Genomic DNA, 115,343 nt, shown 5'->3' with positions numbered 1-115,343 from the left:
ACCCGTCCGGACTGCCAATCAGCTTGTATAACGTTTCTTTAACAACTCTCAATAGGTTCGGCTCCCTTAAATCTCGCTTTTGCGGGGCAAATATATCAACAAAAAGGAAAGAAGTGCCGATCCGTCCCTTTTCAACGCTTGTGTGTTGCACGCGCAGCCTAATGCCCCCTGCGTTTGGTGGCTGGCCGGTTTACAAACCAGCCAGCCACCACCAACGGAATCCCCAACGAAACCCAGGAAAGAAAATCCATAAAACCGTCGCCAACCAAGGCAACAATCAAACCAAAAAGGCTCACCAACGCCAGCAAGAGCGGAATGGTCCAGATGTGCCAGAAATTACGATTCATACCCCTCTCCTTTCCCGTCACTCAGCGCCAGTATTTCAGAATCTTCCAGTTTTTGCACCGCTTTTTTCGAATCAGACTTTCCCAATCGGGCAATTTTCGCCTGCGTGGCTTTGTTGCGCGCAAACCACAAATACAGACCGCTCCCCAGTACCACAATCGTGATGAGATCGAAAATCGCCCAGATAATTTTCAGGGGCAAGCCGCCGTAATCGCCAAAGTGAAGTGGCTGCGATATAAACAGGGCGTTGACATACCACGGCATCGTTCGCATGTCGGTCAGTTTGCCGGTTTTGGCATCGACCAGCGCGGGTTTGATCAGCCGTTCGGTCAGGGGCGTTTTGCCTTTGACAAAAATGGCGTAATGGTGTTTGCTGCTGAAGCCCGTGCCGGGATAGGCCGCCAGGTACGGTTCCATGCCGGGGTCGGCTTTGCGGGCAATCTCAAAGGCCTGATCGAGCGAACTGAGTTTTCCGGTCAACGGGGCCGCGTCTTTGTACGGAGCCGTCATTTCGGAAAGCTGTCCTACTTGCCACAAGCCCAGCACCACTTCCGACAGCGTGTTGATGACGCCCGTGATCCCGACCACCGTCGCCCAGGCAATGGTGACCACGCCGAGCAGGTTGTGCAGATCGAGCCATTTCAGCCGCGTCGATTTTTCGGTGCGCACCAGCCCAAACTCAAACCGTTTCATGATCGGCCCATAGAGCATCATGCCGGAGATGATGGCCACCACAAACAGAATGCCCATCAACCCCAGAAACAATTTGCCGCCGATGCCCATGAACATATCGATGTGCAGTTGCAACATCACATACATGAACCCTTCCTGGTAATTCGGCTCTTCCAGCACCTGCGCCGTCCGATCGTCAAGAATCACGATTTTGTAGTTATCGGGCGGTGCATCGACCGAGTCCGACAGGCTCAACGAAACCGTATTCGGCTGGTGTTCATCCCAGAACAGAAACCGGATCACTTTGGTGGGATTCAGCTTCAGACCGGTTTCCACCAATCGGTCCAGACTCGCTTTGGGGGTGCTGGCGGGCATTGCCTTCGCCAGTTGCTTGCCTTCCAGTTCTTCAATTTCCTCGTGGAAAATCAGCGGCAGGCCCGTCAGACACAGCATCAGCAGAAAAGCCGTGCAGATCAGACTGGTCCATTTGTGAATCTGAAACCAGGTTTGGATGGATTTTACGTTGCTCATGGTCGGTCGGATTGACTGTTTTACTGTAACTTGGCAAAACCCCAGGTAAAACCTTCGTGGGTGTTGTTGAACACCTGCGTGGCTTTGGTGCCGTCCAGCACATAATAGCCGTCGATTTTCTGGTCTTTGTTCTTCACCCAGAAATAGATTTTTCCGTCGATTTCGGTGATGGCCTGCTCGTTGGCATACGAATAGTGGTGCTGCGGCATGCCCTCGATTTTCGTTTTCTGCATAGTCGCCATGTCGATCACATAGTAATCCCAGATGATCGCAGTCAGGTTGCTGTAATCCGGTTTCAGCGGTTCGGATGGAATTTCCGTGTAAAACTTCCCGCCTTTGACCAGGCCCGTCGAGATCGCCATGGCCGTCTGAAAATCCGTCCCTTTCAGTTTCCAGGTCCGGTCAAAATCCGTTTCACCCTTTTTGATGCGGAGCACGGCCGGGTTCGTAAAACCGTCGGTCAAACCGGAGCTATACAGATACAGCGCGCCGTCGTCGCCAGTCGTCCACATTTTGTTGCCGGACGAACCCCAGCCAATCCCCTTCTGGCCGTCGTATTTGATCGTTTTTTCCAGCTTGTCAGTCGCCATATCGATCACGGCCAACTCCACGTAATTATACAGATCATCGCCGTAGCCCTGCTGCGCTTTCGTGCCATATGTTATCCCGGCATACAGTTTTCCTTCCTTGGCGGCAATCGTGTGTTTGCCAATCACCTGGTATTCGACACCCGTTTTTTGCAGCGACGACAGGTCGATTTCGCCCGTGCGCTGCATCGTTGTGGGATTGAATTTTTGCAGCTTGAGGGTGCCCCGGGTTTCGTCGAGGTAATAGCCACTGGTTTCGGAAACCACCAGAAACTGGGTTGCGCCGGCAATAAACCCTTCGTCTTTCAAACTGCCGTCGTCGGTCACCGTAAACTTCTGCAGTCCCACTTCGCCAGCCGCATTGGCGCGGTTGAACAGCCATTTCCCAAACGTACGAAACCCAAAAGCCTGGGTTAGCTGCAATGACTTGGGTTGAATATCAACGATGGTTCCGGAAGGCATCCCGTTAAAAGCCGTCAGATAGCCCGGTGCCTGAAACTGCACCACATCCGTCATCAGCACGTATTTGGCGTTGTCGGTTGGCGTCGGATTATCATCGGCGCTGTCTTTCGAACACCCTGCGAACAGGGCCAGGGTCAGACAGGAAAGTGCAAAATGGGTCAGTACTTTTTTCATGGGTAGGGGTAATAAAATGAAGCGATTTATTTCAGGATGTAATTCACTTTAAAATGCACACTTCGGCCCGCGTTCTGAATCCGGAAGTTGTCGAAAACCGGGCTGTCGAAGATATTTTTAACCTGCAAACCGACCGATAACCGGTCGTTGACCGGGTTGTACGTTAATCCCATCGAATGCAGTTGCTGGTTCGGAATGATGTTCGGTGCGTTGAACTGAGCTTTTCCCCACAGGCCCAGAAAACCGGGCGGTTCCAGTGATTTCGGAATGTAGTCCAGGTAATATTCCCGGACGAACATGAAATAATAGTATAGATTCAGCCGATCGTGACCCGCAAACAGACGCGGAAGGGTAGCGTTCAGCCCCAGATTGGCAAAAAAGTAGGGCGTGTTGCGCAAACGCGCTCCTTCGGTCGTCCGGTTTCCCGTGTCGAACAGCCGAAAATCCTGCCAGGTGAAATTGCCGTTGGCCCGCAGCCAATGCGTCAGGGACACTGTGGCGTCGGCTTCTACTCCCAAGCCTTTGACGTTGTTCACGTTCTGATTCTGGGTGAAGAAAATATTCACCGGCACCCGCAGAATCAGATCCCGCGTAATCCGGTAAAATGAATTGAGTTCGAAGCTGTAGCGCCCCGGTTTTTCAGTCCGAAAACCCAGGTTGAAATTGGTGCTCCGTTCGGGTTTGAGTTCAAAATTGGCAATATGAAAATTCCCATCGCCAAAGAGTTCGTCCTGTTCCGGCAGCCGGGTGGCCACCTCCGCCGACGCCCGAACAAAAGCGTTGGCTCCGAGTGAAAGTTTGGCGGCTCCGGCCATTCCCCACCGGTTTGAGGTTTCCGAACGCGGTATTACGGTTCCGTAATAATCGGTATCAGTCGCATCGACGTTGGAATGATAATACTTAACGATCAGATTCGTAGCCAGTTTCTCTTCCAGCCACTTTGATTCCAGGCCCAGAGCGGTAATCAGCTTGGTATAGTGAGCGGCTGGCTCCAGGATGTCCGTACCGTTTTTGAAGGTCAATCCCAGCGGATCCCTTCCCCGCCGAACCAGCTTCGCCGACACGACATTCAACTCCAGCTTATTTCGGTCATCGAGCTGGTAGGCCAGGTTGGATCGGGACGTGAAATACGAAAAATCAATGTCCGACAACGAACCCCGTGTCGAGGTTTCGCCCGTTCGCGAGGGGCTGGGTCTAAAGTTTCCGTACCAGTCGTAAACGCCCCGCGCCGTGTCGATCTGCTGAACGTGGATGGTGCTGGTGGTCAGAAACTGGTCGAGGCTCAATTTTCGGAACGCCTTGCGATACCGCAGCGTGGGAATGACCGAATACTGCTGACTGACCGACGCGCCAAAGGGCTGCGACATGGTCGATCCGTACTGGTTCTGGCGATCGATCCGAAACCAGGTGACGCCCAGCCGCAGTTCGTCGGCCCAGCGGGTGTTGGCAAAACCGCCGTAGGCTTCGGCGTAATAATTGGTAAACCGGTTGTGAAATAACCGCACCGTCGCCGGGCTGCGGGCCGCCGTTTCCAGGTCGGTGACGGTCACATCGACCCTGTAATTATTGTCGGATCGGTTGACAAACGCATCGGCACCCAGGAAGAATTTCCGGGTCGTGTCGGTATAAAGGACATTCAACGAGGCCCGGTGCGTGTTAAACGATGCCATTTCGTAGGATGCCTCGGCGTAGCGGTACAGCGATTTTTTGGTCACCATGTTGACGGCTCCACCCAGCGCATCAGCGCCCAAACCGGCGGGCAAAACGCCTTTGTAAATCTCCACCCGTTCGAGCATATTGACCGGAACCAGCGCAATGTTGTAGCCCGCGCCCAGATAATCCAGCGGAATACCGTCTTTGAAGTTTTTGATGGCCCGGTCTTGAAAACCGTTCATCATCAGTCCCGCATTCGACCCCAACCCACCCGTTTGCCGGATGCGGATTCCCGCCGACCGATTCATCAGCTCGACCAGCGTAGACGGCTGTTCCTGAACGGCTTTGGTATTGATCACCTCCGCTTTAATGGGTGTTTCCTTCGCCTGCTGGGTTTCCGATTTCCCCCGCACCTGCACCTCCGTCAATTCGCGGGCTTCTTCCTGCAGCACCAGATTCAGCCGAACCCGCTTCTGTCCCGTCGATTGCACGTCTTTCAGGGCGGTGGTATAACCCACGTGGGTGACCTGAATGTGATACGTGCCTTCCGGTATGCCGGTAAACTCAAAACTTCCGGCTGAATTCGTGGTGGTAAACTTTTTCAATTCCACAATCGATACCGTCGCCCCCGCCAATGCATTCCCTTTTGCCCCCTTCACCGACCCATTCCAGACGGATAAGGGACTCTGAGCCAGACAGAACTGCGATATGAGAAAAAGAAATAAAATCAAAAATCTTTTACTCATTGTATGTCAGAAGAATAGAGATCATTACCTTTGATTATTAAGACTAATTCTTAATAGCCGACAAAGGTATTCTTTTCAGGGCTGGAGGAATAACGTCAGGTGCAGTATTGATGACGCGAGAAGCAGAATTTCCATGAAGATTGTATTTAAATCAGAGGATCTTGAAGAAATCCAGCACATACGGGAATACTCGGATGGCTATTCAGTTCCGAACGAAATTGGCATGACCGAATACCAGGGAGAGTTCAACTATGCCGGTATTTATTCCCGCTCCCACCGGGTTCATCTGAACGGGCTCTTTATCAGTCAGTTTCAGGTTCAACACGAAAATGCTTTTACACAGCACATTGAAAGTGATTTTCCGTATTTGCAAATGCATTTTGAAATCACGACCGGCGGCTGTGTCTACAGGCCCAACGCCCGGTTCGAACCCGATACCAACATTATGACCGGGCGGCATTCGCTGCTCTTTTACCCGGCCCTGAAAGGTCATCTTACCTATTTAAAAACACCCTTTGCGTCCAGTGTTGAAATTGAATTATCGCTGGATTTCCTGCGCCGTCTTTTCAACCACGACCTTGAGCAGCTTGGCATTTTCGGAACTCATATCGAAAAGAACGTCCCCGCGCTCCTGGGCAATGGCAGTTATCCAATCACCCCGCGGATGAAGGAAATCCTGGCCGAATTGAGGGAGTGCCCGTTTACCGGCATTTTAAAAAGGATTTTTCTGGAAGCCAAAGTATGCGAGTTACTGACGCTGCAAATCGACCAGATCACGACGGCCAAAACCGCTCCGTCAACCTTGAAAAAAACCGATGTCGATAAACTTTACGAGGTCCGGGAACTCCTCAGCCAGAACCTCACGACCCCCTACTCCATCGAGCAGTTGTCGCGGCTGGTGGGGCTAAACCGCACCAAACTTCAGGAGGGTTTCAAGGAATTGTATCAGACCACTGTTTTCGGCTACCTGACCGACTGCCGGATGGAACAGGCCAAGGAATTGATTCGGAAGGGCCAGTTTGAAACCATTGCCGAGGTCTCCAACCTGATCGGTTATAAAAACCACCAGCATTTCACCGTTGCCTTCAAAAAGAAATTCGGGTATTTGCCCCGCGAGTTGAAAGGCTCGGTTCGCTTTCCGTGAACGTGTTGCCACCACTTATGAAACCGGAATTGCCACCTGCAAAAGCATAGTTTTCCGGTGGCTTTCAGCATGATACCTTTCAGACCAACGAACCATCTGAAAGAATCATGAAAATCGTAAAACTCCTGCTCATTCTGTCGGTCCTCCTCGTCGGCTGTTCGAAAGACAGCGAAGAAGTCGAGCCAGACCCGGATCTGGCGTCTCAGGTTGTGGGGAAGTATCAATTGCTTTCCATCACAGTCGGTAGTGCCGTCACCAATTTCCCAAATGCTGATGGCCGTCGGGGCGAATACGACATTGTCCGGACGGATGACACGAACGTTAAAATAATAACGTCCTATTACCTGGCCGGGGACAAGCTGTTTGCCAGCAACCTACGGGAAGGCACCGTTTCAAAATCCGGAGATACTTACACGGTCAACGCCACAGACAAATCCGTATTTACCATCAAAGGCGGAAACCTGACCGATAGCAGCATCAATTCGGAAAATCAGAAAATAGTGTCGGTAGCCAAGAAATAATACGCGTCAAATCAGATCCATCAGGCGCAGAAAATCCTCTTTTTTCCGGCGGGAAACGTCGATGTGATGCCCCTCGGAAAGGATCACGTAACCGCCCTCGCCCTTGACGTATTTCTGAACATGCCGGACGTTGATGAGGGCGGAATGGTGAACCCGGCAGAAATCGGATTCGGCCAGCAGGGTTTCAAAATCCTTGAGCTTTTTGGCCACCACCACCTGCTGTTTGTTGCGCATGTAGAGCGTGGTGTAGCTGCCGTCGGCCCGGCAAAAAATGATGCTGTCGGTATCGAAAAAGGAAATGCCGTCGAGGGCAGGCACCGCCAGCCGCTTGATTTTCCCATCCCGAAATTGCAGGTTGTGCAAGACGGACTGATAGCCGAAGGGATTATTTTTCAGCCGAAGCCGCTCTTCCACTTTCCGAACGGCCTGTATCAGTTCGTCGACATCCAGCGGTTTGAGCAGGTAATCCAGCGCGCTGAACTTGATGGCCTGAATGGCGTAGCGGTCGTAGGCCGAGACAAAAACCACCTCAAACGTGATGGGCGACAGTTTCTGCAACACATCGAAGCCCGACATCCGGGGCATCTGAATGTCTAAAAAAACCAGATCCGGCTTGTGGGCGTGAATGGCCCGCACACCGGCTTCGGGTGTCTCGCAACTTTCGGCGATGAAAACCTCCGGACAATACCGGGCCAGGGCCATCGCAATGGCCGCCCGCCCGTCGGCTTCGTCATCCACAACAATGGCTTTGATCATGAAACGGGGATACGGATTTCGACCCGGGTTCCGGCCGGCTGGTTGAAAGCGTTCATCAAATCGGTAAAGTAAATCAGTTGGCTGGCGGCTCCGTGGTTCAGAAACCGCAGCCGTTCTTCTGTGATTTTCAGCCCCATCGACTTGTTTTTGATCACCGATTGTTCGTTGAGGGACGTGGATTTTCCGCGCCCAACGCCATTGTCTTCGATCAGGCAGGTGAGGTGTTCGTGCTGGTTGGCCACCGAAATTGCAATGGTTCCCGGTTCGTTCGAAACCCGGTGCATGAGACCGTGCCAGATGGCGTTTTCGACAAACGGTTGCAAAATCATGGACGGAATGTAAGTATCTTCCGGATCGATGCTTTCGTCGACATCGATCCGGTAATTGATTTTTCCTTTAAACCGCAGTTCTTCCAGTTCAATATACGACCGGATGGTGGCAAGTTCGCTGGTGAGCGAGATTTCCTTCGAGTCGGAGTTTTCCAGAATCAGGCGGACGAGCTTCGAGAATTTTCCCAGATAGAGCGACGCTTTTTCGGACTCTCCGCCCAAAATCATCTGGTTGATGGAGTTCATGCAGTTGAAGAGAAAATGTGGATTGATCTGGGCGCGCAGGGCTTTCAGTTCCAGTTCGCTCAGTTCGCGCTGAAACCGGGCGGTTTTCAACTCGTCATTTTTTTCCGCCATTGCTCTCTGGCTTTTGATGCGTTGCCGGACCATGACAAAGGCCAATGCGCTTAAAATACAGAGGAATACCAGCCCAATCCCATACATTCTCCGGATTGTGGCCTGCCGCAGGGCTTCCTGTTCCTGAATGGCTTTTTCCTTGGCCAGAATCATTTTTTCCTTCGCCAGAATCTCCTTCTCTTTCGCCAGCAGAACAATCCGCTTGTCTTTTTCGCCGGTTTCGTACTTGACCTGCAACTCGTTCAGGCGACCCGAAATCTGGAGGTTCATCACACTATCCTTCGTGGCCGTGTGTTTTTTGTATTGCTCGAGCGCCTTCTGGTAATCGTCCTGAGCGGTGTAGACTTCCGACAAAGCCGCATTGGCATCGCCGATCACCGGCTTGGCCCCAATCTCTTCCGCCATCTCCAGTGCTTTCAGCAGGTTCTCTTTGGCCGCAGCGTATTGCTTCAACTTGAGTTGGGTAAATCCCACGTAATACAGATTTCCGGCGATGTCGGCTTTGTTGGGTAATTTTTGGCGGATAGCCAGTGTTTGCTGGTAAATCGGAAGGGCTTCGGCATACTTTTCCTGCTTGTTCAACAGGGCCGCAATGTTGACATGATCTTTCACCACCGCCCACTCCATCCGTTGCTCTTTGTGGATCGCGAGTGCTTTTTGGAAATGCAATTCGGCCTGTTTGTAGTCTTTTTTATTGGAAAACGCATTCGCCATATTTCCGTAGGCGTTGGCCTGTGCGCCCCGGTCTTTCTCTTTCTCAAAATAAACCAGGCCCCGTCGATAGGTTGCGATGGCGTTGTCCCACTGCTGCATCCGTCCGTAAATGGAACCGATGGAATTGAGGGTGTTGCCCGTGGCGTAGACATCCCCTTTGGCTTCGTTGATTCGCAATGCCTCCTGGAAAGCCCGCAAACTGGCTTCGTAATTGCCCCGCTCCCGTTCCAGAACACCGGTTTCAAACTGGCCAATGCCTACTTTTACCGAATCGCCTGCGGCTCGGAAATAGCGGATATACCGACCAAAATGGTCAAGCGCATTCTCAAAATCGCCCCCGTGTTTGTTGATCACCCCGTAATACAGATTGGCAACCGCAACGCCATCGGCATCGTTGATCGCTTTTGCCACCAGAACGATGCTGTCGGCGTATTGCCGCGCCAGGGCCAGTTGGGTCCGGGTTTTGGCCAGTTCCCAGGCGACTCTTCGCAGCGCGTTGATTTTTTTCTGCCCAAACGGAAGTCCGGCCGACGACGCCATCAGGCTGTCGATCTTCGTTTGACCGACGACCGGCACCGCTCCCGAAACCGTGAGCATAAGCAGGAGCAGCAGAAAATTCTTCATGCTCCAAATTTACTATAATCTTCTACTAATCAAAGACTAACCGAAATCTTGCGATTGACGCTAAACGAAGTAACTGGTGGCAAAGGTCTTCAACTCCGAAAGATATTGCCGGAAATGGTCTGCCGAAACCGTGCCAACTTCGGAGCCTTTGACTTCGACGATCAGCTTATTATCGGCAAGAATCAGTTGCAGCCGTCCTTTAAATAACCGACCGGTATCTGCCTTTAAAAACCGGTTCAGTTTTTGATAACTTTCTTTGCGGCAGACCCACTCCGCTCCGTTTTTCATCACTACCAACCGCACCTGTTTGCCAAGGGGTTCCATACAAAACTGAGTGGCCTCATTCAGATCAATAGCCTTCATCTCCTGTGTTGAAACTGGTTTGCAAAGCAATGTAAAACAAAAGCTGCCTTATTCAAACCGTCGGTTCATGCCTTTTAACTCCCCGTGCGAATGAATCGCCACCAGCGCGATCACCGCGATAAAAGCCAGCACCAGCGCAAAGCCCATCGCCCACTTGCCGGCATACATTCCCCGGTTAGAAAACCCCGGTTTTGTTTTCCCGATCAGTAACGTGACCACGAGCAGATTCACGACATACAGGTACTGTTCAATCCGGTAGGTACTCATAAAAGCACCGGTTATCAGAAAGCTGTAAGCGATGTATAACCCAAAATGCCCAAGGAAAAACGTCCGGACATCGTTGTAATCATAACTAACCCACTCGCTTTTCCGCGTCTGGTAATACTTCACAAACCAGATCGCGCTGGTCAGTAACACGGCAAGTAGCGCCACCCACCGCACCGTTTGCGCCAGCGCCGGAATATCTCCCGTTGTAATTTTAATAAAGTTTTCTTCCAGCTTTTTTATCTCGAAGGTCTGATCCCAGACCACAAACGGAATGAACAACACCAGCATCAACAGGGGAAACCAGATGTTGGCTCGCTTCTCCCGGTTTTCGGCCGGTTCCCAGGACGACGTAAACGTACCATACGCCATGCCGATGCCGCCGAAAAAGCCCAGGGTGTATTCCATGACATTCCAGAAATTGAATTTGATGCCTGACAATCCGCCCATCACTTGCAGGAAGTTCCCGAAGGCAAAGCCAAAACCGCCCCCCAGTCCGGCAAAAACCGCCACGCGCAAAGCCGAATACTGCTTGTTCCGATACAGATACCAGGTCAGGGCCACCGCCATTCCCAGACAGGCCGCCCACATTTCGGAACGCGGGGGCGTCATGAGCCAGCCCCATTCTTCGATCAGGAAAAAGTAAACGACAATCGCGCCCACCACCATTTCAACGATCAGATGCGGCCACGAAACGCGTTTCTTTGGCGAATCGGCCAGGGCCAACCCGAACAAACCGCCCCCAATAAAACCGTATAAACCGCCGATGATGAACAACATCATCAGCCCGTAATAAACGTTCACGAAGTCGATGCCCCGCCCGTAGCCCACCACAATGCCGTAGCTCATGATGCCACCGATTCCCCAGCCAATGGCAGCCGCCAGCGTCGCTTTGAACATCCGCGCATACCAGTCGGACCGCTTGGCCACCAGCAGCACACTCAGCGCGCCGATGGCACCGGCCCAGGCCGCGCCCTGTTCGTGACCAAACTGACCCCGGATGGCCCAGGCCGTACCCATCGACATCCCCGCAACAAGCAGGCTGGTAAAAAGCGATTTCAAATTCATGGTGGTTTCGGAAAAGGTTTCTGAGCTAATACGTTACAGGCTGCCAAACAGGCTATTCGCTCGAAAATTTCTCCGTAACAATAGCCCGAAACCCAACCGCAGCCGTATTCTAGAAGGTTTACGGTTTACTGTAAACCGAATGTCAGAACATCATAAAAATGCAGGAACTTCGTTTTTTGCCCCGTTCCCCTAAAGGGGACTTTTAGCATCCGGATTAAGCTGCGTCCAAGTCCCCTTTAGGACAGGGCTGTTACGTTCTGCCCTTTAGGGGAACGGGGGTAAAAAACGAAAGTGCAAAGAATTATCAGACGTAAGTCTTAAAATGAAAAATACACTGGAAACCCTGGCCATCGATGGCGGTGAGAAAACCGTGCAAACGACCTTCCCCTGGCCCATCTACGACGAACAAGAAGTGCAGGCCGTGACCGAGGTGATTCGGAGCGGACACTGGGGAAATCCCGACTGCGGGGAGGTCGTAGCTGCTTTCGAGCAGGCGTTTGCGGCTTATTGCGGCACGAAATACGCCGTCAGTTGTGTCAACGGTTCCGTGTCGCTCCGGCTGGCACTGATGGCCTGCGGAGTCAAACCCGGCGACGAGGTCATCGTGCCGCCCTATACCTTTATTGCGACAGCGTCTACGGTTCTGGAAGTCAATTGCGTACCGGTTTTCGTGGACATCGACCCGGAAACCTACAACCTCGATCCCAACGCCATCGAGGCCGCCATTACGGAACGGACCAAAGTGATTATTCCCGTTCACTTCGCCGGTTTGGGCTGCGACATGGACGCCATTCTGGACATTGCCCGCCGACACAACCTGCGCGTGATCGAAGACGCGGCCCACGCCCACGGGGCCGAATACAAAGGGCGAAAACTGGGCTCCATCGGCGATGCGGGCAGTTTCAGTTTTCAGTCGTCCAAAAACCTGACGAGTGGTGAAGGCGGTATTGTGGTTACAAACGACGAAACGCTGTACAAGATGATGGCGTCGCTGCGCAACGTCGGGCGGATGGAAGGCGGTCAGTGGTACGATCATTTCAACCCCGGCTGCAATTACCGCATTACCCAGATGCAGGCGGTTTTGCTCTCCCAACAACTCAACCGGCTGGAAGAACAGACGGTTTTAAGAAATGACAACGGACTGTATCTGAATGAATTACTGGCCAATATTCCCGGCATTACGCCCCTGAGCCGTGGCACGGAAGAGATTCGGCATTGCTATCACCTGTACATTTTCAAATACGATGCCACGGCGTTCGGCCCGCTTTCCCGGCACGAATTTGTAGCCCGGCTGGCGGCCGAAGGCGTTCCCTGCTCGACCGGCTATCCGCATCCGCTGTACAAACAGCCGGTTTTTCAGAACAAAAACTTCATGTGTTACGCCATTCCGGAATCCGTCGATTACACGGCAGTGCATTGCCCGGCGGCCGAACGGGCTTGCAGCGAAGAAGCCGTCTGGATTTTTCAGCACGCGATGCTGGGGAGCCGGGAAGACATGCGGTTATTTGCGGAAGCGATTCGTAAAATTCAACGGGTTGTATCGCAGAGTTGAGCGGAGTAAAAAGAGTTAAGCAGAGTTTTTATTATTTATCTCCGCTTAGCTCTTTTTTGCTCCGCTCAACCGCCGGGCGGCCCCGTCCGCGAAATAACCTCTACTTCCTATCTCCCAATGACCTCTCGCTTAACCCTCTTCCTTTTCTTCCTTGCATTCCAGCTTGCTGCTCAGCCGGTTAGCCTCAAAAATGCAACGCTTCTCGTTTCGCCTTCCATTCCGTCACCCATGCGGACCACCGCTCCGCAGATGCTGGTGGAGGAAATCGCCAAACGAACCACGAGCACGCTGAAACAGTCGAAAACCTGGCCCGGTGGTACGACACCGACGATCGTTCTGGCTCTTGCATCCGATCGGGAAGTAGCAGGAAAACCGGTTCCGGCCCGAACGGGAATGGGTTTACCAGAACAGAAACCGGAGGGATTTCGAGTCGTCACGACCGGCACAACGCTCTGGATTATCGGGGCCGATGCGCGGGGCATTCTGTTCGGCTCCGGCTGGTTGCTGCGGAATGTAAAAATGGATGCGAAACGGCTTGAACTCGCCGGACCGGTCGAGTTCGCCAGTGCGCCCGCTTACCCAATTCGCGGACACCAGTTGGGCTACCGAAACACCGCCAATTCGTATGATGCCTGGACGGTGGCCCAGTTTGACCAGTATTACCGCGAACTGGCCATTTTCGGAACCAACGCCGTCGAGGGCATTCCGTTTCACGAAGAAGGAAAAGGCAGTCCCCATTTTCCCATACCGGCTGCCCAGATGCGGGTGCGGATGAGTGAATTGTGTCAGAAATACGACATGGATTACTGGGTCTGGACCCCGGCGGAATTTGAATTAACCGACGAAACGAAACGAAAAGCTGAACTGGAAAACCATGAGGCTTTTTACAAGTCCTGCCCCCGGCTCGATCACATTTTCGTCCCCGGCGGTGACCCCGGCGACAACCACCCGCGCGAGGTGATGGCGTTCCTGAAAGACCTCCACGGCAGGCTGGTTCAGTACCATCCGAAGGCCAAAATCTGGATTTCATTACAGGGATTCAACACGGAGCAGATCGATTATTTTTACAAGTACCTCGAACAGCATAAGCCCACCTGGTTGCAGGGCGTGGTGTCGGGGCCGAGCAGCCCGCCGATGTCTGAAACCCGTTTCCGATTGCCCAAAACCTACCAACACCGCGAATATCCGGACATCACCCACAACGTTCGCTGCGAGTTTCCGGTGGAACGCTGGGATCAGGCTTACACGCTGACGCTGGGCCGCGAAGCCATCAACCCCCGGCCATTTTTCTTTGCGGATATTCACGGGAAATACGCGCCGTTCACCGACGGTTTTGTGTCGTATTCCGATGGTTGTCACGATGATATCAACAAAGTGGTGTGGAGTCAGCGGGGGTGGGACCCGACCAAAGACGTCAACGAGATTCTGAACGACTACAGCCGGTTTTTCTTCGGCTGGCCCCTGACGAACGATGCTGCCGATGGCATTGCCGCACTCGAAGCCAACTGGAAAGGCCCGTTGGCCCAAAATGGCGGGGTCGAAGCGACGTTCTCCTTCTGGAAAAATCTGGAAACCGCTCATCCTGAACTGAAAACCAACTGGCGCTGGCAAATGCTGGTCCTACGGGCAACCTACGATGCCTACACGCGTCGCCGGTTGCTCTACGAGCAAGGACTGGAAAAAACCGCTAATGCCTTGCTGACGCAGGCCACCGAAACCAGTATTGAAAAAACGCTGGCCTTGGCCCTGGCTACGGAAGAGAAGGCGGATAAAGAACCGGTTTCGGTCGAACTGCGTAAGAAAATCGAAACGCTGTGCGCCGATTTATACGCATCGATCGGTTTACAAACCAGCGTGCCGAAATACAAAGCCAAGAACTACGAACGCGGCTGTTTGCTCGATTTTGTCGATTATCCGCTCAACAACCGCTGGTGGCTGGCCGACGAATTCAAGAAAATCCGGGCCATGAAAACGCCGAAAGAGCAACTGGAACGGATGCACGTCATCGGCAACTGGGAAACGCCCGGTGTCGGCAGTTATTACGACGACGTGTCGAGTGGTGGCAACATCCCCCGCGTGAAAACCATTTCCGAAGACGCCACGGACATTGCCTGGTGGGACAACGGCTCCAGCCGCGCCCGGCTATCGACGCAAACGTTCCAGAACGAACCGGCCCTCGACTACGACAACCTCGACCCCGGCGCGCGTTACATCATCCGGGTGACGGGTTCCGGCGACGCCCTGCTGCGGGTCGACGGCCAACGTCTGAAACCCCTGATTTACAACAAGGCAACCGAAACCTTTAAGGAATGGATTGTGCCGCTTTCGCTCACGCAGGATGGCCGCATTTCCGTGACCTTCGACGGGCCGGAAGAGTCGCACCTGAACTGGCGCCAACACTCGAAGATTTCGGATGTGTGGTTGTTGAAGCAGTAAAACCACCCCTAACCCCCTGAAGGGCAGGGCTGTTGAGTTCTTCCGTTTTTCACCCCCAACCCCCTAAAGGCCGGGCGGCCGGTGCCGGGCTAAAACATCCGGATTTCGAAGCCCCCTTTAGGGGGTTGGGGGTAGTTCCCGAATCCGAATCTGCCGGAAAGCGGACTCATCGCCGTGGTCCTGCAACAGGAGGTAACCTTCTTCCATAACGCCAAAATCCTCGACGGTTTTGAATTTACTTTGGGCTTTGGCGGCTTTAAACCGCTCGTCACCACGCTCGTAGTCAACTACTTTGACGCCATTGAGCCAGTGTTCGACGTGCTTGCCGTTCACGACCACGCGACCTTCGTTCCATTGGCCGATGGGTTTCAGCTTCCGTTCCGACGGGGCAAACAACTCGTATAAGCCCGCCGTGCGTCGCTTGTCGTCTTTGTCACCGGCGATGTCTTTGTTGCCCGCATCGTCGATGATCTGGTATTCGCAGCCCAACCAGCCGCCGTCGGGGTATTTTTTAACGAAGTATTTCAACCCGCTGTTGGCCCCCGGCGTCAGTTTAAACTCAAACCGCAAGTCGAAATTCCTGAATTTCCGGCGCGAAACGAGATCGCCACCCCGCTTCGATTTGTCTCCCCCTTTATTGGCCACCAGCATTTTGTTGTCAATCGACCAGCCTTCTTTGGGAAATTGATCGGATTTCGCACTGATCCATTGATTGGTATTTGTCCCATCAAAAAGCCAGATCCAATCCGACTGGGCGGTTTTCGGTTGGCTTTCGGAATAAAACAACGTGTTGGTGCAAAGAAAAACCGTGATTAGAAAATGATACATGGGTTTTGGGTTTGAGGATTAGAAAAAGCGTTATTTCGCAGAGTTGAGCAGAGAAAATCAGAGTTAAGCGGAGAGAAAATATTAAAAACTCCGCTTAACTCTTTTCCCCTCCGCTCAACTCTGCGAAATAACCTCTTTTTCTCTATTTCCCCGCTACATATTGATTCCGAAATTCACTGGGTGAACAGCCCTTCACCTGCCGGAACTGGCGGGCAATGTTCTTGCTGTCGGTCAGTCCCATATCGAGCGCAATTTCAAACACCGTCATGTCGGTTTCCAGCAGTTTCTGGGTGAATTTTTCGATGCGCAGGTTAAAGATATACTTGTAAATTGGATAACCCGTAATGGTCAAAAACCGCTTTTCCAGCGCCCGGCGCGACAGCGGGACCTGTCTGACAACCTCATCCACCTGGAGGTTTTTATCGATGTTCTGGTGAATGTATTTCAGCGAAGAGGCAATGTAGTGGTCGTTGGTCGCGTAGATGTCGGTCGAGTGGCGCGTCACCACCTGTGTCGGTTTCACCACAATATCGTAAAAACCGGTTACGCCCGTCCGGATCATGTGGTCGAGCAGTTTGGCCGAATCGTAGCCGCCCTTCTCCGCGTCCAGCGCAATGCTCGACAGGGGCGGGTCAGACAGTTCACAGATCATTTCATCGTTGTCGACGCCCAGCACGGCCACTTCTTCGGGAATCCGAATCCCGGTTTGCCGACACGTCTCCGTAATGTGCTGACCCTGACGATCATCGCAGGCCATAATCGCAATCGGCTTGGGTAAGGATTGCAGCCAATGGCTCAACGCACTGGGTTTGTAATACCACAATTCGCTGGATTGCGCCTTCGTATGCTCGAATGAATGGACGCCATACCCGGCACTTTTGATCCGGTTTTCAAACCCTTCCGCCCGCTCCCGCGACCAGACAATGTCTTTAAAACCGTAAAACGCAAACTGGGTAAAACCTTTTTTCAGGAAATAATCGGCCGCCATCGCTCCGGCTTCGTGGTAGGCTCCGGTGATGTTTGGAATGTCGTCAAACCGCTCCTTGAAGTCCTGGGCAATGACGGCAATACCGGCTTTGATGATTTCGGAAATCTCTTTGTCATTATAAAACTGTCCGATAATCCCGTCGGCTCCCCACTCCTGCGCCCATTGCAAAATGCCCTTGACCCCGATGGTTTCGCGGTAAAAAAGCGGCATCCGGCAAAACACCCAGGGGCCGTGCTCGCGTGAATATTTGGTAACGCCCTTCAACAGACTTTTGCTATAGTCCTCGGCAAAATCGATCAGGAGGATGATTTTATACATGAAATTTGTTTCGCAGAGTTTAGCGGAGAAAAATAACTAAAACTCCGCTAAACTCTTTTTTACTCCGCTAAACTCCGCGAAATAACTCTTTTACTCAAATAATTCCCGAAAACTCTTCACCGTCGCGTTGTTCACCAACGGCCTGGCCCAGATGCCGATGCTGAAGATATAACCCAGCGTAAGCAACAAAAACAACATCGCCAGCCGCAGGCCGACCAACTCGCCCAGACCGCCGACAATCAGCGGCACGACGGCTCCACCCGCAATGCCCGTACACAAAATCCCGGAAAACGTTCCGTGGTGGTGTGGCACTGAATTGAGCGCCAGCGACACCGTGATCGACCACATGACGGACGCGAAAAACCCGGTGAGTGGAAAGGCGTAAATCGCCAGTTCCCTGGTGCCGAACAAACCCGCCAGCAGGGAAAGAATGGCCCCGGCAGCAAACAACATCAACACCCGGCGACTGTCGAAAATCTTCAGCAACAACAAGCCGAGCAGGCATCCGACCGTCAGCAAACCCCAGAAATACGCGATCACGGAAGCGCCTGTGGTGGCCGGATCGACACCGTGGTAGGTTTGGAGAAACTGGGAGGTCCAGTTGGCAATGCCCTGTTCCGTACCGACATACGCGAAAATACCGCAGAAAAACAGCCAGACGGTTTTGTTGCCGAGCAGGTCTTTAAACGCTTTGCCGGTATCGATTTTTTCGTCTTCCTTCAACTCCACTTCGGGGAAACGGACGAAGTAAATGACGACTACCATCAACAAGGCCGTCAGGGCAAAAACCCAGTACAACGACACCCACTTCAGATTGGCCGGAACCAGTTGGTTGAGCAGGGCAATCACTGACGAAGATTCTGTACCGGAATGCACATGACTCACTAAATAACTGTATAACAATGGACTCAAGAACGATGCCGCGCCAAAGAAAAGCTGCGCCAGCACGGAGTTGAACGCAAACTGTGCTTCGCCACCCGCCACCCGCAACAACGGATTGATCACCACCTGCAGCATCGCCATCCCGAGGCCAATCAGAAAAAGGGAGAACAGGGCAATGGAAAAACCGGGTATCAGCGCGAAGAGCAGGGCACCCGCAAAAGCCAGAAAAAAAGCCCCCAGCAACACCGGTTTTTCCCGGTATTTTTCGACCAGCAGGCCCGACGGAATCGACATCACCCCGTAGGCCACGAAGAAGGCAAACGGCAGAAAACCGGCCAAACCGATGCTTAACTCAAAACTTTTAATAATATCCGGGATCAGCGGACCAAGGATATTGGTCAGAAAGGAAATAACGAAAAAGATCAGCAGAATCAGAATGACAATCAGGGAATTGTGTTTCATATAGGGGTGCTAATCAAAGCCAATAGCCAATAATGAGTTTAAAGCCAAAATGTCCATCCCACCTGGTGGCATCATCATCATAAGCGAAATACGTTCGGCCAAACTGGAGTCCAAAAGTCAGGCTCATTTTGGGACTGACCGATAAGTGGTAGCCCGGCTCCAGAAATAAACTACTGTTGCTGTGCCGACCGAGTCGGTTTCGGGTAAAAGCATAGCCGGGAGCCAGGTAAAGGCCTTTCGACGGTTCAGCAAGGCTTTCTTTGGCCTTCAGGTAAACTGGTAGCGTGGCTTCCAGGCCCACGTGGCTAATCTGATTGCCGGTTTTCCGAATACCCAGGTTCAATACCGAAATAAGACGCAGATCGACTCGCCGGGTGAGCGTTTTTTGAATTACCACAGGCAAAATATTGAGGTCCAACTCACCTTTTTCGTAAAAGGGTTCAACCGTGACCGCCGGGTTAAGCCCAAGCATCATGGCCGATTTTTTCTGAGCCATCAAAGGCAACGTGACGAGCAATAGCAACAGGACCAGCCCGCAGCTTTCAGTCCGAAAGTCGATCATACAGTATAGAGCAAATCATCGGCAAAATGCATCAAATTCATTCCACCGATGATTCACTTTTTAAGGTTAATCAATCACCACTGTCCGGCTCGACCGGCCAGCCGCATCGAAACTCTTCAGTTTTATAGATCCCGAAACTGCCACCGGAGCCGTATACAAAGTCGATTGCGCCGTTGGTTCGGAACCGTCGGTCGTATAGCGAATCGCCAGACCCGGATATTCACTGTTCGCTTTCAACGTTCCGTTTTCAAGAATGGCCCCCGGCATCGGAATGCGGTAATTGTACCCGCCATTCAGAACCGCCAGACGCGGCAAGTCCTTTTGTCCCAAGGTATTGGCAAATACATTCCAGCCCGACTGGATGGCCTTTTCACGCACATCCCGGTTTTCGATGGTTTCCCACGGACGCTCGGCGGCCCAGGCACTTTCCACAAATCCGAGCAGTTTGGGTAGCGTGTAATACTCAAGCATGTCGCGTCCTTTCACGGTTTCGCTCCAGAGCTGCGCTTCCAGGCCGATGACATTTTTACGGGCTTCGGGTTTCATCTTCTCCAAACCACTGAATACCAACGGTTTCCCCATAGAGGTCTTGTACGTGGTTTTGAACATGTCGAAGGGCGCAAAGGCCCAGTTGGCACGGGTGTCGACAAAACCGCCCCAATACAGGCCCGGTTCCAGCGGATCGTTGTTGTAGGCCAGGTCAAAATAGAAGTTGGTCACGTTGCATAACACCACCGGATAGCCCGCATTCGCCAGCCGGTTGCCCAGATCCAGATCATAAATATTGTTCCAGATATACGGCACCACCTTGCGACCCACGAACTCTGGATTCGGAATGTATTTTCCATCCGCCGACTTGTTGAGGGCCACTTCTTCCCAGCCATGAATTTCCAGATTCCGCTTTTCGAGCCGTTTCAGCAGCCGACCAAAAAAGTACGTTTGCAGATTTTTCGGGTCTTTAATCGCCGGATTTTCCTTCAGCAACTGAGCCGCCAGCGGTGATTTGGTCCAGGCCCCCTCAGCTACTTCATCGCCCCCGGCATGGAACACATCCAGTTTCAAACCGGCTTCCGCATACATTTTGGTGATCTCGTCCACCACTTTTTCGTAGAAGTGATACGTCGATTCCTTCGCCACGCTTACTACATTATCGGTATACGCCTGTGCCGATAAATAAACGGATTTATCCGCCGGATCGATCAGGCGGTATTCGTTCGCTTCGGCTTCCTTGCCTTCTTTCATCAAGCGTTCATACCGTGCTTCCATTGCCTTGATGGCCGCCCGCGCGTGTCCGGGAAAATTCAATTCCGGGATCACCTTGATGTGTCGTTCATTGGCGTATTTCAGGATTTCGATGAAATCAGCTTTCGTATAGAAACCGCTGCCGTACTTGCCCTCTTCATACGCTTTCGGCCCCGACCCGTACGACGGATGCAGCACGGACGTTTCTTTGCCGGTCGTGTGTTCGCGCTGGGCGCCCACTTTCGTCAACTCCGGCAAACCGTCGATTTCGAGCCGCCAGCCTTCGTCTTCGGTTGTGTAAAACAGAAAATGGTTGACTTTGTAGGTCGCCAGCAGGTCGAGGATGCGGAGAATGGTTTCCTTGGTCTGGAAATTCCGGCTCACATCCACGTGCAGACTCCGGAACTGGAACCGGGGCGCATCTTCTACCTGAACGAAATTCAAAGCCACCGCAGCCGTTGGTTTCAGGTATGTCGCCGTCGGAATCAACGCCAGCAGGCTCTGCGTGCCGTAAAACACCCCGGCGGCATCGCTCCCGGTGATGGCAATCCCGTTGCCGTCGATGCTCAGTTTATAGGCTTCTTTGGCAATCCCGTTCACCGAAACCGGCCCGGTTTTGAGCACAATTCCTTTTCCGGAAGGCGCGGTAGCTGAGGTGGTAAAGTCGGTGCCGGTCAGCACTTTCAATTTCTGACTCAGCAGCTTGGCTTCATTTTCCAGACCCGCTCCATAGTAAATGGAAAGTTTATTATCAAGGCTAAATGTTCCGGTGCCCGAGATAATTTTAACCGGCGACGGAATGATTTTCTGCAATTGGGACGCATCGATCAGGCTGAGTGCCAGGTTATCCTGATACCGTTTGGCCGCTGTTTGCAGCGGCATCAAATCGTTTTTCCCGCGCAACTGCTGCTCTTTTCTGGAAAAAGGCACGACCGTATATTCCGACACCTGAACGATGTTTTCTTCCTTGCCATCCTGGTCGTAGAACACGAAATACAGCCCAAGCGGAGAATCCGTATTTTTAATGATTGCTTCGGTTCCGACATACCGGATTTCGGTCGAATCACCGGCCGCCAGCGCAAAGCCGGCGTTCGGCGTCATCTTATACCAATCACCGTTAATATGTTGAACCGTAGCCGGTTGTGGCGTTTTCGATGCCAGGATGGGCCGGGGTGACATGTTGAAGAACAACGCCCAGTTTTTGTCGGTGAGGGCCGATTCGCCGTGATTTTTCAGGATAAACCGGGCTTCAAAACCGCCTTCGACATCGGTAAAATTGCTCACCAATTCCCAGGAAACGGCAATTTCTCCCGCTTTTTTTTCGGATGATTTGCATCCGTTCAGCAGGAGTAAAACGGCGAAAAAAGCCGTGAGGCAAAAAAAGTTACGCATGGAAGGGGTAGTTAAGTAGCCTTAATAATACGGAATAGCGTATTAAAAATACCACTGGCTTTCAAAGACTTTTTCAACTTCCGTTTCGATGACCTCCCAAAAGAACCAGTTGCCCCCGCCTGCCCATTCCCTGGAGTCATCACCTAACCGGTTGATTTCGCTCGATGCCCTGCGTGGTTTTACGATTGCGGCCATGATTCTGGTGAATTTTCCGGGCGATGGCAACCAGGTTTACTTCCAGTTGCAACACACCAAATGGAACGGTTTGTCGTTCACCGATTTGATTGCGCCGGTTTTCCTCTTCATCATCGGCGTTTCCATCACGCTGGCGTATGCCAAACGGCTGGAACGGGGCGACCCCAAAGGAGAAATGTACCAGAAAATTGTGGTTCGTTCGCTGAAGATTTTCGCTGTCGGCATGTTCCTCAACCTGCTGCCGACCTTCGATTTCTCAGACATCCGCTGGACCGGGACGCTGCAGCGAATTGCGCTCGTGTTTCTCATCTGTGCCTTTCTTTTTCTGAATACCAACTGGAAACAGCAGGCTTGGATTGGTGCCATAACGCTCCTGCTATACTGGCTGTCTCTGACGCAAATTCCCACACCTGGCGTTGGAAAAGTCATGCTGGAACCGGGGAAAAACCTCGTGGCCTGGTTCGATACGCAGTTTCTACCGGGCCGCATGTGGCAGGGCACCTGGGACCCCGAAAGCATTCTGAGCACCTTTCCCTCGGCGGTTTCCGGCATCACCGGCATGCTGGCAGGCCGTCTGATGATCAGCTCATTAACCCGAAATGAAAAAGTAAATTACCTGATGACCGCCGGTTTGTTTACGGCCGCGCTCGGTTTCCTCTGGAACCTGACGTTCCCCGCCAACGAAAACCTCTGGACAAGTTCGTTCGTGTTGATCACCTCCGGTTTTGCCGCCCTGCTGCTCGGTGCGGTGTATTTTCTGGTGGATATTCTGGGCAACACGAAGGGGACAAAACCCGGTATTATTTTCGGAGCCAACGCCATCACGGTTTTTGTGCTGGCGGATGTGCTTTCTATTCTTTTCTACTACCTGAAGTTTGGCAGTCACTCCTTAAACGAACACGGCGTGACGGCCTTAACGGGTCTGGGATTCGATCCGCGACTGGCTAGTATGCTCTATGCCCTATTCTTTGTTTGTGTCAATTTCATACCGGCATACCTACTCTACCGGAAAAAGATCTTTATCAAGCTTTGAAAGTATTCGAAATGAAACGTTTTCTGGTTACCCTGTCGGTTCTTTGTCTGATTACACACTTTTCTTTCGCACAAAAAAAAGGCGTTAAAAAGGTAAAAATCGGGATGTTTTCCGATGTTCACATTCCCACGATGCACGACGGCGAATCCCGGCTGACGGCTTTTATGGACAGCATGAAAACCGCCAAACCCGACTTCATCATCGAACTCGGCGATTTTGGGATTCCCGCCGAAAAATACGCCCCGGCTTTTGCGATTTGGGATGCCTATCCCGGACCTAAATACCACCTCATCGGAAACCACGAAATGGACGGCGGCACCTCACTCGCGAAGGCTCTGACTTACCGAAAAATGTCATCTTCGTATTATACCTTTGATCAACAAGGCTTTCGCTTCATTGTGCTCGATGGCAACGACAAAAAATCACCGGAACTGAAAGGCTATCAGGAACACATCGGAATCGTTCAACTGGCCTGGCTGAAAGAAGAGCTTGAGAAGGCCACTTCTCCCATCGTCATCTTCTCCCATCAGGGCCTGGGGCTCGATGGCGTCGATAATGCCGCCGAAATCCGGGCGATGCTGGAAGCGCACAATGCCCAAACGAAAAAGGCCAAAATTATCGCCAATTTCTACGGCCACATCCACTATGACCGGGCCGAAGAAGTGAACGGCATCTGGTACATCTGCATCAACTCCATGTCTTACAAATGGCTGGGCGAAGAATACGGTCACGTTCGGTACAGCGCCGAAGTTGATAAGAATTTTAAATGGATTAAATATACCGCGCCTTACAAAGATCCGCTCTATACCGTCGTCGAAATTTCGACCGATGGCATAATCAACATCGCCGGTAAAAAGTCGGAATGGGTTGGTCCGTCGCCCTGGGATGTGGGCTTTCCTGACAAAAACAAGGCGTATGACCGACCCGAAATCCGGGCCAGAAAACTGCGTTTTTCGCCTGTGAAACTGTAGAAATGAAAACCCTCCTGAACCCTTATTTTTTCTTATTACCCGTCTTCTTTTGCAGCTTACAGGCTCAGGCACAGACCGGTAGCCCTGCCGAACCTGTCCGATACATCGGTGGCGAAACCGTCGATCCGAGTGTGCACGAGGGGCGTCTCCGGTATGCCGTTGGCGTGGAAAGCCGTCAGACGTTGCGCGTCAATCACACCCATCCCGAACTGGCCGACAACCAGGGCTGGACGTATAACCACGCGTCCAATCTGTGTTACTGGAACAATACGTTTTACCAGCAATACCTGAGCAATCCGGTCGATGAGCACATTGCGCCCGGTCAAACGCTGGTGATCACCTCCAAAGACGGTCGGCAGTGGGGCAAACCCGAGGTGGTTTTTCCGCCTTATGTTCCGCCGACCGGCGTTACCATTCCCGACAGTTCCAACGGCTACATGATGCACCAGCGCATGGGATTTTACGTCGCCCCCAACGGTCGGCTGCTCGTGCTGGCGTTCTACGGGCATACGGAAGATCCGTTCGGGCAGGGCGGTATTGGGCGGGTGGTTCGGGAAGCCTACAAAGACGGTACCTACGGGCCGATTTACTTCATCCGCTACAGCAGTCACCCGACCCTCAACGGCATCCGATGGAATGAAACCAACACCAGTTATCCCTTCTATAAAAAAGCCACGGATACCGGTTTTCTGGACGCTTGCAACGCGCTATTGTCCGACAAACTCATGACGTTTCAATGGTGGGATGAAGACCGGGGGCTCGACGGTTTTTACGGCGGCAAAAAAGCCCGGGAAGCCCTGTCCTATTACCACCGGAAAGACGGCAAAGTGGTGGCCTTGTGGAAACGGTCGCACAGTGCATTGTCGTCCGACAATGGGCTTACCTTTTCCGATCCGGTCAAGGTGCCGACGCTGATCATGGCGGGTGGCAAGCAGTGGGGACAACGTACGGACGATGGCCGGTATGCCATTTGCTACAATCCCATCGAGATGGATGAACACCGGTTTCCGCTGGCCCTGATCACCGGCGATGACGGCATCTTGTTCGATAACCTGCTGATTGTTCAGGGCGAAGTGCCACCCCGCCGGTTTTTTGGTCGATGGAAAGACTTTGGCCCCTGCTACGTGCGCGGCATCGAAGAGGGCAATGGCAACCCGCCGGGCAACGACCTGTGGCTGACCTACAGCATGAACAAGGAAGACATCTGGATCAGCCGGGTTCCGACACCGGTGCGGTATGCAGTGAGCGGTCCGGTTATGGATTCTTTCGACGGGCTAACCCTGAACGGCGGGGTTCCCGACTGGAATATCTACGCGCCCAAATGGGCCCCGGTTTCGGTGGTCAACACGCCGGGTGCGACTGGTAAATGCCTGGAATTATCCGACAAAGATCCTTACGATTACGCCCGGGCCATCCGGGTGTTTGAAGAAGGAAACCGCATTGAAACGAAGCTAAGAATCCAGGCTTCTCAAAACACAACCGGCATGCTGGAAATCGACCTCACCGACAGATACGGAAACCGCCCCGTCCGGCTGCGATTCGATGAAAAAGGGAGTATCGTAGCCACGGACGGCAGCACCGAAAAACACCTGCAAGCGTATAAACCGGGGCAATGGTATGACCTGACCTTCCGCGTGAATGCCAGCCCGAACGGAAACTATGACCTGGCAATCGATGGCAAAACCGTGTTGGAAAAAGCAGCTTTGGCCGAAGCCGTTAAGTCCGTGGAACGACTCTCGGTTCGGACAGGCCCCTACCGTGATTTGCCCAACCGAAAAACGCCCAACGAAGAGCCGGGGCCTCCCCTGCCGGGTGCCGATGAAGCCGTGACACCAGCCGTATATTACCTTGACGATGTACTAATTAAATCCATCAAATAAAGCAAAGCCAGCCCGCGGTTTTAACCGTGGGGAATTGAATCCTGAGTCCACAATGGCAACCGTTTTAACGGTTTTGGTGATGGAAGATGACGGCGAATCTACCCTTACAATGCTTATTTCCTAACCCTTTGAATGAATCACATGCGTACATGGATGTTCTTCCTGTTTTTACTGATCACGGTTTCCGGACTGCTATCCATTCCGGCGAAAGCAAACCCCATCGATCTTACCAAAGCGCAGATCTACTGTCCGGTAAAAGACCCCAAAGTGCTGCTCCGAAGTCTGGAGATCCTGCAACAGGAAGTGGAAAAGCGGAGTCAAATTCAATGGCCGATTGTAAAGAAAATACCCAAACCTGGACAAGCTGCCATCTATTTAACCACTGAAAAAGAGCTGACCGCACTTCCTGAACCGCTTCGTTCGGCCGTGAGCAGGATGCCCGCTACCCGAAGCGAGGGTTTTAAATTGGTGATCGAGGAAAACACGAATAAGGTTTTGATTGTGGGGAACGATGCGCGGGGATTGCTGTATGGCGTGGGGCGGCTGTTGCGCAAACTGGACATGCGGCCCGGAAAAATCACAATCACCGGTGAAGCGTCGATTGCGACCAGCCCGAAATATTCGATTCGGGGTCATCAACTCGGGTATCGTCCGAAAACGAATGCCTACGACGCCTTTTCAGTAGCTCAATTTGATCAGTACATCCGTGATCTGGCGTTGTTTGGGGCCAACAGCATCGAAATTATGCCCCCGCGAACAGACGACGATTTTACGAGTCTGCACATGAAATTACCGGCCATCAAGATGATTGGTGAGCAATCGCGGATTTGCCGGGAATACGGCCTGGATGTCTGGATGTGGTATCCGAACCTGGGTAAAGATTACGTCCATCCTGACTCGATTCAGAAGGAACTGAAGGAACGGCATGAAATTTTTGCCGCCGTTCCGAAGCTCGATGCGCTGTTTGTGCCGGGCGGTGATCCCGGCGATCTCGAACCGGACGTGCTGTTTGCCTGGCTCGAAAAAGAAGCGGCCGTATTGAATAAATACCATCCGAAAGCCAAAATCTGGGTTTCTCCGCAGGTGTTCCGGCCTACACAAGCCTGGTTCGACGCCTTTTTCAAGCACGTCAACAAAGACTATCCTTGGTTCGGCGGGGTGGTTTTTGGGCCTTGGGTGAAGATGACCGTGCAGGAAATCCGAAAGGTAGTAAAACCGTCGATCCCGATCCGGCATTACCCCGACATCACGCACAACTACAGTTCACAATACCCGGTGCCACACTGGGATCTGGCGTGGTCGATGACCAGCGGCCGCGAGAGCATCAACCCGCGCCCCCACGACGAAAAAGCCATTCACAATGCACTCGACGAATTTGGCGCGGGCAGCATCAGCTACTCGGAAGGCACCAACGACGACGTCAACAAGTTTGTCTGGAGCGATCAGGACTGGAACCCCGAAACCCCGGTCATCGAAACGCTGCGTGATTACGCCCGTCTGTTTATTGGTCCGGATTTTACCGAAACCGTTGCCCAGGGTCTGCTTTCGCTGGAACAAAACTGGCGGGGCAACCTCCTCACCAACCAGGCTGTTTACCAGACACTGATGCAATGGCAGACGATGGAAAAACAGGCTCCACTTCCCGTTTTGCAGAACCCCCGGTTTCAGATGGGCCAGATTCGGGCTTACTATGATGCCTACACGAAACGACGGCTTTTGTACGAAACGGAACTGGAACAGCAGGCGCGGGACGCCTTGGCTGGTGCCGAAACGAGCGGTTCTTTACCAGCCATCAAGCGGGCGAACGAGATTCTGGAAAAAGCCTGGAAAAACCGCATTCTGCCGGAATACCGGACAAAATGCTTTGCCCTGGCCGACTCCCTTTTCAAGTCGATCGGTGCGCAGTTGACGATGGAAAAGCACGGTGCGATGTCGGGACGCGGGAATTTTATGGACAACATCGACATTCCCCTCAACGACTCACCCTGGCTGCTGGATCAGATGGCAAAGATTGAGAAACTGACCGACGAGAAAGCAAGAGTCCTGAAAATCAAAGAAATGCTTCACCGAACCGACCCCGGCCCCGGCGGTTTTTACGACCATCTGGGCGCACCGGAAAGCTGGCAACGGGTGGTCTCAGGCCTAAGCTGGGAAGCCGACCCCGGCAGTTTGAAATCGCCCCGGATTGGGTTCGGCGTGGGATTGGTCGGTGTCGAATGGGTGGATGAAATCAAGGCGACGGGTTTTAAAGGACAGGTTACGCCCCGGGTCTGGATGAAACAGGCCAAGACGCTGTATGACCAGCCGTTGAAAATCGCTTACGACGAACTCGACCCGAAGGCTACTTACAGAATGCGAATTGCCTACACCGGCCGGTTTCGTTCCCGGATGAAACTGACGACGGACGATGGTTCGGTGATCCATGATTTTATTCAAACCGGCGAGCAACCGATCTACGAATTTGATTTGCCACAAGCAGTTTTGTCAGACGGAAAAGTAACGTTTATCTGGACCTGTGGAGAAGGCGAACGCGGTTCGCAGGTAACGGAAATCTGGCTCATTCGGAAGTAATCATACAGACACCTGTAAGGTCTTCAAGACCTTACAGGTGTCTATTTGTGGTTTTTGGTAGACCATTAATTATCTTGATGCGATGAACTCTATCCTGACGGTTTCCTCCTTGTTACTACTGTTGACGCAATTTGTCAACGCCCAAACCACCGCAACCGGAACGGTGTACAACGACCTCAACAAAAACCGCATCCGCGACAAAAACGAACCGGGACTATCCAACGTCTGCGTATCGAACGGTCGGGAAGTAACGACAACCGACAAGTCTGGCAAATGGAACCTTCCGGCGGGCGACGATACCGGTTTTTTCGTCATCAAACCCGCCGGTTTTGGTGTTCCGGTCAATGGCGATCAGATTCCGCAACATGCCTACCTACACAAACCCCACGGTTCGCCGGCCACCCAGACGGAAGGCGTTGCGCCCACCGGGCCGTTGCCGAAATCCATCGACTTTCCACTCTGGTCGCAGAAAGAGGAAAAGCAGTTTTCGGCTCTGTTGTTCGGTGATCCGCAGGCCCGGGGCATGACCGAAGTGAACTACGTCCTGCACGATGTGGTGGAAGAATGCATCGGCACGTCGGCGAAATTTGGCCTTTCCCTCGGTGATATCGTCGCTGACGACCCGAATCTGTTTGCCCCGATCAATGCCGGGATTGCCCACATTGGCATCCCCTGGTATACGACCTTCGGCAACCACGATTTCAACCGGGGTGCCACCGACGACCGGTTTAGCGATGAAACCTTCGAGCGGTTTTATGGACCAAGTTCATACGCGTTCGAGTATGCTCAGGTGGCGTTTATCGTGCTGAAAAACATCTATTTCAATGCGGATGGGAAGTACAAAGCACACTTTGTGGACGCCCAGTTTGATTTCGTCCGCAACTACCTGGCTCGGGTGCCAGAAAACAAACTGGTGGTGCTGGTGATGCACGCGCCGATTGTGATTTGCGACAACCGGAAGGAGTTATTCAAGATCATAGAAAACCGCCCCCATCTCTTTTCCATTTCCGGACATACGCACACGATGGCGCACCTTTTCGTGGATGAAAAATGGGGCTGGACGGGTGCCAAACCACACCATCATTTCATCAACGCGACGGTTTGCGGAAGCTGGTGGGCGGGAATAAAAGACGAAACGGGAATCCCACACGCGACCATGAACGACGGCGCACCCAACGGCTATTCGATGCTGACCTTTAACGGCAATCAGTATTCTATCCAGTTCAAAGCCGCCCGCCGACCGGCTGATTACCAGATGAATATCTATCTACCGGAAGAGCAAGCCCAAACCGCCTGGGATACGACCCACGTCGTCGTCAACGTGTTTGCCGGATCGTCCCGCTCGAAGGTGGAGATGCAACTTGCCGGACAAACCAACTGGATTCCGCTTACATTCACCCCCGCGCGCGACCCCGCCGTTGCGGCCATGCACCAGTTGGACCCCTACCTCGACGCCAGTGTCGACGGCACCAAAGTTGAAAAAGTTTTGGGCTGGAAAATGGACGAACCGGAGCTATCCAATCACATCTGGCGGGGCGTTCTGCCGAAAAACCTACCGCTGGGAACCCACCGGATCACAGTCCGAACAACCGATCAATTTGGACAAACCTACGCGGCCCACCGAATTTTCAGAGTAAAATAAGGGAATAGACAAGAGAAGTGAGAATAGAGAACCGCGACGGCGGACCGTTGAGAACAAGGAGTCGGTTGCTGACACTCTTTATTCTCATCTCTTATTTCTATGCTCTTGCCTCGCTCGTCATATCTGGCCGGAATTTTGCTTTATTCTTCAATTAGTTGTAATATTTACTAGGGCTTTCGCTTTTGCCCCTAAATCCTCTAAAGGGGACTTATAGCATTCGGATTAAGCTGCGTCCAAGTCCCCTTTAGGGGATTTAGGGGCAAAAGCGAGAGTGTAAAGAATTATCAGACGGAAGTCTTAATTTACAACTATAGACCTTTCGTTTCACACCCTTAACCGTTCTGGAAAGCATGGATACGCTCACGTTAAAATATCCGAAAGTGCAGCAATTCATCAATGGACGCTTTGTCGATTTCCCTGATGAATCGTGTCTGGAAGTGATTTCACCGCTGGACGGCTCGCTGCTCTCTACGGTTCCGCTGAGTAGCGCCGAAACCCTGGATCAGGCCGTGCAGGCGGCCAAAACCGCCTTTCCGCTTTGGTCGGGCATCCCGATCAAGGAGCGCGTCCAGGTATTTTACGAATACATGAATTTGCTGAAGAAAAACAGCCGTGCGCTTTCCGAACTGATCTGCGAAGAAGGGGGTAAAACGCTGATTGAAGCCCGGGCCGAAATTGACAAGAGCATCGAACTGACCGAATTTGCCTGTTCATTACCCCAGATGATCGGCGGTGAAGTGCTGGAAGTCAGCCGGGGTGTCGAGTGTCGCAGCGAACGGTATCCGCTGGGTGTCGTCGCCAGCATCGTTCCGTTCAACTTCCCGAGCATGGTGCCCCACTGGACGATTCCGAACGCGCTGGTACTGGGGAATACGATGGTCATCAAACCGTCGGAACAGGTGCCGCTGAGTGTCATGCGGATTGCCGCCCTGCTGAAAGAAGCCGGTTTGCCCGATGGCGTTTTCAACGTTGTCAACGGCGACAAAACCATCGTGGAAGCAATTTGCGATCACCCGGATATTGCGGCCATTTCCTTCGTCGGTTCGACCAAAGTGGCCAAACTGGTTTACACCCGCGGCACGGCCAATCTGAAACGCGTGCTGGCGCTGGGGGGAGCCAAAAACCACCTGATCGTTTTGCCGGATGCCGTTCCGGACATGACGGCCTCCAATATCGTGGCTTCCGTCACGGGTTGCTGCGGTCAGCGGTGTATGGCGGCATCCATCATGCTCGGCGTTGGCGAGGTCGATCACATTGTCGACCTGATTTGCGAGGAAGCGCAGAAGGTGATTCCGGGCAAAAACCTGGGCGCGGTCATCAGCCGGCAGGCCAAAGAGCGAATCGAAAACTACATCACGGAAGCCGAAAAACTGGGTGCTCGTATACGGGTCGACGGTAGAAATACCGTTGTTTCCGGGAAAGAAGACGGTTATTATGTCGGCCCCACGATCATCGACAACGTAACGGCGGATATGGCCATTGCCCGGGAAGAGGTGTTCGGGCCGGTTCTGGCGATTGTCCGCACCCAAACCGTATCGGAAGCCCTGACTATTGAAAACAGCAATCCGTACGGAAATGCTACCGGTGTCTTTACCCAAAACGGCAGTGCAGCCCGGTACGTAGCCGAAAGAGCCAGCACCGGCATGGTGGGCATCAACATCGGGGTGCCGGTTCCGCGCGAACCGTTTTCGTTCGGCGGCTGGAACGAATCGAAGTTTGGTGCGCTGGACATTACCGGCAAAAGCTCGATTGAATTCTGGACCAAACTCAAAAAAATCACCACCAAGTGGAACGCCGAAGCGGGCGTCAACTGGATGAGTTAATTGACCATTTTCCATGTATATCCATACCCATCATGATCGCTGATTTCGCCACCGTTACACAGGAGGAAAGAGACGAAATTCTCCGTAATAACTTTGATTACACCCTCTTTTCGTGGTCAAAACAAAAAGGACTCAGTCCCCTGAGCATCGAGCGGGGCGAGGGGGTTTATCTCTACGATTACGACGGAACCCGGTTTCTTGATTTTTCGTCCGGCTTGATGAACGTCAACATCGGGCATGGGAATCAGCGGGTTACGGAAGCGGTGGTTCGTCAGATGCAACAGGTGAGTTACGTTACGCCCAGTTGTGTGACCAAGGTGCGGGGGGAGTTGGGCAAGAAACTGGCTGAGATTTGTCCCGGCGATTTGAACAAGGCTTTTTTCACGGTTTGCGGAGCCACCGCCAACGAAAATGCCATCAAACTGGCTCGTTTATATACCGGTCGGCACAAGATTCTGACCCGCTATCAATCATTTCACGGCGCTTCCTACGGAGTCTTTTCGGCCGGTGGTGACCCCCGGAAGTTACCGGTCGATTCGCAGCAGGCCCCGAATTTTGTTCACATCGACATTCCGAATGCCTACCGCTGGCCCCACGCGCCGGAAACGCTGCTGCCCGAATCGGTGGCGCAACTGGAACGCATCATTGGCTACGAAGGTCCCGACAACATTGCCGCGATCATGCTGGAAGGCGAATCGGGCACCTCCGGCTGTCTGAAATACCCGGACGGTTATCTGGTTGAAGTGCGGAAAATCTGCGATCAATACGGTATTCTGCTGATTATAGACGAAGTCATGAGCGGTTTTGGCCGTACCGGAAAATGGTTTGGCGTCGATCATGCCGGTGTCGTTCCGGATCTGATGACGCTGGCCAAAGGCGTGACTGCCGGGTATTTGCCGCTGGGTGTACTGATGGTTTCCGATAAAATTGCCGCCCGCTACGACGATGCGATGCTGCCCCTGGGACTCACCTATTCCGCCCATCCGGTTCCGTGCGCGGCTGCGCTGGAGGTGATCAAAATTTATGAAGACGACCACCTCATCGAGAACACCGTGGCGATGGGCAATTACATCGAGGAACGTGTCGCGGAGATGAAATTAAAACACGTTTCCATTGGCGACTTCCGGAATACCGGCTTGTTGGGTTGCCTGGAACTCGTTAAAAACCGCACGACCAAAGAACCGATGGCTCCGTTTAACGCCAAACCATCGGAAATGATCGTGATGAACAACGTTGCCGCCAAATTGCGCGAATTGGGCCTCTACACCTTCGTGCGGTGGAATCTCGTCTTCCTGGCTCCTCCCCTTTGTGTAACCCGCGAGCAGATTGACGACGGTTTGGCGATCATTTCCGAAGCCCTGACAATTGCCGATGCCGCGTGTTTGGACTGATTACTTCGCTGTAATCCAATCCATGATCAAATTGGCCCTTGCCCCGGTTTCGCCCGAACTCGGCGACTGGCCTTCGCCCCGCAATTGCTGAACAATGGTCTCGATCAGGGGCTGTTGAACGTGGGGCGGATAGGGTAGATTATATTCCTCCACCCCGGCTGCCGTTTCGACCTTGATGGTAAATTTCTCGAAGAAATGAAACGTAATTTTCCCCTCAGAGCCAATCAGTTGCGCTTCGTCGATGCGCTGTTCCTTGTTCACGGTATAACACCAGCTTCCGGTGCCGAGAACGCCGGATTCAAATTCAAAGTTGGCAATGACGATGTCGTCAGCGTTGTATAAACCGGCCTGATTCCGGGCGATTCCGCGGGCGGTTTTGACCGGTCCCAGCGCAAATTCCAGAAAATCGAACTGGTGCGACGCCAGATCGTGGAAATGGCCTCCACCGGAGATTTCCGGAAAAACCCGCCAGCGGGGTTTTGCATCCGGCCCCACTTCTTCCGCATATGGTTGCCAATGCAACTGAATGTTAACCAGCCGAATATCGCCAATCACCTTCTGGTCGATCAGTTCTTTCACCTTTAGAAAGTAGGGCAACGACCGGCGATAAAAGGCGACAAACACCGGTAAACCGGTCTCCTGCCCTATCTGGTTGATGGCGTCGCATTCTTCCCAGTTCCGGGCCATCGGTTTTTCGATGTAAACCGGTTTCCCTGTCCGCATGGCGCGAATGGCATAATCGGTGTGCACATCCGGGGGGGTGGCGATGTAAATGGCGTTGACCTCCGGGTCGTTGATCAGGTCGTCCACATCATCGTACCAGCGCGGCACGCCATGGCGCATGGCATAATCGGCGGCCAGTTCGCCATCTCTCCGCATCACCGCCACCAGCGACGAATTAGGCACTTTATTAAAAGCCGGGCCGCTTTTGACTTCAGTCACATTGCCGCAACCGATAATTCCCCATTTGATCTGATCCATCATACGTTAATAAGGTTCGTAAACCCGGAATTTACTGATGTAGGACGCTCGCTTTTGCCCCCAACCCCCTAAAGGGGGCTTCGAAATCCGGATGTTTTAGCCCCCTTTAGGGGGTTGGGGGCAAAAGCGATGACATTTGTTTTAAATGACGAGCGAAGAACCGTCCTCCGTCGTCGCATCGTCGCCGACGGCTTTTTTGATGCTCCCGATGTCGTGACGCAACCGCTGCCCAAACAGCGCGACGTCGAAACTATGCACGATGATGTTGACGCCCTGTTTCACCCAATGTACCTGCCGTTCCGGCGACTGCGAAAAGTGAATGCCAATGGACAGGCCCTTGTTCCGTGTCGTTTGGATGATTTTCAGCACAGCCGCTTCAAAATCAGGGTGATCGTACTGCTCGGGAATGCCCAGGCTGACCGACAAATCGTGCGGACCAATGAAAACCGCATCCAGCCCCGGCACCGACAGCAGGCTGTCCAGCCGTTCCAGCGCCGGAACGCTTTCGATGTTGGCGATGCAGATGTTACCCGCGTTGTGGGCTTCAATGTACTGCTTCAGGTCGTCGGGCATCTGCTCTTTTCCACTCAGAAACCGGGCCAGTCGTTCGCCTTTGAGGGGCCGGTATTTTGTCGCGCCCACCAGATCGATAATCTGATCGACCGATTCGAGATACGGCGCAATCACCCCCACCGCCCCGCCATCGATCACCTGACAGGCCAGGTACGGATCGGGCTTCGGAATACGGACGATGGGCGTAATGTGGTAGGCCCGAAAAATCTGGCACAGCCGGGCCAGTTCAGCCCGGTCCAGCGGAATGTGTTCGGTGTCCAGAAAAACGAAGTCGAGACCGGCACGTTGCAGCGTCACCGGCCACATGGGCGCCGTGGAGGTGATGCAGGTGCCGTAGACGTTATGCCCGTTTTTTAATTTCTGAAGTAACGTTGAATGCGACGCCATGATGCTCTTTTTCCAAGTGTGGTGTGAACTGACTTTACCCGCTTTAACCGCGCACAGACATAGTACTTCGGAGTCTGCAATTCCGACTATTTTGCAGGGAATTATTTATAGAATAGTGGCCTTTTTTGCAAAAAAATGAGTAGTCATGGAGAAAATAATGCTATTGGTACGTAGCTCCCCTTTTACACAACCTTCATTCAATTCCGTTAATGAAACCCATTGTTCAAATTTCCCTCGACCTCACCAACATCGATGAAGCCCTCGAAACCGCTGCCCTCGCCATGCGCGCCGGGGTCGATTGGCTCGAAGCCGGCACCCCGCTCATTCTGGCGGAAGGCTTGCACGGTGTCCGAAAATTACGGGAAGCGTTCCCGAATGTTCCCATTGTTGCCGATCTGAAAACGATGGACGGCGGCTACCTGGAGGTCGAGATGATGGCAAAAGCCGGGGCCACGCACGTTGTAGTGATGGCCCGCGCTCACGCCGAAACCATCAAATGCGTCGTGAAAGCCGGCCGCGATTTTGGCGCGCAGGTGATGGGCGACAACATGGTTTGCCCGGACATGATCGAAGGGGCACGTTGGCTCGAAGACCTGGGGTGCGACTTCATCATTCACCACATCGGCTACGACGAACGCCGGGGCATTGCCGCCCAGGGACACCGGATGCCCAGCCCGCTCGACCAGTTGCGCGAGGTGGTTCAGGCGGTGAAGATTCCGGTACAGGCCGTCGGTGGACTCTCGCTCGAACAGGCCATTCGCTGTCCGGAATTTGGTGCTCCGCTGGTCGTTCTGGGTGCGCCCCTGACCATCGATGCCGATTCGTTTAAAACCGCCGATGGCGATCTGGAAAGCTCGTTGCGGCTTATTTGTGAAAAGATCCACGCCTATGGCGATGTGGTGGTTGGAAGATAAAAATACCCCCAACCGAATCGTCGGCCCGGCCCCTGAAGGGGGCTTAAAAATCCAGAGGGTTAAGCCCCCTTCAGGGGGTTGGGGGTGTTTTAAATCAGTTTTAGAAATAATTTATACGGTCTTTGAACCACACAAAATCAATGAAGTCTGCTGCTGTTGTCAATTTTGCTCCCGAGAAAGGCTCGGTTGAAATTCGTGAAATTCCGAAACCGACCATCGGTGACGACGATGTGTTGCTGGAAGTCGCCAACGTTGGCGTCTGTGGCAGCGATCTCCACCAGTGGACCGCCGACCATAGCTGGCCGGTCAATTACCCCGTTGTGCTTGGTCACGAATTTGGCGGTCACATTGTCGAAGTAGGAAGCCGGGTGGTGGGCTGGAAAGAAGGCGACCGCGTCGTGAGCGAAACAGCCGCCATCATCGATCCCAACAACCCCATGACACGGCAGGGTCTGTACAATCTGGACCCCACCCGCAAAGGCTTTGGCTACGGCGTCAATGGCGCCATGACCAAATATGTTCGCGTGCCGATGCGTATTCTTCACCACGTGCCAGACTCGCTGGCGTTTGAAGAAGCCTGTCTGACCGAACCGTGTTGCGTGGCCTTCAACGCCGTGGTCGAAAATTCGCGGATTAAACCCGGCGACCGCGTCATTGTGCTGGGTCCGGGCACCATCGGCATTTTGTGTGCCGCCATGGCGCGGCTTTGCGGGGCCGAAGTGGCGGTTGTCGGTCTGGAAGCGGATCGTCATCGTCTGGCAATCGCCCAGCAATACGGCTGCGAAGCGATCATCGGCGATGCGACCGAATGGGCCAAAAAACGCGACGGTTTGGGTGCCGACTGCATCATCGATGCCGCCGGAGCCAGCATTACGCTCAAAATCGCGCTGCAACTCGTGCGCCCCAACGGCCACATCACCAAAGTGGGCTGGGGACCTCAACCACTCGGTTTTTCACTCGACGCGCTGGTGCAGAAAAACGTCACGCTTCAGGGCAGTTTCAGCCACAACTGGCCGATCTGGGAACGCGTTCTGGCATTGCTGGCAAGTGGTCAGCTCGACGTCAAACCGATCATCGGGGGCGTTTGGCCCATCACCGAATGGCACGAGGCCTTTGAAAAAATGCACCACGGCGAAGTGATCAAAAGCGTTTTGAAACCAGTTTAAAATAGAATAAAGAGATGAGACAAGAGAAATGAGACTAAAACCGGCATCGTGTTTTTTGTCTTTTTTCTCTTGTCTCACCTCTTTACTCTGAGCAAAGCTCATGCGCTTACAAGAGAAAGTCATCATCATTACCGGCAGTTGTACGGGCATCGGGAAAGCCATTGCGAAACGCTGCGTCGAAGAAGGAGGCCGGGTCGTCATTCACGGTCTGGAGCCGGAACTGGGTCAGGAGGTTGTTGCTGAACTGGGTGCCGAAAATGCCGTTTTGCACATTGAAGACCTGAGCGTCGAAGGCGTTGCGGAACGGCTGGTTGCCCTCGCCGTGCTGACGTTCGGTCGGCTGGATGCTGTGGTCAACAATGCGGCTTTGGTCGCGTCTTCCAATATTCATACGACCGATCTGGCGTTTTTCCGGCAAATTCTGGAAGTAAACACGCTCGCTCCGTTTGCCCTGATCCAGGCGGCTTTACCGTATCTGAAACCATCAAAAGGCTGTGTGCTGAACATTGGCTCGGTCAACGGCTGGAGTGGGGAACCGGATTTGATGGCCTACAGCGTGTCGAAAGGCGCGCTGATGACACTAACCCGCAACCTCGGCGACACGCTTCACCGGGAAGACGGCGTTCGGGTGAACCAGATCAACCCCGGCTGGGTGCTGACCGAAAATGAGGCCCGGCGCAAACACGAACAAGGCCTGCCCGTCGACTGGTACAAGGACGTCCCCCCGGTTTTTGCACCCTCCGGCCGGATTTTGTGGCCCGCCGAAATTGCCGCTGCGGCTGTCTACTGGCTGGCCGACGAGAGCGGCCCCATTAGCGGACAAATCATTGATTTAGAACAACATCCGCTTATCGGACGAAATCCACCAAAGAATTAACCGTTTTCGGTATTCGGTTTACGGTATTCGGTAGCTGACGCTTTTTTTTAACTCGCGTCAGCTACCGAATACCGTAAACCGAATACCGAAAACTCTAAACCACTATTAAAATGCCAAAACTCGCTGCTTTTCCCAAAGCTTTTATGCAAGCCCTCTGCAAAGACGGCACGATGACGGTTTCTGAATGGATTGAACTCGCTGTCCAGCTCGACATCGACGGTCTGGAATGGTACGCCGGTTTTCTCGAAATGGCCGACGAAGCCAACTGGGCGCGGTTTCGGCAGCAGGTCGAATCACACGGAAAAGTGATTCCGATGATGTGCTGCTCCCCGGATTTTACACACCCCGACCCGGCGTTTCGTGCCAACGAAATTGCAAAACAGAAGCGCTGGATCGATATGACCTACGCCCTGGGCGGTTCGTATTGCCGTGTTCTTTCCGGCCAACGCCGACCCGAACTCACGATCGATGAAGGGGTTAAGCTGGCGGCTGAGTGCATCGAAGCCTGCTTGCCCTACGCTCGCGAACGCGGCATTACGCTCATCATTGAGAACCACTACAAAGATGATTTCTGGGAATACCCGGAATTTGCGCAAAAAATGGACGTGTTCTGCCAGTTGGTCGACGCCATTCATGACCCAAACTTTGGTGTGAATTATGATCCGAGCAATACCTTTCTGGCAGGTGAAGAACCGCTGGAGTTGCTGGCCCGCGTGGCGGATCGCGTGGTGACGATGCACGCCAGCGACCGGTTTTTGCTTTCCGGTACCATCGAAGACCTGCGCAACGAAGAAGGCGGTGCCGTGGGCTACGCCAAACGATTGAGCCACGGCGAAATCGGCAAGGGACTGAATGATTATGATGCTATTTTTACGATCTTGAAGGGCGTTGGCTTCGACGGCTGGATCAGCATCGAAGACGGAGTCGACGGTATGGCGCAACTGGAGCGCAGTGTGGCGTTTCTCCGCCGGAAAATGGCGCAATACTGGCCGGAATCGTAAGATTAAGACTACGAAAATGAAGCGGTTTTTGCTAAAAATCAACTCCTTATGACCAAATGGATTGGGCTTTTTCTCTGCTTTCAGATGATGACGGTTCGGGCGCAAACCCGGTTTTACGTCGCTCCGTCGGGGAAAGATTCCAATCCCGGCACGATGGCGTTGCCGTTGGCCACGGTGTCGAAAGCGTTGGAAAAAGTAAAAACCGCTCCCCACAATTCTGTTCAGATTTTTCTGCGGAAAGGCTCGCATTATTTAGCCGAAACCGTGGTCGTCAGGCCGGAAACCGTGAACGGGAAAATTCTGACAATCAGTGCTTTTTCGAATGAAAAGGTGCAAATCAGCGGTGGCCGTAAATTGGCGCTACGCTGGCAGAAAACCGGTGCAACGACCTGGACCGCGCGCGTCGACGGCCCGGCCTTCGAACAATTGTTTCTCAACGGAAAAAAGCAGATTCTGGCGCGGTATCCGAATGATGACGCCAAAGCAAGGGTCTTCAACGGCACGGCTGCCGACGCCCTGAGCCAAGAACGGATCAGCCGGTGGAAGTCGCCCGAAGGCGGTTTTATCCATGCGCTGCACCAGGGCGAATGGGGCGATTTTCATTACCGGATTACCGGAAAATCGGGCGGGCAACTGCAACAGGAAGGCGGCTGGCAGAATAACCGCCCCGCTCCGCTGCACAAAACCGAGCGGTTTGTCGAGAATATTTTCGAAGAACTGGACGCGCCGGGCGAATGGTTTTACGACAAAAAGACCCAACTCCTCCACCTGATTCCGCTCCCGGGCGTTAATCCCAAAACCGCCACCGTAGAAGTTTCCCACCTGAAAAGCCTGATCGAATTGAGGGGTACGCCGGAAAAACCGTTGCAACAGGTTCGCATTCAGGGCATTCGGTTTATCAATGCGGAACGGACGTTTATGGAACCGTATGAGCCGCTGCTCCGAAGCGACTGGATGCTGTACCGGGGTGCTGCGGTGTATCTGGAGAATACCGAAAACTGCCGGATCGAAGACTGCGAGTTTACCAATCTGGGCGGCAATGCACTGATGTTCAGTCGTTATAACCAAAAATCGGCCGTTGAAGGTTGTCATTTTCACCACATCGGAGCGAGTGCCATCAGCTTCGTGGGCGATTCATCGGCGGTGCGTTCTCCCGCTTTTCGGTATGAAAAGTTTGTCCCGTATGACCAGATGGATTTGACACCGGGGCCGAAAAATGACCGGTTTCCGTCCGAATGCGTGGCGGCCGATAATCTCATTCACGACATCGGGCAAATCGAAAAGCAGTCGGCGGGCGTGGAAATTGCAATGGCGTCCGGGATCATTGTTCGGCACAACACAATTTATCAGGTTCCCCGCGCCGGGATCAACATCGGCGATGGCACCTGGGGCGGCCACCTTTTGGAGTTTAACGATGTATTCGATACGGTTCTGGAAACGGGCGATCACGGTGCCTTCAACTCCTGGGGCCGCGACCGGTTCTGGCACCCCAACCGGCAGATTATGGACAGTCTGGTGGCCGTTCACCCGGAACTGATTTTACTCGATGCCCAGAAAACCACCATCATTCGCAACAACCGGTTTCGCTGCGACCACGGCTGGGACATCGACCTGGACGACGGCAGCAGCAATTACCACATTTACAACAACGTTCTGCTAAACGGCGGGCTGAAATTTCGGGAAGGCTTTTACCGCATCGCCGAAAATAACATCCTGATTAACAACTCGTTTCACCCGCACGTCTGGTTTGCCAGCAGCGGTGACGTCTTCCGAAAAAACATCATCATGCGGCCCTACGCACCCATCGGCATCAAAGACTGGGGCAAGGAAGTGGATGCAAATCTTTTTCTGGATCAGGCGGCCTTGCAAAAGGCGCAAAAGAACGGGACTGACCTTCACAGCGTCTATGGTGACCCGGTTTTTGTTCAGCCTGAAAAAGGGAATTATCAGGTCAGCGCCACCAGTCCTGCTTTAAAAACCGGCTTTCGGAATTTTCCGATGGATCAGTTTGGGGTTCAAAAACCGGCTTTGCGTGCCTTGGCCCGCTCGCCCAGGCTGCCGGTTTTGCTGGACAGCCGGTTTGAAGAATCGGTGCAGGAAATGACCTGGCTGGGTGCTTCCCTCCGCAACGTGCGCGGTTTGGGCGACCGCTCGGCTTTCGGTTTGCCGGACGAGAAAGGCGTTATCGTGGTAACCATTCCCACAGGCAGTCTGCTCGAAACAGCGGGGCTGAAACCCGGCGACGTGATCCGAACGGCGAATCAGGAAGAAACGCCCAACGTCGGTCGGCTGGTCGCGATTCAGCAGCAGGTCAACTGGATGGGACAAATGAATATAACCGTAATCCGTAACCAACAAACGGTGACGCTGGCGGTGCCGCTGAAATAGCCCAAAGGGCTTTCATACACTAGCCCCGCACACCGTGCGGGGGGCGATGTCACCACCGTGCGAGGGTCAATGCCACCACCGTGCGAGGGGCGGTTTCCCCATTCACCCAATCCCAATCAATGGCGATACGCGGTTGGAACAATCAACAATCATGGGTGTGCGTGGATAAACCCCGCACGGTGTGCGGGGCTAGTGTATGGAAGCCCTTTGGGCTATGGCCTATTCGCCCGTTTTCACAAACGTGATATTCCGTTTCAATCCTTCGAGTTTCGTTCGTTTGACGGCCGAACGGCGGAAAATCTCCTGAAAAATATCCTGCGTTATTTCTTCCCAGTCGGTTTTGGTAAATTCCGCCAAAGCCGGATTGGGGTCAAACGCCGGAGTCGTGTGTGGACGGGAAAACCGGTTCCAGGGGCACACATCCTGACAAATGTCGCAACCGAAAATCCAGTTTTCAAACTTGCCTTTGACCTCATCCGGGATGGCGTCTTTCAGTTCGATGGTGAAATACGAAATGCACTTGCTGCCGTCCACAACGTACGGATCGGTGATGGCGTCGGTCGGGCAGGCGTCGATGCAACGGGTGCAGGTGCCGCAGTAATCGGCGATGGGGCCATCAGCCTCCAGTTCGAGGTCCAGAATCAGTTCACCGATGAAGACAAAGCTGCCTGTGTCGCGGGTAATCAGGTTGGTGTGTTTGCCGACCCAGCCCAGGCCGCTGCGTTTGGCCCAGACTTTGTCCATGACCGGGGCCGAATCGACAAAAAACCGCCCGTTGACGTCGCCGATTTCCTCATGAACAAAGGCCAGTAATTCCTTCAACTTATCCTTGATAACAAAGTGATAATCCGTGCCGTACGCGTATTTTGAAATTTTATACCCGCCTTCTTCCTGCGCTACGGTTTTTTCGGGGTAGTAGTTCAGCAAAACCGTCACCACCGACTTCGCTCCGTTCACCAGAAGCCGGGGATCGAGCCGTTTGTCGAAGTGGTTAGCCATATAACCCATCTTGCCGTGCATCTGCCGGTTGAGCCACGCTTCCAGCCGGGGGGCTTCTTCTTCCAGAAATTCGGCGTTGGAAACTCCGCAGAAATCGAAGCCCAGTTCAGCGGCCTTGGCTTTGAGCAAGCGGGTATGTTTTTGGATCACTGAAATCATAGTCGGGTTGAACCTCAGGCAGCAATTCAGTGGTTTTATCCGTACCGAAGCTGACACCTTACCGGGTTTCCTGTCAAATTTAACAGGCCCGGCCCACGAATAAAAATGCCATCTTGTCAGTATTCTAAAAATTGGCAACTAATTTGCGACTTTCTCGGGTACTATGTGGTGGCGACGAAATACAACCAAGCGTATGGAAAATAAAGAAACTTTGAATACCGAAGAGCAGGAAACGACGCAGCAACCTGACAATACCGCCCATGAAGCCAGTGTCGTTTCGGAAGCTCCGACTGACAATACGTCGGACGACATCGAATCCGCTGCAACGGGCGAACAGGTGATTACCGAATTCGATAAAGTTAGTGTCGAACTGACTGATTTAAAGGATAAATACCTCCGCCTGTATGCCGATTTTGAAAATTTCCGTCGGCGCACGGCCAAGGAGAAAATCGACCTGATCTCCAACGCCAACGAGGGATTGCTGGTGGCGTTGCTGCCGGTTCTCGACGATTTCGAACGGGCGTTGAAATCGGCCGAAAGCACCTCGGACGTCGAAGCGCTGAAAGCCGGGGTGAAATTGATCTTCAATAAATTTTATAAAGTTCTGGAATCCAAAGGCGTGAAGCCGATGGACTCGCTGGGCCAGGTTTTCAACCCGGATCTGCACGAGGCCATTACCCAGTTTCCGGCACCCAGTGACGATCTGAAAGGAAAAATCATGGACGAAACGGAAAAAGGATACCTTCTGAATGACAAAGTGATCCGGTTTGCAAAAGTGATTTTAGGCTCCTGAACGATAACGATAGGCTAGAACGAGTAGACTGAACAGGACGGCTACCCGCCCCTCCCCGTTCAGTCTACTCGTTTTTCAACGAACGATACATGGCTACGAAACGAGATTATTACGAAGTATTAGGGGTCGATAAAAACGCATCACCGGAAGAAGTCAAAAAAGCCTACCGGAAGATGGCGATCAAACACCACCCCGACAAAAATCCGGACGATCCCACCGCCGAAGACAAATTCAAGGAAGCCGCCGAAGCCTACGATGTGCTGAGCGATCCGCAGAAAAAGGCACGGTATGACCAGTTTGGTCATCAGGGCATGAACGGCGCGGGTGGTGGTGGCCAGTCGATGGACGACATTTTCTCGCAGTTCGGCGATATTTTCGGCGACGACAGCCCCTTTGGCAGCTTCTTCGGCCGGGGTGGTCAGCAGCAGGGAAGGCGCGTTCGGCGCGGTTCGGATTTGCGGATTAAACTGAAGCTGAACCTCCAGGAAATTGCCAACGGCGTTGAGAAAAAAATCAAGGTAAAACGCCATGTTTCCTGTACGACCTGTGGCGGTAACGGTTCTAAAAACGGTACGGCTGTCACGACCTGTAACACCTGTAACGGTTCCGGTCAGGTTCGGAAAGTGGTCAATACGATGTTGGGCCAGATGGTTTCGACCAGCACCTGCCCGACCTGTAACGGTGAAGGCAAAATGGTCACAGATCGTTGCGACACCTGTTTTGGCGAAGGCCGTCTGTTGCAGGAAGACGTAATTCCCATTAAAATTCCGGCGGGTGTTGCCGAAGGCATTCAGCTTTCCGTAACCGGCAAAGGGAACGTTCCTCCGCGCGGGGGCGTGGCCGGGGACTTGCTGATTGTGGTAGAAGAAGAGGAAGACGACAACCTGAAACGCGACGGCAACAACGTGGTTTTCGATTTGCACGTCAACTTTGTCGATGCCACGTTAGGAACCTCCGTGGAAGTGCCGACGATCGACGGTCGCGCCCGGATTACGCTCGAACCGGGTACGCAGGGTGGCAAAATCCTCCGTTTGAAAGGCAAAGGCATCAAAGAACTGAACGGCTACGGTCGGGGTGACCAACTCATCCACATCAACATCTGGACGCCCAAAACACTTAGTTCGGAAGAACGCAGCATTCTGGAACGACTGCGAAACTCGCCGAATTTCCATCCCAAACCGGGAAAGAACGAAAAAGGGTTCTTCGATAAAATGAAAGACTTTTTCCATTGATACGGATTGAACGTGAGAAAGCCCGGCTAGAAGACCGGGCTTTTTTGTTTGAACCCCTATTAATTGATTAGCCACACAATTTTTCTTAACAAACCCAATAGCTTCTATGAAGGAAGTTTAAAATGGCTGAAACGGTTTGGCTGATTCATACTTAGTAGTAGTACTCAAAAAAAATACCGGTAATTTTTCTAAATTTGTCTGTTAAACAGTTTGGAATAAATTTAAAAAAAATACTATCATTGCACTATGAGTAATTTACACAGGAATGCAATGCAAAAAATTCCTCAATAGTTGTATATTATCAATATTAAATATAACTATTTGTAATTTACTCATAAAAAAATCATTAATAGCTAAAGAGCTTTTTCAACATCAACCCATTTCTAAATCTGTTAATAAATATTTTTTTGTCTGTTAATTATCAATTCTATTAAGCTGGGTATAAAAACCTGCTTGCTATTTTTTACCAGATGACCAACGGGTTTTATGAAAAGCCTGATGATAAATTATGGTTATGCGTTTTATTCTGATGCAACGCTCTACCCTGTTTAAACAAGCGAAATTCCTCCAACTATTAAAAGCAACTATTTGCACCTCCAGTTTATGAATAAAATCCCTCTACTTCTTTCTGTATTTTTTTTGATCTCGTATACCTCCCGGGCACAAGCACCTTCTACCACCAGCAATAATTCGTCCGAAATCGGAGTACTTGCCAAAAAGCTTGACCATTTTCAAAAAGAAAACCAACGCTTATCGAGGTATTCGAGAAAATTAAAATACAGAGTTTCTTCAGTTTCCACCTTAAATAGAAAGCTTGTAATTCGGATCGAAAAATTACAGGTAGACAGTATGCAACTGTCCGTAAAATTAACAGAAGCCCTTACCAACAATCAAAAGCTGATTCAATCCTATGAAGCTCGGGTAAAAGGAATGTCGGGCGAATTACAGGCTCTTCACGATACACTTAGTACGTATAAAGTTGTCAAAAACGATTTAGAGATAATAAAAAGTTATATATCAACGCTTTCACTTGCTCCACGCGAATACCGGCAACCTTATTCCAGGGTATTAAAAATCCTTCTGGAATCCTTTTCAAAAAGTCCATCACCTTATGAAGTAAAAAGAAATTCAGAACAGGGAATGACGCTTTTGGAAAAATACACTGAAAAGAAAAAGGTGTTTTTCTTTCTCAATAAGACCATTAACCTCCAGGCTACATACCTTTTAACCTTCAATCCTAATCCTGTTAATGATACAAAAACCTTGGTAAAACTGCGGACTATTATTCAAAAAGTTAAGGGTAGCGACACAATTGAGATTGAAGACAGTAAAGAAGAGTCGAAAGCAGAGAACCGGTTGTTTAGTTACATGGATAAAGTTATTGTACAATATAATTAAAGGGAAACGTTATGAAGAGCAAGTATCTACTACTGCTTTTACCATTTACCTTGTTGTTCACTATTGAATGCCGGAGCCATAGTGAGGTAATAAGCAAAGTCTACTTTCAATATTCAGGTGATAGTTTATTGACAGGCCCCCGGAAGCGTCTGGCAGCTTCATTCAATGAAACCGGGATTCAATACTGGAAGAAGGGCAACTACGGGAAAGCCGCTGAGAACTTCAAAAAATCAGCTAACCTGGGATATAGCTGGGGACAGTATAGTTTATCGTTGTGTTTCTGGTATGGAAAAGGCGAAAAGAAAGATCTAAACGAAGCGATTAAATGGATTTTATTAGCTGCTAACCAGGGAAATGCCGATGCCCAAAACCATCTTGGCTACATATACCAGGCAGGTTTGGGCCTCGAAAAAGATTACCTAAAAGCGTTAAAATATTTCAGTAAAGCAGCCGAAATGGGGCATGTTGAAGCACAGGGTTCAATTGGTTATTTGTATCAGTATGGGCTGGGCGTTGATCCTAATTATGAAGAAGCACGAAAATGGTATCTGTTGGCGGCTCAACAAGGAAACGCCACCGTACAGGGCTCCATAGGTCAGTTATATGCAGCCGGGTTGGGCGTAAAGCCCGATTATAAGGAAGCACTAAAGTGGTATCAATTGGCGGCAAAACAATCTTATATTCCTATCTATTCTTACCTGGGCGACTTGTTTAAAGATGGTTTGGGAGTCAATAAAAATTACGATGAAGCTTTAAATTGGTATAAGAAGTCGGCAAAAAGCGGGAATGCCAGAGGTATGCTTCAATTAGGGCTTATGCACGAATATGGCTATGGCGTAGCCAGCAATTACACTGAAGCCTTAAAATGGTATAAACAAGCGTATGAACGAGGAGAATTAAATGCCTCTGTTCAAATAGGTAAGGCTTATGAAAAGGGTCTGGATGGCATACCCAATTATGGTGAAGCCATAAAATGGTATCGGCTGGCAGCCGATAAAGGTTCTGCTTCAGGACAATATCACCTTGGCAACTGCTATTACTACGGAAGGGGGCTTACAGTAGATTATGTAGAGGCCATGAAATGGTATCGATTGGCCGTTAAACAAGATAACCCTGAAGGCGCACTAGGATTGGGCCTTCTCTATGGAGAAGGAAACGGCACGGAAAAGGATTGCTACCAGGCCTTGAAATGGTTTTTATTAGCAGCAGAAAAAGATAATTCCGAAGGGTCTTATCAAGCTTATAAAGTATATTATTATTGCCTTACAGACACTAAAAATGCTTTTAAATATTTAACAACAGCCGTAAACCAGCAACATCCTGATGCTATTTTCGAATTAGCGGAAGCTTATTATTTAGGACTACTAGGCTTAAGCGTTAACATTCAAAAAGCCCACGAATTGTATGTTAAAGCGGCAGAAAGTGGAAATATATTAGCTAAAAATGCTTTACAAGTCAAAGGGTTTAATTTGTAACAATCAATATCGCCCCGAACACTGTGTAATAGAACTACATACAGCATATCGTCGACATCATTGGGGGCAATATTTCATACATTAACCCCCGTAAACCATAAATTGCAATCAGGAAATACTTACTGTTTAGATAAGTATTTCCTGATTATCAAGTTTTTACACGCACGGTTTATATCCTGATTGGAATTCCGGTTTTAGAAGCATCAATATACTTTTCAAGAATCCGTGTCATAAGATCATCCATCTCTTCGGCTTGTTTCGTATATTCTAAACCGTTCTGATTGATGTAACTCATAAAAACGACTTTGGGGGCTGGAATTGAAAACCAAATTTTCAATTCCAGCCCCCAAAGTCGTTAATTTTTCCGCAATGCTTATCCTAACGCGTTTAAATGCTTCTGAAACAGTGCGTCGTACTTCTTCGCCAGTGCTTCATTTTTGGTTTCGCGGAACGCGTTCACGATGGTTTGCAGGTTATACAGATCAAAGTTGGCGTCGTTGCTGCCACCACCGGTTTGCTTGATGTAGGTCAGACTCTGATCGGCCCGGTTTGCCACCACGTCGGCAATGGCCTGGGCGGTTTTCAGATCGCCTACTTCCAGCAGAATCCGGATGTAGTTGGTCGAAATCTGGTCGTACGGAATGCTTTTGTCGGGAATGACCTGCAACGAGTGATTCAGCACTTCTTTGGCCTGGGCATTTTTGCCTTCGCGCATCAACTGATCCGCCAGCCGCAGGAACGCAATCCGGGCCGAAATAACCGGTGAACCACGGTACGTATCGTCGTAATACGAATCCGGGTTGTTCATTTCCCGCCAGAAGGTTTTCTTCATCATGTTGGTGTACATCACGTCGGAATTGACAAACCCGTCGGTTGCGCTTGGCACCTGCACCGGCATCAACCGGAACGCATAGCCTTCCAGTTGCATGTGATCCTTCAGATTCAGGTAGTTCGATTGCCCCAGCGTGGTCGAGAAATAAATCGGGCGCTTCCAGTTGTTGGTCGCAATGATGTCGAGCATCACCAGATCCGGTTTGTAAATATCCTGTTTGCCATAATTCCAGACTACCGTATCCTTCACCATCGGCAGCAGGTTAGCCGGCACAAAACCGAGCCGCTGCACCTCTGCCTTGTCGACCGGCAGGAAGAACGTCGGCGACGGCAGGATGTTGGTCATTTCGCCGGTCGTCAGCGGCACCTGAATCGCCTGATTGTTCTGTTTCACCAACCCGATGTATTCTTTCAGGTTGATACCATTTTTCACTGCCGGGATTTCGTAGAACGGAATCACGTCATTTTTCCCTTTGTTGAACTGGGCAAATTCGAGCGAAATCGGCAACGCTTCGGACTCGTACGTTTTCCGTTTCATTTGCTGAATATACCACTCGGTGCCGAGCAAGCTCAGGTTACAAACCCGCACGTCGGTCCGGAAGCCTTCGACTTCCTGGGCATACCACAAGGGGAACGTGTCATTATCACCCCCCACAAACAGAATGGCGTTCGGAGCGCAGGAATTCAGGAGGTTTTTGGCAAAATCAACGGAATGGTAGCGGTTTGAGCGGTCGTGGTTATCCCAGCTTTTGGCCGCCATCATCACCGGAACCAGCAAACACAGGCCAGCGACGAGCCCCACACGCATCTTTTCACTCTTCAAATAGGCCGCCAAACCGTCGACCAGCGCGACAACGCCCAGACCGATCCAGATGGCAAAGAAGTAGAACGAGCCGACGTAAATGTAATCCCGTTCACGCGGTTCGGAAGGCGGAGAGTTCAGGAAGATCTGCAAGGCAATACCGGTAAAGAAAAACAGCATCCCCACAATCAGCAGGTCTTTGGGTCGCCGGAAATACTGAATGACCATCCCGAACAAGCCCAGCAAAAACGGCAGCATGTAGAAGTTATCGCGGGCTTTGTTGTCCTTGATCAGATCCGGAACGCCATCGTCACTCGTCCAGGGCAGCAGATAGCCCGACCCTTCCTGGTCGCCGGCGCGTCCGGCAAAATTCCACATCAGATACCGCCAGTACATATGCCCCAACTGGTACTGAAAGAAGAATTGCAGGTTATCCCCCATCGTCACTTTCCGCGTGGGTTGCCCCTGCGCATCGAGCGGAATGTTCAGCATCTGGGAGTACAGTTGCGGGTGATTATTCTGGTTGCTGTAAATCCGCGGAAACAGCATCTGCTTGTCGCTGTCGTAGATATATTCCGGCGCATAATCGAAGATTTTGTACTGACCATCGCGCTTTTCAAATTGTGGAGCACCTTTTTTCTGGTCGACGGGGCGCGAGAAAAACAGCGGGCCGTAGCTCAGCGAGCGATTCCCGTATTGTTCCCGTTTCAGGTACGATACGAAATTGACCACATCGCTCGGATTATTTTCGTTGATAGGCGTGTTGAAATCCGACCGAATCAGCACCTGAATGTAGGAGGCATAGCCAATTAAAACGAATGCCAGTCCCAGCAAAGCCGTGTTCAGGATCGGCCGGTTTTTGCGCGCCGACCAGATAATTCCGTAGATCAGTGCTCCGATAAAGACAATCGTGAAGATGATGATACCAGTCGTAAAGGGCATTCCGAACGTATTGACAAAAAACCGTTCAACGGCAAAAGCCGCCGTGGGAAGCCCCGGAATGATGCCCGAGTTGATGATGCCCAGAATGACCATCCCGACACCGAAGGAAATAAAACCACCCCACAACGTCACTTTCGGGTTCTTCTTGAAGTAGTAAATCAACGCCATGGCGGGCAGCGTCACCAGGTTCAGCAAGTGGACGCCGATGGAAAGACCGATCAGGTAGGCGATGAAAATCAGCCAGCGGTTGGCGGCAGCCTCGTCTTCAATCAACTCCCAGCGGAAAGCCGCCCAGACGACAATGGCCGTAAAAAACGACGATACCCCGTATACTTCGGCTTCGACGGCCGAAAACCAGAACGTATCCGAAAATGTATAAACCAGCGCGCCAACGGCACCGGAACCGATTACGGTCCAGATTTCGGTCTGGGTCAGTTCATTGAATTGCTTGTTGATCAGTTTGCGGCCCAGCATGGTGATCGTCCAGAACAGAAACAGAATGGAGAAGGCACTGGCGAGCACGGACATCATGTTGACCCAATAGGCCACCTGGGTAACATCGCCGAGGGCCAGCATCGAGAAAACGCGGCCTGTCAGCAGGAAAAACGGCGCTCCCGGCGGGTGAGGAACCTGAAGTTTATAGGCACAGGCAATGAATTCGCCACAATCCCAGAAGCTGGCCGTCCGCTCGACCGTTGACGCATAGGTAAACAGCGCGATGGCGAAAAGCACCCAGCCGGTTATGTTGTTGATGCGTTTATACGAAAAACCGGACGCTTGCGGGGGCGTCCCGGAACGCACTGTAGATTCTGTTCCTCTGATGGTCTGCATTAGGGTAAGCGGTATATTTTCCCCAAAATTAACAAAATAAACCCCGCTTGACGCCGGTCAGGCCCGTTAAAGTTTGTTAAAGCCGTTGGGAAGCTCTTTACCAGCTATTGCCGGTTTCTGCAACTTATGGACTAAAACCCACCAGGTATGGGTTCCGGGTAGCGAATATGTAACCAAATTCGGTATTTCAATCTGCTATTCAACGACCGTGAGGACAACCGGTGGTTCATTCCGGCGGTTGTCAGCCCGTTCACCAACCAACCCAACTACTCCTATGAAATCTCTTTTCAGACTTGGCGTTGCCATCGACTGCATGGCCGTTCTCTATGGTATGTATGATGCCTTGGCGGGCACCTTTTTGTGGCCGGAACTATACGCAGGCAAAGGGTTGCTGGCGATTGCGCTCTGCGGCACCTTCGTGGCCCTGGCGATTTACGTAAAAACCCGCGACCAGGTTTCGCTGTCTACGGTCACGGCCCGGCTTCCGGCTTTTCCACTCCTGGGCTTCGGCCTGATGATGTTGCTGATTGCGGCTTCGAACCGAATGAGAGCGAATAGGTGAGTTATATCGCAGAGTTAAGCGGAGGAAATCAGAGGTTATCAGAGAAAAACTCTGCGTAACTCTGATTTCCTCCGCTTAACTCTGCGATATAACCCTTTTTAAAGCGTCAGTCCACTCCGTCGAAGCATGGCTTGCGGAGATGGTTCGCGGCCCCGGAATTTCTTGTAAAGCTCCATCGGTTTTTCCGTACCGCCTTTTTCCAGGACGTTCTTGCGGAATTTGTCGGCCACTTCCCGGTTCGACAGCCCTTTTTCCTTGAAGAACTCAAACGCGTCGGCATCCAGCACTTCCGACCATTTGTAGCTGTAATAACCGGCTGAATACCCACCCGCAAAGATGTGTGAGAACGCCGGACTGAAAGCCGTTCCCGGCACTTTCGGAAACAGATTCACCAGGGAGTCGATGTGGGATTCGACCTGCTCGACGGTCTCTCCTTTCGGCGCACTACCGTGCCAGTACATATCGACCAGCCCGTAGCGCAACTGCGTCAGGTTGGCCATACCGGCCATAAAATTCTGGCTCGCCCGGATTTTCTCGATCAAATCGTTCGGGATCACTTCGCCCGTCTGGTAGTGTTTGGCAAACAGTTTCAGCGCTTCCGGGTCGTAGCACCAGTTTTCCATCACCTGCGAAGGCAGCTCCACAAAATCGCGGTACACGCTCGTTCCCGACAGACTTTCGTATTTGCTGTTGGCCAACATGCCGTGCAAACCGTGGCCAAACTCGTGAAAAAGCGTGGTTACTTCGTTGAAATTCAGCAGCGACGGTTTGGTTTCGGTCGGACGCGTGAAGTTGCAGACGTTGACAATGTGCGGGCGAATGTTCACGCCGTTTTCCACTTTCTGCCCCTGAATATCGTTCATCCAGGCCCCGCTGCGTTTGCCCGCCCGCGGGAAGTAATCGCCGTAAAAAACCGCCAGAAACTTGCCGTCCTGATCAAACACATCGTAGGTTTTCACTTCGGGGTTATAGGTCGGCACGTCTTTCCGTTCCTTGAACGTCAGGCCGTACAGTTTGTTGGCAATCGTGAAAGCGCCTTCGATGACGTTTTCCAGTTTGAAATACGGTTTCAGAATTTCATCGTCAAGGGCGTATTTCTCCTTTTTCAGTTTTTCGGAATAGTAGTTGTAATCCCAGCGCTCCAGTCGCTCGTCCTTAAAACCGTTCTGCTTCGCGTAGGTGGTCAGTTCGGTCATTTGCTTTTCGGCAACGGGTTTGGCATAACCGGCCAGTTCGCTCAAAAACTGCTTCACTTTCTCCGGCGACCCCGCCATGCTTTCTTCCAGAATGAAATCGGCGTGTGTCTGATAGCCCAGCAATTTGGCACGGTCATAGCGAAGCTGGACGAGTTTGCCGATAATCTGCTGGTTGTCGTTTTTATCGCTGTGGAAACCGCGTGAGTTATAGGCGATAAAGAGCTTCTTTCTCAACTCCCGGCTGTCGGCATACTGCATAAACGGCTGGTAGCTAGGCGCCTGCAAGGTAAACACCCAGCCGGTTTTTCCTTTCTGCGTTGCCGCGGCTTTGGCGGCTTCCCGCGCAAAGTCCGGCAAACCCGCCAGATCTTTTTCGTCCGTTACTTCCATCAGATACTCATTCGTTTCGTTCAGCACATTTTCGCCAAACTGCAACGAAAACTGCGACAGGTCTTTGTTGATGGCCCGGAATTTGTCCTTATCGGCGGCTTTCAGATTGGCACCGTTGCGGGCAAAACCCTTGTATGATTTTTCGAGCAGCATCCGGTCTTCGCCTTCCAGTTTCAACTGATCGCGTTGATCGTAAACGGTTTTGATGCGCTTGAACAGTTTCTCATTCAGGGAAATATCGTTGCCGTATTCCGTTAGCAAAGGCGAGGCTTCCCGCACAATTTTCTGCAATTCGGGGCTGGTTTCTGCGCTATTCAGGTTAAACAGCACCGACGACACCCGGTTGACCATATGACCGGCATTTTCGAGCGCGACCACGGTATTTTCAAACGTCGGCGCGGCCGGATTCGCCACGATGGCGTCGATTTCTTTCCGGCCCATCGTCATGGCTTCTTTCAGAGCGGGCAGGTAATGGTCATTTTTAATCAGATCAAACGGCACCGTCTCATGCGGTGTTTTGAACGGTTGCAATAGCGGATTTTCACTCATTTTGGCTTTTTCGGGAGAAGGCTGTGCTAAAAGTGCCGGGGTCAAAACCGCCAGCAGCACCGCCGTTTGGGTTATTTTTCGAAGTGTAAACATTTTGATTTGCTGATGGGGTTTCTCGCAGTATACAAAAGTACGGAAATTTAGAAAAGGAATTCCGGACGAACGGGATTTGTGTTTGAGCAGTGGTAATCAGGCAGTCACGTTCAGATGCCGGGATTTAACCGACACCCCGGCCGTCGGTTTTAATACCGCTGCTCTGTCGCCTACCGTCTCCCAATTCAGCAAATAAAATGAATTATTCAAAAGTGGAATGAAAGACAAGTCAACTTCAAACATTTATCTTGCAGCCACTTATCTACTTCATGATGAACACCGAGTATTCGCCCCCCCTCACCCGCGCTCAGGAATCCCGTCTGGCTATTGAAAAACTTTATATCACGATGCGTCACCTGTTCAACCGGGGATTTTATAAACCGTCTGGCGTATCGGGTGAAGAAATCCGGCAGGCCCTGCTGACCCTCCGGCCCGAAATCTACGGCTCGGTCAACGATCCGCAACGGGTTGAATTAGACGGCCTTGTGTATGTCATGGACCGCTTGCCGAAGGGCATCGAAGCGTGCCGGGTCATTACGCTGGTGTCGCGCGAAGGGTTTGAGCATTCGCGGTTTCCGGTGCTGGTGCCGGCCAAACGCCGTCGGAACTGTTACCGCGTCGATAACGAGCAAATGGTGATCGAGGTCACGAACGGCCGCAGCGAGATCTACGACATTCTGACCCACCTCACGTTTCTGTTCATGGAAGCCGACAAAATCCGGCGGAATGTATTCATCGAACGGGGCAACAAACTCCGCGAATGGGAAAAACTGGAGGCCATTATCCAGTCTGGCGGAACCGTCAAGGAAGACGAACAGGAACTGGCCCTGATGTACCTGAGTTCGATTCTGGGCCGGACGTTTGAAGAAACACAGCAGGCCTACCACCGGTTTGCCGAAAATGCCGGAACCAACAACGGGCTGTTCCAGATTGTCTATGGCCTGGGCTGCGTGTCGGTGCGGGAAATTCAGGAGAAAAAAGTCGACCGCGAAATCAACTTCACCCCCATGCTGCGGGAGCGTGTCGGGCAGCACCTGTACGGCGAGCGCTGGGCCACCCGCATCAAACACTACATTCAGACCAACGGCTGGCAAAACCGCCCGATTCACATCATCAGCGCCAATCCGCACAGCGTTGTCAACTGCCTGTATGCCCCGGCTGCGCTGGCCGAGGTGACATCCTGGGACAACCTCTACGATCTGGCCTACAAACTCAGCCAGCCCGCGCAACAGGAACTCCGCCAGCAGGTGACCGAATTTGCCGAAGCCCACGGACTGCACGAACTGGAGGATCTGGGCGGTACGAATCTGCTGGTGCAGGTCATTGACACGGCTCAGTTGGATGCTACGAAGCTTTCACCCGAAATCGCCCACGACCCGGTTTTGATTCAGGAAACCCAACCGCTGCTGCTGGTGATGGACTACGCATTTGGCGAACAGGCCTTCGAAACGATGGACGAATTACTGAAACCGTATGACCACGGCGACGAGTCGTTTGCGCTGAACGTAGCCTCGATCTCGATCATGGGCAAAGCCGGTATTCTGACCGGCGACAAGGGCGACCTCATGATTCCGACTTCGCACATTTTTGAGGGAACCGCCGACAATTACCCGCTGGAAAACGACTTCTCCATCGCTGATTTTGCCGGTTTTGGCGTCGATGCCTACGAGGGTGCCATGATCACCGTGTTGGGAACATCATTGCAGAACAAAGATATTTTGTCGTACTTCAAAAACTCGTCGTGGAAAGCCGTCGGACTCGAAATGGAAGGCGCGCATTACCAGAAAGCGATTCAGTCACACGCCAAAATCCGGGGCAGCGTACAGCCCGGCATCAAGGTGCGGTATGCCTATTACGCGTCGGATAATCCGTTGCTCACCGGTGCGACCCTAGCCTCCGGGAGTTTGGGGACGCTGGGCGTAAAACCGACGTATTTGATTACGATGAAGTGTCTGGAGAAGATTTTGGGATAGAAACGCGGATGAAGCGGATTGAACCGATCAAAACGGATTATCACAGATTAAAATCCGTTTTGATCGGTTCAATCCGCGTTCCTATCCCAAAACGAAAAAACAGGAAGAAATGAAACCAACCCCCTTTCAAACCTATTTCCTAACCTGTTTTCTTCTGCTCATCCCCATTCTGCTCTGGAATCTGGCCTTTGCGAATCAACTGCCGCCCGTTTTTCAACCTGCGGTATTTTGGAAGGACATCCCTCCACTTTTAGCTTTTGGCGAAAATGGCCTGAGATGGCTGGTCTTTGGATTGGCCTACCTGATGCCGCTTTCGCTGGCGTTGAGAACCCAGAAAACCGGGTTTGTTGTGTATGGAGCCGGCCTACTCCTCTACTTTTCCTCGTGGCTCGTTCTAATCGATGCTCCCGACAGCGCGTGGAGCCACAGCCTGTGGGGCTTTCTGGCTCCTGCTTATACACCCTTTGTCTGGCTCATGGGGATCGGACTGATGGGCCGCTCGTTTTCTTTCAATCTGCCCTATCGACCTTGGATTTTCGGAGCGGTTTCAGTACTTTTTCTCGTATTTCATCTCTCACACGCCTTCCTGGTCTATAAAAGACTTCATGGATAGAAAAACCCTTTTTCGCAGATGAACAAACCAGCCAGCATCGACGCCTACATCGCCGGTTTTCCACCACAAATACAGGAACGGCTGCACCAAATTCGGGAAACCGTTCAGAAAGCGGCTCCCGACGCGGAAGAAATCATTAGCTACCACATGCCGACTTTCCGGCTGAACGGTTATCTAATTCATTTTGCGGCCCATAAAAACCACATCGGGATGTACCCGGCTCCCAAAGGCAACGACGCTTTTCAGGAAGCCCTCGCGCCCTACAAAGGATCGAAAAGCACAGTTCAGTTTGCATATAATAAACCGCTGCCGCTGGCCCTGATCACCGATCTTATCCAATTCAGGATAGCGGAAACCGGCGGATACACCAACACTTCAGGTCGTAAAAGCCATAAAATCAAGTCGATAACGAATCCATGAACGGGCAGCGAACGGAGAAATCGGAGAATAAACTGGGCATCTTAAACAGTGTCGTGATCGTTCTTTCCATTTATGTGCTGGGAGCCCTGGTGATTGACAGCGTTTATGTTCTCCCGACCGAAACTTCCCTGCTGCTGAGTTACATCGACAATTCAATTTGTCTGTTTTTCTTTTTTGATTTCTGCATCCGTTTCTACAAAGCCGACAACAAGCTGAAGTTCATGCGCTGGGGCTGGATCGACCTGGTTTCCTGCATCCCGATGGTCGATTTTTTGCGGGCCGGCCGTTTGTTACGACTGATCCGGCTCCTGCGTGTTATTCGGGCATTTCGCTCGGCCCGCCAACTGGTCAATTACATTTTTAAAGACAAAAGTCAGGGCGCGTTCACCTCCGTTTCCATTATTGCTATTCTGCTGGTGATCTTCTCGGCGATTGCCATTTTACAGGTGGAGACCGACCCCAACAGCAACATAAAAACCGCCGAAGACGCCATCTGGTGGGCCTACGTCACGATCACCACCGTAGGGTATGGCGACAAATTTCCGGTCACGACCGAAGGTCGTATCATCGCGGCCATCCTGATGACGGCCGGGGTTGGTTTGTTTGGGACATTCACCGCGTATGTGGCCTCCTGGTTTGTTACCGATAACAAACCCGTTGAAACCAAACAGGAGAACGACTAAACAAAACAAATCCCGGCAAGCTGTCGGGATTTGTTGCGCTAAATCTAAATCGTTGAAACAGAATCTGTCGGAAATCCCCAGCCTGTCTGGATTACCCAATGAACATGAGAATACGAAAGAATTGCAAAGCTACCTCGAATTCCGCTGCGGGTGGGTTATCAAATCGTGAAGGATTTGCGATGGTTACTTCAGACTCACTTCACGGTGCGCGACTTCAACGGGGGTGCTGGTTTGCACTTTCACCGTTTTGACTTCGGTTTTGACCCCGTCGGAAACCTCCACTTTGTAAATCCCGTCTTCCAGGTTGTTCAGGTCGAACCGGATGATCGACGACTCGTTGTCTTTGCCCAGTTTCAAAACCGTCAGCGTTTGCCCGGCTTCATCAACCAACCGGATATCGACTTTGCTGTCTTTCGGTTTGTTGACGTTCACACTCACCTTCATGCTGTTGATTACCGGATAAACCGCCATTTGAAACGTGGATTTGGGTTCGGCGTTTTCTTTGTTGTCAGCGGCAAACGAGACAGTAGAAGTACTCAGGGCCAAAGCAAGCAGAGCGGAAGCGAATAAGGTTTTCATCGTATTAGTTGTTTAAGGATGTTGTTAGCGTTTGTTGTTACTGCCGTTTTCCGGCCGATGCGACGTTGCCGCCGTTTTGATGATTCAAAGATAGCTATTTCGTAAGGTACCTTGCTATACATAGTACTTTGGCGGTCTAAATACTGTGATGAGTGGTTGGTGAGATGGATAAACAAAAAGAATCGCCCGCACCAACAACCGGCGGGTTGTCAATACGGACGATGAGACCGAAGAAACTCTTAAAAAGTGCTGATTCTTACTTGACCCGAACCGGAAGATCTTCCAGTTGGGCATAACTAAGCTTCCAGGTATTGTCGGCTCCTTTTTTCCAGAGCAGCATATAGTTCCCTTCACCGTTTCCGTGCGGTTCATCCGGGTTGGCAGGCAACACGTCTACGGAGAACGTTCCGGCTTCGTAGGCGGTTTGCTGATCGGTTGATGAACTGACCGCGAATGTTTTCAAATCGTCCAGCGTCGGCAAAGTGGCCCGGACCCATTTCGTGGCGACTTCGGACTTGCCCTGCCAGTGGCTGTTGCCCTGCACAAACTGGACATCGTCGGCCAGAAAACCGACAATCTTATCGGCTTCCTTTGTATTCCAGGCAGTAATAAACTGCTTATTCAGTTCCTGCACATTGACAGGTTCATTGGCTGGCGAGCAGGCCGTAGTCAGCGCTGCCAGCATCAGTATGGCGATGAATGCTTTCATGGTGTTTGCGATTTTAGGGTGTGATGAACCTATATGGAATGAGGTTACCAGCTTTTCTGGCGGTATTCGGTCGCTCCATAGGGTGCTGCCTGATCCCCGTAATACGGATTGGGCAGGTAGCCCTGGTTCAGGATATACAAGGCCGGATTGCTCTCGGTTTCCGGGACAGACACCGGCTGAACGGCACTGAAGGCCGGTTTTGTAGTCGACACGGCAGGTTTGGCGGCCACGGCGGTGCGCTTTGTAATGGAAGGAGCCGCTCCTGTGCTGGTGGCCAGCGGCCGTTCTGCCGCCCGGCGACCGGCTTCCTGCCAGGCTGCTTTCTTGCGTTTGTTGTCGATGTGTTTCCCGACGGCATACCCGGCAGCACCGCCCACGACCCCACCGACGACCCCACCCACCACGCGGTTCCGTTTATGGATGATGGCACCGGCGGCCGCTCCGGTTCCGGCCCCAATGGCGGTTCCTTTGGCCTGAGGGCTCCAGCTTTTCAGAATTTGAGCCTCCATCGAATGACCCGCCAGCAGTGCCACCAGCAGGATCAGGATAAAACTATTATGATTCGTTTTCATAGCGTTCTACGTTAAGTTGAATGCCCTATAGACACGCTTATGTCACAATAGTTTAAAAAACGGTAACATTAAAGAAATGTTCGACGCGCAAAAAGTCGCAATCGACCCGCACAATGTCGCAGTCATACACCCCGGAAAACCGGGTTCGGCGGTACCTTTGTCAGGTAAACTTTAAACCACAAATACACATGGCCACGAAAATTTTTGTAAACCTGCCCGTTAAAGACCTGAACAAATCCGTCGCGTTTTTTACCCAATTGGGCTATCGCTTCAACCCCCAGTTTACGGACGAAAATGCCACCTGTATGATCATCAGCGAGGACATTTTTGTCATGCTGCTAGTGGAGCCCTTCTTCCAGTCATTCACAAAAAAAGCGATTGCCGATTCGACCAAAACCACCGAATCGATCATCTGCCTTTCTGCCGAAAGCCGGGAGGCTGTTGATGAACTGGTTAGCAAGGCGGTGGCAGCCGGTGGAAAAACGCCGAATGAAAAACAGGATCAGGGCTTTATGTACGGACACGGTTTTGAGGACCTGGACGGACACCTCTGGGAAGTGATGTGGATGGACCCCAGCGCCGTCGAACAGGAACAACCAGCGGCCGAAGCCAGCAACTAAGCACTGAAAGACTTCAGTTTGTAACGCATAAAAAAACCGTAACGAGGCTCGCTACGGTTTTTTTATGCGTTTGGTAAAACCATATCTTACAAAGCCACTTCCGAAAGTGATTCTTCAAAACCGGCTTTCTTCGCCCGGTAATGAATCACCCGTTGTCCTGTCACAAAAATAGCCAGACCACTCACCACGCAGATCATCATCGTACCCACCATCGGAATGGCGGTGTGGTTGTGGAAAACACTGACGACTGCGGAAACCAACGCACCAAAGCCCATCCGGAAGCTGCCCATCAGAGCAGCCGCGCTACCCGCATGACGGGAGAAGGGAGAAAGCGAAAGTGCTGAGGCATTGGGGCCGGTCAATCCCTGACCCGCGAGAAACAAAAACAGCATGGCGATCAAACCGTAAGGGCCAAACCAGCCCGCCCAGGTTCCCCAAACCATCAGCAAGCCGACCATGGATTGGTAGGTCAACGTGGCATAAATGATCTGCTCGCTCCGAAACCGCTTCAACAGAATGTGATTCAATTGCGTTGGCGCAATCATGCTGATGGCTAAAAAGGCAAACATCCAGCCGTATTGCTGCTCACTGATCCGGTAGATGTTCATAAACACATCGGGTGAACCGGAAATATAGGCGAAAGGAGCCGACGTGGCAATCCCGCCCACCAGCGTGTAAGTCAAAAACTGTGGATGTTTTGCCACCGTCAAAAAGCTACTCAAAACCGCTTTGGGCCGGAGCGACAACGAGGGATCGGCTTGTTTACCGTCGGGCAAAACGAAATAAATAGCCACCAGAATGAGCGCGGTTATGCCCGCCAGAATCAGGAATATCGAATGCCAGCCCAGGGCCACCGTGGCATAACCGCCTACCGTGGGTGCAATCATCGGCGAAATGGCCAGTACCAGTGTCAGCAGCGAAAAAACCTGGGCAATCTTTGAAACCGGAAACAAATCGCGCACCAGTGCCTGAGCCGCCACCAACCCGACACAGCCCCCGACGGCCTGCAAAAGCCGCATCAAAATTAGGGTTTCGATCGACGTCGTTTGCGCACAGCCAATCGAGGCCAGTAGATACAGCACCAGCCCCGCATACAACGGGCGTTTCCGGCCATAGCGATCCAACAGCGGTCCATACAGGAGTTGCCCCACCGAAATACCGATCAGGTAAGCGGTCAGTGAAAGCTGCACCTGTTCGATGGTGGTGTTGAGGCTTTTCGCAATGGCCGGAAATCCCGGCAGATACATGTCGATGGAAAATGGACTGATCGTAGTGAGCGTTCCTAAAATCAGGATCACAATAAAATGCTGTCGGCGCGTCATGAACTGCGGAAGAGGTTCTTACAAAGGTACGCTCAACAGCCGCCGATTGTTCCCGATATTGCATTTTTTTTAGAAAATCACCCCAAAATGTCTTCTATTCTGTATACTTCCTGTGTCTTAGAACTTAAACCCAAGGCTGGCACTGACCATCCGAAGCTTGGCATTCTCGGCCTTATACACGTCTTTGATGCCATGATGGTAGGACACATCGAGGGTAACCGGCCCCAGATCGAAGCCGACACCACCCAGTAGATTGACGACGGTTTTGTTGTAATCGTCGTCGGTCAGGTTGAAATCATTTTTATCGGCATTCAGTAAATACGACAATTCGGCCCCCGCCTGAATCCGGATTCCCGTCCGCTTGGTCTGGGTCATGGCCGGCCGAAACCCGATCTGGAGCGGAATCTGAACGTAGTGGGTGTTGATGGTACTGCTGATGTCGTTCAGCGAAGTCCCTTTATCGTCCTTGCTGTAGAGTTTCGACGAAACGCCCACGTATTCAACACCCAATTGCCCAAACAGCCGTCCTCCTCCGCGAACGTAAACGCCGAGTTGGTAGCCCACCCGGGCTTTGGATTCCAGGCTATCCTGATCCGTCGAATACTTCGAAAAGTTGGGTCCGGCGTAAATACCAATCGAAACGTTGTCGCGTTTGAGCGCTTTTCCCGGTTTCGACAGGCGGTTTGGCGAAGCGACTGTTGTAGCCCCTTTCAATTGCCCAAGATCCGTTTGAATGCTGTCGATTTTGGTGTTCTGCGCTTCGATCATCCTGCGCAAGGCCCGAATTTCATCCGGGTTCGATGCCGAGTTCGCTGTCGGAAAAACCGCAGAACCTGTTGTTACCTGCCCGTTGCGGGGCAGGCTGACAGACGATTGTGATTCATAGACGGGCGGTTCAACAGAAAGTGATGCCGTCGATCCGGAAACGGGCGCCGGGATCGAATATGCATTGTTCAGGCGCTTTTCCGTTACCCGTTTTTCGTAAATGACAGACTCGGTACGTTCGATCACCGGCGCTTCGGTCCGCAGGTCGGTTTTTTCGGATGAAACTGTCGGCTGTTGCGCCCACGAAGGAGCTTGAGTGGCAAATGCAAGGGTGGCTACAAAGAGAATCCGATTCATCGGTCTTGGTCGTGAAAGTGAGAAATCATTTTCCTATTGGAAGGATTTCGGATCAAAAAGTCACTTTCAGGAATAGAGGACGGTTTTTTGAATCAATTTTATTTGATAAATTATTGAAATAGTCAAATTTAATAAACAAAAAACCATACTAAAAACAGACCCATTTGCCGGTCTTCCTGCAATGGAACCACTCACAAGCGGTGTCGTCCCTGTATCTAAATGTACGAACTCGCTTGCGACACTGGAAGAATTTATGGATTGGTCAGGACGTTCAGGCTCTGGAAAATTCGCTCGGCCACTTTCTGATTTCCCTTTTCATTGAGGTGTAAAGGGTCGAACCGCAACGATCTTGGCACCACATCATCCGTATGATCGACGATATCGAGGTAGCTCGACCGGTCATACTGCGACAGCAAATACGCATGAATATTGACGTAATGGTCGCCGTAGATGGTGTATAATTCCCCATTCAGTTTCATGATGGCGTCGTGACCTGCCCCAAAAACGTCCTCATTCTGGCCGAAACTGCCGTTCACGATGCTCAACACCAGATACCGGTCGTGCCCTAATGCTTTCACCATCGACGCGATGTCGGCTTTGATTTGTTCGGGTTCCAGGTAATTGTTACGACCTGCCCAGATGATTGTATTGTACGAATGTTTGTCGGTTGCAGCCAGCATTCGCTTGGCAATCTGGTAGCTTTTTTCCCCGGATATGCCCTCATTGACAAACGTATACTGCGGAGCCAGTTTCTGCAGTTCGATCAGGTACGAGCTGCCGTTGCTACCCTCCGTCATGCTATCGCCCCAGCCCACAATGACATTCGAGCCTTTGTCTTTGGGCGATAACCCATCAAAAAGAGTACAACCTAAAACCGTGTAAACGACTAAAAAGAAGCTCAGCCGGGAAAAAATGCGAAACAGAATGGCCATAGAATGCGGAAACCAATGCTGGAAAAAAACGAGATTCAGGAACCGCCCCCTGTCGAACCCCAACCGACTTCATCGGCTGCGACGTGGTGATTTCGGTCGAATACTAAACGGCTGATTCAATCCCGAAATTGTATTGTTCTTCTAATTGACAAAAACGAAGGGGTTACAGCGTGCTGTTGGGATGCAGACAGTTTTGCCAGTAGACAACGAGAAGTTTCATTTGCTGCTGAAAACCGGCGTAATCCGTTGCTTTCTGGAAAAAACCCTGAACTTCCTGTTCATACGCTTCGCGGATAATGTCGGGGTTGGCTGCGGTCGTTAAATACACAAACGGAATGGATTTCTGGCGCAGGGTCTCGTTCTGGTTGATCCGTCGGCGCAGTTCCAGTCCGTTCATGATCGGCATATTGATGTCACACAAAATCAGGAATGGCTGTTCATCGGTGGCTTCCAGATATTGCAAAGCCAGTTGGCCGTTGGGAAAAAACCGGATTTCGTTGGGAATGTCCAACTGCTTTACAATTTGCCCCAGCAAAAACTGGTCGTCTTCATCATCCTCGATAGAAATGATGGGGCCTTTCAATGACAGGTTACGTTGAGCCATACGGGGTCAGTTACATACGGTTGTTTACAAATATACATCAACATTTGTACGAATATTGTAAACAGGACCGACCAACTGCCGGAAGAACCGCCCTCCGACTCCCGGATACGGCGGGTATTTTTCCAAAACCGGCGTTGAAACGCCCGGGAGCCTTTATTAGATCAAACGATATAATTCGGCCAAATCTTTGAGCATGATGACATTATCGACCCGGAGTTTGTCATAAATCCGGGCTTTATGGGTTCCAACCGTGGAGGTGTGAATATTTAAATAATCGGCAATGGTGCTCACCGATGTTCCCTTGAACAAATGCTGGGCAATTTCAAACTCCCGGTTCGACAGCAATTGGAAGGGATCCAGTTCATCCGCCTGGTGCCGGTCTTCCTGCGTCTGATCCAGCAACGAGGAATCCATGTATTTTCGGCCCGCCAGAATACTCCGCACCGCCGTCAGGATTTCCGGGTCGCCCGCTTCTTTGCTCAAATACCCCTTCACCCCCATTTGCAGATACCGCTTCAGAAAAGCATATTTGGTAACGGTTGTGAAGAGAAGAATGGGCAACTCAGGCACCATCTTGCGAAGATTTTCCAGAAAACTGAACGTATCCGTGTTCGGCAGGTTGAGTTCCATGATCACCAGATCATAGTCGGTGTCCATGATTTTCCGGAAAGCCACTCCACCGTTCTGGGCTTCGTCAATCTGGATCGTGCCGTAGTAGTCTTTCAACAGCAGACGGATGCCCGAGCGCACAATAGAATGGCCATCGACAACTACTAATTTATGCATGATTCGGTTGGTGTTTGTTCCGGATCGACCGCCCAAGGGCCGGTCTCAATAATCCAGCGTGCTGAATTCGGAATTGTTACTGATAAATTCCGGAATGATTCGTTTGATGCTGCTCACCAAAGCCCGGTCATTGCCTGCGGTGAGCTGGTGACGGAGTTGTTCCAGACAAAACCGGATTTCCTCCACGTGCAGGGCTGCCACCCGGGCAATCATAATTTTGGGATGATGGGTGGGCAGTGTGCGTTCGTTCGTATGCAGCAGTTCTTCATACAGTTTCTCGCCGGGTCGCAGCCCGGTAAAAACAACCTTGATGTCCTGCCCGCCCGGCTCGCGCGACAGCCGGATCATCTTCCGGGCCAGATCCACAATCCGGACCGGCTCACCCATATCGAAGACAAAGACCTCTCCACCCTGCCCCATCGCCCCGGCTTCGAGCACCAGTTGACAGGATTCCGGGATGGTCATGAAATACCGCCGAACCTCCGGATGGGTTACCGTCACCGGGCCTCCCGCCTGAATCTGCTGCCGGAAAACCGTCACCACCGAGCCGTTGGAACCCAGCACGTTGCCAAACCGGGTGATCATAAACCGGGTCCGGCGCAGCAACGGGTCCGAGTGGTTCAGACTCTGGACATACAACTCGGCCAGCCGCTTGGTGGCTCCCATAACGTTGGTCGGATTGACAGCTTTGTCGGTCGAGATCATCACAAACCGCTGCACCCCGTATTCCAGTGCCAGATCGGCCATGACCTGCGTGCCGAGCACATTGACCCGAACAGCCTCGAATGGATGTTCCTCCATCAGCGGAACATGTTTGTAGGCTGCGGCATGAAAAACCAGCGTCGGCCGGGTATCCCGAAACACGTGCTGCATTCGCGTCTGGTTAGACACATCGGCAATTTTGATCACCAGGCGGATTTCGTTCAGGGCGGTTTTAAAGTGCTGGCGGAGTTGAAACTCCAGGTCGAACAAGGCCGATTCAGCCTGATCGACCAGCACAATCGTACGCGGGTGGTGGCTCAGCAACTGACGGACCAGTTCACTTCCGATGGAACCGGCCGCGCCCGTCACCATCACCACCTGGTCATCGAGTTGTGCCCGCAAGGTGTCGTTGAAAAGCTGAATCGGGGCTCTTTCGAGCAGATCTTCAATGCGAATGTCGCGGATTTGCAGCGTATCGAGCCGACCGTCCATCCACTGCCGGACACCCGGAACGGTTTTGAGCGGAATGTCGTATTGCAGAAAAAAGTCGGTGATCTGCGCCCGTTGGTGGGGCGTACCGGATTCCATCGCCAGAATAACCTGGGGCAGCACGGTTTGGCCTTTGATAAAGCGCCGGTAAGCCTGCTGACGCGACAGAACCTCGACGCCTTCCAGGACTTTACCCCGTTTGGCGGGATCGTCATCCACAAAGGCCAGCATCTGATACCAGTGATCGGGGTCCTGCTCCAGGGCTTTGCGGGTGAGTAATCCGGTTTGACCAGCCCCATAAATCAAAACGGGCTGGCGACGACCGCCCCCCACCAGGAGCAGATGCCAATAGAGTGCCTTCGCACCAAACCGGCTGGCGGCCAACATAACCAGACAGCAGCAATAGTCGATGAGCAGAATGGAAACCGGTATGTAGAGCGGCCACAGCCCACTTCCCAAAGCCAGCAGGCCCGAAACCAGCGCCGTCAGCGCCGTACTCATCGTAACCGCCAGACCCAGCAGGCGCAGGTCTTCCAGGCTGGTGTGACGGATAATGCCCCGGTAAGACCCCACCAGGACGAAGCAGATTAACCGGCAGAGGGTGGTGATCAGCAAACCGGCCAGCAGATTATCCCCGTTCATGGCGCTGAAATCAAAATTAAACCGCAGACCATACGCAAGGGCAAAGGCAATACCGGCAATGATCGTATCGGTCAGCAGAATCAGGTAGCTGGACAGAAAACGGTTGGTATGCGTTCGGAGGTAGTTCTCGATCATTCGTGATACGCAGTATAAGGGAGCCAAAAAGTTGGAATGACCGCACAAAGCCATGCCAGGGTGAACCGAAATCACCGTTAAATTGCTCCGAAATGGACTATTGAGAATCGAAGGCCGGGCCGGAATAAATATTATTAACCAGCCAATGCGGTAAACAACCGGTTACTCCACAATAAAGCGGTGCTGGCGTGTCTGCCCCCGTTCCTGCACCTTGAGGATGTAGGCACCGGACGACAGCCCTGTCGATTTCAGCAGCAGATTTCCCGACTGAATGCCGGTTTTCTGAAGAGACTGCAAGCGTCCATCGGCACTGTAGAATCCAAGAATGGCGGTTTCGGGCTCGTCCAGCCGCAGCACAAACCGTTCTCCGCGTGCCACCGGGTTGGGATATACGCCGTAGGCATCATCCCGCAACACCACCGAAACCGCCCGGTATACCGTCGATCGGCCGTTCAGATCGGTCTGCGTCAGGCGGTAATAACTGGTGCCTGAATAGGGCGTCTGGTCGGTCAGCCGGTAGGTTTTTAAGGTTGTGCTATTCACCGAAACATCACCTACTTCACCCACTTTATCGAACCGTTGCAGATCCTTGCTTCGTTCAATCAAAAAGCCTTTGTTGTTGATTTCCTGCGACGTCGTCAGGGCCAATTCGACCGTGCGATTGGCTTGTGGTTTCGCCGTAAAGCTGACCAAAGTCACCGGCAACGGGGCGGCTGTAGGAACGATAACCGTGCTGGCGTTGATCGTGATGGCTCCCGCGGTTGAAAGGGCCCTTCCTTCCAGCGTAGTCGTATTCAGCACAATGGCATCCAGGGCAACGATGGTTCCTCTAAACGTCGAGCCGGTTCCCAGGGTGGCGGCTCCGTTGATTTGAAAAAAAACGTTTTCAACCGTGGCCCCGTTTGTCAGCACAATGCTTGAACTCGTAGCTGTTGTTAAGGCACTGTTTAATTTAATGATAAAAACACCGGTGCCACTTAAGGTGAGCGTTCCATTCAGGGTGGTGGGCGATGCGGAAGTCTGGCAGGAAACACCCGGACTCAGCGTCTGCCCCCCCAGTTCAACACCGATAGCCGTCGGATTACAGGGAGCTGCCAGTAAAGTACTGTAAGCCAATGCAACATCCGTCGCGGCCTGAATCGATTCCGGACTCCCGGCGGTGCGCGTGTTGCCCGTCACGGTGGCCGTTTCAAAACCGCTGATGGATCCGACATTGGTTCCGATGTCGCCCGTAATCTGGGAGGCTCCGTCGTTCAGAAGCGCCCCATTGGCAGTAAATAAAGCAAACGTAGAGGTGGTGCCCAGGGGAGGTGCGCTCTGTCCGAACCCGATGAACGGTAAGGCAAACAAGGTACTGTAGGCCAGGCAACTAAGTAGTTTTCGTTTCATAGTCATTGAGTGATCAGGCTGGTTTTATTTTATAGTGCTAAGATGGGTCTTTAATAACCCGCATATGTTACACAATTCCCCAGAAAGGTTACATCATTCACACATTCTCAAGGGCCGTACGTCCCTGGTGTTTGAGTTGCCTGTAATACGAAGGTGTTATGCCGGTTACCTTTTTGAACTGGTTGGACAAATGGGCCACACTGCTGTAGTTTAATTTGTAGGAGATTTGCGTCAGATTGAGCTCATCATACCGCAGTAATTCTTTTGCCCGTTCAATCTTGTGGGCAATGATGTATTTTTCAATCGTCGTACCTTCCGCTTCCGAAAACAGATTGGCGAGGTAGGTATAATCATACTGCAGTTTCGAACTGATGTAGTCCGAATTCTTCATTTTAGGAAGCTCGTCGGTGTAGTGTACCAGCTCAACGATGACGTTTTTCACTTTTTCGATCAGGACACCTTTTTTGTCGTCAATCAGTTCAAGCCCCGCTTCCAGTAAACCGGTTCGCAACTGCTCCAGTTGTCCGGCAGAAATGATTCCCTGAACGTCCACTTCACCGAGATCGATCACCTCGCATGTCAGGCCGATTTTATCAAAAATTGCCTGTACAATCATTTTGCAACGAACACTTACCATATACCGGATAAAGACTTTCACCTTGTTTTTGCTGAACAGCGTATGAAGAAAACTCACTGAGAAAAAAGGGGCCGGGTCACCAGTGTGGTGAATAAGAGAAGAAGCAGAAGGGAAAAAAAGAGGGAATCTTTACTAAACGGTCCTTGGTCTTGTATATGCAAAAATCGATCCAGAAATATCAGTTTATCAGACAAATAAGATTGAATGATCGGGTTGGTCAAGACTCGGGCTGGTCAGGATTTGCAAAGCTAGCACACCAGAATCACCTCCACATTCAGCAACGCCCCCAGTTTCGCCAGTTTGGAGGCAATATGCCCCACTCCCACTGCGCAATGGTGCGCCGGGCCGTGGCTGTTCCAGGTCTGTACGAAGTTCCGGGCACCCGGCGAAAACCGGTAGCGGCTGTTGGTATTGCCAATTTGAAGAATCGGCCCCGGCACGGATTCGCCTTCGGCTACGAGCAAACTGATTTTCCCATTCCCGTTTTCCACCACCGACAGCAGCGTTACCGGCCCGTTTTTCACCGACATTTCCACCGAAAGTCCCCGACCCACTTTTCCATGATATACATAGAGCGGGCGAACTTTGGTTTTGCCCTCGGCAATGCGGATGTGGCCGGGACCATCATGGCCCATCAACACCACATCGTCGGCAAAATCCATCGCGTAATATTCCGTAAACGAACCGCCAACGCCGAAGCTGTCCATGATTTTCATGGCCTGGGCATTCTTGACTTCGTATTCACCCGCCACCGGAATGCCGCGCGCCGTCAGCAGTGAATTGCCCAGAATCACCGAACTCATCGTATCTTCATTCGCCGGATTACCAGACCCTTTGTGGTAATACGCCAGCGAACCCAAACCGTGGATTTCCACGAGCTGATCCAGCGCGATAGAGGTGCGGGCAGCCCGGTCCAGTTCTTCGGACAGGCAATCGGCCTGAACGTCGAAGGTTTCAGCAAAAACCGCTGTCCGTTCCTTCACCTGTTCTGCTGACACGGTTTCACGCAAAGCCGACAGTTCATCGACTTCCACGATTTTCATGTGGCCGCCGAAGGTTGCGTTTTGCAGCGTCAGATCGGAATAAATGTCGAGCATGCCGCTGTAATAATTGCCCATCAAACCCAGGCAGTTATGCGCCATGATGTGGGCCACCCGCCCGGCTTCGATCCATTCATCGATTTCCTGCCAGCCCTCGGGGTCGTTTTCAAGCATCCCGGTAACCTGATGAAACGGAATACCGGCCCGCCGGAACACATTGGCAATTTCGGGAACGGGGCAGGCCGAACAATAGGCCAGCCATTCGCCGGTCATTCGGGTTCGGTCGTTCAACTGATTGAACCATTCGTAATTGATGGCCGGTTCGGGTGCCAGGTTGAGGACGATCACCGGCACTTTGGCCCGCTGTACCACCGGCAAAACCGTCGCCGACAGGGCATACGTTGTAACGTAAATGAACAACAGATCGATGTCGGCCTGCCGGAACTGGTGACCGGCCACCAGGGCTTTTTCCGGCGAATCGACCAGGCCGAGATTGACCACTTCAACACCCGGGCGACTGAACCGCGACTCTACGCGCTGCAGGTAGCCTTTCAACCGGGCTTCCAGCCCGTCGAATTGCGCCCAGTAGGTATCCAGACCAATACCGAATAAACCGACTTTAAACGGAAACAACGGGGTGTTCAACGTGGATACGGTTCTTTCAACGGATTGGCCGGTTTCGATTCCCTGATTCGTTTTCATAGACCATTTATAATTGACGTACTGGCTCATTTTCTAAAATAGTATTGGCAAGTAAACAGTCAATCGATACTTTTTTCAAACTATTTTTCAAATCTGCCAAATAAATACAAAATTACGGTAAGTGTTTTTCCCGCACTCAATCGTCTCCCTGTATCGAAGCAGTGATTTCGCCTTTCTGACTAGTATTTTCACCATTTATCGAACATGGGAGAGGTTAGACGTTTAGTGCCGGACCCGAATGGCAAACCGGGAAACCCATTTTCACTCGGGGAGCGTCCACTCGGGGAGTATCCACTCGGGGAGCGTCCGCTCAGTGATCATCCCCCGTCCCATTTTCAACGACCGGCGGTGGCCCTGGATGCCGAACGGCTGATTCAGAAGGCGTTTGAACAGAACCCGGATTCGGGCATCGCGCTGCTGTTTCAACACTATTACCAGTCGCTGTGCAGCCACGTCGTCCGGTTTGTATCGTCCAAAGAAATTGCCGAAGACATTGTTTCGGACATTTTCTATGAGTTCCACGTCGGCCGGATTTACCTCACCATTACCACCTCCTACCGCGCCTTCCTGTTTACCGCCGTTCGTAACCGGGCGTTCGACTACGTCCGGGCCGAGATGAAACGCAGCACCTCCCTCGACCAGGCCGAGCGGGTTTCGTTTCCCATCGAGCAGCAACCCGACTCCGTTACACAGTTCGAGGAACTGTATCATGACGTGGAAAAAGCCATCGATGCCATGCCGTTGAAACAGCGGCAGGTCTACGTCATGCACCGGTTTGAAGGCCGAAAATACGCCGAGATTGCGCAGGAACTCAACCTGTCACTCCGAACCGTCGAAGTCCACATGTACCGGGCTATCCGCCACGTCCGGGCTTTCCTGAAAGACAAATGGCTGATTTTGCTCCTCAGCTTCTGCCAGTATCCGCAATAAAACCACAACAACTTCCTGAAATGGGTTTTTGGCGTGGCGGTTTTTGCCAGCCCTAAACCGGTCTGACTTATGAAAACACAGGTAACGAAAGAACTCTTGTTCAACTACTTCGCGGGTCGCACTACGGCTTTCCAGAAGCAATTGATCGACGAATGGGCCAAAAATACAGACAACCGGGAACAGTTTTTCCACTGGCTCGAAATCTGGGAAAGCCAGAATCCGCAGTATGTGGCCGATGTCCAGACCGCCCTCGACCGGCACCAGATGCGGATGGCTCAGGACCCGCAAGAAGACGAACCGGCTGGTATCGATCGGCCCATTCCAGTGACCCAACAGCCCTGGTTTCGGTGGGTTGCTGCTGCTTCAGTGGCTTTGCTGGTCGGAAGTGGCTGGGTGTTTCGCGACGATCTCATGAACGAAAAATATACCACAACCTACGGCGAAACCCGGCAACTGACACTGGCCGATGGCAGTGAAGTGACCTTGAATGCCAACTCGACGCTGAAGGTCCCCCGGTTTGGATTTGGTTATCAGACGCGGGATGTGGCCCTGTCGGGTGAGGCCACGTTTTCGGTCACCCATACGACAGACGATCAGCGGTTTGTGGTCAAGACAAACCGCAACTTCGAGGTCGTCGTTCTCGGTACTGAATTTTCGGTGTACAATCGGGAGCGGGGCGGCAAAGTGGTTTTGAACAAAGGGAAAGTGCAGCTCCGGTACCAGGAGGGCCAGTCGCCCCGGCAACTGATGATGAAACCCGGCGATCTGGTGACCCTGAACCGGCGCGATGGGCAGGTCCAACTCCGGAAACTGAGTCAGCCAGAAAACGCATCGGCCTGGCGCGAAAACCGCTTTGTGTTTGAAGAAACGACACTCGAAGAAATCACCCATCTGTTCAAGGAAAACTACGGCCTGGTGCTGGAAATCACCGATCCCAAACTGGCTAAATGGACCGTTTCCGGCTCATTTACAGCCCGCAACGCCGAAGAACTCCTGGAGTCACTGATGGAAGGGTCGGCCCTGACCTACAAACGTACCGGCAACCACATTGTCATTCCGAATCCTGCGCATTAACCCACCGTACTTCTTCTCATTTCTGCTTACTAACCCATTCTTCTTATTTACCTCCATGAAAAAAAGAATACCACCACTGCTGATTCTGCTGCTGGGTGTTATCCAGCCGGGTTTTGCCCAAATGCTCGCGAAGGCCCAGACCTCAGCCCGCCAGCCGCTGTCCGTGAGGCCCGAAAACCGCCAGTTGAAAGAAACCCTGCGGGAACTGAAAAACCATTATAAAGTAGATATTCTGTTTTTCGACCGGATTGTGGAGGGCTATGTCGTTTCGTCGGACGCCATTCACTGGGACGACCGGCTGGAAACCAACCTGGAGACGGTGTTAAAACCGTTTGGATTAAGCTATAAAAAATCGAAAAATGGGGGCTACGTGATCACCGCCAAAGAACCGCAGCGGAGGTCGGACATCAATCCGAGTCGATTTCCCGAAGCCCCCTTTGCCCGCCAAACCGAAAGCCGACCGACCACCGAAGCAGCAGCGCTAGAGGTTCCGGCGGCCCGGGTGGTGGAAAAACCGGTCGTCGCCGACATCACCATTCAGGGCCGGGTGAGGGATGCCGGAAAAGGTGAAGACCTACCCGGTGTGAGCATTGTCCTGAAAGGATCGACGCGCGGAACCACCACCGACGGAACCGGCACCTACAAGCTGGCCATTCCCGGCCCGGAAGCGGTTTTGGTCTTTAGTTTTGTGGGCTACGAACCGCAGGAAGTGCTGGTCGGTGGCCGTACCGAAATCAACGTCAGCCTGAAACCGGACATCAAAGCGTTGAGCGAAGTCGTCGTGGTGGGCTACGGGGTTCAGAAGAAAACCTCGGTGACGGCGGCTGTTTCGGCCATGAAAGGAGAAGAAATTGCCTCCGTTCCCGTCACCAACCTGAGCAACAGCCTGGGTGGCCGGTTGCCGGGCGTCATCGTCAAACAGGCTTCCGGCGAACCCGGCCGCGACGGTTCCAACATTTACATTCGCGGAATTTCCTCCACGGGCAACAACCAGCCGCTGCTGATCGTAGACAATATCCCCCGCAGTTTTCAGCAGCTCGATCCCAACACCATTGAAACGTTTACGATTCTGAAAGATGCCGCAGCCGTGGCACCCTACGGAGTGGCCGGGGCCAATGGCGTCGTTCTGGTGACGACCAAGCGTGGAAAAACCGGCACGCCGTCGCTGACGTATAATGCCTATGTCGGCTTTCAGAATCCGACCGTCATGCCCGATTATTTGTACGGCTACGATTTTGCCAGCCTGAAAAACGCAGCCGCCAAATACGCCGGGTTACCAGAACCGTATTCGGCGGAAGCGTTACAGAAATTCAGGGACGGTTCCGACAACGATTCGTACCCGGCGGATAATTACGTCAAGGAAATTGTCAACCGCAACGCCGTCATCACCACCCACAACATCGAATTGTCGGGCGGTGCCGAGCGGATTAAATACTACGCCAGCCTGGGGTATCAGTACCAGGCCGGGATGTGGCCGTCGACCAACAACAAACGGTATAACCTGGCCATCAACCTGGATGCGCAGGCCACCAAAACCACCAAAATTTCTTTTAATCTGAACGGAAGGGTACAGAAATCCCAATATCCTTCCATCGGAACACCGCGTCTTTTTGAACTGATCGCCTATTCCCACCTGCAAAACGGTCCCCTGTTTTTCAGCAACGGCATGAACGGCACCTACGTCACCGGCAGCATTTACAACAGCGGCTACCAGAAAACCAACACGACGGCTTTGTATTCGCAACTGTCTGTCGAACAGGAGATTCTGTTCATTCCGGGGCTGGTGGCCAAAGGCACGATTGCCTACGATCCGACCATGATTCTGGATAAAATCTGGACGACCCCGGTTCACCTGGCCACGATCAATACGGCAACGAAAGTGATCACCGACGGCATTTTCGGTCAGGCCAAATCGTCATTGAACCAGACCTACAACCAGACCCAGCAGTTGACCTACCAGGCCAGCCTGAATTACGTGCGGTCATTTGGCAAAAGCACCGTGGGCGCCCTGGCGGTTTTTGAAGCCAAAGCCAATGACGCGATGCTGTTGGGTGCCACGCGCCGGAACTACAACCTGAGCATCGACGAACTCGACATGGGCAGTTCGAGCCAGGCCGATATGACGACCACCGGAACCTCCAACTACGGCCGGCAAATGGGTCTGGTTTACCGGGTTACGTATGATTACGCCGACAAATACCTCTTCGAAGCCAGCGGTCGCTACGACGGCAGCTATTACTTTGCCCCCGAAAACCGCTACGGTTTTTTCCCGGCCTTCTCGCTCGGCTGGCGCTTGTCGGAAGAGAATTTCATCAAGGACAATGTGCGCTGGATCGACAACCTGAAACTGCGGGGATCGTATGGCGAAGTGGGCGCGCTGGCCGGGAGTGCCTTTCAGTACATGAGTACCTACAGCGTAGTGGGTCCGGCCTATGTGCTTGGTGGCAACGCCGTTCAGGCCCTCCGCGAACGCAACGAACCGAATCCGAACATCACCTGGGAACGCGCGAAAAAGACCGACATCGGTTTGGAAGCCACGTTATGGAAAGGCCTGTTGAACCTGGAAATGGATTATTTCTACGAAAAACGCTCCAACATGCTGGTCAACCCCGACGTCATTGTGCCGTCCGAATACGGAATCGGACTGAGCCAGGTGAATGCCGGGATCATGCAAAACCAGGGCATCGACCTGTCCATTGGCTCGGCACACCGGTTTGCATCCGGCCTGCGCGTTTCGCTGAACGGCAATTTTACGTACGCCAAAAACAAGCTGTTACAGGTGTTTGAAGCGGGGGCAACCTATAACAACCTCAACCGCCGGTTGACCGGAAAACCGCTCGGAACACAGTTTGGCTTTCAATCACTCGGTTTGTTTCAGGTGGCCGATTTTGACGAAGCCGGGAATCTGAAAACCGGTATTGCCACCCAACCCTGGGGCAAGGTGCAACCCGGCGACATCCGGTATCAGGACATGAACAACGACGGCAAAATCAACGACGACGACCTCACCCGAATTGGTGACGCCGTAGCCACGCCCCGAATCATTTATGGCCTTGCGCCGAACATTCAGTACAAAGGCTTTACGCTCGACCTGCTGTTTCAGGGCGCGGCCAAAACCAACTTCTATTATTCGGGCAGTGCGGCCTGGGCATTCAGCAACGGCATGGGTGCGGTTCGGGAGACGCTGGACTACTGGACGCCGGAAAATCCGGATGCCACCTATCCACGCATCACCAACGCCCCGACGACCAACAACACACAGGTATCGTCGTTCTGGATCGGCGATGCCAGCTACCTCCGGTTGAAAAGTGCCACCCTGTCGTATTCGATTCCATCGGTGATCACGCAGAAAATAAAAATCCAGAATGCGCGGGTCTACGTGTCCGGACAAAACATCCTGACGTGGACGAAACTGCGGAATTTTGACCCGGAAATTACGCAGGCCAATGCCTGGAGTTATCCGCAGCAGAAAGTAATTTCAGTTGGCTTGAATGTAACGTTTTAATCCTGAAAACAAACACCCGCGATGAACCTGTCTAGGCTTATAAAGTTGAATGGCAAAGTAGCTTTGCTGTTCCTGATCCTGGGAGTTTTCTCCTGCAAAGATTTTCTGGAAGTGGCCCCCAAAGACCAGATATCAGACAGTATCGTCTGGACAGATGCCGCCACGGCCGACCTGTTTCTGAACAACGTGTATTCGGGCATTCCGGGTCCGTTCAACGGCTTCGATCCGTGGGAAAATTTTACGGACAATGCCATGAACGGCGTCAACGGGCTGCCCAGCCGGGTGTTATACTCGCCGTCGGTGTATACGGCCAGCAACGCCCCCAACTGGTGGGGGCAGTACGCTAACATCCGCCGGGCCAATTTATTCATCGAAAAAGTAACGGCGTCGGCCTTTCCGGATACCTGGAAGAAACCAAAAATTGCAGAAGCCCGGTTTTTACGCGCCTACTACTATCAATTACTGTGGACAGCCCACGGCGGGGTTCCGATCATCACCAGTTCACTGAACCAGAACACGCAGGGCGACGCCATTTTCCGGGCGCGCAACACCGACGAGGAAACTTACAAATTCATTGTGGACGAGTGTGCCGCCATTGTCGATGACCTGCCGCTCAAGGCCGAAGCGGGTCGGGTTTCCAAAGCGACGGCGCTGACCCTCAAAGGCTGGTGCGAGCTGTTCTGGGCCAGCCCGTTGAAAAATACCGCCAACGACAAAACCCGCTGGGCATTGGCGGCCGCTACCAACAAGCGTGTCATCGATCTGGGTTCGCACAGCCTGTTTTCCAATTACGAAACGCAATTTTACGAGGACAACAACAACAATGTGGAAGTGCTTTTTGCCAAGCAATACCTCGGCGGAACGGCCCTGGGCAGCGGCAAAGAAGGCCTTTGGGGCCCCTGGATGGTCGGCGGGGTTCAAAAAGCCTACGGTGGCGTCGATCCGACGCAGGAACTCGTGGACGAATACGCGATGGCCAACGGTTTACCGATTTCGGATCCGGCTTCGGGCTACGATCCTCAGAACCCGTATGTGAACCGGGAAAAGCGGTTTTATCAGTCCATTGTCTACGACGGATCGATCTGGGTGGGTGCCGAAATGGTGATGAAACAGGGCGTCGGTAGTCGGAATGCGACGGATTTGAGTAATACCAATGAAGCGACCAATACCGGCTATTATTTGCGGAAAGGACTGAATCCGAAATACACCGTCAACGGCAACCATTTGTTGAACAGCGGCAGTTTCATTATTTACCGCTATGCGGAGGTGCTGCTGAGTTATGCCGAAGCGCAGAACGAAGCCGTTGGGCCGGATGCGTCGGTGTATGCCGCCATCAACCAGGTGCGGACGCGGTCGGAATTACCGAACCTGAAAACCGGCTTGACGCAGGCCGAGATGCGGGTGGCCATCATGCGGGAACGCCGGGTGGAACTGGCGTTTGAAGAACGGCGGTGGTTCGATCTGATGCGGTTGAAGCTGGCCGAAAAGAACCTGAACGGAACGTTACACGCCATGAAAATTGAGCTGGTAGGCGGCAAACCGGTGTACACGGTCATTCCCGCACCGGAAGGCGGCAAAACGTTTTTTGCCAATAAAAACTATTTGCTGCCGATCCCGCAATCGGCGTTGAACCAGAATACGAAGCTGACCCAAAACCCGAATTACTGACCCAATGGTAATTTCATTGACTACAATACAGCAGTACCTTTTTTACAGTCTGATCGCTGCCAGCCTGGTGATGGTGCCGGGTTGTCAGAAGTCGTCTACCTCTTCGGGAACCTCTCCCGAAGAGGCTTTGAAAACGTTCGAACTCGAACCCGGTTTTCAGATCGAACTGGTGGCCAGCGAACCGCTGGTGGCCGATCCGGTTGCGATGGAAATTGACGAGGACGGGCGATTTTACGTCGTGGAAATGCACGGTTATCCACTCGACAAAACCGGTACCGGAAAAATCAAACTGCTCACCGATTCAGATGGCGACGGGCGCATGGACAAGAGTACGGTTTTTGCCGAGAATCTTGTGCTGCCCACCGGCATCATGCGCTGGAAAAAAGGCGTGCTGGTGACTGATGCACCGAATGTCTACTACCTGGAAGATACCGATGGCGATGGCAAATCCGACGTCCGCGACACGGTCCTGACCGGTTTTGCCCTTTCTAACCCACAACACAACGTCAACGCGCCCTTGCTGGGTCTCGACAACTGGATTTACCTCGCCCACGAATCGGCGGTGACGGCGCAGGTGTACAAGGAAGAATTTGGCGACCGCGGGAGTGATGTATTCTTTCCCAAAAAGCCCGACGGCATCCGTCTGCCCGACAACGCCAGTGGCCGCAGCGTCCGGTTTCGGCCCGACCGCTACGAACTGGAACCGGTGGCCGGCAATACGCAGTTTGGTCATACCTTCGACGCCTGGGGAAACCGCCTGCTGGTGAGCAACGCCAATCACGCCTTCCACGAAGTCATCACGACGCCGTATCTGAAGCGCAATCCGGATTTGCTGGTTTCCAACGTCACCCAGTCGATTTCGGACCACGGGAATGCCGCCGAAGTATTTCCGATCACCAAAAATCCGCAGATGCAGTTGCTCACGGATATTGGCGTGATCACGTCGGCCTGTGGCATAACGGCGTATCTGGGCGGGGCGTTTCCGGCCCTGTACGACAGCGTGACGTTTGTGGCCGAACCCGTGAGCAACTTGGTACATTTCGATAAAATTCATGGAAAAGGAGCCAGTTTTACGGCCAGCCGGGTCCATACCGGCAAAGAATTTCTGGCTTCGACGGACGCCTGGTTTCGACCCGTCAATATGTACGTCGGACCCGATGGCGCGCTGTATGTCATTGATTATTACCGGCAAATTGTCGAACACCCCGAATGGATGGCCGAAGACGTTATCAAATCCGGGGCCTTATACAACGGAACAGATCAGGGCCGCATCTACCGCATCACGCCCAAAGGAACTCAACCCGCCGTCCTGAACAAAGACCTGCTGGGGAAGGCGTCCAATGCGCAGTTGATCGAAAAACTGGCCGACCGCAATAGCTGGTGGCGCCGAAATGCCCAGCGACTTTTGCTGGATCGCGCGACGCCCCAGGATGTAGCCGGATTGGAAGTTATGGCCAAAAATCCGTCGTCGCCCCTGGGTCGTCTGCACGCCCTCTGGACGCTCGAAGGGCTGAACAAACTTCGCCCGGAATTGATTACGGCGGCTTTGAAAGACCCGGTTCCGGGTGTCCGAACCAACGCGATCAAACTGGCGGAAGCGCATCTAAAAACCGCCCCGGCGCTCATTCCGGCGTTGCTGGCGATGCCGTCCGACAGCGATCCGAAAGTGCGGTTTCAGTTGCTTTGCACCCTCGGTTTTGTTGAATCCCCCGAAGCGGCCAGCGTGCGGCAGAAACTGTTGTTCACCGACATCGACGACCAATGGGTTCAGATCGCGGCCCTTTCCGCGCCCGCGTCGCAAAAAGGCGATTTGCTCAATGCGGTTTTGACGCGTTACAAGCCCGACCAACCGGCGTATGGTTCGCTGGTCGAGCGGCTCAGTGCCATGACCGGGGCGAGTCAGCCTCCGAAAACGATTCATTCGCTTCTGGAGAAAGCACTCGTTCCGGTTTCGGCGGAAAAAGAAACGTGGCAGCCCTCCATCATCAAAGGCGTCGCCCAGGGCGTAAAACGGCGAAACTCGACGCTCGACTCGAATTTTCTGGCAGAACAACAACTGCTGATCCAGTCTTTTTTCAATCACTCCTCCCCTTCCGTTCGCTCAGCCTGCCTTCAGTTTTTGCAGGTAACCGGCCTGCCGGACGACGCCCAGACAATGGCAGCTTTTCAACAGGCGGTTCAGACGGCGGCTGATCCGAAACAGTCGGAAGAGAAGCGGTCGGAAGCCCTCGGTTTTCTGGCCCTGCGCGACGCCACGCCCCAGATTCCGCTCCTGAAAAAAATGATTGCGCCCAATGAGCCCCTTTCGGTGCAGGTGGCCGCATTGAAAACCCTGAGTTCGATCCCCGATGCCACGGTTAGTGACTACGTGTTGCAAAAGTGGCCGGTCATGACGCCCGACATCCGCGAACCGGCCATCGCTACGTTTTTCAGCGGCCCGGACCCGGTACGACAATCCCGGATCAAGCTGCTGCTGGATGCCGTCGAAAAAGGAACCATCGACCAGAACAGCATCGGCTGGCCCCGCAGCGTGGGTTTGATGGCAAACTCAAACGTCGAATCGCGAAACCGGGCGCGGGTGCTGCTCACCAAACGCGACAAACAGCGGGATGAGGTCATTAAACAATACCAGACTTCGCTGGAATTACCGGCTGATGCGGACAAAGGCGCGCTGGTTTTCCAACAGAATTGCGCCTTGTGTCACCAGATTGGCAGCACGGGTGGGATTGCGTTCGGCCCCGATCTGGCGACCATCCGAAACCGGCGACCAGCGTCCATTCTGGGCGATATTCTGAACCCGAACCTGTCCATCGCCGACGGCTATGACCTCTGGACCATCACGCTGAAAAACGGCGAAACCCAGCAGGGATTGATCTCGACCGAAACGCCAACGGCCCTTACGCTGCGCAACCAGGGCGGCCAGGAAACCACCATTGCCCGGCAGGACATCGAAACGCTGAAAGCCATGAACATGTCGGCGATGACCGCCGGTTTGGAAAAGCAGATCAACCCGCAGCAAATGGCGGATTTACTGGCGTATATCCGGAAGGCGAAATAGAAAAGATAGCCCCTAAATCCCGAAACGTCGGCCCGGCCTAAAGGGGACTTGGACTCGGCTGATCCGGATTTGAAAAGTCCCCTTTAGGCCGGGCCGACGTTTCGGGATTTAGGGGCAAAAGCGGTAACTCTAACTCGACTCAAAACCATACTAACCCCTTAACCATGCTTTTTTTTCAAAACCATATACCAACTTTTAAACGCCGGACCGGCCTTTGGGCGGTAGCTGTTTTATTGCTTTTTTCGATGAGGAGTCAGGCCATCAACCCCAAAGCCCCCGGTTTTCGGGCGGCTGTGGTCAAGGTGGACGTGACGCCGGAAGGCCACCAGATGCTGCTGGGTTACGGTGCCCGTAGGTCGACCGGGGTTCTGGATCGGATTTACCACCGGATCACCGTACTGGACGACGGCAAAACGCAGTTTGTGCTCGTATCCTCAGATTTTGCCGTGGTTTCACCCTCCGAATACGACAAGGTAGCTGCTAAGTTGAAGAGTCAGTTGGGCATCGATCCGGTCAACTTCTGGTGGACCTTAACCCACACGCATTCGGCGCCTGAAGTGGGCCCTCCCGGTTTACCGGCTCTCTTTATGGGCGAACGGTATCAGCATAAATTCGATTCGGACTACACCGATGTGGTCGAAAAGAAACTCATCGACGGCGTCGCCGAAGCCCGGAAGAACCTCGAACCGGCCCGGTTGGGCGTGGGTTGGGGCATGGCGCAGGCCAACATCAACCGGCGGGCCAAGGGCGTCGACGGCAAAGCATTTCTGGGCATGGACCCGGATGGACCGGTTGATCGCCGGATCGGGATGATTCGAATCGATAAAGCGGACGGCACCCCGATGGCGCTAATTTCCAACTACGCGATTCACGGAACAGTGATGGGGGGCGAAAACCTGCTCATCAGCGGGGATGCGCCGGGCGTGGTGGCCCAGTATGTGGAAGAAAAACTGGGCATTCCGTTGCTGTTCATCAACGGAGCCGCTGGTAATATTGCCCCGATCTATAGCCAGTATGCGAACCACAAAATCGGCCGGCTCCACCAGTTCAAGACCCTACTGGGTGACAAAATCATTGCCGCCAACCAGTCGATCAAGGCGACCACGGCGGAGGTCAGTCTGAAAACCGCCAGCCTGATTGTCGAAACACCCCGGAAACCGGAACTCGGCTGGGTCGATGATTTGAAAGACTACACCCGCACCACCAAAGCCGGGGTGAACATGGTCAAACTGCCCGTCCGGTTTTTGCAAATCAACGACGACATCGCCATCTGGAGCGCCCCGCTTGAGTTGTTCTGTGAAATTTCCAACGAGGTGCGCGACCGGTCGCCTTTCCCCTACACCTTCTATTTTGGCTACGGAAACGGCTGGCTGGGGTATTTGCTGACGGCCGAAGAAATCACGCACGGGGGGTATGAGATAACGGTTTCGCCCTACACGCCCGCTGCCGCTAAAGATCTGACCGAATCCGTGGTCAATTATTTGCAGTCACACCCCGCCATCGTTAAAAAACCGTGACCGGGGTTTTTCTTACTTTTGCATTTCAGACTATATTCCGATGAAACCCAACCCGATCCTGCGCGCATCTACCCTGTTCTGCGCCCTCCTCAGCCTTTCGTTTTCGAGCGAAATGCCGTCCGCAAAACCGTCGGCGGCCCCCATTGTCTGGCCGAACGGCAAGAAAGTAGCCCTCAGCCTGAGTTTCGACGACGCCCGGTTGAGCAACGTCGATAAAGGGACGGTTTTGCTCGATCAATACGATGTCAAAGCCACGTTTTTCGTGGTGCCATCGGCGGTAAAAAAACGGCTGGAAGGCTGGAAAAAAGCCGTGGCGAGTGGTCACGAAATGGGCAATCACTCAGTCAATCACCCCTGTAGCGGCAACTTTACCTGGTCGCGGGAAAAAGCTTTGGAAGACTATACGGGCGAGAAAATGCGGGCGGAACTGATCGAAGCCAACAAACAGGTGCAGGAATTGCTGGGCGTCAAACCGGAGGTGTTTGCCTACCCTTGTGGGCAGATGTTTGTGGGGCGCGGAAAAACCACGCAGAGCTACGTACCGATTGTGTCCGATTTGTTCATCAGCGGTCGCGGCTGGCGGAACGAAGCGCCCAATGATCCGGCCTACTGTGACATGGCCCAGATTTATGGGATGGAAATGGACGGAAAAGATTTTAATGAAATCAAAGACCTGATCGAAACCGCCCGTAAAACCGGGCAGTGGCTGGTGCTGGCGGGTCACGAAACGGCCGAATCCGGGGGTCAAACCACGCGCCTGGCGATGTTGAAGCAACTCTGTGAATACGCCAAAGACCCCGCCAACGGCGTCTGGATCGCCCCCATCGGAACGGTCGCCAAATACGTCAATAAACAACGGAATTAAAATAGAGATGGTAGTTTTCAGCCTCCGGTTTCTGACCGGAGGCTTTGATTGACCGCCGGTTCTGCCGGCTATCCTCATTTGAACACCTTCTTTTTCAGCCCGCAAATGAACACCAGATTCGGTCGAACGCCCCTCCTTTCATTGTTGGTGGGCTGCGCAACCGTATGGCTAAGCGTCGCCTGTTCCGGAGAAATCCGAACCGGAACAACGAAGCGTACCGTCACCAGCCACATTCGCAAATCGGTTTTTGGCCAAACCGCCGACGGCACGACCGTTCATCTTTTCACCCTGACGAATACCAACGGCATGGTGGTCAAAATCACCAACTTCGGAGCCACCCTCACGTCTATCGTTGTGCCGGATAAAAACCGCATACCCGGCGATGTGGTGCTGGGATTCGATAGCCTGAGCCGGTATTTGTCGGGGCAACCGTATTTGGGGGCGCTCATTGGCCGCTACAGCAGTTTTCTGGGTCATGGCCGGTTTTCCATCGACGGCAAGACTTACCAACTGGCCACCAATGCCGGCACCAATCACCTGCACGGCGGAATAAAAGGATTTGACAAAAAAGTGTGGCAGGCCGAGGAACGTCCACCGGGCAACGGGTCGTCGTTGCAACTAACCTACCGAAGCCCGGACGGGGAAGAAGGCTACCCCGGCAACCTGGACTGCAAGGTAACGTTTACGCTCACCGACCAGAATGAACTCCAGATCGACTACGAAGCGCGGACAGATCAAACAACGCCCGTCAATCTGACCCACCATGCTTATTTTGACCTTTCGGCGGGTGCGGCTCCGACTATTCTACACCATGAACTACAGATCAATGCTGACCACTTCGTTGTGATGGACCCGAAGATGGTGCCAACCGGCGAACTGCGGGCGGTGAAAAACACGCCACTCGATTTTAGAAAAGCCACGACCATCGGTTCCCGAATGGAACAACTGCCGGGTGCCTATGACCACAACTACCGGCTCAACCCGCCCAAAAACAAGCCCATTCGTCTGGCGGCATCGGCTTTTGAACCGCTGAGTGGCCGGTATCTGGAAGTGTTCACGACAGAAGCCGGGCTGGAACTGGCAACCTCTAACTGGCTGAATGGCAAGCTAAAAGGAAAAGCAAACCGGTCGTACGCCAAACAAAGCGGTTTCCTGCTGTATCCGCAGCACCTGCCCGATTCGCCCAACCAACCGTCGTTCCCTTCCACGTTGCTCAAGCCCGGCGAAGTCTATCACCAAACGACGATCTACAAATTTTCAACGAAATAGAAATTCTCCAGAACCCGCCATACCCCTTTTTACAACGCGCCGGGAGTAGAAAAGAACCGTTTTCAACTTCCGGTTTTGAGTCTTGATTTCGTTCCCATGCGTTCCTTCCCGATCTTTTTTGCCCTCTTTTTAACGGTTACTTCCCGTAATCTGCACGCTCAGCCGGGCGAAAAAACCGCCTTGTGGCACGGTTTTGAAAAGGTAGAATTCAAGCTGAACGACGTACCCGCCCGGTACATCAAACCCCGAAAACCACTGCCCGGCAATCCGTGGGTCTGGCGCGCCCACTTTCCCGACTGGCATGTCGAAATGGACAGCATTCTGCTGGAACGCGGTTTTCACATTGCCTACATCAACACCAATGATTTATACGGCAGCCCGAAGGCGATGATGATCTGGGATGCCTTTTACCAGCACCTCGTTTCGGAAAAAGGTTTTGCGCCGAAGGTGGCGCTGGAAGGCGTCAGCCGGGGCGGTTTGTATGTCTACGGCTGGGCTAAACGGAATCCTGCCAAAGTGAGCTGTATCTACGCCGAAGCCCCCGTTTGTGATTTCAAAAGCTGGCCTGGCGGAAAAGGGAAAAGTAAGGGCGACGCCAAATCGTGGCAGCAACTGCTCGACGTCTACGGGTTTTCGGAATTTCAGGCGCTGGCGTTTGACGACAATCCGATGGATCATCTGGAAGGCATGGCGGCTTATAAAATCCCGATTTTGCACGTCATCAGCCTGAACGACAAGCTGGTTCCGTCCGACGAAAACACGTTTCCGCTCGTGGAACGGTATCAGAAACTCGGCGGTCCGACCACCGTTTATGCCATGTCGCGGGGCGCGCAAACACTCGAGGGCCATCACTTCCCGATTGAACATCCCGACTGGTGGGCCGACTTCATTCAGCAACATTCCGTGCCCGTTCAAAAACCGTTGTCTTCTTCGGCGTATGTCAACATCCGGGCTGGTTTGCCGAATGCCTACCGGGTGATCACGGAGCAGAAAAAAGCCACGGTGGCGTTTCTGGGCGGTTCCATCACCCACAATCCGGGTTGGCGGGACAAGGTGAGCCGGTATTTGCAGGAGAAATTTCCGCAAACCACCTTTACGTTCATCAAGGCCGGGATTCCATCGCTCGGGAGTTTGCCGCATTCATTCCGCATCGAACAGGATGTGTTGAGCCAGGGCAAAGTCGATTTGTTGTTCGTGGAAGCCGCCGTCAACGACCGCACGAATGAAACCGATAGCCTGACGCAACTTCGCGCACTGGAAGGCATCGTCCGGCACGCCCGAAAAGCCAATCCGTCCGTCGATGTAGTGCTGATGGAATTTGCCGATCCCGACAAGTTCGGTGATTTTCGACAGGGCAAAGAACCGGTGGAACTCGCCAATCACGAGCGGGTGGCCGCTCACTACCAACTGCCTTCCATCGACCTGGCGCGGGAAGTGTACGACCGAATCGCAGCAAACGAGTTTTCCTGGGAATACGATTTCAAGGATTTGCACCCGTCGCCGTTTGGGCAGGAAGTGTATTTTCAAACCATGAAGCATCTGCTGAATACGGCTTTCCAAACCGCGTCATCGACCCCGGCCAACCCATTGCCCGTAATGCCTCCGCTGGTTCGCGGCAGTTTTGACAACGGCCATTATGTGTCGATCAACGAAGCGTCGCTCCAAAACGGCTGGAAGCTGGTTGATAACTGGAAACCGGCGGATGGCGTTTCGACCCGCCCCGGTTTTGTCGACCGGCCCATGCTGGAAGCCACCACGCCGGGAGCCGCCCTCTCCCTGAATTTTACGGGAACCGCCGTTGGCATCGCCCTCATTTCGGGGCCGGATGCGGGGGAAATAGAATACCGCATCGACAAAGGGCCTTACCAGAAAATGGACCTCCAGACCCAGTGGAGCCAGCAATTGCACCTGCCGTGGTACAAGCTTTTTGCCAGCAACCTGCCCAATAAAAAGCACGTTTTGCAACTCCGCCTGGCACCTACCCGAAACCCCAAAAGCAAAGGAACCGCCTGCCGGATTGTGTATTTTTTGGTGAATTAAGGATGTTGTCGAATTCTGGAACGAAACCGGTCAGGTCTTGAAGACCTGACCGGTTTCTCTACCACGATGTCGGCAGAAACGTGCTGACGTTGCTGTCACTTTCCTGAAACCGCACCACCAGATTCGGCTTGCCATTGCTGCCGGTTTTCAGTTCGTAATGGTACGTCTGCGTTTTCAGCTCCGAACGATTCATTTTCCGGTTCACATTTTGCTTCGGAAAGCAGGAATAAAAGCCCCGGTAATGGCCCTCCGTGGGGGTTGTCGTAAACGAGCCGTCGGTTTCGCTGAAATCCACGCTTCCTTTTTCGAAGGTAAATGCTTCGGTTTTGCAACCCGAATAATCGCGGGTGGTGGCCACGAAATACTTCTCGTAGGTGCCATCGGATTTGAAGTCGAACACCACCGCCAGTTCAAAGGGTTTGCCCTGGTAGGAACCGTCGTAGGCCCAGAAGTCACTCATGGCAAACGAGCCATACATCCATTTCCCGGCGGCTTTGGCCGGCACATGACCACCCGGTAGTACGGCCTCCGCGTCTTTCTTGCAACTGCACAGCAGGACCACCGCCAGCAGCGTCATCACTAGTGTTTTCATTTTTTTCATTTGATTTGTGTTTACTGGTATCGGCATCAAAATTGGCATGTCGTCGGACTTCGGCCAGTGGTCAGGCGGTTGAAACGGAAAAAGCCGCCCCTGAAGCGACCGAATGGGCGGCTTTTCGAAAACCGCCGATAGTAAATCCGGGGCGGTTTTGGCTTTCTACTTGGAAATCAAGCTCAATTTGCCAGACCCTCATGGAAAAAGAACCTTTTAGTGCGTTATCCCGGCGAAAATTCATCGGACAGGCGTCCGCAGCCCTGTCGGCCTTCATGATCGTCCCCCGGTTTGTGCTGGGAGGAACGGGCTACCGGGCACCGAGCGACATCATTACGCTGGGTTTTATCGGCACCGGCAAGCAGAGCCGCGGGCTTTCCCGAAATTTTCTGGCCACCGGCGAAACCCGGATTCTGGCCACGGCAGAAGTTTACAAAGCCAAACGCGATCTGTTTATCGAACAGGCGAAAGCCTATTACACCAGCGAAGACGGAAAGGCCAAAGTGAATGGCGCGTATTCGGACATTCAGGCCTATAACGACTTCCGGCAACTCCTTGACCGCAAGGACATCGACGCCGTGGTTATTGCCTCGCCCGACCACTGGCATGCCGTTATGGCCGTGAAAGCTGCCGAAGCCGGGAAGGATATTTACTGCGAAAAACCGCTCGCGCTGACCATTAAAGAAGGCCGGGCGATGGTGAACGCGGCCCGCAAACACAAGAAGGTGTTCCAGACGGGCAGCATGCAACGGTCGTGGCCGGAGTTCCGGCAAACCGCCGAACTGATCCGCAACGGCTACATCGGCGACATCAAAGGCATCAAGGTGAATGTGGGACCTCCGCCAAAACGGTATGATTTACCGGCTGAACCCATTCCGGAAGGACTGGACTGGGCGATGTGGCTGGGACCCAACGAACCGGTTCCGTTCAATTCCGAACTGGCCCCGCCCCTGTCGAAAGACGTGTTTCCCAACTGGCGGAATTACAAGGAGTTTGGTGGTGGCATGGTGACCGACTGGGGGGCACACATGTTCGACATCGTGCAGTGGTCGCTGGACATGGACAACAGCGGCCCCGTGGAGGTGATTCCGCCGGACGGCAAGGAGCATAAATTCCTGACGTATCGCTACGACAACGGCATTACGATGACCCACGAACCCTGGGAATGGAACAACGCCATTCAGTTTGTTGGCTCGGAAGGCACGTTGAACATTCAGCGGAAGAAGCTGGAAACCACGCCGGCTACGCTCAAAGACAAGGTGATCGGCCCGGACGAGAAACACGTTTACCACAGCGACAACCACTACAAGGACTTCCTGGACGCCATGCGGAAGCGCAGCCAACCCATTTGCGACGTCGAAATCGGCCATCGCACGGCGTCGGTTTGCACCATCGGCAACATTGCCTACCAGCTCAAACGTCCGCTGAAATGGGATCCGAAAAAGGAGAACTTCAAAAAGGACAAAGAAGCCAACGGCCTGTTGGAAAGGTCATTGAAAAGCGAATGGGCGATTAAAGTCTAACCGAAGGCCCGGCCTAAAACCGTTAAAAATGGTTTCCAAAATGTTCGACCATTTATGTTAGCCCACGGTTTAAACCGTGGGTTAATTATACATGTCCCAAACGGTTTTAACCGTTTTGATTTGCTCAACCGAATTTACTATTCCAAACACAATGCCAATCTCTATCAGAACAAGTACCATCGGTGCCACGCTCCTGCTCATGGCGTCGGTAGCCGGGAGTTTTTACGGCTGCAAGACGCCCCAGAAAGCGTCGACGCAGACTCCGTCGTCAACCCCCGAACCCGTGGCGACGGCTCCGGCACCCAAGCCGAAAGTGCCACGCATTCTGGTTTTCTCGCGCACCAAAGGCTACTACCACGAGTCGATTCCGACCGGAATTGCCGCCATTCAGAAGCTGGGCCAGGAGAACGGTTTTCGGGTCGATACGACCAAAAATGCCGACTATTTCGTGGAAGACAGCCTGAAACACTACACCGCCGTCGTGTTTCTGAGCACCACCGGCAACGTGCTGAACCCCGATCAGCAGGTAGCGTTTGAACGCTACATTCAGGCCGGGGGCAATTTCATGGGCATTCACGCGTCGGCGGATACCGAATACAACTGGCCGTGGTATAACAAACTCGCCGGGGCGTATTTCCTGCACCACCCCAAGCAGCAGAAAGTCGCCATCGACGTGATCGACAAAAATCACCCGTCGACCAGTTTCCTGCCCGACCGCTGGGAGCGGTTTGATGAATTGTACAGCTACCGGAACATCAATCCCGACATCAAAGTGTTGGCGAAACTGGACGAAACGACGTACGAAGGTGGCCGCAACGGCGACAATCACCCGTTTGTCTGGTACCACGAGTTCGACGGAGGCCGCGCATTTTACACCGGCGGTGGGCATACGAACGAAAGCTACAGCGAGCCGCTGTTTCAGCAACATTTGCTCGGCGGGTTGAAATACGTGATCGGCGACAACAAGGACCTCGACTACTCGAAGTCGTACGCGGTGAAAACGCCGGACGAAACCCGGTTTGTCAAAACCGTGCTGTCCAACGACCTCAACGAACCGATGGAACTGGCCGTGGCACCGGATGGCCGGGTGTTTATGGCCGAACGCAAGGGCAAGTTTTACATGTATGACCCCAAAACCAAAAGCACAAAACTGGTCTATGATTTTCCGGTAAAAGCCGTCGAAAAGTACCTGAACGGTTTATTGGGCATGACCATCGACCCGAATTTTGCCAAAAACCACTACCTGTATTTCTTCTACACGATTCAGACCGGCGAGGAAACGAAGCAGCGGATCGGGCGGTTTGTGATGAACGACGACGGCACGCTAGATCTCAAATCGGAGAAATCGATCATCGAGTTTCACATCGATCTGGAAGTGAGCGCCCACACCGGCGGGTCAATGGCCTGGGACAAACACGGCAATCTGTTCATTTCGACGGGCGACAATACCGTGCCGTTCGAGTCGAGCGGTTTTTCACCCACCGACTGGCAGGCGGGTCGGCTGACGTTCGATGCGGCCCGTTCGGCGGGAAATACCAATGATTTACGCGGTAAAATTCTGCGGATTCACGTTGAACCCGACGGTTCGTATACGATTCCCGAGGGCAATCTGTTCCCGAAAGGCATGGCGCAAACCCGGCCCGAAATTTACGTCATGGGTTGCCGGAATCCGTACCGGATTTCGGTCGATCCCGAAACGTCGATTGTCTATTGGGGTGAAATCGGCCCGGATTCCGGCACCGATGGACCGCAGGGACCGCGTGGCTACGATGAGTTCAACCAGGCGAAGAAAGCCGGGAATTACGGCTGGCCGTTTTTCGTCGGCGACAGCAAACCGTACAAAGCCTACGATTTTGCGACCAAAGCCGTGGGTGCCGAGTTTGATCCAAACGCGCCGGTCAACAACTCGCCCAACAACACCGGGTTGAAAAACCTGCCGCCGACCACGAAAGCGATGGTCTGGTATCCCTACAACAAATCAACTGAATTTTCGGAACTGGGAACGGGCGGACGTTGCGCGATGGGTGGCCCGGTGTATCACTTCGACGCCAACCTGCAATCGGATGTGAAACTGCCGCAGTATTACGACAAGGCACTGTTTATGTACGACTGGATGCGCAACTGGGTGTATGCGGTTCGGATGGACGACAACCAGAACTACAAACGCCTGGAAGCGTTCATGCCGGTGCGGGGCGATTTCCGCCGTCCGGTCGATCTGGAAATTGGCCCGAAAGGTGAGATGTACATGCTGGAATACGGTTCGGTGTATGGGATTGACAACGACGATGCGCGTCTGGTAAAGATCGAGTTTAACCCCGGAAACCGCACACCCGTTGCCAAAGTGACGGCGCGGGATACGATTGGGATGGCTCCGTTCAAAGTCGCCTTCAACAGCCGCCAGAGCTACGATTTCGACGAAGACGATAAACTGACCTACGAATGGAAATTTGAAGGCAATCAGGTGGGTTCGACCGAAGCCAATCCGACGTTTACGTTCCAGAAAAACGGCATTTACCCGGTGACGCTGAAAGTGACCGACCCGTCGGGGCAAAGTTCGGTCGATACGTTGGAAATCAAAGTCGGGAACACGTTGCCACAGGTGGCCATTGCGACCACCGACAACAGCACGTTCTTCTTCGCCGACCAGATGCCGTTCAAATACGCGGTCAATGTGAAGGATAATGAGGACAAAGCGATCGACAAGAAAAAGGTAAAAGTCGCGCTGAACTACATTCCGAAAGTTTCTGGAAATGATCAGGTGATGGGTCACCAGCAGATTACGAGCACGTTCAATCTGGGTAAAAACCTGATGCAGGCCAGCGATTGCAAGGCCTGTCACCAGATCAACGGCAAGTCGGTCGGCCCGGCTTTTGTTGAAGTCTCGAAAAAATACCGGGGTGACAAGGGCGCGGCCACGCGGCTGGCCAACAAGGTGATTACCGGCGGTGGTGGCGTCTGGGGCGAACACGCGATGAACGCCCACCCGCAGTTGTCGAAGGAAGACGCCACCGAAATCGTGAAATACGTGCTGGCGTTGGGGAATGAGCAGCCAGATGTGACGCTGCCGCAGCAGGGCACGACGGTTTTGAAAGAACACGTCGGCAAGGACCAGACGGGGCGCTACATTCTGTCGGCGTCGTATACCGACAAAGGTGGGGCCATCACGCCCCTGACCACCAGCGAGAGCCTGATTCTGCGCCCCGCCAAAGTGCAGGCCGGTGATGCCGACGAGGTGTATAACATGAACCGCCAGCGCGGTCGGCTGGGAGCTACCAAAAACAAAGCCTATTTCGTACTGAAAGGCGTGGACCTGAAAGGCATCCAGAAGCTGACGTACCAGGTGGCATCGAAAGACCACGATGGCACGATTGAAGTACACACCGGCTCGGCGAAAGGCCCGGTCATCAGCACGGTGGCGTATACGGCCACGGGAGCCTGGAACAAAACCGCCGAGCTAAGCGCCCCGATTCAGGACCCTGGCAGCAAGCAGGATTTGTATTTCGTGTTTGTGAACGCGGACCCGAAAGCTGAGAATATTGGCGGGGTAAGTTGGGTTGAGTTTGGGAAGTAATTTTTAGATACGGTTTTTTGGAAGGGAGCCACCGTGGTTGGGAGACTGCGGTGGCTCCATCATACATTGGTGATTTGTCAGTTTTGACAAAGTTGTCTACATTTATCAACCTATCATGAAATATTTAAATAAAATGAACAAAATAAAAGATAGAGCTTTAACATATAGTCTTTTAGCGCATATTAGAAATAGAGGGCAGCTTATCAAGGGGCCAGTTGAAGTATTTATTCCATTAATAAAAAGAACTTTATCAAAACTAAATGAAAAAGGGGTTTTTAGTGGAAAAAGCATTGTAGAAATAAAGAACGAGGCTGATTATTTATATTCTATTGACTTCCCAATTCCTGTTATTAGGACAATTTTGTCTTTGATTGCAAAAGAAGTTAATTCTGAAAACGAAATATGTTTTGTACTTTTTCAAGACGATGCATTTCAGATTAAAAACTATACTTTTACAGAATTCGAAGAAACTATTAGAATTCATAATGTTGAACTTTCTAATTTAGAAAAACTGTATAAAGATTTTTGCGAAACTCTTGGTGAGGAAAAACCAGATAGCCTTTCAATTCTAGAATTTATAGAGAAAAGTAGATTCTCTTTGTCTAAATATCTTGCTCACAAACACACTGAACCTAATAAAGATTATACAATTGAAGCACAATTTGTAGATTTTTTTAAAAAAATTCCTTCTGTTTATGATACAATTAGAAAAATATACCTAGGTTCAATATTAGTAGGATATGTTGAGTATAGAACGGAGGCCGTCAAAACTAATGTAGAACTTTTACTTGATACAAATTTCATTTTAGGCTTATTTGATTTAAATACACCTGAATCAACACACACATGCAGAAAAATACTTGAAATTGTAAAAATACAAGGTTATAAATTATCAATTTTAATTGATACAATTAGTGAAATAAGGTATTTACTAAAAGCAAAAGCCCAAAATTTCAACATGTCATTTCTTCAGAAGAAAATATACCCAGAAGATATCTACAATGCATGTGAGAGACGAAACTTAAACGTTGCAGATATTGAAAGAATCACTGATAATTTAGAAAATGATTTAGGAAATTATGGGATTGCCATTGTATATGACACTACTAAGTATAAGAATTTAGCAAAATATAGCAATGAATTCGAATATCTAAAAACTATTAGAACTTCCGAAAGATCAGCTTTCCACGATGCTACTGCAATTCAATATGTAAGAAATAAAAGAATAAAAAAAATAAGAGAATTTGAAAACGTTAACTGTTGGTTTTTAAATAATTCTCTCAATAGGGATAAATATATTAATGGAAAGAACGTTAATGAAATCGAATTTCAGCCTGATTTAATTAGAGCAGATGACTTTCTAAATATTATATGGTTGAGTAATCCGCAAATTACAAGGAACATTAATATGGATGAAGTTGTAGAAATTGGCTTATCATCTTTAGTATCATTGTCATTAACTGCATCGCTACCTAAACTATCAATTATTAAGGAATTAGACGATAACATTAGTAAATATGCTGAAGAAAGTAATTTATCTGACGAAGATATATTAAGAGTAGCTACTAGAATTACAACAAAACAATTGACAGATATAGATGGATTAAATAAGCTTGCAAACACTAATAAGGAAGAGTTTGTTAAAAGACTTAATGAGGAAGCCAAAAAGCAAAAAGAAATTGAAGAAGAGAAAATCAAAAAATTAGATAAAGTTTTAAAGGATTTTATTGATAAAAGTTCTTCTCTTGCTAAAATAAAAACCGATTTTGAGGAAAAGTCTAAGAAAATTGATGAGAGAATAACAAATATAACAGGAGATTCTGTAATAAAAGATAAAACAATTGATGAATTAAGAAATCAACTTGATATAGAAAGGCAACAGCGAAAAAAAGAGTCACTATCAAGGAAGAAGAAGGAGAGGAATGACTATATTAATACTAAAGTAAAAAAATGGCAAAATAATGTGAATTATGAGTTGATTATCTGGGGCATTATATTTATTGTTAGCGTTGTCTATATTTTATATTTAGCAAGTTGGAATATTAATTTAGCTATTGGCCTTTACAAGAACATCAAAGATGATTTTATATTTGGCAATATTCTTTTTATATTAGGATTAATTTTCACTGGGTTTACTATTAAAAAATGGTACGACAGGCATCACAATTATTCTAATATAGAAAATTATAAAAAAAATATTGAAATACCAGAAAATCTAATTGAAGAAGAATAAGTAAGAAATTCCCTTTGTCGCTCGCGTGCCGCAAGCGACTTCTATTCAAAAGGCCTTTGTCCCTCCCTTGTAAGCTTCTTTAATTTACTCCCAAAACCGGTTTCGGGCCAGAGGGCTATCCCTCATGCACGTCATACGAGTTGGAACTGAGCTTGCTCGCTTCTACGCAAAATCCGGACTCAAACCCTTGTTTACTAACTAAACAAAACGCATCTTTATGTTATAACCCTTCGTCCTACTATGAATCGCAGAGAGCTAAGCAAAATGATCGAATTTCACGAAAGTCGTTTGGCTCATATTCTGCATCTTTTAGACCATCTCTACTATCAGATTGAAGAAGAAGGTACTGAGAAAGAGTGGGTCAGCCGCTTGACGAGGGAAAAGAAAATTCTGGCGTGGTTGCGGGAACAAAAAGCCGATGATGAGTAATACCGGGACTTAATCTCCCCTTTACAATAGACTGAGATGGAAAAAACGAAAATTGATCTCACTGCGGAACTGGAAGAAATCAAGCGAGGCCAGCAACAAACGCTGGATTTTCTAAAATCGCACGGCCACGAACTGGATCTGGGCGAATGGCTGTCGGTGCGGGACTACGCCAAAAAATACGGTGTTTCGATTCAGGTGGTGGTCAACTGGATCAACCGAGGCATTATTCCGGCTGACTGCGTGGAAGACCTGCCGATGTTCAACAACATTCGCATGGTTCGGGACAAGGTGTATAAATGAGACGCTGCAGGGCTTTCGATCAAACTTTAGAGCCGTTTCTGCCTTCTTCAGCAAGGGCATAAAGAAGACAGAAACGACACGGCTTCAAATTCGGCCTTTATTCTTCCACGAGTTCCTCTTTTTTGAGACAGGCAAAGACCTCGCGATAGAACTCGGGGTGTGATTGCCAGGTCTGTGCGGTTACCATGTTCCGGTCGCGGACGGCCTGTTGGGTCGAATAAGTGCCACCACCCATCTCAATTTCGGTCCGCACATGTTCGTAAGCGGTTAGCTTTCGGTTGTTCGCTAATCCGGCGGTGACCAGAATCTGGATGCCGTGGCAGATGGCAAAGACCCATTTGCCCTGCTGGTCAAACGCCCGGACGACCTCCAGCAGCCCGGCGTGGTTGCGCAGGTATTCGGGGGCGCGGCCACCCAGCAGCAGAATGGCGTCATAGTCGTCGACCACCACCTCGTCGATCGTCAGATCGGAAACCAGACAATAGCCGGGCCGCTCGATGTAGGTATCCCAACCGGGTTCAAAATCGTGCATCACCAGATTCAGCCGGCGTTTGCTGGGTGCGGCAATCACCGCGATGTCGCCTTCTTCCTGAAAGCGGTGAACGGCATAGAGGGTTTCGTAACTTTCGCCACCATCACCGGTGACAATCAGTATTTTGCGATTCATGGCGTAACAGATTTAGAATATGGGGTGTAAAAAGAGCCATTTTACCCCCTAAACCACCAAAAGCAAACAATCCGGCCGTCCTACCTATCCGTTAAAATCTGATTACGTTCCGGATATTCCGCGCCCGCGATTCGTAAGATTCAACAGAAGTCTACCTGTCAACCCTTCAAAAAATCGTTCTTTTGGGTCGCGTAGCGACCAGATGTTTGTAGGAAAGAAGGTATTTCTCCCCTTCCGGGGGTCGCGTAGCGATCCAACAAAAGGCAAAGTCGGATCGCTACGCGACCCTGTAAGGCCGAACCCGGATAATTGGCTACAAACATTTCGTCGCTACGCGACTAAAAACCGGGCAGAGTGATCGGTATGTTAGCCAAAAACCGCCGATCCGTCCTTTGCAAGCCGAAAAACCGCAAACACTAACCAGCCCCCCGGTGTTGTATTGGTTCACCTCACGCTTGCCACCATACGCCATGAAATATGCGGTTTCCTACAACATCGAACAGTCCGTTTTTGAGCTTCGCGTCAATCAAAACGACCCCATCGTCTTCACCAACCACTTTCAGGTGATCGAGTACCTGGAACAGGCCGGGCTGTCGGAACCCGATGGGGATTACGTCTATGATCCCGTCGAAAAGGGGTTTACTTTTTCGGAAGCCTATGCGCTCGATTAAACACCGGTTATGAATAAATAAAGAACCAGTCATTTATATTTGCGAATCAATGCCTTGGCACACCCAACATCCGTATGCTGGTCAAACGACTCCTGCTTGTAGTTTCGGTTCTGATTCTATTGAAAACCAATGCCTTCGGTCAGTCGCTGGCGGACACCTCGGCCATTCTGACGCAACTCAACCAGGCCGAAGCCATTGAAATGCAACAGCCCGAAAAGGCCCTGCGGGACTACCGGGAAGCCCTGGCAACCTCCCAACAAACCGGCTACACGAAAGGATATTTCGAAAGTGTGCGGCTGATCACCTATCTGCTGGATGTGCTGGGTCGGCACGACGAATCGGAAAAACTGGCGACTGAAGCCTTGCAAAAAGCCCTGCGGGAGCCTTCCGAACAATACCGGAGTCAATGCCATTTTGCGCTGGCACAGTCGGCCAAGTGGCAGGGCAAAAACAAGCAGGCGATTCAGCATTTCAAGAAAGCTGCGCCCTACATGCTGGCCCACCAGAACCGGAAAAAAGCTGCGGTTTTGTACCAGAATCTCGGCCTGATCTACGAAGCCGAAAAACTGTATCCGCAGGCCCTGGACTACTACAACCGGGCGATTCGGTATGACCGAATGGCAAAAAGCACGAACCAGGAACTGGCAGTGGACTACCACAGCGTGGCCTCCGTTTATGTCAAACAAAACCGGTTGAAAGAAGCGCTGGTGTATTACCGGAAAACAAAAGCCCTTCTCGACACGACCAAAGACCTTTCGCTGCTGATCAACTTGTACAGCAACATCGCGAATCTGCACAACGAAGAAGCCCGGTACGACTCGGCCCTGTTTTATTACCAGAAAGCCCTGCGGCTGAATCGCCAGTCTAACAACCCCCTCCAGGAGTTGCATTTGCTGGCCGGTCAGGCGGCCACGTACAACGGCCTGAGCCAGTTTGCCAAGGCCAAACCGCTGCTGGACCGGGCGCACGACATGGCGAAAACCAACCGGGTGGGCCTGTCGGAATTCCGGAATATTTACCGGGAATATGCCAATGCCAGCCACGGTTTAGGGGATTACAAAACCGCCTTTGCCTGGTATCAGCAGTATGTCAAAACCAATGATTCGTTGTCGACACGGGAGGCCAAAGAACTGCTGGGCGAATACGAAGTGAAACTCCGGCAGGCCGAAGCAGGGCAGCAACTGGCCGAAAAACAACGCCGGATCGAGCAACTGGAACAGGCGCAACAACGCCAGAAGCTGTGGCTCCTGATGGCGGTTCTGGTGGGGCTGAGTGTGGTGAGCGGTTTGGTGTTTGCCTACCTGTTCATGCGCCAGCGTCGGCGCACGGCTGACAACGCCCTGCTGGCGGCCGAGCGCGCCCACGAACTCGCCGTGGTGCAGTCCGAATTGCAGGGCCAGCAGAAAGAACGGCTGCGAATTTCGAAAGAAATGCACGATGACCTCGGCGCATCGCTGACAACGATCGGTTTGTTGAGCGAGGTGGTCAAAACGCGGATGAATGCCGCAACGCTCCCTGAAATTGCAAAAATTTCGGCGATTTCGGCCGACATGGTGACGGCCATGAACGAAATCATCTGGTCGCTGAACACCAAAAACGACAGCCTCAACGGGCTGATTGCCTACACCCGGGCCTTCGCCAGCGAGTTCATCGAAGATACCGCCTTGCTCCTGCGGACGCAGGTAAGCGAGTCGCCCCGCGAGATTGTGATGCGGGGGGCCGACCGGCGGAATGTGTTTCTGACCGTGAAAGAAGCCCTTCACAATGTGGTGAAACACGCTCAGGCCACGCAGGTCTGGCTCACAATCCGGCCCGAAACCGACCGGCTGGTGATTGAAGTCGCCGACAACGGACACGGTTTTGCACCGAATGAACGATCCCGCTTCCGGAATGGACTGGGGAATATGAAAAACCGCATGGGCGAATCGGGTGGAACCTGTGACATTTCTTCGTCGCCGACGGGTACCCGTGTGACGATTACCTATCCGTATCCGACTGCATCGACGGCCAAAAATACTGCAAATGCAGTATGGCAGAAAACCCAAAAAAGCGCCAATATTGCCGGATGAACACCCCCATCACCGTCGCCATTGTGGAAGACAAGGAACTGATCCGGCAGTCGCTGGCCATTCTGGTCGATGGTGCCGACGGTTTCGCCTGTCAGGCGACGTTCGAAACCGCCGAAGCGGCACTGGATCATTTGCCAGGGCAGTGTGTCGATGTGGTGCTGATGGATATCGACCTGCCGGGCATGAACGGCATCGACTGTGTACGGCATCTGAAACAGCTCTGCCCGGCCACCCAGTTCATGATGTGTACGATGTACGACGAAGACGAGACGGTTTTTGAAGCCCTCAAAGCGGGGGCGAATGCCTACATTCTCAAGCGCAGCCCGCCCCACAAACTCCTGGAAGCCATCACCGAACTGCACGAAGGCGGTTCCCCCATGAGTAGTACCATTGCCCGTAAAATTGCCAGTTCGTTCCACATCAGCCCAACGGCTCCCAACGAACTGGACATTCTGACGCCCCGCGAGCGGGAAATTCTGGATCGGCTGTCTAAAGGTCACAGCCACAAGGAAGTGGCCGCCGAGTTGTTTGTCAGCCCCACCACCGTCCGGAAACACATCTTCAACATCTACGAAAAACTCCAGGTCCACTCCAAAATCGAAGCGGTCAACAAGTATCTGGGACGGAAATAAAGTGTAAAAAATCATGCAAATGCGGTATTGTCGGCCCAGGAAAGAGCCGATAGTTTTGCCCCGGTGATTGACGGTAATCACCCCAAAACAACGCACGATTATGAAAACGCTGCTTCTGTTCCTCCTGGTAACGCTGACTTTTACGGCCTGCAAAAAAGACAATGACGAAGTCGCGCCCGCTAAACCGGCGGAAGCCGTGGCGGGTACGTATACGCTCACTTCCTTCTATTACGTGTCGGGTGACGACCGCATCAATCTGCCGACGCTGCCGTATACCCAGAACGGCCAGACCATTTCCGGAATCGCCAGCCTGACGCCCCAAACCACCAATGATCAGGTGACCCTCCGACTGACCCTGAAAATAACGGGAAGCGACGATCAGTCCATCGAGCTAAAAAACATCACCGTGCAGCAAAACGGGTCAGGCTATGACCTCACCGCAGGTAACCAGTCCATTGCCAGTTCCGACGGCCAAAAAATGAATCTGGCGATCTCCGAAACCGACCCAACCACGAAGAAAACCTCCGAACTCAAGTTCACCGCCGAGAAATAATTCCACTTGTTCCACCCATTTAATGACCTGATTATGTGCAAGAAACTCGCTTTTATCCTTAGTGCGGCCTTCCTGATGCTGCTGAGTAGCGATCGTGTGCAGGCCCAAAAAGCCTTTGAACAGGGCCGGATTGTTGGCACCGCCGGTTTGCTGCTGGAAAGCAATGCAACACCGGTAACAATAGCCGTTGAATATGGGGTTACGGATGAGATTGGCGTCGCCGGCAAAGTGGTTTATCAGTCAAGCAAGGGCTACAGTGCCTATTCGCTTGGCGTGCTGGGCAACTACCACCTGGCCAAAGCTTTTTCGGTGACGGGCAATAAATTCGATCCTTTCCTGGGTATTCACATTGGCAAGCCCTTTGCGTCGCGGGATGGGCGGACGGCCTCCGGAAGCGTTTTTGCCGGTGCCCAACTCGGTGCCCGGTATCTGGTCAACGAACGGATCGGTCCGTATGCGCAACTCAATCTGGGACTCGTCAATTCAGCCGGATCGAGTTTTGAACTCGGGGCGGCTTTCAAATTCGGGAATTAACCGACAAAATCAGCCACCTTTTTTTTCGTCTTGTAAACTCAACGCTTTGAATATGAAAATCTGGATTAGTTGTCTGCTCTTCGCTTCCTCAATGGCTCTGGCTCAGTCCGGCGAACCGTTCAAAAAGGGAAATAGCGTTTACGTCGAATCGTTGTCGAAAAACGAAAACAGCCAGGAAACGCTGAAAGCCTTTGTCGATCAGCTTCAGGAATGGGGCCATTGGAAAGTGTTGTCCAACAAATCCTCGGCTGATTTCATCATCAAGTTAAATCTTGAAGCCAGCAGAGGAATTCGGGTTACGTCCTGGGGAGGCACTTCGATGGCTTGTAGCGCCCGGTTTTACGATAAATCCGATGTATTGCTCTGGGAAACGGACACCTACAAGGCCAGCCCCAACGGCACCAACGGGTTTAACGCCAAAAGAGCTGCGGTTCGTAAACTGGTGAATGCCATCGAAAAAAAATACCGCTAAGTCCCTGATCAGACGTAGCTTCTGCGTCCGAAAATGTTTTTAATCTGAAAACATTGCAATGAGGCTCTGTGCTTTAAAATCGGCAAAATCCGCTACTTTTGCGGGCATGAACTACCGATTTTTTGCTTTATTTCTTCTGCTATCCACTCCGCTTTTTGCGCAGGAGCCATCGGCCAGTCGCATCACCCGGCACATCGAAAAACTGGCTTCCGACCAAATGAAAGGCCGTGGAACGGGCAGCCGCGAAAATGCCAAAGCTGCGGCCTACATCGCCCGGCACTTCCGAAAATACGGTCTAAAACCGCTGGGCGAAGACGGTTTTTACCAACCCTTTATGGCCAAAGTCCGGCGCGTGGTGGTGCCCGACAGCCTCCGCAAAGCCGCCAATGTGATCGGATTTCTGGACAACGGCGCGGAGCATACCATCGTGATCGGCGCGCATTATGACCACCTGGGCCTGGGCGATCAGGGCAGCTCGCTGGACGCCAACCCGCGGGGACAGATTCACAACGGGGCCGACGACAATGCATCCGGTGTGGCCGGTTTGCTGGAACTGGCGCAGTATTACACAAAAAATTCAGTGAAAGAACCGTACAATTTTCTGTTCATGGCGTTCGGCGCGGAAGAACTGGGTTTGCTGGGTTCCCGGCATTTCCTGAACCACCCCACCCTGCCGCTGGACCGGATGAATTTCATGGTGTGCATGGATATGATTGGTCGGTATAACCCGGAACGCGGTATTGGCATCGGAGGCTACGGAACCGCCGACGCCTGGCCGACGGTTTTCAAAGATGTGACGGCCGGGGTAAAATTCTTCACCGACCGGGCCGGCAACGGCGGTTCCGATAATGCGGCTTTTTACGCCAAAAAAATTCCCGTGCTGTTTTTCCACACCGGCGGTCATCCGGATTACCACAAACCGGGCGATGATCCCGAGAAAATTGACGCCAAAGCCGAGGAGGAAATTCTGAAGCTGGAAATCAAACTGATCAACAACGCGATGAAGCTGCCGAAGATGACGTTCACGGCGGTTCAGTAAGTTACCTGGCGAACGATTTTGTTCTGGTAGAGTATTGCCGGATGCAAAGCGACTTTCTACTGAATATACGCAATTGACAGCGTTAGCCCACGTAGAAAGACCTCCGGCATGACCTTCCCCCAACAAATTCGTTACACGGTTTTCCTTTTTTGCTTCCTTTTCGTTCACCTGACCGGAAGGAGCCAGGAAAAACCGAAGTCCCCCAAAACGATTCCGGAACTTCAACGGGCGATTGAAAACGTGCTGAAAGAAACCGGAACCCCGGCGGTCGGGGTGGCTTTGGTGAACGGAGACAGTACGGTTTGGGTGGCGGGGTTGGGAAAAGCCAATCTGGAGAAAAATACGAAGGCTACCGCTACGACGCTGTTCCGCATTGGTTCGGTGTCGAAAATGTTCGTTTCGCTGGCCGTTCTGAAGCTTCAGGAAGAAGGCCGGGTGAGTCTGAAAGACAAGGTCCGGGATTTAGCTCCCGAAATCGCTTACGTTAACCCCTGGGAAAAAACCGCTCCGATTCTGGTGGAGCATCTGCTGGAACACACCACGGGCTGGGACGATATGCATATGGCAGATTACGCCCTCAACGATCCAACCCTTACGCTGAAACAGGGACTCGATTTTCTGCCCGGCACCCGGACATCCCGCTGGATGCCAGGCACCCGGATGGCCTACAGCAATTCGGGTCCGCCGGTGGCCGCCTACATCATCGAAAAGCTGACGGGTCAGCGTTTTGAAGACTACATTCAGACTCATTTTTTTCAACCACTGGGCATGACAACGGCGACGTATTTTGCGTCGTCACTTTACCAGCAACGGGGGGCCACCCTCTATGTGAATAACGATCCCCAGCCGTATTGGAACATCAGCGTTCGTCCCTCGGGGGCCATTAATGCGTCACCGACAGATATGGCCCGGATGCTCCGTTTTTTTGTCAACCGGGGTCGGGTTGATGGTCGGCAACTCGTGCGCGAAGCCTCCCTGAAACGCATGGAAACCCCCTCTACCACCACCGGCGCGCGGGAGGGTCTGGACTATGGCTACGGTTTGGCCAACTATTCGACCCCGTATAAGCAGTTTGTGTACCGCTCCCACTCCGGCGGGGTGAACGGCGGACTAACGGATTTTGCGTATCTCCCGACGCACCGGGTGGGCTATGCCATTATGATCAATGCCGCGAACGGAAATGCCCTTTCCCAGATTGGGAACCTGATTCGAAGTTTTCAGACCGCCCCTTTTCAGACCGATTCGACCCGCAAAAAACCGGTGGAACAAAAGCTCGATGATGCGATTTCCGGCTATTATGTTCCGATCAATCCGCGGGTGCAAAAGATGTATTTTCAACAGCGGATTGTGGATGTAAAGCGCCTTTGGCGGAACGGAAATTTTCTTTTTAGCCGAAACCTGTTCGGGGGCGGTTTAGAAACCCACGTCGCCGTGACCGACCGGCAGTATGCCTCGCCCGAAACCGGAAAAATCAGTGTGGTGCAGGTACAGGACCCGCTGGCGGGGGAAGTCGTTCACGTGGGCAGCCTGGCGCTGATGCGGATTTCACCGGTTCTGGCATACGGTCAATACCTGCTCAGTATCCTCTGGATCCTGTATCTGCTGGGTTCGGTAATTTTCGGCAGCGTCTGGTTGATCCGATACTGGAGGACCAGCAAGGGCCGTAAGGAGACGCGCAACGTTATTCTGTGGCCTTTTCTGACGAGTCTGCTTTTTGTGGTGACCTCGGTTCTGGGCATCATCGGCGGGCAGGATCCGATGGAACGGCTGGGAAAGATGGGATTTCTATCGGTTTCCGCGCTGGTATTGTCCATTCTTTTTGCCCTGGCGGCCGTCTGGTCCGTCATCACGCTGATCCGGGAACGGAAAGCCAGCCTGAGCAGAACCGTTTACTGGCACATGGTCGTGCTGTCGATTCTCCATGTCTTGGCCACCGGTTATCTAACGTGGTTTGGGGCCATTGGCGTACCAAGCTGGCAGTAACGCACATCCGTCAGGCGGAAAAAACGGACAGAAATCCGTTCGATCCGTTTTCCCGTTTTGGATACAACTTCAAGAGATCTGGTTACTTTTTTGGATCGGAACTGCCGCACCTTTGCAGCGTCAATAGTTGACTCCGATCAAACACGAGGACTTATGAGCAGTATTCAAAAAACGAAATTAGGCAACCAGGGATTGGTCGTTCCGGCCATTGGACTGGGTTGCATGGGCATGACGCAGATTGCGGGCATGGATATTTACGGAAAAGTTGACGAAGCCGAATCCATTGCCACCATTCACCGCTCGCTCGAACTGGGCGGTAATTTTCTGGACACGGCAGACTTGTACGGCCCACTCGCCAACGAACGACTCGTGGCCAAAGCCATCCGGGGAAACCGGGATCAGTATGTGATTGCCACCAAATTTGGCTACGAGATCGACGATAACGAGCAACTGACCTGGCGGATCAACGGCCAGCGGGACTATGTCAAAAAAGCCGTCGAGCGTTCGCTGAAAAACCTGGGAACCGACTACATCGACCTCTATTACCTCCACCGCCTGGACCCCAACACGCCAATTGAAGAAACCGTGGGGGCCATGTCCGAGCTGGTTAAGGAAGGGAAAATCGGGTATATCGGGTTGTCGGAAGTGGGTTCGGAAACCATTCGGAAGGCGCACAACGTTCATCCCCTGACAGCGGTCCAGACCGAGTATTCCCTGTTTGAGCGCAGTGTGGAGGAAGACGGTATTCTGGCAACGATTCAGGAACTGGGCATCGGTTTTGTGGCCTATTCGCCGTTAGGACGCGGATTTCTGTCCGGCGACATTCAGACACCGGATGATTTTCCCGCCAACGATTTCCGCCGGAGCATTCCCCGCTTTCAGGGGGAGCAGTTTCACAAAAACATTGAGCTGGTGAACGAGATCAAGAAACTGGCCGCTGAAAAAGACATTACGCCGTCGCAACTGGCCATTGCCTGGGTAATTGCCAAAGGCTATTTACCCATTCCGGGCACCAAACGCGTGAAATACGTAGAGCAGAACATTGCTTCGGCCAGCTTAACGTTAAGTACCCATGAACTGGATCGATTGGAAGCCATTGTTCCCTTGGGCACCTCGACCGGCGACCGCTATGATGCGACCGGAATGGCGATGGTTAGTTTGTAAACGTTCCTAAACCGGAAAAGCGATCTTCAGGGGTGGCTTTTCCGGGTTTTTAAAACCGAAACCGGCATGAAAAAGAACGACCGCTCTCCCTATTTTATCCATTCAATCGCTGAATTACACCGGATTTTGGAGTTACCCAAACCGGAACATCCGCTGGTGAGCGTGATTAATTTCGAAGAAATAACCTGCTATACGGATGAAAGCATGAGAAGCCTTATTTATAATTTTTACTCGATCTGCATCAAAAAAGGATTCAAAGGGAAATTAAAGTATGGTCAGAACTATTATGATTTCGACGAAGGCATCATGACTTTCTTTTCACCGGGGCAAGTCATTACCACGGATATCACGGATGAGCTGGCGCTTTCGGGTTGGTGGCTGGTTGTCCATTCCGATTACATCCGGAATTACCAGTTGGCAAAATCCATCCAGAATTACGGTTTTTTTTCGTATGCCGCGAATGAAGCTCTGCATCTTTCCGAAAAAGAAGAAGCAATGGCCACCACCATTATGAAGAATATCGAACAGGAATATCGTTCAAATATTGACTCCTACAGTCAGGATGTTATTGTGTCGCACATTGAATTATTGCTCAATTATTCAAACCGGTTCTACAACCGGCAGTTCATCACCCGCAAGGCTACCAACAATGATTTGCTGATCAAGTTGGAAACACTGCTGGCGGATTATTTTTCCGGCGAGAAAGTGCAGCAACTGGGTCTGCCGACGGTGCATTACATTTCGGAACAACTCGCCATTTCGCCCAACTACTTAAGCGACCTGCTGCGCAACCTGACGGGCCAAAGCACCCAGCAACACATCCACAACAAACTGATCGAAAAAGCGCAGGAAATCCTGACGACGACCTCCCTCTCCGTGAGCGAAATTGCGTATCAGCTTGGTTTTGAATACCCGCAGTCGTTCAGCAAACTGTTCAAGAATAAAACGAATCTCTCTCCGCTCGAATTCCGGCATACATTCAACTAGATTTCCGAAGTAAGAGGAATGCATTGCCTGAGCAGATCGTAACCGAACCAGTCTACGAAATGCACTTTATTCATACTTTCTACCCCTACATTCTGTCCTCTAGCAATCCTGTTTAAAATTGCTTGTAAAAGCAATAAATAAAATACAAAACGCTATTACCGAACAAAAATATCCGTTTGTACAACCGGAATAGTTATACCGTATGATAACTTAAACCGCATTCCCCTTTTTAAATAATGCAGTTCATTTTCACCCTGTCGCGCAATTTAGTCAGACAGATGAAGCTTTTGGGTATAAACCGGTAATCCACCTCCTCTCCTGTTAAAGAATCAATGTACCATCCTATAAATAAATTCTATATTTGTAGTAGTATATGACGCAGAAATAGAACTTATTCCGTTTGTGAAGCCTATTTATCCGTCATGTAGCTTCCAATTCCTTTTATATCACGTCTTACTTAAATTTTTCTCTCGTTATGAAGCAAACCTTTACCGCTATTAAATCCTTCTATTCGTGTTTTTTGGGAATATTCCTGCTGATTTCCTTCCTGGAAACCACGGTAGTATACGCACAATCCATTAGTGTAGAGCCTGAGAGCTTTCAGGTTGATAAATCAAGAAAACTCATCGTCTGCAATCGAATTCCGACCATTCCATCCGGACAACCGGCACGTCCGAAAATCATCTTCGATAAGGAGTATACCTTCTCAGAAGCGACTGCGACTTTCGAAAAGGGGAAGGCCTACAAGATTAACAACAACGGAGCCATCTTTACCCTGTTCTTTACTAGCCTGCCGATCCTGAATGTTAAAACTGTTAACAGTAAAGCTATTAACGAAAAGGAAGACGATGTCCGGACGCCGGGAACGATTACCCTTTCTACCACGGATAAGCCGCTGGTGACGTCCTACATGGGCATTCGGGTACGGGGAAATTTCTCAAGAGGCTACCCAAAGAAAGGGTATAATATGGAGTTGTGGAACGATATAAAAGGGGATGAAAGCCGGGATGTTAGTCTGGACGGACTCCGCGAAGACAGTGACTATTACCTCCTGGCCATGTACGGCGAATCCATGCGACTCCAGAATGCAACGGCGCATTCGCTCTGGCTAAAAACGCACACGCTGCCGTATATCGCGAAAGAACCGGAAGCCATTGGCGGAATCCGGTTCCGGTATACCGATGTATTCATTAACGGTTCTTATAACGGCGTTTATCTGCTGACCGAAAAGGAAGACCGGAAGCAATTAAAACTGAAGAAAATCACCGATGATGGCGAAGTTCGGGGCGAACTCTACAAGACCAATCCGGGAAGCGCAACTAAATATACCGGACCTTTGCCCGGCTACGATCCCAATGCCGGACTGAGTTGGGGCGGGTTCGAAATCGATTATCCGAAACAGTCATTCTGGTTTAACCTCTATGACTTTGTGAACTTTATCGTTAATTCTTCCAATCAGAATTTTAAAGCCGGAATTTTCAACCGGGTGGAAATTACCAGTTTGATCGACAATTTCGTTTTCATTAACGCCATCCGCGCTGCGGATAACATGTCGAACAACCAGGTGCTGGCAAAATACAAAGAAGGTGAAAAATACTTTTACCTTCCGTGGGATTTGGATGCTTCGTTTGGGTATGATTTTACGGGAAATAAAGAATACCATACAAACGATGTCATGACCAACGGGCTCTATAACCGGCTCCTGTCGCAGGACCCCGATGGGTTTAAATCCAAACTACGCAAACGCTGGTTTGAGCTGAGAGGCACCATTTACAGCCTGGAAAGTATCAAACAGGAATTGCGGACTCATTATAACCTGCTCCAGAATGAAGGAGCCTACGCCCGCGAAACCCTGCGGTGGCCCGACCGACTGGCATTAGCCGACTTTTCCTACATCGATCCCTGGCTTGAGAAACGCATGGCTTTTCTGGACAAATATTTCGGAGCTTTTCCGGCCGATGCACCCGCGCCCTTCGTGGTCACGTTGACGTCATTTACGGGCGTCATCGACGGTGCGCAGAAAAAACTGGACTGGGCCACCAGCAAAGAGCAAAATTCCCGCCGGTTTGAAGTTGAATTCAGTACCAACGGCAGTTCCTACAGCAAGGTGGGTGAAGTGGCGGCAGCCGGTACCAGCGATGGCACCAAAACCTACAGTTTCACGCATTCGAATAGCTCCTCACCGGCGTACTACCGCCTGAAAATGATCAGTACAAGCGAAACCTCGCAGTACAGTAGCGTGGTTCAGATTACGGCACCGGGCGGTTGTACACCACCGGCGGCCCCCTCCGTCAATGCCAGTTCCACGACGGCGACATCCGGCCAAAGTGTGCAACTGACGGCTACCGGGTGTGCTTATACGGTGGTCTGGAGCACCAACCAGACCGGATCGCCGATCACCGTGAACCCCACCATAACGACCAGTTATACCGCCAAATGCCGGAAAGAAACCGGTTGCGAAAGCGGTTCCTCTGCTGCCGTTACGGTTACCATCAATAATCCAACCACCGTAACCGGCAATTTTGAAGGATTCCTGGACAAGGTCGAGTGTGGAACGATACGGGGGTGGGTCTGGGATCGGAACAAACCGAACACCCCGCTGACGGTCGAGTTTCTGGAAGGCAGCACCTCCCTGGGAACGGCACTGGCCGATATTTACCGCGAGGACATCAAAGCCGCCGGTAAAGGTGACGGTCGGCACGTTTACAGTTTTCCGACACCCGATAATCTGAAAGACAACCGGACCCACACCATTTCGGCGCGCGTGCTGGGCAGCACCTATACGCTGAAACAGGCTCCCAAAGTGCTTGGGCCCTGCGCCCCCGGCGCCCGCCTGAGTGCTTCGTTCGATGCCGAATCCGGCATCCAAATTTCGATCGCACCGAACCCGACAAGTGGCGAATTTGAGGTAAGCTTCTACACCGCCACCTGGCAGCAGTCGACGGTATCGGTTGTCGATTTACTGGGTCGCAACTGGTTTACGAGCACGCTGGAAGGCAGTGGAATCCAGAAGCAGAAAGTACGGTTATCCGGTGCCACCGGGCTGTATATGGTTCAGGTTCAACAGGGGAAGGACGTTCGCACGAAAAGTCTGGTTCTGCAGAAATAAACGGTTTTTAATCCATCTATCGAGGGCCTGTCAGGAGTTGTTCCGGGCAGGCCCTCGGTGTATATAAATCCCCGTAGTTTTAAAATTGCCCCCCGAAACAGAATAAACTCAGGCATTTTTAGCCAAATTGCGGTTCAAAAAACCACACAGCCGGCAGGTATGCCACCAGCGTAACCCGTCACCCTTGCACGACTGTTCATTCCCTGATTTGTATGTTTAAAACAATCCCTTTTCTGGCTTTCCTTTTCTCCCCGTATCTCGTCCAGGCGCAGCAACCTTTGCACATTTTGGCGATCAAAACGCCCAAAGAACTACACAGTTTTTTCCGGTGGACGGGCAAAGACCGGCCGATCATCAGCGGCCACCGGGGCGGCATGGTCAAAGGATTTCCGGAGAATTCGATGGCGACGTTCGAGAACACACTGAAACATACCCCGGCTTTTTTCGAGATCGATCCGCGTCTGACCAAAGACAGCGTGATTGTGCTGATGCACGACGCCACGCTGGACCGAACCACCACCGGAACCGGGAAAGTGGGTGACTATACGTGGAATGAACTGAAAAAATTGCGGCTGAAAGATGCGGAGGGCAACGTGACTGAACACCGCATTCCGACGCTGGCTGAAGCCATCGACTGGGCGCGGGGAAAAACGATTCTGAATCTGGACAAAAAAGATGTGCCTTTCCCGATGATTGCCGCGCTCATTAAAGAACACAAAGCCGACACCTTCGTGATGCTCACCGTTCACACCGCCGAAGAAGCCTTGTATTACTACAAAGGGAACAAAAACCAGATGTTTTCGGCCTTTGTGAAAACGCCACAGGCGATGAAGGACTACGAAAAAGCCGGGATTCCGTTTTCGCAGATGATCGCCTACATTGGCCCGGATGTCAAACCCGAAAACCAGGAAATGTACCGTTTGCTGAACGCAAAAGGCGTCATGTGCATGATTTCGGCGGCTCCCACCTACGACAAACTTAAAACAGCCGACGAACGGGCAGCCGCTTACCGGGCGGTTTTCAACGACGGTGCCAGCATTCTGGAATCCGACCTGCCCATCGAAACCGCCGAAGCCATCCAGGAAATGATTCCCGCCAAGAGTGCGAAGAACGTTTATTTTAAAAAAGCCGTGGTCAGTGACCGGTTTTGACAGACGAGTTTCCCCGCGTCAACCCCGCCAGCAACAGCATGGCCACGGCACAGATTGCCAGACCGCCGGATTCGCGGGCCAGTTCGACGTTGAGCGTTTTCATGCCCATTTCGTCCAATAAAAATCCTTCAAATTGCGGGGGCCACCAGTAAATGGCCGAAACCAGGTAAATGGCACCGGCCGCCAGGTAAAACCACGGGCGACCGGCGGTTCCGAACGCCATAAAACTGGCAATGGCGGCAAATCCATAAATGGGAACCCACACCTGTGGGTCGGGGTCGTTGTATTGAAAAGCCGCAAAGAGGGTGAACAACAGGCCAAACGTGATGGCAAGAATTTTCCGCATGGGTTTAGGAGGTATAGAAGTGTAAAAAAATCTTTTATTGACAGTATTCGGTCAGATACGCCTGGGCTTCGGAATAGCCCAGTTGTTTGGCCTGTTTCAGACTCAGACACCCATTTTCGCGCTGGTTCATCATGACCTGAGTTACCCCGAGGGCGTTGAAAGCTTTGCCAAATTTAGCGTCCAGTTGCACGGTTTTCGTAAAATCATTCAGAGCTTCGGCATATTCTTCCTGCTGAAACCGGATGTTTCCCCGGTTAAAATACGCCAGCGAATTTTTCCCATCCAGTTGAATAGCCTGGTTAAAATCCGATAAGGCCGATACCAGATTCCCGCTGTTGGCAAACAACTGGCCCCGGTCGAGGTAAATATCCGACGTATCGGGTGACCGGCGGATGGCTTCGGCGTAATCTTTCAGGGCCGCGTCGGTTTCACCCCGGGCGGTTTTCAGTTTCGCCCGGTTGTAATACGGTTTATAAAAATCCGGTTTCAACTGAATAGCCTGTTCGAAATCGAGAAGGGCATTTTCATAATCTTTCGACTCGAAATAAGCCACAGCCCGGCTGTTGAAAGCTTCGTAATTATCGGCATCGGCATCAATCGCCTGATTCAACGGCTGAATGGCCTCCCGAAATTTGCCCTGCTGCATCAATGCACGCGCTTCCGCCAGTTTGCTTTCCGACGATGTACAGGATTGACAAATCAATAAACTGAACAGGATTAAACACCGGCCCAAAAGTCGGCCGTTTTTTTTTGATATAAAATGGTCCTGTATGGAATCTGGAATGATCTTTATCATGATAATTGTTTGAAATCACCACAAAAGTAGGCAGCGGCTTTTATTTTCCTGCATAAATTACTAATTTTGCACCCGGCAAACAGGCACTACCAGCTCCTGCTGAATCCCCCAGGTCTTGACAGAAGCAAGGGTAGGCGGTCGTAGCGGTGAGATGTCGGTTTGCCTTTTTTTGTTTTCCAGCATTCTGAACGCGGCCCAATCGCTTCAGAACCTGATTCGCTCAACGGAAAATCAAAAATCCGATCGTCTGATTGAACGATTATCTTTATTGTTGAACGCATTCTAATCACTCATATCATCTCTTTTCTTTCAGTTTAGACTCTATGAAATTTTTCATCGATACCGCCAATTTAAACGATATTCGCGAAGCGCAGGATCTGGGCATTTTAGACGGTGTGACCACCAACCCATCCCTGATGGCGAAGGAAGGCATCACCGGTAAAAACAGCGTCATGCAGCATTACAAAGCCATTTGTGACATTGTCGATGGCGATGTAAGCGCCGAAGTGATCGCGACTACGTTTAACGAAATGATTGCCGAAGGCGAAGAACTGGCCGAAATCGATGATAAAATTGTCGTGAAAGTACCGATGATCAAGGAAGGCATCAAGGCCATCAACTACTTCACGGAAAAGGGCATCAAAACCAACTGCACGCTGATTTTCTCGGCCGGGCAAGCCCTGCTGGCGGCCAAGGCGGGTGCCACCTATGTGTCTCCCTTCATTGGTCGTTTGGATGATATTTCGGTCGATGGGGTTGCGCTAATCGAGCAAATTGCCCTGATTTACCGCAATTATGGCTACGGCACGCAGATTCTGGCGGCATCCGTTCGGCACCCGATGCACATCATCCAGTGTGCCGAAGTGGGCGCCGATGTCATGACCGGGCCGCTGAGCGTCATCAACGCCCTCTTCAGCCACCCCCTCACCGACATCGGTCTGGCCAAGTTTTTAGCCGATCACAAGAAAGCAGCTACCAAATAAGTTATGAGTTAAGAATTAAAAATTAAGAGTTGGCTGACGCATTAAACCGCACAATTAACTTTTAACTCTTAATTCCTAACTCTTAATTCTTAACTGACAATTATGTTCTCTACCGAACCCGTTCTGTCTCTGAATCAGGCTGATATCTACCAGGGAGGTCGGATTGTCCTGGCTGATGTGACGTTTGACGTCAACAAAGGGGATTTTGTGTTTTTAATTGGCCGGACGGGTAGCGGCAAAAGCTCGCTGCTCAAAACGCTGTATGCTGATTTGTGGCTGCAGGCGGGCACCGGTCGCGTGGCCGGTTTTGGCCTCGAAAAACTAAAACCGAAGGACGTTCCGTATCTGCGCCGGAAAATTGGCATCGTCTTTCAGGACTTTCAGCTTTTCATGGACCGCAACATCGAAGAAAACCTGCGGTTCGTGCTCAAGGCCACCGGGTGGACGGATCAGACCAAGATGAAAAACCGCATTTCCGAGGTGTTGATGCAGGTGGGTCTGGGAACTCTGCAAAAAAAAATGCCCCACCAGCTTTCAGGCGGGGAACAGCAACGCGTGGTGGTAGCCCGCGCCATGCTCAACGAACCCATGATTCTGATTGCCGATGAGCCCACCGGAAACCTCGATCCGGCGGTTGGCGAACAAATCATGAATGTTTTCCAAACCATCAACAATTCCGGCACCGCCATTCTGATGGCCACCCACAACTACGACTTTCTCCGCAAGTATCCCGCCCGGGTGCTGCGCGTTGAGGATGGGAAGGTGATTGAGCAGGGATTATAAAATGATGAGTTATGAATGATGAACGATGAATTGGCTAGCGCATAACATCCATCGTTCATCATTCATAACTCATCATTCCTTAAATCACTTCGGTTTCAAATACACAAATGGAATGATCATTTCTTCCAGCGAGACTCCGCCGTGCTGGAACGTATCCCGGTAATAATTAACGTAGTAATTGTAGTTGTTCGGATACGCGAAGAAATAATCTTCCAGCGTGAAGACGTAGGCCGTAGATACGTGAATCCGGGGCAGGAAGAAGTTTTCCGGTTTACGGCAAACGAACAGGTGGTTGTCGTCGAAACCCAGATTTTTGCCCTGTTTGTAGCGCAGGTTGGTGTTCGTATCCCGGTAGCCGACAATCTTGGCCGGTTTTTGCACCCGGATCATGCCGTGGTCGGTGGTAATGATCAACCGGCCATTCTTTTCCGAAATCTTCCGCACCAGTTCCAGCAAAGGCGAGTGGCTAAACCAGGACCGCGTGATGGAACGATAAGCCGCTTCGTCGGGGGCCAGTTCCTTAATCATCGCCATGTCCGTCCGGGCGTGCGACAGCATATCCACGAAGTTGTAGACGATCACGTTCAGATCGTTCTGCATCAGGTTGCTGAAGTTGTCGACCAGGTGTTTGCCCTGGTTGATGTTCAGAATCTTGTGATACGAAAACTTGATGTTCAGACGACTGCTGTCGATCTGGCGTTTCAGAAACTGGTCTTCGTTGTTGTTCAAACCAGCTTCTTCGTTGTCGTCATTCACCCACAGATCGGGATGTTTTTTCTCCATTTCGCTCGGCATCATCCCCGAAAAGATGGCGTTCCGGGCAAAAGCCGTTGTGGTCGGCAAAATGGAGTAGTACGACGATTCTTCTTCAACCGTAAAATATTCGGACAGAATCGGCTCGATCACTTTCCACTGATCGTAGCGCAGGTTATCGATCAGCACGAAGAAAAGCGGGTTGTTCTGCTCAATCAGCGGAAACACTTTCTTCCGCATCAACTGGTGCGACATCACCGGTTTATCGCCTTTGGGTTCGTTCAGCCAGTCCTCGTAATTGTTCATCACGAACTTGCAAAACGTCGCATTGGCCTCGCTCTTCTGCATGTTGAAGACTTCGCCCATGCTCTTGTCCTGCGCGCCATCCAACTCCAGTTCCCAGAAAATGAGTTTTTTATAAATATCGACCCAGTCGTCGAAATCGACGCGGTCGTTGTATAAATTCGATAAATTCCGAAAGTCCTGCTGGTAGCTCTGGTTCGTTTTTTCGGTCACCAGGCGTTTGTTATCAAGGATTTTTTTGACCGACAGCAGAATCTGGTTGGGGTTGAGCGGTTTGATGAGGTAATCGGCGATTTTGGCCCCGATGGCCCCTTCCATGATATGTTCTTCTTCGCTCTTTGTAATCATCACAACCGGCAGATTGGGCCGCATTTGCTTGATTTGCTGGAGCGTTTCCAAACCCGTCATCCCCGGCATCATTTCGTCCAGAAAAACGAGGTCGAAGTTTTCCTGATCCACTTTTTCGAGCGCATCGGCCCCGCTGTTCACGGGCGTAATGGTATATCCTTTGTTATTCAGAAAAAGAATATGGGGTTTCAGTAAGTCAATTTCGTCATCGGCCCAGAGGATGGAATAATTTTGCATGATACGGTTTTTCTGTGTGGTTAGATTGAATAGTGTATTCTAGTTCAACTTGGTAACGACCGAAACTGTTTAGGTGGTTCGATTTTAACAGTCTTTAACTTCTTGCTCCCGGGAAGGTATCGGTCTTGACTGGCGGGCAAGTTACCTTTTTCAGTTCACCTTTTCGAAAAATGATTGTTTTCTCTGCGGCTGTGTCCGAAACAGGCAATGAGCGCGATCTGATTTTCGAAGTAAACCGGCAGATGTGCTTATCCCGTAGCGAAGCATCACTTATCCCGAAGGGATTGAACAGCGCAGTGTCGGTAGCAACAAGACGAATCGCTCCCCCGCGTGCCGATCATACCTTTGCTCACTACCCTATCTGATTACCTTTTACCGAATTATCTTTGGTAGTCACTCGGCTAAGCGGTGGGGGATGGATAAAAACAGCAGTGCCTTAGGTGCTTCACACCGTTACCTATGTGTGTTCCCATCCCCCTGCTTTAACCTACACCGGACAGT

At 51.9% G+C, this 115,343-nt stretch carries 90 protein-coding genes (1 of these 90 running past the window's edge); 54 read left to right on the top strand and 36 right to left on the bottom strand.

Annotation, left to right across the window (positions count from 1 at the left end; all coding sequences use genetic code 11):
* From DUE52_RS20325 to DUE52_RS20305, 5 genes are all read right to left on the bottom strand, one after another.
* On the bottom strand, positions 1 to 52 hold the start of the coding sequence (locus tag DUE52_RS20325) for a sensor histidine kinase (RefSeq protein WP_114407880.1). Its footprint begins 1,244 nt before the window's first position; the window shows 52 of its 1,296 coding nt (coding positions 1–52); it begins with the start codon at positions 50 to 52; its stop codon lies beyond the left edge, outside the window.
* A 106-nt stretch (positions 53 to 158) separates the two neighbouring features.
* The gene (locus tag DUE52_RS20320; protein ID WP_114407879.1) at positions 159 to 347 is read right to left on the bottom strand and encodes a hypothetical protein; all 189 of its coding nucleotides are present in this window, start codon (positions 345 to 347) and stop codon (positions 159 to 161) included.
* On the bottom strand, positions 337 to 1,548 hold the full coding sequence (locus DUE52_RS20315) for a PepSY-associated TM helix domain-containing protein (protein WP_114407878.1): 1,212 nt from the start codon (positions 1,546 to 1,548) through the stop codon (positions 337 to 339). Before DUE52_RS20315 ends, DUE52_RS20320 begins: the two co-directional genes overlap by 11 nt.
* Before the next feature lie 20 nt (positions 1,549 to 1,568).
* Complete coding sequence (locus DUE52_RS20310; RefSeq protein ID WP_114407877.1) at positions 1,569 to 2,771, bottom strand: DUF4374 domain-containing protein; 1,203 nt, start codon at positions 2,769 to 2,771, stop codon at positions 1,569 to 1,571.
* A 26-nt stretch (positions 2,772 to 2,797) separates the two neighbouring features.
* Positions 2,798 to 5,170: a TonB-dependent receptor gene (locus DUE52_RS20305; RefSeq protein ID WP_114407876.1), complete on the bottom strand. Its 2,373-nt coding sequence runs from the start codon at positions 5,168 to 5,170 to the stop codon at positions 2,798 to 2,800.
* Between the two features lie 133 nt (positions 5,171 to 5,303).
* Between DUE52_RS20305 and DUE52_RS20300 the strand changes: the two genes are divergently transcribed.
* Both DUE52_RS20300 and DUE52_RS20295 read left to right on the top strand, forming a co-directional pair.
* Positions 5,304 to 6,314, top strand: a complete 1,011-nt coding sequence (locus tag DUE52_RS20300) for a helix-turn-helix transcriptional regulator (RefSeq protein WP_114407875.1) — start codon at positions 5,304 to 5,306, stop codon at positions 6,312 to 6,314.
* A gap of 107 nt (positions 6,315 to 6,421) precedes the next feature.
* Positions 6,422 to 6,835: a hypothetical protein gene (locus tag DUE52_RS20295; RefSeq protein ID WP_114407874.1), complete on the top strand. Its 414-nt coding sequence runs from the start codon at positions 6,422 to 6,424 to the stop codon at positions 6,833 to 6,835.
* A 6-nt stretch (positions 6,836 to 6,841) separates the two neighbouring features.
* Here the strand turns inward: DUE52_RS20295 and DUE52_RS20290 are convergent, their stop codons facing one another.
* The 4 genes from DUE52_RS20290 to DUE52_RS20275 are packed head-to-tail and all read right to left on the bottom strand — an operon-like array spanning position 6,842 to position 11,310.
* Positions 6,842 to 7,591: a LytR/AlgR family response regulator transcription factor gene (locus DUE52_RS20290; RefSeq protein WP_114407873.1), complete on the bottom strand. Its 750-nt coding sequence runs from the start codon at positions 7,589 to 7,591 to the stop codon at positions 6,842 to 6,844.
* Positions 7,588 to 9,615, bottom strand: coding sequence for a tetratricopeptide repeat protein (locus tag DUE52_RS20285; RefSeq protein ID WP_114407872.1), 2,028 nt, complete (start codon positions 9,613 to 9,615; stop codon positions 7,588 to 7,590). Before DUE52_RS20285 ends, DUE52_RS20290 begins: the two co-directional genes overlap by 4 nt.
* Positions 9,616 to 9,675: 60 nt before the next feature.
* Positions 9,676 to 9,978, bottom strand: a complete 303-nt coding sequence (locus DUE52_RS20280) for a hypothetical protein (RefSeq protein ID WP_114407871.1) — start codon at positions 9,976 to 9,978, stop codon at positions 9,676 to 9,678.
* A gap of 48 nt (positions 9,979 to 10,026) precedes the next feature.
* A complete protein-coding gene (locus DUE52_RS20275; protein WP_114407870.1) occupies positions 10,027 to 11,310 on the bottom strand; it encodes a hypothetical protein in 1,284 nt (427 codons plus the stop codon).
* 322 nt (positions 11,311 to 11,632) lie between these two features.
* Between DUE52_RS20275 and DUE52_RS20270 the strand changes: the two genes are divergently transcribed.
* Together DUE52_RS20270 and DUE52_RS20265 are read left to right on the top strand one after the other, a co-directional pair.
* Positions 11,633 to 12,862 carry a DegT/DnrJ/EryC1/StrS family aminotransferase gene (locus DUE52_RS20270; RefSeq protein WP_114407869.1) on the top strand — a complete coding sequence of 410 codons (1,230 nt, stop codon included), beginning with the start codon at positions 11,633 to 11,635 and terminating at the stop codon, positions 12,860 to 12,862.
* A 117-nt stretch (positions 12,863 to 12,979) separates the two neighbouring features.
* Positions 12,980 to 15,298: a hypothetical protein gene (locus tag DUE52_RS20265; protein WP_114407868.1), complete on the top strand. Its 2,319-nt coding sequence runs from the start codon at positions 12,980 to 12,982 to the stop codon at positions 15,296 to 15,298.
* Positions 15,299 to 15,415: 117 nt separating this feature from the next.
* Here DUE52_RS20265 and DUE52_RS20260 read toward each other — a convergent pair whose 3' ends face one another.
* The 5 genes from DUE52_RS20260 to DUE52_RS20240 all read right to left on the bottom strand — a co-directional run bounded on the left by DUE52_RS20260 (position 15,416) and on the right by DUE52_RS20240 (position 21,972).
* The gene (locus DUE52_RS20260) at positions 15,416 to 16,126 is read right to left on the bottom strand and encodes a 3-keto-disaccharide hydrolase (protein WP_114407867.1); all 711 of its coding nucleotides are present in this window, start codon (positions 16,124 to 16,126) and stop codon (positions 15,416 to 15,418) included.
* A 142-nt stretch (positions 16,127 to 16,268) separates the two neighbouring features.
* A complete protein-coding gene (locus DUE52_RS20255) occupies positions 16,269 to 17,432 on the bottom strand; it encodes a DNA-binding transcriptional regulator (RefSeq protein WP_114407866.1) in 1,164 nt (387 codons plus the stop codon).
* 90 nt (positions 17,433 to 17,522) lie between these two features.
* Positions 17,523 to 18,776, bottom strand: a complete 1,254-nt coding sequence (locus tag DUE52_RS20250; RefSeq protein WP_114407865.1) for an MFS transporter — start codon at positions 18,774 to 18,776, stop codon at positions 17,523 to 17,525.
* Between the two features lie 13 nt (positions 18,777 to 18,789).
* Positions 18,790 to 19,338 (bottom strand): hypothetical protein, encoded by a 549-nt coding sequence (locus tag DUE52_RS20245; protein ID WP_114407864.1) that lies wholly within the window; start codon positions 19,336 to 19,338, stop codon positions 18,790 to 18,792.
* A 66-nt stretch (positions 19,339 to 19,404) separates the two neighbouring features.
* A complete protein-coding gene (locus tag DUE52_RS20240; protein ID WP_114407863.1) occupies positions 19,405 to 21,972 on the bottom strand; it encodes a family 20 glycosylhydrolase in 2,568 nt (855 codons plus the stop codon).
* 88 nt (positions 21,973 to 22,060) lie between these two features.
* Here DUE52_RS20240 and DUE52_RS20235 point away from each other — a divergent pair, with 88 nt between their 5' ends.
* The 7 genes from DUE52_RS20235 to DUE52_RS20205 all read left to right on the top strand — a co-directional run bounded on the left by DUE52_RS20235 (position 22,061) and on the right by DUE52_RS20205 (position 33,478).
* Entirely contained in the window at positions 22,061 to 23,200 is a 1,140-nt protein-coding gene (locus DUE52_RS20235) for an acyltransferase family protein (protein WP_114407862.1), read from the top strand.
* Between the two features lie 11 nt (positions 23,201 to 23,211).
* Positions 23,212 to 24,171, top strand: coding sequence for a metallophosphoesterase family protein (locus tag DUE52_RS20230; protein ID WP_114407942.1), 960 nt, complete (start codon positions 23,212 to 23,214; stop codon positions 24,169 to 24,171).
* 2 nt (positions 24,172 to 24,173) lie between these two features.
* The gene (locus DUE52_RS20225) at positions 24,174 to 26,051 is read left to right on the top strand and encodes a sialidase/neuraminidase family protein (protein ID WP_229312241.1); all 1,878 of its coding nucleotides are present in this window, start codon (positions 24,174 to 24,176) and stop codon (positions 26,049 to 26,051) included.
* A 141-nt stretch (positions 26,052 to 26,192) separates the two neighbouring features.
* The gene (locus tag DUE52_RS20220) at positions 26,193 to 28,622 is read left to right on the top strand and encodes a hypothetical protein (RefSeq protein WP_229312240.1); all 2,430 of its coding nucleotides are present in this window, start codon (positions 26,193 to 26,195) and stop codon (positions 28,620 to 28,622) included.
* 82 nt (positions 28,623 to 28,704) lie between these two features.
* Entirely contained in the window at positions 28,705 to 30,264 is a 1,560-nt protein-coding gene (locus DUE52_RS20215) for a calcineurin-like phosphoesterase C-terminal domain-containing protein (RefSeq protein WP_114407860.1), read from the top strand.
* A gap of 350 nt (positions 30,265 to 30,614) precedes the next feature.
* Positions 30,615 to 32,087 carry a CoA-acylating methylmalonate-semialdehyde dehydrogenase gene (locus DUE52_RS20210; protein WP_114407859.1) on the top strand — a complete coding sequence of 491 codons (1,473 nt, stop codon included), beginning with the start codon at positions 30,615 to 30,617 and terminating at the stop codon, positions 32,085 to 32,087.
* A 32-nt stretch (positions 32,088 to 32,119) separates the two neighbouring features.
* Complete coding sequence (locus tag DUE52_RS20205; RefSeq protein ID WP_114407858.1) at positions 32,120 to 33,478, top strand: aminotransferase class III-fold pyridoxal phosphate-dependent enzyme; 1,359 nt, start codon at positions 32,120 to 32,122, stop codon at positions 33,476 to 33,478.
* On the opposite strand, the gene DUE52_RS20200 is transcribed toward DUE52_RS20205, so the two are convergent.
* Entirely contained in the window at positions 33,479 to 34,459 is a 981-nt protein-coding gene (locus DUE52_RS20200; protein ID WP_114407940.1) for a Gfo/Idh/MocA family protein, read from the bottom strand.
* Between the two features lie 141 nt (positions 34,460 to 34,600).
* Positions 34,601 to 35,419 carry an HpcH/HpaI aldolase family protein gene (locus DUE52_RS20195; RefSeq protein ID WP_114407857.1) on the bottom strand — a complete coding sequence of 273 codons (819 nt, stop codon included), beginning with the start codon at positions 35,417 to 35,419 and terminating at the stop codon, positions 34,601 to 34,603.
* 209 nt (positions 35,420 to 35,628) lie between these two features.
* Here DUE52_RS20195 and DUE52_RS20190 point away from each other — a divergent pair, with 209 nt between their 5' ends.
* The 5 genes from DUE52_RS20190 to DUE52_RS20170 all read left to right on the top strand — a co-directional run bounded on the left by DUE52_RS20190 (position 35,629) and on the right by DUE52_RS20170 (position 41,765).
* Entirely contained in the window at positions 35,629 to 36,333 is a 705-nt protein-coding gene (locus DUE52_RS20190; RefSeq protein WP_114407856.1) for an orotidine 5'-phosphate decarboxylase / HUMPS family protein, read from the top strand.
* Positions 36,334 to 36,473: 140 nt separating this feature from the next.
* Positions 36,474 to 37,499 (top strand): zinc-binding dehydrogenase, encoded by a 1,026-nt coding sequence (locus tag DUE52_RS20185; protein ID WP_114407855.1) that lies wholly within the window; start codon positions 36,474 to 36,476, stop codon positions 37,497 to 37,499.
* A gap of 100 nt (positions 37,500 to 37,599) precedes the next feature.
* Positions 37,600 to 38,376, top strand: coding sequence for an SDR family NAD(P)-dependent oxidoreductase (locus DUE52_RS20180; RefSeq protein WP_114407854.1), 777 nt, complete (start codon positions 37,600 to 37,602; stop codon positions 38,374 to 38,376).
* A gap of 110 nt (positions 38,377 to 38,486) precedes the next feature.
* Positions 38,487 to 39,377 carry a sugar phosphate isomerase/epimerase family protein gene (locus DUE52_RS20175; protein WP_114407853.1) on the top strand — a complete coding sequence of 297 codons (891 nt, stop codon included), beginning with the start codon at positions 38,487 to 38,489 and terminating at the stop codon, positions 39,375 to 39,377.
* A 48-nt stretch (positions 39,378 to 39,425) separates the two neighbouring features.
* Entirely contained in the window at positions 39,426 to 41,765 is a 2,340-nt protein-coding gene (locus DUE52_RS20170; protein ID WP_114407852.1) for a right-handed parallel beta-helix repeat-containing protein, read from the top strand.
* Positions 41,766 to 41,984: 219 nt separating this feature from the next.
* Here DUE52_RS20170 and queG read toward each other — a convergent pair whose 3' ends face one another.
* Complete coding sequence (gene queG, locus DUE52_RS20165) at positions 41,985 to 42,923, bottom strand: tRNA epoxyqueuosine(34) reductase QueG (RefSeq protein WP_114407851.1); 939 nt, start codon at positions 42,921 to 42,923, stop codon at positions 41,985 to 41,987.
* Between the two features lie 193 nt (positions 42,924 to 43,116).
* Here queG and DUE52_RS20160 point away from each other — a divergent pair, with 193 nt between their 5' ends.
* The 4 genes from DUE52_RS20160 to DUE52_RS20145 all read left to right on the top strand — a co-directional run bounded on the left by DUE52_RS20160 (position 43,117) and on the right by DUE52_RS20145 (position 47,821).
* Positions 43,117 to 43,716 (top strand): nucleotide exchange factor GrpE, encoded by a 600-nt coding sequence (locus DUE52_RS20160; RefSeq protein ID WP_114407850.1) that lies wholly within the window; start codon positions 43,117 to 43,119, stop codon positions 43,714 to 43,716.
* Between the two features lie 89 nt (positions 43,717 to 43,805).
* Positions 43,806 to 44,948, top strand: a complete 1,143-nt coding sequence (gene dnaJ / locus DUE52_RS20155; RefSeq protein ID WP_114407849.1) for a molecular chaperone DnaJ — start codon at positions 43,806 to 43,808, stop codon at positions 44,946 to 44,948.
* A 603-nt stretch (positions 44,949 to 45,551) separates the two neighbouring features.
* A complete protein-coding gene (locus tag DUE52_RS20150) occupies positions 45,552 to 46,346 on the top strand; it encodes a hypothetical protein (protein WP_133299885.1) in 795 nt (264 codons plus the stop codon).
* A gap of 11 nt (positions 46,347 to 46,357) precedes the next feature.
* The gene (locus DUE52_RS20145; protein ID WP_114407847.1) at positions 46,358 to 47,821 is read left to right on the top strand and encodes a tetratricopeptide repeat protein; all 1,464 of its coding nucleotides are present in this window, start codon (positions 46,358 to 46,360) and stop codon (positions 47,819 to 47,821) included.
* A gap of 373 nt (positions 47,822 to 48,194) precedes the next feature.
* Here DUE52_RS20145 and DUE52_RS20140 read toward each other — a convergent pair whose 3' ends face one another.
* On the bottom strand, positions 48,195 to 51,227 hold the full coding sequence (locus tag DUE52_RS20140; protein ID WP_114407846.1) for a DUF2723 domain-containing protein: 3,033 nt from the start codon (positions 51,225 to 51,227) through the stop codon (positions 48,195 to 48,197).
* A gap of 274 nt (positions 51,228 to 51,501) precedes the next feature.
* Between DUE52_RS20140 and DUE52_RS20135 the strand changes: the two genes are divergently transcribed.
* Positions 51,502 to 51,789, top strand: coding sequence for a hypothetical protein (locus tag DUE52_RS20135; RefSeq protein WP_133299884.1), 288 nt, complete (start codon positions 51,502 to 51,504; stop codon positions 51,787 to 51,789).
* A gap of 98 nt (positions 51,790 to 51,887) precedes the next feature.
* Here DUE52_RS20135 and DUE52_RS20130 read toward each other — a convergent pair whose 3' ends face one another.
* Positions 51,888 to 54,017, bottom strand: a complete 2,130-nt coding sequence (locus DUE52_RS20130; protein ID WP_114407844.1) for a M3 family metallopeptidase — start codon at positions 54,015 to 54,017, stop codon at positions 51,888 to 51,890.
* 272 nt (positions 54,018 to 54,289) lie between these two features.
* Between DUE52_RS20130 and DUE52_RS20125 the strand changes: the two genes are divergently transcribed.
* The 4 genes from DUE52_RS20125 to DUE52_RS20110 all read left to right on the top strand — a co-directional run bounded on the left by DUE52_RS20125 (position 54,290) and on the right by DUE52_RS20110 (position 57,706).
* Positions 54,290 to 55,990, top strand: coding sequence for a DUF6909 family protein (locus DUE52_RS20125; protein WP_114407939.1), 1,701 nt, complete (start codon positions 54,290 to 54,292; stop codon positions 55,988 to 55,990).
* A 109-nt stretch (positions 55,991 to 56,099) separates the two neighbouring features.
* Positions 56,100 to 56,603 carry a hypothetical protein gene (locus DUE52_RS20120; RefSeq protein ID WP_114407843.1) on the top strand — a complete coding sequence of 168 codons (504 nt, stop codon included), beginning with the start codon at positions 56,100 to 56,102 and terminating at the stop codon, positions 56,601 to 56,603.
* Between the two features lie 18 nt (positions 56,604 to 56,621).
* Positions 56,622 to 57,023: an iron chaperone gene (locus DUE52_RS20115; protein WP_114407842.1), complete on the top strand. Its 402-nt coding sequence runs from the start codon at positions 56,622 to 56,624 to the stop codon at positions 57,021 to 57,023.
* Positions 57,020 to 57,706 (top strand): potassium channel family protein, encoded by a 687-nt coding sequence (locus DUE52_RS20110; RefSeq protein WP_114407841.1) that lies wholly within the window; start codon positions 57,020 to 57,022, stop codon positions 57,704 to 57,706. The genes DUE52_RS20115 and DUE52_RS20110 overlap by 4 nt, the downstream gene beginning before the upstream one ends.
* A 183-nt stretch (positions 57,707 to 57,889) precedes the next feature.
* Here the strand turns inward: DUE52_RS20110 and DUE52_RS20105 are convergent, their stop codons facing one another.
* The 3 genes from DUE52_RS20105 to DUE52_RS20095 form a co-directional block, all read right to left on the bottom strand.
* Positions 57,890 to 58,285, bottom strand: a complete 396-nt coding sequence (locus DUE52_RS20105) for a T9SS type A sorting domain-containing protein (RefSeq protein ID WP_114407840.1) — start codon at positions 58,283 to 58,285, stop codon at positions 57,890 to 57,892.
* A 256-nt stretch (positions 58,286 to 58,541) separates the two neighbouring features.
* Positions 58,542 to 58,994: a YybH family protein gene (locus DUE52_RS20100; RefSeq protein WP_114407839.1), complete on the bottom strand. Its 453-nt coding sequence runs from the start codon at positions 58,992 to 58,994 to the stop codon at positions 58,542 to 58,544.
* A 44-nt stretch (positions 58,995 to 59,038) separates the two neighbouring features.
* Positions 59,039 to 59,566 carry a YMGG-like glycine zipper-containing protein gene (locus tag DUE52_RS20095; RefSeq protein ID WP_114407838.1) on the bottom strand — a complete coding sequence of 176 codons (528 nt, stop codon included), beginning with the start codon at positions 59,564 to 59,566 and terminating at the stop codon, positions 59,039 to 59,041.
* Between the two features lie 188 nt (positions 59,567 to 59,754).
* Between DUE52_RS20095 and DUE52_RS20090 the strand changes: the two genes are divergently transcribed.
* Positions 59,755 to 60,186, top strand: coding sequence for a VOC family protein (locus DUE52_RS20090; RefSeq protein WP_114407837.1), 432 nt, complete (start codon positions 59,755 to 59,757; stop codon positions 60,184 to 60,186).
* Between the two features lie 86 nt (positions 60,187 to 60,272).
* Here the strand turns inward: DUE52_RS20090 and DUE52_RS20085 are convergent, their stop codons facing one another.
* The 9 genes from DUE52_RS20085 to DUE52_RS20045 form a co-directional block, all read right to left on the bottom strand.
* The gene (locus tag DUE52_RS20085) at positions 60,273 to 61,508 is read right to left on the bottom strand and encodes a multidrug effflux MFS transporter (RefSeq protein ID WP_114407836.1); all 1,236 of its coding nucleotides are present in this window, start codon (positions 61,506 to 61,508) and stop codon (positions 60,273 to 60,275) included.
* Positions 61,509 to 61,625: 117 nt separating this feature from the next.
* Positions 61,626 to 62,630, bottom strand: a complete 1,005-nt coding sequence (locus DUE52_RS20080; protein ID WP_114407835.1) for a porin family protein — start codon at positions 62,628 to 62,630, stop codon at positions 61,626 to 61,628.
* A gap of 251 nt (positions 62,631 to 62,881) precedes the next feature.
* Entirely contained in the window at positions 62,882 to 63,562 is a 681-nt protein-coding gene (locus DUE52_RS20075; RefSeq protein WP_114407834.1) for an SGNH/GDSL hydrolase family protein, read from the bottom strand.
* A gap of 163 nt (positions 63,563 to 63,725) precedes the next feature.
* Positions 63,726 to 64,166, bottom strand: coding sequence for a response regulator (locus DUE52_RS20070; RefSeq protein WP_229312239.1), 441 nt, complete (start codon positions 64,164 to 64,166; stop codon positions 63,726 to 63,728).
* A 156-nt stretch (positions 64,167 to 64,322) separates the two neighbouring features.
* Positions 64,323 to 64,952, bottom strand: a complete 630-nt coding sequence (locus DUE52_RS20065; protein WP_114407833.1) for a response regulator — start codon at positions 64,950 to 64,952, stop codon at positions 64,323 to 64,325.
* Positions 64,953 to 64,997: 45 nt separating this feature from the next.
* Positions 64,998 to 66,920: a polysaccharide biosynthesis protein gene (locus tag DUE52_RS20060; protein ID WP_114407832.1), complete on the bottom strand. Its 1,923-nt coding sequence runs from the start codon at positions 66,918 to 66,920 to the stop codon at positions 64,998 to 65,000.
* Between the two features lie 162 nt (positions 66,921 to 67,082).
* Positions 67,083 to 68,309, bottom strand: a complete 1,227-nt coding sequence (locus tag DUE52_RS20055; protein WP_114407831.1) for an ice-binding family protein — start codon at positions 68,307 to 68,309, stop codon at positions 67,083 to 67,085.
* A gap of 97 nt (positions 68,310 to 68,406) precedes the next feature.
* Positions 68,407 to 68,925, bottom strand: coding sequence for a helix-turn-helix domain-containing protein (locus DUE52_RS20050; protein WP_229312238.1), 519 nt, complete (start codon positions 68,923 to 68,925; stop codon positions 68,407 to 68,409).
* A 269-nt stretch (positions 68,926 to 69,194) separates the two neighbouring features.
* Positions 69,195 to 70,688 (bottom strand): arabinose isomerase, encoded by a 1,494-nt coding sequence (locus DUE52_RS20045; protein WP_114407830.1) that lies wholly within the window; start codon positions 70,686 to 70,688, stop codon positions 69,195 to 69,197.
* Between the two features lie 204 nt (positions 70,689 to 70,892).
* Here DUE52_RS20045 and DUE52_RS20040 point away from each other — a divergent pair, with 204 nt between their 5' ends.
* The 9 genes from DUE52_RS20040 (at position 70,893) to DUE52_RS20000 (ending at position 86,614) form a co-directional block, all read left to right on the top strand.
* Positions 70,893 to 71,618 (top strand): RNA polymerase sigma-70 factor, encoded by a 726-nt coding sequence (locus DUE52_RS20040; RefSeq protein ID WP_114407829.1) that lies wholly within the window; start codon positions 70,893 to 70,895, stop codon positions 71,616 to 71,618.
* Positions 71,619 to 71,687: 69 nt separating this feature from the next.
* On the top strand, positions 71,688 to 72,692 hold the full coding sequence (locus tag DUE52_RS20035; RefSeq protein ID WP_114407828.1) for a FecR family protein: 1,005 nt from the start codon (positions 71,688 to 71,690) through the stop codon (positions 72,690 to 72,692).
* 55 nt (positions 72,693 to 72,747) lie between these two features.
* Positions 72,748 to 76,197 (top strand): SusC/RagA family TonB-linked outer membrane protein, encoded by a 3,450-nt coding sequence (locus DUE52_RS20030; protein ID WP_114407827.1) that lies wholly within the window; start codon positions 72,748 to 72,750, stop codon positions 76,195 to 76,197.
* Positions 76,198 to 76,218: 21 nt separating this feature from the next.
* A complete protein-coding gene (locus tag DUE52_RS20025; RefSeq protein ID WP_114407826.1) occupies positions 76,219 to 77,865 on the top strand; it encodes a RagB/SusD family nutrient uptake outer membrane protein in 1,647 nt (548 codons plus the stop codon).
* A gap of 16 nt (positions 77,866 to 77,881) precedes the next feature.
* Positions 77,882 to 80,923 carry a PVC-type heme-binding CxxCH protein gene (locus DUE52_RS20020; protein WP_229312237.1) on the top strand — a complete coding sequence of 1,014 codons (3,042 nt, stop codon included), beginning with the start codon at positions 77,882 to 77,884 and terminating at the stop codon, positions 80,921 to 80,923.
* Between the two features lie 245 nt (positions 80,924 to 81,168).
* Positions 81,169 to 82,440, top strand: a complete 1,272-nt coding sequence (locus DUE52_RS20015; protein WP_222930300.1) for a neutral/alkaline non-lysosomal ceramidase N-terminal domain-containing protein — start codon at positions 81,169 to 81,171, stop codon at positions 82,438 to 82,440.
* A 40-nt stretch (positions 82,441 to 82,480) separates the two neighbouring features.
* A complete protein-coding gene (locus DUE52_RS20010; RefSeq protein WP_229312236.1) occupies positions 82,481 to 83,305 on the top strand; it encodes a polysaccharide deacetylase family protein in 825 nt (274 codons plus the stop codon).
* 105 nt (positions 83,306 to 83,410) lie between these two features.
* Positions 83,411 to 84,574 (top strand): aldose epimerase family protein, encoded by a 1,164-nt coding sequence (locus DUE52_RS20005; protein WP_114407823.1) that lies wholly within the window; start codon positions 83,411 to 83,413, stop codon positions 84,572 to 84,574.
* A 96-nt stretch (positions 84,575 to 84,670) separates the two neighbouring features.
* Positions 84,671 to 86,614, top strand: coding sequence for an SGNH/GDSL hydrolase family protein (locus DUE52_RS20000; RefSeq protein ID WP_114407935.1), 1,944 nt, complete (start codon positions 84,671 to 84,673; stop codon positions 86,612 to 86,614).
* Positions 86,615 to 86,672: 58 nt separating this feature from the next.
* On the opposite strand, the gene DUE52_RS19995 is transcribed toward DUE52_RS20000, so the two are convergent.
* On the bottom strand, positions 86,673 to 87,206 hold the full coding sequence (locus tag DUE52_RS19995; protein WP_114407934.1) for a hypothetical protein: 534 nt from the start codon (positions 87,204 to 87,206) through the stop codon (positions 86,673 to 86,675).
* A gap of 200 nt (positions 87,207 to 87,406) precedes the next feature.
* On the opposite strand from DUE52_RS19995, the gene DUE52_RS19990 reads away from it, so the two are divergent.
* The 5 genes from DUE52_RS19990 to DUE52_RS19970 all read left to right on the top strand — a co-directional run bounded on the left by DUE52_RS19990 (position 87,407) and on the right by DUE52_RS19970 (position 95,262).
* The gene (locus DUE52_RS19990; RefSeq protein WP_114407822.1) at positions 87,407 to 88,729 is read left to right on the top strand and encodes a Gfo/Idh/MocA family protein; all 1,323 of its coding nucleotides are present in this window, start codon (positions 87,407 to 87,409) and stop codon (positions 88,727 to 88,729) included.
* A gap of 151 nt (positions 88,730 to 88,880) precedes the next feature.
* Positions 88,881 to 92,300 carry a ThuA domain-containing protein gene (locus tag DUE52_RS19985; protein WP_222930299.1) on the top strand — a complete coding sequence of 1,140 codons (3,420 nt, stop codon included), beginning with the start codon at positions 88,881 to 88,883 and terminating at the stop codon, positions 92,298 to 92,300.
* A 115-nt stretch (positions 92,301 to 92,415) separates the two neighbouring features.
* Positions 92,416 to 94,533, top strand: a complete 2,118-nt coding sequence (locus DUE52_RS19980) for a hypothetical protein (protein WP_133299883.1) — start codon at positions 92,416 to 92,418, stop codon at positions 94,531 to 94,533.
* 240 nt (positions 94,534 to 94,773) lie between these two features.
* Complete coding sequence (locus DUE52_RS19975) at positions 94,774 to 94,962, top strand: hypothetical protein (RefSeq protein WP_114407819.1); 189 nt, start codon at positions 94,774 to 94,776, stop codon at positions 94,960 to 94,962.
* A 36-nt stretch (positions 94,963 to 94,998) separates the two neighbouring features.
* The gene (locus tag DUE52_RS19970) at positions 94,999 to 95,262 is read left to right on the top strand and encodes a helix-turn-helix domain-containing protein (RefSeq protein ID WP_114407818.1); all 264 of its coding nucleotides are present in this window, start codon (positions 94,999 to 95,001) and stop codon (positions 95,260 to 95,262) included.
* 97 nt (positions 95,263 to 95,359) lie between these two features.
* On the opposite strand, the gene DUE52_RS19965 is transcribed toward DUE52_RS19970, so the two are convergent.
* Positions 95,360 to 95,929 carry a DJ-1/PfpI family protein gene (locus DUE52_RS19965; RefSeq protein ID WP_114407817.1) on the bottom strand — a complete coding sequence of 190 codons (570 nt, stop codon included), beginning with the start codon at positions 95,927 to 95,929 and terminating at the stop codon, positions 95,360 to 95,362.
* Positions 95,930 to 96,399: 470 nt separating this feature from the next.
* Here DUE52_RS19965 and DUE52_RS19960 point away from each other — a divergent pair, with 470 nt between their 5' ends.
* From DUE52_RS19960 to DUE52_RS19905, 12 genes are all read left to right on the top strand, one after another.
* Positions 96,400 to 96,600, top strand: coding sequence for a hypothetical protein (locus tag DUE52_RS19960; protein ID WP_133299882.1), 201 nt, complete (start codon positions 96,400 to 96,402; stop codon positions 96,598 to 96,600).
* A 74-nt stretch (positions 96,601 to 96,674) separates the two neighbouring features.
* A complete protein-coding gene (locus DUE52_RS19955; protein ID WP_114407815.1) occupies positions 96,675 to 98,669 on the top strand; it encodes an ATP-binding protein in 1,995 nt (664 codons plus the stop codon).
* Positions 98,666 to 99,301, top strand: a complete 636-nt coding sequence (locus DUE52_RS19950) for a response regulator (RefSeq protein WP_114407814.1) — start codon at positions 98,666 to 98,668, stop codon at positions 99,299 to 99,301. The genes DUE52_RS19955 and DUE52_RS19950 overlap by 4 nt, the downstream gene beginning before the upstream one ends.
* 100 nt (positions 99,302 to 99,401) lie before the next feature.
* Positions 99,402 to 99,854 carry a hypothetical protein gene (locus tag DUE52_RS19945; RefSeq protein WP_114407813.1) on the top strand — a complete coding sequence of 151 codons (453 nt, stop codon included), beginning with the start codon at positions 99,402 to 99,404 and terminating at the stop codon, positions 99,852 to 99,854.
* A gap of 33 nt (positions 99,855 to 99,887) precedes the next feature.
* Positions 99,888 to 100,388 (top strand): hypothetical protein, encoded by a 501-nt coding sequence (locus DUE52_RS19940; protein ID WP_114407812.1) that lies wholly within the window; start codon positions 99,888 to 99,890, stop codon positions 100,386 to 100,388.
* A 52-nt stretch (positions 100,389 to 100,440) separates the two neighbouring features.
* Positions 100,441 to 100,860: a hypothetical protein gene (locus DUE52_RS19935; protein ID WP_133299881.1), complete on the top strand. Its 420-nt coding sequence runs from the start codon at positions 100,441 to 100,443 to the stop codon at positions 100,858 to 100,860.
* A gap of 106 nt (positions 100,861 to 100,966) precedes the next feature.
* Complete coding sequence (locus DUE52_RS19930) at positions 100,967 to 101,899, top strand: M20/M25/M40 family metallo-hydrolase (RefSeq protein ID WP_114407810.1); 933 nt, start codon at positions 100,967 to 100,969, stop codon at positions 101,897 to 101,899.
* 108 nt (positions 101,900 to 102,007) lie between these two features.
* A complete protein-coding gene (locus DUE52_RS19925) occupies positions 102,008 to 103,882 on the top strand; it encodes a serine hydrolase domain-containing protein (protein WP_114407809.1) in 1,875 nt (624 codons plus the stop codon).
* Positions 103,883 to 104,035: 153 nt separating this feature from the next.
* A complete protein-coding gene (locus DUE52_RS19920; RefSeq protein WP_114407808.1) occupies positions 104,036 to 105,046 on the top strand; it encodes an aldo/keto reductase in 1,011 nt (336 codons plus the stop codon).
* 66 nt (positions 105,047 to 105,112) lie between these two features.
* Positions 105,113 to 106,033, top strand: coding sequence for a helix-turn-helix domain-containing protein (locus DUE52_RS19915; RefSeq protein ID WP_114407807.1), 921 nt, complete (start codon positions 105,113 to 105,115; stop codon positions 106,031 to 106,033).
* A gap of 475 nt (positions 106,034 to 106,508) precedes the next feature.
* A complete protein-coding gene (locus tag DUE52_RS19910) occupies positions 106,509 to 109,142 on the top strand; it encodes a CotH kinase family protein (RefSeq protein ID WP_114407806.1) in 2,634 nt (877 codons plus the stop codon).
* A 212-nt stretch (positions 109,143 to 109,354) separates the two neighbouring features.
* Positions 109,355 to 110,293, top strand: a complete 939-nt coding sequence (locus DUE52_RS19905) for a glycerophosphodiester phosphodiesterase family protein (protein WP_114407805.1) — start codon at positions 109,355 to 109,357, stop codon at positions 110,291 to 110,293.
* On the opposite strand, the gene DUE52_RS19900 is transcribed toward DUE52_RS19905, so the two are convergent.
* Positions 110,277 to 110,639: a transmembrane 220 family protein gene (locus tag DUE52_RS19900; RefSeq protein ID WP_114407804.1), complete on the bottom strand. Its 363-nt coding sequence runs from the start codon at positions 110,637 to 110,639 to the stop codon at positions 110,277 to 110,279. The two genes, DUE52_RS19905 and DUE52_RS19900, sit on opposite strands and share 17 nt — an antisense overlap.
* A gap of 34 nt (positions 110,640 to 110,673) precedes the next feature.
* Positions 110,674 to 111,342, bottom strand: coding sequence for a tetratricopeptide repeat protein (locus tag DUE52_RS19895; RefSeq protein WP_229312235.1), 669 nt, complete (start codon positions 111,340 to 111,342; stop codon positions 110,674 to 110,676).
* Between the two features lie 416 nt (positions 111,343 to 111,758).
* Here DUE52_RS19895 and fsa point away from each other — a divergent pair, with 416 nt between their 5' ends.
* Positions 111,759 to 112,418, top strand: coding sequence for a fructose-6-phosphate aldolase (gene fsa / locus DUE52_RS19890; RefSeq protein ID WP_114407802.1), 660 nt, complete (start codon positions 111,759 to 111,761; stop codon positions 112,416 to 112,418).
* Between the two features lie 102 nt (positions 112,419 to 112,520).
* Positions 112,521 to 113,201, top strand: a complete 681-nt coding sequence (locus tag DUE52_RS19885) for a cell division ATP-binding protein FtsE (RefSeq protein ID WP_114407801.1) — start codon at positions 112,521 to 112,523, stop codon at positions 113,199 to 113,201.
* A gap of 84 nt (positions 113,202 to 113,285) precedes the next feature.
* On the opposite strand, the gene porX is transcribed toward DUE52_RS19885, so the two are convergent.
* A complete protein-coding gene (gene porX / locus DUE52_RS19880) occupies positions 113,286 to 114,842 on the bottom strand; it encodes a T9SS response regulator signal transducer PorX (RefSeq protein ID WP_114407800.1) in 1,557 nt (518 codons plus the stop codon).
* Positions 114,843 to 115,343 lie beyond the last annotated feature (501 nt).

Origin of the sequence: Larkinella punicea (assembly GCF_003334855.1) — a bacterium.
Classification (GTDB): domain Bacteria; phylum Bacteroidota; class Bacteroidia; order Cytophagales; family Spirosomataceae; genus Larkinella; species Larkinella punicea.
This window is presented reverse-complemented; position numbering and strand designations above follow the sequence as displayed.

Bases quoted from the DNA above. Each gene is read 5' to 3' on its own strand.
- DUE52_RS20105 (WP_114407840.1), bottom strand. From the start codon at position 58,285: ATGAAAACCTTATTCGCTTCCGCTCTGCTTGCTTTGGCCCTGAGTACT.
- DUE52_RS20260 (WP_114407867.1), bottom strand. From the start codon at position 16,126: ATGTATCATTTTCTAATCACGGTTTTTCTTTGCACCAACACGTTGTTT.
- DUE52_RS20250 (WP_114407865.1), bottom strand. From the start codon at position 18,776: ATGAAACACAATTCCCTGATTGTCATTCTGATTCTGCTGATCTTTTTC.
- DUE52_RS20025 (WP_114407826.1), top strand. From the start codon at position 76,219: ATGAACCTGTCTAGGCTTATAAAGTTGAATGGCAAAGTAGCTTTGCTG.
- DUE52_RS20310 (WP_114407877.1), bottom strand. From the start codon at position 2,771: ATGAAAAAAGTACTGACCCATTTTGCACTTTCCTGTCTGACCCTGGCC.
- DUE52_RS20175 (WP_114407853.1), top strand. From the start codon at position 38,487: ATGCCAAAACTCGCTGCTTTTCCCAAAGCTTTTATGCAAGCCCTCTGC.
- DUE52_RS20035 (WP_114407828.1), top strand. From the start codon at position 71,688: ATGAAAACACAGGTAACGAAAGAACTCTTGTTCAACTACTTCGCGGGT.
- DUE52_RS20190 (WP_114407856.1), top strand. From the start codon at position 35,629: ATGAAACCCATTGTTCAAATTTCCCTCGACCTCACCAACATCGATGAA.
- DUE52_RS19945 (WP_114407813.1), top strand. From the start codon at position 99,402: ATGAAAACGCTGCTTCTGTTCCTCCTGGTAACGCTGACTTTTACGGCC.
- DUE52_RS19990 (WP_114407822.1), top strand. From the start codon at position 87,407: ATGGAAAAAGAACCTTTTAGTGCGTTATCCCGGCGAAAATTCATCGGA.
- DUE52_RS20270 (WP_114407869.1), top strand. From the start codon at position 11,633: ATGAAAAATACACTGGAAACCCTGGCCATCGATGGCGGTGAGAAAACC.
- DUE52_RS20265 (WP_114407868.1), top strand. From the start codon at position 12,980: ATGACCTCTCGCTTAACCCTCTTCCTTTTCTTCCTTGCATTCCAGCTT.
- DUE52_RS20060 (WP_114407832.1), bottom strand. From the start codon at position 66,920: ATGATCGAGAACTACCTCCGAACGCATACCAACCGTTTTCTGTCCAGC.
- DUE52_RS19980 (WP_133299883.1), top strand. From the start codon at position 92,416: ATGAAATATTTAAATAAAATGAACAAAATAAAAGATAGAGCTTTAACA.
- DUE52_RS20240 (WP_114407863.1), bottom strand. From the start codon at position 21,972: ATGCGTAACTTTTTTTGCCTCACGGCTTTTTTCGCCGTTTTACTCCTG.
- DUE52_RS20140 (WP_114407846.1), bottom strand. From the start codon at position 51,227: ATGCAGACCATCAGAGGAACAGAATCTACAGTGCGTTCCGGGACGCCC.
- DUE52_RS20215 (WP_114407860.1), top strand. From the start codon at position 28,705: ATGAACTCTATCCTGACGGTTTCCTCCTTGTTACTACTGTTGACGCAA.
- DUE52_RS19910 (WP_114407806.1), top strand. From the start codon at position 106,509: ATGAAGCAAACCTTTACCGCTATTAAATCCTTCTATTCGTGTTTTTTG.
- DUE52_RS20200 (WP_114407940.1), bottom strand. From the start codon at position 34,459: ATGGATCAGATCAAATGGGGAATTATCGGTTGCGGCAATGTGACTGAA.
- DUE52_RS19920 (WP_114407808.1), top strand. From the start codon at position 104,036: ATGAGCAGTATTCAAAAAACGAAATTAGGCAACCAGGGATTGGTCGTT.
- DUE52_RS20055 (WP_114407831.1), bottom strand. From the start codon at position 68,309: ATGAAACGAAAACTACTTAGTTGCCTGGCCTACAGTACCTTGTTTGCC.
- DUE52_RS20195 (WP_114407857.1), bottom strand. From the start codon at position 35,419: ATGGCGTCGCATTCAACGTTACTTCAGAAATTAAAAAACGGGCATAAC.
- DUE52_RS20210 (WP_114407859.1), top strand. From the start codon at position 30,615: ATGGATACGCTCACGTTAAAATATCCGAAAGTGCAGCAATTCATCAAT.
- DUE52_RS19900 (WP_114407804.1), bottom strand. From the start codon at position 110,639: ATGCGGAAAATTCTTGCCATCACGTTTGGCCTGTTGTTCACCCTCTTT.
- DUE52_RS20280 (WP_114407871.1), bottom strand. From the start codon at position 9,978: ATGAAGGCTATTGATCTGAATGAGGCCACTCAGTTTTGTATGGAACCC.
- DUE52_RS19940 (WP_114407812.1), top strand. From the start codon at position 99,888: ATGTGCAAGAAACTCGCTTTTATCCTTAGTGCGGCCTTCCTGATGCTG.
- DUE52_RS20015 (WP_222930300.1), top strand. From the start codon at position 81,169: ATGAGGAGTCAGGCCATCAACCCCAAAGCCCCCGGTTTTCGGGCGGCT.
- DUE52_RS20185 (WP_114407855.1), top strand. From the start codon at position 36,474: ATGAAGTCTGCTGCTGTTGTCAATTTTGCTCCCGAGAAAGGCTCGGTT.
- DUE52_RS19950 (WP_114407814.1), top strand. From the start codon at position 98,666: ATGAACACCCCCATCACCGTCGCCATTGTGGAAGACAAGGAACTGATC.
- DUE52_RS20030 (WP_114407827.1), top strand. From the start codon at position 72,748: ATGAAAAAAAGAATACCACCACTGCTGATTCTGCTGCTGGGTGTTATC.
- DUE52_RS20080 (WP_114407835.1), bottom strand. From the start codon at position 62,630: ATGAATCGGATTCTCTTTGTAGCCACCCTTGCATTTGCCACTCAAGCT.
- DUE52_RS20125 (WP_114407939.1), top strand. From the start codon at position 54,290: ATGAACACCGAGTATTCGCCCCCCCTCACCCGCGCTCAGGAATCCCGT.
- DUE52_RS20090 (WP_114407837.1), top strand. From the start codon at position 59,755: ATGGCCACGAAAATTTTTGTAAACCTGCCCGTTAAAGACCTGAACAAA.
- DUE52_RS19955 (WP_114407815.1), top strand. From the start codon at position 96,675: ATGCTGGTCAAACGACTCCTGCTTGTAGTTTCGGTTCTGATTCTATTG.
- DUE52_RS20160 (WP_114407850.1), top strand. From the start codon at position 43,117: ATGGAAAATAAAGAAACTTTGAATACCGAAGAGCAGGAAACGACGCAG.
- DUE52_RS20305 (WP_114407876.1), bottom strand. From the start codon at position 5,170: ATGAGTAAAAGATTTTTGATTTTATTTCTTTTTCTCATATCGCAGTTC.
- DUE52_RS20065 (WP_114407833.1), bottom strand. From the start codon at position 64,952: ATGCATAAATTAGTAGTTGTCGATGGCCATTCTATTGTGCGCTCGGGC.
- DUE52_RS20110 (WP_114407841.1), top strand. From the start codon at position 57,020: ATGAACGGGCAGCGAACGGAGAAATCGGAGAATAAACTGGGCATCTTA.
- DUE52_RS19965 (WP_114407817.1), bottom strand. From the start codon at position 95,929: ATGAATCGCAAAATACTGATTGTCACCGGTGATGGTGGCGAAAGTTAC.
- DUE52_RS20005 (WP_114407823.1), top strand. From the start codon at position 83,411: ATGAACACCAGATTCGGTCGAACGCCCCTCCTTTCATTGTTGGTGGGC.
- DUE52_RS19905 (WP_114407805.1), top strand. From the start codon at position 109,355: ATGTTTAAAACAATCCCTTTTCTGGCTTTCCTTTTCTCCCCGTATCTC.
- DUE52_RS19975 (WP_114407819.1), top strand. From the start codon at position 94,774: ATGAATCGCAGAGAGCTAAGCAAAATGATCGAATTTCACGAAAGTCGT.
- DUE52_RS20320 (WP_114407879.1), bottom strand. From the start codon at position 347: ATGAATCGTAATTTCTGGCACATCTGGACCATTCCGCTCTTGCTGGCG.
- DUE52_RS20220 (WP_229312240.1), top strand. From the start codon at position 26,193: ATGCGTACATGGATGTTCTTCCTGTTTTTACTGATCACGGTTTCCGGA.
- porX (WP_114407800.1), bottom strand. From the start codon at position 114,842: ATGCAAAATTATTCCATCCTCTGGGCCGATGACGAAATTGACTTACTG.
- DUE52_RS19970 (WP_114407818.1), top strand. From the start codon at position 94,999: ATGGAAAAAACGAAAATTGATCTCACTGCGGAACTGGAAGAAATCAAG.
- DUE52_RS20295 (WP_114407874.1), top strand. From the start codon at position 6,422: ATGAAAATCGTAAAACTCCTGCTCATTCTGTCGGTCCTCCTCGTCGGC.
- DUE52_RS20245 (WP_114407864.1), bottom strand. From the start codon at position 19,338: ATGATCGACTTTCGGACTGAAAGCTGCGGGCTGGTCCTGTTGCTATTG.
- DUE52_RS19960 (WP_133299882.1), top strand. From the start codon at position 96,400: ATGAAATATGCGGTTTCCTACAACATCGAACAGTCCGTTTTTGAGCTT.
- DUE52_RS20070 (WP_229312239.1), bottom strand. From the start codon at position 64,166: ATGGCTCAACGTAACCTGTCATTGAAAGGCCCCATCATTTCTATCGAG.
- DUE52_RS20275 (WP_114407870.1), bottom strand. From the start codon at position 11,310: ATGAATTTGAAATCGCTTTTTACCAGCCTGCTTGTTGCGGGGATGTCG.
- DUE52_RS20205 (WP_114407858.1), top strand. From the start codon at position 32,120: ATGATCGCTGATTTCGCCACCGTTACACAGGAGGAAAGAGACGAAATT.
- DUE52_RS20115 (WP_114407842.1), top strand. From the start codon at position 56,622: ATGAACAAACCAGCCAGCATCGACGCCTACATCGCCGGTTTTCCACCA.
- DUE52_RS20290 (WP_114407873.1), bottom strand. From the start codon at position 7,591: ATGATCAAAGCCATTGTTGTGGATGACGAAGCCGACGGGCGGGCGGCC.
- DUE52_RS20285 (WP_114407872.1), bottom strand. From the start codon at position 9,615: ATGAAGAATTTTCTGCTGCTCCTGCTTATGCTCACGGTTTCGGGAGCG.
- DUE52_RS20045 (WP_114407830.1), bottom strand. From the start codon at position 70,688: ATGAAAACGAATCAGGGAATCGAAACCGGCCAATCCGTTGAAAGAACC.
- DUE52_RS20300 (WP_114407875.1), top strand. From the start codon at position 5,304: ATGAAGATTGTATTTAAATCAGAGGATCTTGAAGAAATCCAGCACATA.
- DUE52_RS20095 (WP_114407838.1), bottom strand. From the start codon at position 59,566: ATGAAAACGAATCATAATAGTTTTATCCTGATCCTGCTGGTGGCACTG.
- fsa (WP_114407802.1), top strand. From the start codon at position 111,759: ATGAAATTTTTCATCGATACCGCCAATTTAAACGATATTCGCGAAGCG.
- DUE52_RS20085 (WP_114407836.1), bottom strand. From the start codon at position 61,508: ATGACGCGCCGACAGCATTTTATTGTGATCCTGATTTTAGGAACGCTC.
- DUE52_RS20255 (WP_114407866.1), bottom strand. From the start codon at position 17,432: ATGTATAAAATCATCCTCCTGATCGATTTTGCCGAGGACTATAGCAAA.
- DUE52_RS19935 (WP_133299881.1), top strand. From the start codon at position 100,441: ATGAAAATCTGGATTAGTTGTCTGCTCTTCGCTTCCTCAATGGCTCTG.
- DUE52_RS20230 (WP_114407942.1), top strand. From the start codon at position 23,212: ATGAAACGTTTTCTGGTTACCCTGTCGGTTCTTTGTCTGATTACACAC.
- DUE52_RS20000 (WP_114407935.1), top strand. From the start codon at position 84,671: ATGCGTTCCTTCCCGATCTTTTTTGCCCTCTTTTTAACGGTTACTTCC.
- DUE52_RS19930 (WP_114407810.1), top strand. From the start codon at position 100,967: ATGAACTACCGATTTTTTGCTTTATTTCTTCTGCTATCCACTCCGCTT.
- DUE52_RS20040 (WP_114407829.1), top strand. From the start codon at position 70,893: ATGGGAGAGGTTAGACGTTTAGTGCCGGACCCGAATGGCAAACCGGGA.
- DUE52_RS20050 (WP_229312238.1), bottom strand. From the start codon at position 68,925: ATGATTGTACAGGCAATTTTTGATAAAATCGGCCTGACATGCGAGGTG.
- DUE52_RS19995 (WP_114407934.1), bottom strand. From the start codon at position 87,206: ATGAAAACACTAGTGATGACGCTGCTGGCGGTGGTCCTGCTGTGCAGT.
- DUE52_RS19915 (WP_114407807.1), top strand. From the start codon at position 105,113: ATGAAAAAGAACGACCGCTCTCCCTATTTTATCCATTCAATCGCTGAA.
- DUE52_RS20100 (WP_114407839.1), bottom strand. From the start codon at position 58,994: ATGAAAGCATTCATCGCCATACTGATGCTGGCAGCGCTGACTACGGCC.
- DUE52_RS20145 (WP_114407847.1), top strand. From the start codon at position 46,358: ATGAAGAGCAAGTATCTACTACTGCTTTTACCATTTACCTTGTTGTTC.
- DUE52_RS19925 (WP_114407809.1), top strand. From the start codon at position 102,008: ATGACCTTCCCCCAACAAATTCGTTACACGGTTTTCCTTTTTTGCTTC.
- queG (WP_114407851.1), bottom strand. From the start codon at position 42,923: ATGATTTCAGTGATCCAAAAACATACCCGCTTGCTCAAAGCCAAGGCC.
- DUE52_RS20130 (WP_114407844.1), bottom strand. From the start codon at position 54,017: ATGTTTACACTTCGAAAAATAACCCAAACGGCGGTGCTGCTGGCGGTT.
- DUE52_RS20010 (WP_229312236.1), top strand. From the start codon at position 82,481: ATGAAACCCAACCCGATCCTGCGCGCATCTACCCTGTTCTGCGCCCTC.
- DUE52_RS20315 (WP_114407878.1), bottom strand. From the start codon at position 1,548: ATGAGCAACGTAAAATCCATCCAAACCTGGTTTCAGATTCACAAATGG.
- DUE52_RS19885 (WP_114407801.1), top strand. From the start codon at position 112,521: ATGTTCTCTACCGAACCCGTTCTGTCTCTGAATCAGGCTGATATCTAC.
- DUE52_RS20075 (WP_114407834.1), bottom strand. From the start codon at position 63,562: ATGGCCATTCTGTTTCGCATTTTTTCCCGGCTGAGCTTCTTTTTAGTC.
- DUE52_RS20150 (WP_133299885.1), top strand. From the start codon at position 45,552: ATGAATAAAATCCCTCTACTTCTTTCTGTATTTTTTTTGATCTCGTAT.
- DUE52_RS20235 (WP_114407862.1), top strand. From the start codon at position 22,061: ATGACCTCCCAAAAGAACCAGTTGCCCCCGCCTGCCCATTCCCTGGAG.
- DUE52_RS20180 (WP_114407854.1), top strand. From the start codon at position 37,600: ATGCGCTTACAAGAGAAAGTCATCATCATTACCGGCAGTTGTACGGGC.
- dnaJ (WP_114407849.1), top strand. From the start codon at position 43,806: ATGGCTACGAAACGAGATTATTACGAAGTATTAGGGGTCGATAAAAAC.
- DUE52_RS20135 (WP_133299884.1), top strand. From the start codon at position 51,502: ATGAAATCTCTTTTCAGACTTGGCGTTGCCATCGACTGCATGGCCGTT.
- DUE52_RS20170 (WP_114407852.1), top strand. From the start codon at position 39,426: ATGACCAAATGGATTGGGCTTTTTCTCTGCTTTCAGATGATGACGGTT.
- DUE52_RS19985 (WP_222930299.1), top strand. From the start codon at position 88,881: ATGCCAATCTCTATCAGAACAAGTACCATCGGTGCCACGCTCCTGCTC.
- DUE52_RS20225 (WP_229312241.1), top strand. From the start codon at position 24,174: ATGAAAACCCTCCTGAACCCTTATTTTTTCTTATTACCCGTCTTCTTT.
- DUE52_RS20120 (WP_114407843.1), top strand. From the start codon at position 56,100: ATGAAACCAACCCCCTTTCAAACCTATTTCCTAACCTGTTTTCTTCTG.